The organism is Halorubrum ejinorense (assembly GCF_039522565.1).
GTDB lineage: Archaea > Halobacteriota > Halobacteria > Halobacteriales > Haloferacaceae > Halorubrum > Halorubrum ejinorense.
The window spans coordinates 39,078-151,730 of record NZ_BAAADQ010000013.1; the positions used below are offsets into that span (position 1 = coordinate 39,078).

The following is a 112,653-nucleotide window of genomic DNA, read 5'->3' on the forward strand; positions in this document are numbered from 1 at the left end:
GGTCGTCGCCGAGGCGTTGGCGGCGAGCGACCTCGAGGCGGGCGGCGCGGCGGGCGACCCGATCGCGGCGGTCCGGCTGGCCGGCGACCCCGTCCTCGCCGCCGCGTCCGGGCTGATCGCCGGCGCGGCCGACGCCGGGGTCGACGTCACGCTCGCGGGCGGCACGCAGCTCGCGGCCGCGGGGGCGCTCGCTCGGCACGCCGGCGTCGACCGCCCCCTCCCGCTCGCGACGACGACGCTCGTCGCGGACGACCCCACGGCCGACCTCCCGGCGCTCGCCGCCGACCTCGACCTGCGGCTGGCGGCCGCCGACCCGGGGTTCGGCGAGGCCGACCACCCGGCGATGGCCGCCTACGCCCGCGGCGAGGCGAAGGAGGGCGTCGGGATGGGCGGAGCGCTCGCGCTCGCGGAGCGGGCGGGCGTCGCCGACGCCGCCGTCCGCGAGCGGATCGCCGCCGTCACCGACCGCCTGCTCGCCGAGCGGGCTGAAGACGGCGGGAGCGCGGACGGCTCTCCACGCTCGACCGGAGGTGTCACACGGTGAGAGGCGTCGTCCTGGGCGGCACGGCCTCCGGCGTCGGCAAGACGGTGGCGACGCTCGCGACGCTGCGCGCGTTCGAGAACGCGGGAGCGACCGTTCAGCCCGCGAAGGCCGGCCCCGACTTCGTGGACCCGAGCCACCACGCTCGGGCGGCGGACCGCCCGTCGCGGACGCTCGACCCGTGGCTTCAGGGGACGGACGGGCTCCGTCGCAACTACGCCCGCGGCGACGGCGACGTCTGCGTCGTCGAGGGGATGATGGGACTGTACGACGGCAGCGCCGCGAGCACGGCAGGGGTGGCCGCCGCGCTCGACCTGCCCGTCGTCCTCGTCGTCGACGCGAGCGCCGGGATGGAGAGCGTCGGGGCGACCGCGCTCGGCTTCAGGGACTACGCCGACCGGACCGAGCACGGCGTCGACGTGGAGGGGGTGATCGCCCAACGCGCTCACGGCGGCCGCCACGAGGCCGGGATCCGCGAGGCGCTCCCCGAGGAACTCGACTACTGCGGCCGGATACCGCCCCGCGAGGAGTTGGAGGTCCCCGAACGCCACCTCGGCCTCCACATGGGAGACGAGGCGCCGCTCGGCGACGCGGCGCTCGACGCCGCCGCCGAGACGCTCCGGACCGACCGACTGCTCGACCTCGCCCGAGAGCCGACGCCGCCGGCGACCGAGCCGGAATCCACGCGTGACGCGGACGACGAACGCCCGCGGATCGCTGTCGCCGACGACGACGCCTTCCGGTTCGTTTACCCGGCGACCCGCGAGCGCCTCCGCGAGCGCGCGACCGTGGTCCCCTTCGCGCCGGCGGCCGGCGACGACCTCCCGCCCTGCGACGGCGTCTACATCCCCGGGGGCTACCCGGAGCTCCGCGCCGAGGCGCTCGCGGCGGGGCCCGGCCTCGCGTCGGTCGCGGACGCCGCGGCCGAGGGCACGCCGGTCGTCGGCGAGTGCGGCGGGCTCATGGCGCTCGCGGAGACGCTGACGACGGCCGACGGCGACACCCACGAGATGGCGGGCGTCCTCCCGGCGACGGTCGAGCGGCACGAGCGGTATCAGGCGCTCGATCACGTCGAACTGCGCGCCCGGAGCGACACGCTCACCGCGGCGGCCGGCGACCGCGTCCGCGGCCACGAGTTCCACTACTCCGCGGCCGACGTCGCCGCGGACGCCCAGTTCGCGTTCGACGTGGAGCGCGGGGCCGGGATCGACGGCGACCGCGAGGGGCTGACAGAGTACAATACGCTCGGAACGTACTGCCACGTCCACGCCGAGAGCGGGGCGTTCGACGCGTTCCTCGACGAGGTGGAACGGTGAGCGCCGTCACCGCAGGAGTCCCGGTCGCCGTCACCCTCCTCGCTCCGGTCGTCCTCGCCGTCGCGCTGGACCTCGCGCTCGCGGAACCCCCAGCTCGGGTCCATCCGGTCGCCCTGTTCGGGAGCGTCGTCGAACCCTTCGACCGGGAGTGGACTCGACCGCGCCTCGTCGGCGTCGCGGTCGCCGTCGGCCTCCCGCTCGCCGCGGCCGCGGTCGCCGGCGGGGTCGTCGCGCTCGCGGCGAGACGCGGACCGCTGATCGAGGGCGTGCCGGTCGCCGCGGTCGCCGTCGCGGCCGGCGTCCTCTTCTCGGTCGCGAGCCTCCGGATGCTCCTCGACGTGACCGACGCAGTGGTCGACGAGACCGAGCGCGACCCCGACGCGGCCCGCGAGTCGGTCCGGGCGCTCGTGGGGCGCGACCCGACCGAGCTCTCGCCGGCCGGACTCAGGAGCGCCGCCGTCGAGAGCGCCGCCGAGAACCTCGCGGACGGGTTCGTCGCTCCCCTCGTCTGGTTCGCGCTCGGCGCCGGCGTCGGAGCGGGCGCGGCGGCCGGTGCCGGAGGCGATTTCGTCGGTGGGACCGCCCTCTCCGCCGGCGTCGCGGCCGCGGCGTGGGTGAAGGCCGTGAACACGCTCGATTCGATGCTCGGCTACCGGTCGAAGCCCGTCGGCTGGGCGAGCGCCCGGCTCGACGACGCGGCGATGTACCTGCCGGCGCGGGTCGCGGCGTGCTGTCTCGCGGTCGCGGCGCGATCGCCCGGGAGCCTCCGTCGCGCGCGGTCGCTGGCCCGCGAGCCGACCTCGCCGAACTCGGGCTGGCCGATGGCGACGGCCGCCGTCGCGCTCGGCGTCCGACTGGAGAAGCCGGGCGCGTACGCCCTCTCCGGGGGGTCGGAGCCGCCGAGTCCGGCGGTCGCCCGCGACGCGGTGCGGCTCGTCGGGTCCGCCGGCGGCGTCGCGGTCGCGGCCACGGCGGGGTGGCTCCTCGCGCTCGCGGGGGTGATCGCGTGGGGGTGACCGGCGCGGTCGCCGCGCTCCGCGGCGCCGTCGGCTTCCTCTCGCGGCTCCCCGTCGGCCACACCGAGGACGGCTGGGAGGCGTTCCGACGGACGCCCGCGGCCATGCCGGCGGTCGGGTACGCGCTCGGCGCGCTGATCGCGCTGCCGGTCGTCGGGGCGGCGCTGTCGCCGGTCCGGGTGCCGGCGGCCACGGTCGCGGTCGCGTTCCCCGCGTGGCTGTACCTCGTCACCGGGATCACCCACCTCGACGGCGTCGCGGACGCGGGCGACGCGGCGGTCGTCCACGGCGACGCCGACCGCCGGCGCGAGGTCCTGAAGGACTCCGCGCTCGGCGTCGGCGGAACGGTCGCGCTCGCGCTGGTAGTCGTCGCGCTCGCGGCCGGAGCGACGGCAGTCGCGGAGTTGGCCCGTTTCTCTCTCGTCGGCGCGGTCCTCCTCGTCGTCGTCGCGGAGGTGGGGGCGAAGGCCGCGACGGCGACGCTCGTCTGCGTCGGGGACGCCCCGCACGAGGGCCTCGGTTCCGCCCTGACCGGGGCGTCCGGTCCGGGCGCGCTGGGCTGGGTCGCGCTCGTGACGGCCCCCGCGGCGCTGCTCGGCTGGCCGACCCTCGGACCGGACGCGGTCGCGCCCTCCCTCGCCGTGCTCGCCGCCGCAGTCGTCGTCGCCGCGCTCGCGTTCGCGTGGGCTCGCGCCCGCCTCGGCGGCGTCTCTGGCGACGTGCTCGGCGCGACGAACGAGCTCGCCCGCGTCGTCGGGCTCCACGTGGGGGTAATCGCGTGGACGCTCTCGTGATGTGCGGCGGCCGCGGCACGCGCCTCGACGGCGACCGCGAGAAGCCGCTGATTCCGGTCGCTGGGCGGTCGATGCTCGACCGCGTGCTCGACGCCCTCGCGGCCGCCGAGCGCGTCGAGACCGCCTACGCGGCCGTCTCCCCGCACACCCCGGGGACGCGAGAGCGAGTGGTCGCGCGGGAAAGCGGCGAGGCGAGCGAATCGAGAGGCAGGCCGGGCGAGACGACCGTCGTCGACACGCCGGGCGAGGGGTACGTCGCGGACCTTCGGGCGGCCCTGAACGCCGGACCGACCGCGCCGACGCTCACCGTCGCCGCCGACCTCCCGCTCCTCGACGGCGCGGCCGTCGACGCCGTCTGCGACGCTCACGCCGCGGCCGACGCGGACGCGCTGTCGGTCCGTGTTCCGGCGGCGCGAAAGCGGGAACTTGGCGCGAGCGCCGACGCCGCGACGCGGTACGAGGGGTCCGAGACCGGCGAAAACGGTGCCCGCACGCGAGTCGACCTCCCGGCGGGGATCAACGTCGTCGCGGCGCTCGACGGCGCGGGCGACGAGGCCGTCCGGACCGCCCGCGACGCTCGCCTCGCCGTCAACGTCAACCGACCCACGGACCGTCGGCTCGCCGAGCGGATCCTCGCTGGGGCCGCCGGCGCTCCCGACCTCCCGAGCGGCGGGATCGACTGGCTCGACGCGTCGGCGTCGACCGACCGAGGTGATTCCCGGTGAACCGCGAGCGCGCCGCGGCGCTGGGCCGTGAACCCCACGGGAGCAGCGACGACCCCGACCTGCTGGACTTCAGCGCGAACACGAACCCCGACGTTCCCGAGGGGGTCGAGCGGGCGTACCGTGCGGCCTTCGAGACGGCGCGGACGTATCCGCCGGAACCGCCGGTCGCCTTTCGTGCGGCCGCCGCCGAGTACGTCGACTGCGACGCCGAGAGCGTCGTGCCGACGCCGGGCGGGCTGGCGGCGATCCGGGCCGCGGTCGCGCTCGCGGTCGGCGCGGGCGACACGGCCCTCCTCCCCGCGCCGAGCTTCGGGGAGTACGCCCGCGAGGTGCGACTTCAGGGCGGCGAGCCGGCGTTCGTCGACGCCGACGCGGTCCTCGACGCGGACCCGACCGATCACGCGCTGGCGGTCGTCTGTACGCCGAACAACCCGACCGGGACCGGCTACGACCGGGACGCGCTGCTGGCGTTCGCGGAGCGCTGTCGCGCGGCCGAGGCCGTGTTGCTCGTCGACGAGGCGTTCCTCGGGTTCACCGAGCGCGAATCGCTCGCGGGGACGCCCGGCGTCGTCGTCGCGCGGGCGCTCACCAAACTGTTCGGGCTGCCCGGCGTCCGCGCCGGCTTCGCCGCGGCGACCGGCGACCTCGGCGCGGCGCTGCGGGGCGCCCGTCGCGCGTGGAACGTGAGCGCCCCGGCGCTCGCGACCGGCGAGTACTGCCTCCGGCAGGAGGAGTTCGTCCGGGAGACCCGCGAGCGCGTCGAGCGGGAGCGCGAGCGGATGCGAGCCGCCCTCACGGAGCGCTACGACGTGGCGCCCTCCGAGGCACCGTTCCTGCTCGTCGACGCGGGCGACCGCAACGTCGACCGGGTCGTCGAGCGCGCCCGCGAGCGCGGCGTCGCCGTCCGGGACGCGCGGTCGTTCCGCGGACTCGACTCGCACGTCCGGGTGGCCGTCCGCCGCCCGGCGGAGAACGACCGGCTCCTCGCGGCGCTCGGGGTGCGAGACGGAGACGGCCGCGGGCGCGACGACGGCGGGCGCGACGACGCGCGGGAGGGCGACGGTGTTTGAGCCGACCGTCCGCGAGGGGGTCCTCCGGCTGCGGCGGCCGGGGACGCGGTGGCTCTCGACGGGCTGGGACGGGGGCCGCTCGCGGGCGTCGGCCGCGTACAACGTCACGGTCCCGGAGGGGTTCGACCGCACCGACCTCGGGGCCTACCGCCGCGAGCGCCTGGCGCGGTCGGGGTTCATCGGAGGCGGCGACGCCGGCGAGCGGGAGGCCACGGACGCGGCCGCGGACGATGCCCCGCCGACGCTGTTCACCGGCGTCTCGATGGACCACGCTCGGGGCGCGCGGCTCGGGTCGGTCGTCGCGTACGCGACCGTCGGGCTCTCGAACCCCGCGATGTTGCCGATAGAGACGGAGGCGACGCCGACACCCGCTGAGACCGCAGAGCGGAGCGGAGCGGCGGCGGCGGACACACCGACGGCCGACGACCGCCCGAACCGGCCCGGGACGGTCAACCTGATCGTCGGCACGACCCGGCGGCTCGAACCCGGGGCCGCGGCGAACCTCGTCGCGGTCGCGGCCGAGGCGAAGGCGGCGACGCTGCTCGCGACGGCGGGCGTGCCGGGGACGACGAGCGACGCGGTCGTCGTCGCGGACGACCCGAAGGGAACGGCCACCGAGTTCTCCGGCAGCGCCACCGCGGTCGGCGGCGCGGCTCGCGCCTGCGTCCGCGACGCGGTCCGCGCCAGTCTGCGGTCGCGGTACCCGGACGGCGACGTGCCCGGCCCGGCTGCCGAGGCCGAACACGGCGTCGTCACCGACGAGCGAGCGGAGGTATTCGATCCATGACAACGGAACACAACGACACGAACGCAGAAGCGGAGGCATCGACCGACGGCGACGACGGGACGCCGACGAACGACGACCGTGCTGCCCGCACCCCCGGCGGCGGTTCGGCGCCCGAACCGGAGCCGATCGAACCGGGCGCGCCCGAGGAGTTCGGACTGGTCCAGGCGTTCTGGGGCGACGGGAAGGGCAAGACCACGGCGGCGATGGGGATGGGATTCCGCGCCGCGGGCCACGGCTACCGCGTCCACATGCTCCAGTTCATGAAGGGCGGCGCGGACAGCGTCGACGGCGTCAGAGGCGAGTACAACGCCATCACCGCCGTCCCCGGCTTCTCCTACGAGAACGCCGGCCACTACGGCTGGCACGGCCTGCTCGACGGCTCCGCGGACGACGAACACGCGGCGAAGGCGACCGCCGCCTTCGAGCGCGCGGAAGCCCTCGTCGCGGCGGCCGACGAGGCCGACCTCGGCTCCCCGCTGCCGCTCGACGGCGACCCCGAGGCCGGCGTCCACATGCTGATCCTCGACGAGCTGCTGTACGCGGCCGACCGGGGACTCGTCGACCCCGAGGCGGTGGTCGACCTCGTCGAGTCGAAGCCCGAGGGCCTCGAACTCGTCCTCACCGGGAGCCACGACGCCCCCGACTACCTCGACGGGGTCGCCGACCTGATCACGAACGTCCGGAAGGAGGCACACCCGTTCGACGCCGGACAGCGAGCCCGCCGGGGGACGGAGTACTGACGATGTGGAGGGAGCGGCCGTGACCGACGGCGTCTCGCCAGCGACCGACGGCGACGCCGACACGCTCCTGATCGCGGGCACCGCGAGCCACGTCGGCAAGAGCACGCTGGCGGCCGGGGTCTGCCGGCTCCTCGCTCGGCGCGGGGTCGCCGTCGCGCCGTACAAGGCCCAGAACATGAGCAACAACGCCCGGGTGGCGCTCGACCCGGACGGCGAGTGGGGCGAGATCGGCGTCTCACAGCACGTCCAGGCGCGGGCGGCCGAGACCGTGCCGACGACCGACATGAACCCCGTCCTGCTCAAACCCCGCGGCGACGGCGAGAGTCAGGTCGTCGTCGACGGTCAGGCGGTCGCGAACGCTCCCGCGGGGGAGTACTACGACGAACACTGGGCGGACGCCCGGGCGGCCGCCGTCGCCGCACACGAGCGGCTGGCGGCCGAAAACGAGGTGGTCGTCGCGGAGGGCGCCGGCAGCATCGCCGAGATCAACCTCCACGACCGCGACCTCGCGAACGTCGAGTGCGCCCGATTCGCGGACGCGGCGATCCTGATCGCGGTCGACATCGAGCGCGGCGGCGCGTTCGCGAGCCTGTACGGGACCCTCGAACTGCTTCCCGACGACGTGCGCGAGCGCGTCGCCGGCGCCGTGATCACGAAGTTCCGCGGCGACCCCGACCTCCTCGCGCCCGGCATCGACGCGATCGAAGACCGAACGGGCGTCCCGATCCTCGGCGTCGTCCCCCACGACGACCCCGGACTCCCCGCGGAGGACAGCCTCTCGCTGCCGGACGAGACGAGCGCCGGCGGCGAGGGCGTCCTCGGTGACGACGACGGCGTCCCCGACGCCGAGAGCGTCCGGGTCGGCGTCCCGCGACTGCCGCGGATCTCGAATTTTACTGACCTGGAACCGCTGGCCCGCGAGCCGGGCGTCCGCGTCGTCTACCTCCCCCTCGGCGACGGCCTCGACGGGGTCGACGCGGTCGTGCTTCCGGGGTCGAAAAACACCGTGGACGACCTGCTCGCGCTCCGCGAGGCCGGCTTCGACGCGGCGCTGCGCGCGTTCGACGGGCCCGTGGTCGGCGTCTGCGGCGGCTACCAACTGCTCGGCGAACGGCTCGTCGACGCGCACGTCGAGGGCGTCGGCGACCGCGAGACCGTCCGCGGCGTCGGCCTGTTGCCGGTCGAGACGCGGTTCTCGACGGACAAGCGCGTCGAGCGCGTCACCCGCCGGGTCGACGGCGTCGGACCGATCTCCGGGGCCGAGGGGCGCGCGACCGGCTACGAGATCCACGCCGGGCGGACGCGGCTCGTCGGCGGCGGGGACGCCGGCGACGCGACCGCCGACGAAGTGGTTAGAGCGGGCCTCGCGACCGGACCGCTCGGCGCGGAGAGCGTCGCCACCGAGCGCGCCCTCGGAACCTACCTCCACGGGCTCTTCGAGACGGAGTCGGTGCGGGACGCCTTCGTCGAGACGGTCTTCGCAAGCGCCGGCCGGGAGCGGCCGACCGCGGCGTCGACGGCGCGGTCGCCGTACGACCGCGCGGCCGACCTCGTCGCGGAACACGTCGACCTGACCGCCGTCGGCCTCGGCGGTTCCGTCGAACTCGGGGGATCGAGCGGTCCGTCTCCCGACGCGAAAGAGTAGGGTAGAGTATTGTAGCACAGAGTGGGGGAGGGCAGAGTAGAACGGCTCTGTTGAAGCTCTCAACCGCTGATCTGTTCTTGGAGCCGTGCTGAATAGAGAGCGCGTGTTGAACGGGGAGTCGGTCTGCGCACGGTCGCTTCGATCGGTCGATACGCGGGCGGGCATAGCGTCTTATGGGATCGATATTATCCAATACGCGTGGGCTTGTCTCCGGTTTTGGCCAAAGACTGGTAACTGAGTCCGCGTACTTTTGCCGAAACGTTTGATACGATGGCACGCCTATATCCCTATCAGTAGATAAAATGACATTTGAAACCGATATCAGCGAGGAGCGGGCCGACGGTATCGTCAGTGCGGCTCGAACGAGCCTCGGAGACACCCTCCGGGCCGTGGTGTATTTCACCCCGTCATCGTTTGATCTCCTCTACAGACGGCAGGATCTCTACGATTCGATCGACACTGCGAGAGAGGCCAAGTCGCAACTCGTCGAGTTCGAACGCACCGGGTTTGCGGAGCGACCGATCCGGACAACCATCGCTCGCATGGGAGGCGGACCGGATATCGGCCCGTATGAATTCACCGTCCGATTTCACGAAAACGGGTTCGTGATCCGGATCCTTCAGGGTGATGCGGGCGTCCTCTTTACCGCAGATAGCATGGACGTCAACGCCTTCGAGGACGCGGCCAGCGCGATTTCCAAGCTACTGGCCGAGGAGAGATAGGGACTACCGTCGCCAGCCGATAGTCTCGAGATCCGTCTTCCGGTACTGCGTCCCGATCTCTCGCGGGGAAGCGATGAGCTCCGACGATGAGCGCCGTGACTCCCCGCCGGAGACGCGCTCCATTATGACCGAGGTCGTCACCGGCGATCGCGTGGAATGACCGCTGGGCCGCCGCTGACTACATCCGCAGTATCTCGCACACCGGTCCCATCAGTTCTCACGGATTTCAACGGGGCCGGTAGAACGGGTCAGTTCGCGGCGAGCGTCTCCTCTAGCAGCTTCCGCTGTGCCGTCGCGAGGTGCTCGGCGAACGTCGAGGGGGAGATATCGAGCGCGTCGGCGACCGCCCTCGCGTTGGCGTCGCGCGGGCGCTCGAAGTAGCCCATCCGATAGGCGGTCCGCAACACCTCACACTGGCGGTCGGTGAGCCGACCGCGGTCGACGAGCGTCCGATCGGACACCCCGTCGCCGCGCGACGCGCCGTGGACGAGGTAGCGGACCTCGACGCGCTCCGACGTCCCGTCGAGCGCCGAAACGATGTCCCGGAGGCGTTCGAGGTCGGGGAGGTGAAGCGTGAGGATCAGGACGCCGTCCTCGGCGCGGGCGTCGGCGATCGGACAGTCGAGCTCCTCGATGATCCGGCAGGCGCACTCGCCGTCGCGCGGACGGTCGTACCGGTACACCCGCTCGTCGCCGAGGTCGACGACGGACGCGGGCGCGGGCACGCCCTCGGCGCGGTCGACCGCGTCGGGGTCGCGGGCGCGGAACTCCTCGGTGTGCGTGTCGCCCGCGTGGGTCCAAGTGACGCCCGTGATCGGGCCGTCGTGGGCGGTCGAGGCGGCGACGACCGGGCAGTTGCTCGTCCCGTGAATCGCGACGCCCGCGCGGACGCCGTCGGGCGCGGCGTCGGCGCCGTCGGCCGGGGGCTCTCCTCCGGATGCCATCGGATCGGGGTTAGGATGACGGACACAAAGGCCTGATCCCCGACAGGGGGACGCGCCGCCGGGTCCGACCGAGAACACCCGCAGTACTGAGGGTCGGTCCGTATCGGTCCGCGGTCCGGAGTCGCGGCCGTGAAACGAGCGATTCACGCCGTCGGGGCGATCGGCTTGGCCGCCGCCGGGGCCGGGATGGTCGCCGCGGCGGCCGCCGGGCTGGCGGTCGGTGACGGCGGGGGCCTGACGACGGGACCGAGCGGCGACGCCGGGCCGTTCCTCGGCGCCCTCCTCGCCGCGCTCGCGGGGACCGGCTTCGGGTACACCGCCGCGAGGGAGACGCGGGACGCGCTGCGGACGGACGGCTTCCGGGTCACGCGGACCGACCTCGGCAACGCGGCCGCCGTGGCCGCCGGGGCGCCGGTCACGTACGCCCTCTCGGTCGGGGCCGGGGTCGGGCCGGTCGTGGCGTCCGCGCTCGTCGGGCTCTGCGCGTACCTCATCTCGGCGACGTACGGCGCCCCCGCGTACTGCGGCTCGTTCGTCGGGATGGCGACCCCGGCGGCCGGCGCCGACCTCGGGTCGGTGGCCGCCGCCGGCGCCGCGGCCGCCGTCGCCTTCGTGGCCGCGAAGCGCGCGTTCAACGGGTTCGGCGGGAAACTCGGGACCGCCGCGTTCGTCGGCTGCCTGTCGGTGGCCGCGCTCGGCGGGCTCGCCCCGGGGACGGGGACGGTCCCGGAGCCGACCGCGGCGGCGGGGCTCGTCGCCGCGGCGGCCGTCGCCGCGCTCGTGACGTTCGCCGTGAGCGTCCGGCTCGGCCACGGGCCGGTCGTCGGCTCCGCGGTCGTCGGCCTCGTCGCCGGGACCGTCTGTCCGCCGCTGTTCGCCGGCGGCGACGCGGTCGCGACCGTCGCCTTCTGCGCGTCGTTCGTCGGGATGGCCACCGAAGAGCGGATCTCGACACCCGGAGCGACGCTACTGGCCGGCGGGACCGCGGGCGTCGGGTTCGTCGGCGCGGCGCCGTACTTCGTCGGGTTCGGCGGGAAGCTCGGCACGATCGCGTTCGCCGCCTGCCTCGTGACCGCGGGCCTCCGCTCGCTGGGCCGGCTGCTCGCGCCGACGGGGAGCGGCGCCGTGACCGGGTGACGACCGGCGCGGCGACGGGCGCTTCGACGGCGGCCGGGCGTCGGCGAACGGCGTGAGAGCGGGACCGCGGACGGCGGAATGGGTTAAAACACCACGCTACGCCGGTGGTGTTCGGAGGGGCGTCGAACCCCTACGCCGACGTGATGACCGACCCGACCGAGACGACCGAGCGACGCTTCGAGTCGAACCCCACGGTCTGTCCGTTCTGCGGCGTCGGCTGTAGCATCGAGTACGCCGGGCGCGGAAGTGCGACCGGGGTCGAGGGACCGGTGAACGACCGCGGGGAGATCTGCCCGAAGGGGGCGGCCGCGTTCGACGTCGTGGACCACGACGACCGCTTGACGGAGCCGCTCGTCCGCCACAACGGCCGCTTCGTCACGGCGCCGTGGGAGGAGGCGCTCGACCGCGTCGCGAGCGGGATCGGGGACGTGGTCGACGAACACGGACCCGACGCCGTCCAGTTCTTCGCCTCCTCGAACTGTACGAACGAGGAGAACTACGTCCTCCAGAAGCTCGCGCGCGTCCTCGGGACGAACAACGTGGACAACTGCGCGCGGCTCTGCCACGCCTCGACCGTCGCCGCGATGAGCGAGCGGTTCGGCGCCGGCGCGATGACGAACACCTTAGACGACCTCGGGGAGGCCGACTGTATCTTCGTCAACGGGGCGAACCCGGCCGAACAGCACCCGGTGGCGTTCCGCTCGTACGTCCTCCCGGCGGTCCGCGACGGCGCGACGCTCGTCCACGTCGACCCGCGCGCGAACGACACGACCGAGGCAGCCGACGTCCACCTCCCGCTGCGGCCCGGCACCGACATCCAGCTGTTGAACGCGATCGCCGCCGTCCTGACCGAGGAGGGGCTCGTCGACGAGGCGTTCCTCGCGGAGCGGACGACCGGTTTCGATCGGCTGCGCGAGCACCTCGCCGACGTCGACGTCGCGGCGAGCGCCGAGGCGGCCGGCGTCGACCCCGGGGTGATCCGGGAGGCGGCGCGGGCGTACGGCGGGGCGGACCGCGCCGCGATCGTGACCGGGATGGGGACGAGCCAGCACCGGTGCGGCACCGACAACGTCCACGCCCTGCTCAACCTCGCGCTGCTGACCGGCAACATCGGCCGCCCCGGGACGGGCGTGAATCCGCTGCGGGGGCAGAACAACGTCCAGGGCGCCAGCGACGTGGGAGGACTGCCGAGCGTCCTCCCCGGCTACGAGCCCGTGACGGACGCGGCCGCCCGGGAACGCGTCGCGGCCGAGTGGGGCGTCGAGCCGCCGGCGGAGCCCGGACTCACCGAGGTGGAGGCGACCCACCGCTTCGGCGACGAGGTGCGCGCCGCGGTCGTCTTCGGCGAGAACCCGGCGGTCACCGAGCCGGACGCGACCGCGGTCGCGTCGGCGTTCGACGAGCTCGACTTCTGCGTGGTGATCGACCTGTTCGAGACGCGGACGGCGGCGCACGCGGACGTGGTCCTCCCCGGGAGCGCGTGGGCCGAGAAGTCCGGCACCGTGACGAACACCGACCGGCGCGTGATGCGGATGCGGCCGAACGCCGACCTGCCCGGGAACGCGCGGCGCGACTTCGAGATCCTCGCCGGCCTCGGCCGGCGGCTCACGGACCGCCCGGATGCGTTCGACTACGAGGGACCAGAGGCGGCGTTCGACGAGCTGACGCGCGTCGCGCCCATCTACGAGGGGATGAGCTACGAGGGGATCGGCGACGGCTACCAGCGGTGGCCGTTCTCGGAGCGCGACGGGACCGGCACCGAGGTGTTGCACGCGGACACGTTCGCGACGGGCGAGCGCACCGCCCCGCTCGCGGTCGTCGACCCCGTCCCGCCCGTCGACGACCTCGACGCGGACGAGCTGACCCTGACGACCGGCCGCGTGCTCCAGCACTTCAACAGCGGGGCGCTCAGCCGGCGCTCGGACCGCCTGATGGCGATGCGGGGCGAGGACGCCCTCCGGGTCCACCCGAGCGACGCGGCCGAGCGCGGGATCGAGGACGGCGACCGGGTGACCGTCTCGAACGAGCGCGGCAGCGTCGAGGTCGCGGCCGAGGTGACGCCGGCGGTCCGCGAGGGCGTCGCGTTCTGTACGTTCCACTACGCGGAGCCGCTCGCGAACGCCCTCACCGGCGGTACGCTCGATCCGGCGGCGAAGATCCCCGAGTTCAAGCACTCGGCGGTCGCGGTCGAGCCGGCGCCCGAGGGTGACGCGACCGCGGAGAGCGACGGGGCCGGCGCGGACTGAACGGCCGTCGCCGCTGCCGCGATCGGCGACGAGTTCCGCCCGACTGCGGCGACGGATCACCCGACGCCGCGGGGTTCGGTATCACTCGTGAGAGGCGGGAGTTATCGTTTATATAACCCAAGCGGAGAGGCTCCGGTATGGCTACATCTGGAGAGTACGGCCGAGAGGACTTCGGCCAGGGCGGATTAAACGACGGGCTCGACGCCGGCGAGTTGGTCGAGGAGATCGGACTCGACGCGGACGAGATCGCGTGGCGGAAGGAGTTCATCGGCTTCGACGAGGACGACGAGCGGCGACTGGGCCGGTACGAGGAGGCGTTCGCGGAGAACGCGGACCGGATCGCCGACGACTTCTACGAGAACCTCACCGGCCACCAGCAGACGGTCGACGTGATCGGGCGGTCCGAGAAGGGGATCGAACGGCTCAAGCGGACGCAGTCGGCGTACCTGGTGACCCTCGCGGAAGGCGAGTACGGCGAGGAGTACTTCGAGGACCGGGCGCGGATCGGCAAGATCCACGACATGCTGGAGATGCCGATGAAACACTACCTCGGTCAGTACGGCGTGTACTACGACCTCATCCTGCCGCTCATCGGCGACCGCCTCGTCGATTCGCTCACCGACCGGCTGGCCCCCGACGCGGCCGGGGAGACGGTCGACGACGCGACCGCGACGGCGGTCGAAGAGGAGGTCGACGACGCGATCGAGGACCTGCTCTCAGTCCTCCGGATCGTCAATCTCGACATGCAGGTCGTCACGGACACGTACATCCACTCGTACAGCCAGAAGCTCTCGGAGGCCGTCGAGGAGAACGAGCGACTGATGGCGGAGGTGGAAGACGAGGTCAAAGAGCCGATCGGCGACCTCCGCGAGTCGGCGAGCGACGTCGCCGACAGCGCCGCCGAGGTCGGCGAGGCGGCGGAGGACCAGTCGGAGCGGGTCGCCGAGATCTCCTCGGAGGTGGCGAACCTCTCGGCGACGGTCGAGGAGGTGGCGTCGACCGCCGACGAGGTCGAGCGGACGAGCGGCCGGGCGGAGACGCTCGCGGAGGACGGTCGGGAGGCGGCCGACGACGCCGCGTCGGCCATGGACGACATCGGCGCCGCCGTCGACGAGGTCGCGGAGGACGTCGAGACGCTCCAAGAGCGGGTCGAAGAGATCGACGAGTTCGTCGACGCGATCAACGGCATCGCCGACCAGACGAACCTGCTCGCCCTGAACGCCTCGATCGAGGCGGCGCGGGCCGGCGACGCGGGTGCCGGATTCGGCGTCGTCGCCGACGAGATCAAGTCGCTCGCGGAGGAGTCACAGGGGCACGCGGCCGACATCGAGTCGATGGTCGACGGCATCCGCACCGACACCGAGGAGACGGTCGAGAGCCTCTCCGAGACGACGGTGCGAGTCGACGAGGGGAGCGAGCGCGTCGCCGACGCGACGGAGAACCTCACCGACATCGCCGAGGCGGTGACGGAGACGGCCGACGGGATCGACGAGGTCTCCGACGTGACCGACGAGCAGGCCGCCGCCGCCGAGGAGATCGCCGCGACGATCGACGGGGTGGTCGACCAGTCGAACCGGATCAGCGAGCGGATGCAGGAGCTGGCCGACGAAAGCGAGCGCCAGTCGGCGGCGGTCGAGGCGGTCGAACGGACCGTTCGTCGGTTGGCCGTCGACGGCGGCGACGGCGGCGACGGCGGGTCCCGCGCGGCGTCCCTGACGGACGGCGGACGGCGAGTGACGGGGCCGGACCGCGGGAACCGAGCGACGGGGGAGGGCGGTGGTCGATCGGTTCCGGCGGGGCTTCCGGAGGGAATGCCCGAGTTCGTGATCGACCGCCTCTCAGACGAGGAGCTGCGAGCGATCGCGGCCGGAGAGCTGGAGATGGACGACCTGCGGTGAGTCGGCGGCGGTGACGGCTCCGCCGGGGCGCCGAGGTCCGCGGCCCGAACTCAGGGCGCGAAGTACGCGTCCGGTCCCCGGACCCCGGAGAGCTCGCGGAGGGGGCTGGCGCCGCACCGATCGCAGGCGGTCGGTTCGTCGGGATCGTCGGGCCGCGCGAACACCGTGTCGCAGGCGTCGCAGGCGACGTAGCGCAGCGCGAGCGACGGGGCGTCGGTCATGGACGCAGTAGGCGGTCGACGCACTTGAACCGGTGCGTCGGGGAGGGCGCTCTCACGCCGAACCGGCGTCGCCGCCGCGCGCTCGGTGGGTGTTCCCGGCTTCGGACCGTGGCGAGGACGGCCGGTCACGCAACCCCTAAGACGCGAGCGACCCCACGGATCGTATGGAAATCGCCATCTTGGGCGGCACCGGGGACATCGGTGAGGGGCTCGCGCTCCGGCTGGCGGCCGACACGCCACACCGGATCGCGATCGGCTCTCGGGACGCGGAGAGGGCGGAGAACAAGGCGGAAGAGTACACCACCGAACTCGACAGCCGCGGGCTCGACGCCGCGGTGACCGGCGGGGAGAACGCCGCGGTCGCCGCCGACGCCCGGATCGTCGTCTTAGCGGTCCCGCCGTACCACGTCGGCGACACCGTGGAGGCGGTGGCGGAGTCGCTGGAGGACGGCGACGTCCTGGTCTCGCCCGCGACGGGGATGAAACGCGACGACGAGGGGTTCCACTACCACAAGCCCGGCGCGGGCTCGGTGACGAAGATCGCCGCCGACGCGGCGCCCGAGGGCGTCGCCGTCGTCGGCGCGTTCCACAACCTCGCGGCCGCGCGGCTCGCGAACCTCGACGCGGACCTCGGGGTCGACACCCTCGTGATCGGCGACGACGACGACGCGAAGACGACCGTCGCCGACGTCGCCGAGGGGGTCGACGGGCTGCGGGCGCTCGACGCCGGTGGCCTCGCCAACGCACCCGAAATCGAGGGGCTCACGCCGCTTCTCATCAACGTCTCCAGCAACAACGACGGCCTTCACGACCTCGGCGTCCGGTTTCAGTAGACGGTCGTTCTGGGCGTGAGTTGCTTGTAAAGGGCAGTTGGGCGTTCAGCGCGGTTTATAAATAGGAGCGGGCGGCGCCGATGGTTCCCGTTCTGGCGGTCAATCGGTGATACATAGTTGAGAACGGATCGACGGCGACCACCGCCGAAGCCCCAGCCGGGAGGACTCGCGCGGCTCGGTGCGCTCCTCGCTCGCGTTGCTCGCTGCGGTGCTCCCGTCGCCGGGCTTCGTCCACCCGGCTCCCCGTTGAGTCCCACCCCGCACAGCAACCGCACCTCACACCTCCCCAGCCTCGTCACGGCCGCTTAAAAGCGGCCGCGACTCCCTCGCGCGTGCCCCTCGCGCACGAGGGGCGCTCGGAGGCACGCGCCACCACAGTACTTGCGCGCGAGATAACGTCGTCGCAGTCGTCCGAATCCCCTCCGGAGGGCGTTCCGTTAGGCCTTTGCGCGCCGGGTTCCTCCGGGCGGTAGATGGAGTACTTGCAGCGTCGGGTCGGGCTGGTCGAAGACCGGATCGAGGCGGTCATCGACGACGTCGAGCCCGACGAGCTGTCCGAGGAGGTCGGCCACGTCGTCCTCGCGGGCGGGAAGCGGGTCCGCCCCGCGGTGACCGTCCTCGCCTGCGAGGCGTTCGACGGCGACCCGGAGCAGGCGGTGGACTTCGCGGCCGGCATCGAGTTCGTCCACAACGCCTCGCTCGTCATCGACGACATCATCGACCGCTCGGAGGTCCGGCGCGGCACCGCGGCCGCCTGGGCGGAGTTCGGCTACGGCCCGGCGATCATCGCCAGCGACGGTCTCCTCGGGGAGGCGTTCGCGCTGTTCTCGACTCACCCCCGCGCGATGCGGACCGTCGCCGAGGCGATGGTCGAACTCGGCGAGGGCGAGGCGACGGAGCTGGCCGCCCGCCCGACCAACGAGGCCGAGTACATGGAGTTAGCCCGCCGGAAGACGGGCGCGCTGTTCCGCGCCGCCGCCGAGCTGGGCGCGGTCGCGGGCGGCGCGGAGCCCCACGCGATCGACTCGTTCGGCGAGTACGCCGAGCGCGTCGGCGTCGCCTTCCAGATGCGCGACGACGTACTGGACGCGACCGCCGACGCCGACGACCTCGGCAAGCCGACCGGACAGGACGCCGAGATGGACCGCCCCTCCGTGCTTCAGGTCACGTCGCTGTCGCCCGAGGAGATCAACGAACGCGCCCGGACGGAGTCCGAGCGCGCGCTGGCCGCCCTCGACGACGCCGACCCGCCCGAGACCGAGGCGATAGAGTACCTCCGCGACCTGGCCGAGTTCGTCGTCGTCCGCGAGCGGTAAGGGGAGAGAGGCGATCTCGCGGTCGGTGTCGCCCGGGGCTCAGATATCGTAGCCCGCCTTCTCCATGAGGTCCGCGAACACGTCGGTCCCCATCGCCCCCTCGTAGACGATGGCGGTGAGCATCCCGCCGGGGTAGAAGCCGTCGTTTTGAACGTGGTCGACCTTGTGGCAGTGCATCGGGTATATCCCGGGGTCCGCGTTCGCCTCGAACTCGACCGTGTACCGCTCGGCTGGCGCGACGTTCACCACGTCCTCGGGGAGTTGCATCACCTCGGGGTAGGCGGCGCCGTCCTTCTCGACGGTGCGGAACCGGTGGTTGTGGGTGTGCATCGGGTGCGACATGAACCCGGCGTTGACCAGGTGGAGCCGCACCGTGTCGCCCTCGCTGACGACGATCGGTGAGCCGTGGTCCGGGTTGAGCGTGTACGGCGCGACGCGGCCGTTGATCGTGAACGCGTCGGGGCGGCGGTCCTGGACGTCGTAGCTCGCGTCCTCGCCGCCGTACGACCGGGAGAGTCGGGTGTCCCAGTCTTTCAGGGTCATGAACCGCTCGACGTCGGCTTCCTCGTACCCCTCGGGGTCGATACGGAGAATCCCGTACATCCCCATGTCCATGTGCATCGGAGTGTTGAAATGGCAGTGGTAGAGGTGGGTGCCGGGCACGTCGGCGCCGATCTCGTAGGTGTGCTTCTCGCCGGGCATCACGGTGAGCCCCGTCGTCGACGGGACGCCGTCGTCCTTCCACGACTTCGAGACGCCGTGGAAGTGGAGCGTGTGGGGCATCTCGCCGTCGGTGTTATCGAGCGTGATCGACAGGTCGTCGCCCTCGGTCGCCCGGAGGACCGGCCCGGGGACGCTCGGCGTCCCGTCGTCGGCCTGGAAGGCCCACGTCACCGGCATCTCGACCGGGCCGCCGAGCGAACTCCCGGGGTGGGCCGGGTGGCGGGCGTGGACCGAGCGCAGCGTCACCTCGCGCCCGCGCTCGTCGAGGTCGACGACCTCCGGGGACCGGGTCTCGGGGAGGGCCGGTCCGTCGCGCTCCGTCGCGCCGGCGTCGTCGGGACCGTTCGCCGCGGTGGTCGCCGCGTCGCTCAGACAGCCGGCCAGTCCGGCGACGCCCGAGAGGCCCGCAGCCTGAAGGATGGTTCGCCGCGCGAAGCCGCCGTCGGAGCCGGAGTCACGGTGCGTCATGGTTCGACCGAGGGGAACGGGAGCCATAACCGGGTCGCGGCTTCCCGATCCGAGAGACGACGAGCGAACTGGTTCGCCCCGGAATACATAAAGGAATCAGCGCGGTCGCCGCGGCGTCGCTCAGTCGTCCGCGGGGTTCTCGACGGCGTTCTCGCCGATGGGCTCGCTGTCCCAGTACGCGTGGTCGTCGTCCGAGCGGAAGCAGGTCGCCGTCCGGCCGTCGCCGACGTCGTACGCCGGGGGCGACGACTCCCGGCAGGCCGCGCGGGCCTCCGGACAGCGGGTGTGGAACCGACAGCCCGCGGGCGGGTTACGCGGCGAGGGAACGTCGCCCCGGAGGGTGGTGAACTCCTCCTCGCGGGCGTCCGTGCTCGCGCGAGGGACGCTCGACAACAGCGCCTGCGTGTACGGGTGCGCGGGGTCGTCGAATATCTCCTCGACCGGACCGATCTCGACTATCTCGCCGAGGTACATCACCGCGACGCGGTCACAGACGTGTCGGACCACGCCGAGGTTGTGCGCGATGAACAGGAACGTGAGCCCGAAGTCCTCCTGGAGGTCCTCCAAGAGGTTCAGGATCTGCGCCTGAACGGAGACGTCGAGCGCCGATACCGGCTCGTCGAGGACGACGAAGTCGGGGTCTAAGGCGAGCGCTCGGGCGATCCCGACCCGCTGTCGCTGGCCGCCGGAGAACTCGTGCGGGTACCGGTCGATCTGGTCGGCCGAGAGGCCGACCCGCTCGAGCAGGTCGCGAGCCGTCTCGCGCCGCTGGTCCCGGTCGGCGATGTCGTGGATCCGGAGCCCCTCCGTGATGATGTCGCCGGTGGTCATCCGGGGGTCGAGACTGGAGAACGGGTCCTGGAACACGATCTGCGCGCGCCGCCGGAACTGCGTCAGTTGGCTGTCGGTCATGCCGCGGACGTCCTCGCCGTCGAAGCTGACCTCGCCGGCGGTGGGCTCGCGGAGTCGTAACACCGTCTCGCCGGTGGTCGACTTCCCGCAGCCGGACTCGCCGACCAACCCCAGCGTCTCGCCCTCTCGCACGTCGAAGGAGACGCCGTCGACCGCCTTCACGCTCGCCGACTCCTCGCCGAGCAGGCGGTCGACGAGCGACGGGTCGTCGGCGTAGTACTTCTTCAGCCCGTCGACGGAGAGCAGGGGGTCGCTCATTCGCCCGCACCCCCGTCGGCCGCGGCGTCGGCGCGGCCGGAGCCGTCACCGAAGTAGTCGTCCGGGAGCGCGTCGAGCGAGTCGTACTCGCGGTCCGCGAGGACGCACTTGGCGCCGTGGTCGGCCGCGGCGTCGACGGTCGCCTCGGCCGGCTTGTCGAGACACGCGTCCATCGCCTTCGGACACCGGTCCGCGAAGTAACACCGGTCGTCCATCTCGGAATCGATCAGGCTCGGGACGTTGCCCGCGATCGGTTCGAGCCGCGCCCGCGGGTCGTCCACGTCGGGGATCGAGCCGAGCAGGCCCCGCGTGTACGGGTGGACGGTGTCTTCGAACACCGATTCGAGCGTGCCGCGCTCGACGACCTCGCCGGCGTACATCACGCAGACGCGGTCGCACATCTCGGCTATCACGCCCAGGTCGTGGGTGATGAGCACGATGCTCATCCCGCGGTCCGCTTGGATCTCTTTCAGCAGGTTCAGGATCTGCGCCTGGATCGTCACGTCGAGCGCGGTCGTCGGCTCGTCGGCGATGAGCACGTCCGGCTCGCCGGCGAGCGCCTGCGCGATCATCGCGCGCTGGAGCATCCCGCCGGAGAACTGACCCGGGTACTCGTCGACGCGCTCCTCGGGGTCGGGGATCCCGACCTGTCCGAGCAGGTCGACCGCGCGCTCCATGCTCTCCTCGCTCGTGTAGTCGCGGCCGGGAACGATCCCGTCGAGCAGGTACTTCCCGAGCCCGTACCCCTGCGTCCGCGACCGCGTCGAGCGGGGGTTCGCCCGCGCCCGACGCTGGACCTCGACCGCCTCGGCGATCTGCTCGCCGACCGTGATCGAGGGGTTGAAGCTGCTCATCGGGTCCTGGAAGATGACGCTGAACGAGGGGCCGCGCAGCGACCGGCGGACCCTCGGCGGCACGGTCCGGAGGTCGACGTGGTCTCCGTCGACGTGAACCCCGTCCGTGCCGCGGAACTCCTCCGCGAGGTCGGGGTCGCGGTACCACACCTCGCCGGCGGTGACCCGGCCGGGGGTCTCGACGAGGTCGACGAGCGACAGCGCGGTCACCGACTTGCCGGAGCCGGACTCGCCGACGACGCCGAGAATCTCGTCTTCCCGGAGGTCGAACGACACCGACTCGACCGCGTTGATCTGGCCCTCCTCGGTGAAAAAGCGCGTCGAGAGGTCCCGCACCGACAGCACGTCGTCGACCCCGGGCGTTCCGGTCGGCGTCGCGTCGCCGGTTCCGCCGGCCTCCGCGGCCGCGGCGGCGTCGCCGGCCGCCGGACCGTCACCCGTCCGCTCGGCGTCGCTCATGCGGCACCCCCCTCGCCCTCGATACCGGGGTCTAAGGCGTCACGCAGCCAGTCGCCGAGCAGGTTGATCCCGATCACCGACAGCATGATAGCGAGCCCGGGGATGGAGGCGATCCACCACTGGCCCGAGGAGACGTAGTCGCGCCCCTGCGCGATGTCGAAGCCCCACGACAGCGTCGTCCCGGAGAAGCCGAGGAACGACAGCGAGCTCTCCAAGAGGATGATCGCGGCCACCTGCACCGTCCCGAGGACGATGATCGGCGTGATCGCGTTCGGCAGGACGTGCCGGAGGATGATCGCGTTGTCGCTGGCGCCGAGCGCGCGAGACGCCTTCACGTACTCCTGCCCGCGCAGGGAGAGCGCCTCCCCGCGGGCGACGCGGGCGAACCACACCCAGTTGACGAGGCCGACGACGATCACCACGGTTATCGGTAGCACGAAGCTCTCAGGCATCTCCGGCGCGAGCCCCGCGACGACGAACGGATCGGGGACGTTCACCGCCGCGCGGCCCCACAGTCCGATCAGCGCGACCGCTAACACCAGCGACGGGAACGCGAGGCTGATGTCGGCGATCCGCATCAGCGCGTCGTCGACGCGCCCGCGGTGGTAGCCGGCGAGTAAGCCGACCGGCACGCCGATCGACGCCGCAAACAGGGTGCCGAGCACCCCGACGACGAGCGACGTCCGGGCGCCGTACACCACCCGCGAGAACATGTCGCGGCCGAGCCCGTCGGTGCCGAACACGTGGTCGGGGTCGGGGGTGATCTCGACGGTCTCGGTGACCGTCTGGATCTCGCCGTCGACCATCTGCGAGGAGGTCCGCTCCTCCGTCTGCGAGAAGCCGACCGGCGGCAACTCGCTCTGGTCGAGCTGTTGGTCTGTCGGATCGTGGGGCGCGACGAAGGGGGCGAACACGGCGGTCAACACGATGACGACCACCAGCGCCAGCCCGAGCTTCGCCAGCCCGCTCCCTCTGAACTCCTTTTTGAGATTGCGTATGACACGTGAAGAGACCATATTAGTCAGTCACCACCTCGGGGTCGAGGTAGGCGTACACCACGTCGACGAGGATGTTGACGAGGACGAAACTCGTCCCGATGACGATGAGACTCCCCTGGAGCGCCGGCCAGTCGCGCTGGTTGATGCTCTCGATGACCAGCGTCCCGAGCCCCGGCCACGAGAACACCGCCTCGGTGATCACGGCCCCGCCGATCAGCGTCCCGAGCTGGAGCCCGAGCACGGTGATCACGGGGATGAGGGTGTTCCGGAGCGCGTGTTTGTACCGGATCAGCGTCCGCGGGAGCCCCTTGGCGCGCGCGGCCTGAACGTAGCCCTTGCTGAGTTCGTCCAGCATCCCCGACCGCGTCAGCCGGGTGATGAGGGCCATGAAGTAGGTGCCGAGAGCGATCGCGGGCAGCGTGATGTACGCGAGCCACGCCACCAGCGTCCCGACGAACGGCTCGGCGTTGATCACCGACAGCGCCACGTCGCCAACGTCGACCCCGCGGCCGCTGGTGTTGAACACGTTGAACTCCACGGCGAAGATCAGGATGAGCATGATCCCGAGCCAGAAGTTCGGCGTCGAGATGCCGCCGAGCGACAGGAGCGTCGCCCCGTAGTCGACCGGCTCGTTGCGGCGGGTCGCGCTGATCACGCCGAGCGGAATGGCGAGCGCGATGGCCACGACGCTGGCGGCGACGGCGAGCTCCACGGTGGCGGGAAGGCGTTCGAACACGAGCGTCGTGACCTCCTGTCCGCGGATGTACGACTGGCCCATGTCGCCCTGAAGCAGGTCGAAGACGTACTGGCCGTACTGGACGTACAGCGGCTGGTCGAGGCCGAGTTCGGCCGCGATCGCCTGTCGCGTCTCCTGTGAGGCGTCGAGCGGCGAGACCGCGTTGATCGGGCTCCCGGGCGTGACGAATCGGAGCGCGAACACGACGGTGACGACGCCCCAGACGACGCCGACTCCTTGGAGGCTTCTTTTGAGTACGAATCTGCCGAATGACATTAATACGGATGTGGGGAGATGGCGGTCGCGTTACTGTTGCGTGGCGGTGTCCGGGTCGATGAACTCGTCGGCCCGCGGCTCCCACGAGATCTCGTTCGAGACGCCGTAGACGCTGAACTGCTGGTGCATGAACACCCACGGCGCCAGGTCGTGAGCGAGCTGGTTCGCCTCCTGGAGGATCCCGACGCGCTCGTCGGGGTCCTCGGTCGCCTCGGCGTCCGTGAGCAGTCCGTCGAGCTCCTCGTTTTCCAGCACGGTGAGCGCGCCGCTCGACGAGAGCAGCGGCGTCAGCGTCTGGCTGCCGTCGAACTCGCCGTTCCCCCAGCCGAGGAGGTTGAAGTGCGGGCGGTCCTCGATGTCCGGCGCGGTGACGTCCTGAACGAGCGAGGAGAACTCGCGCTGTTCGACCTCACAGGAGACGTTCGACAGCGAGTCGATCTGGTTCGCCGCCGCCTGCGCGATCTGAACGTCGCGGAGGTAGCGTCCGATCGGCGTTTCCAGCGTGATCTCGACGCCGGCGTGACCGGACTCCTCGACGAGGCGCTCGGCCTCCTCGGGGTCGTACGGGTACGGCTCGATGTCGGGGTTGTAGCCGACGTGGCCGTCGAGGGTCGGCTGTCCGGTGATGTTGCCGAAGCCGTTGAGGACGTTCTCGATGATGCTCTCGACGTCGACCGCGTGGTTCATCGCCTGCCGGAACTGCTGGCTGGAGAACGGCTCCACGTCGTACCGCATCTGGAGGAAGATGATCCGCGCGCTCGGAACGGAGTTGATCGTCGCGACGTCGGAACTGTTCACCCGAGAGACCTCGTTCGGCGGCACGTTCGTCACGATGTCCGTCTCCTCGGCGAGCAGCTGGTTGACCCGCGTGCTCGACTCGCTGGAGGCGCTCATCGTGAGTTCGTCGACCGCGGGAGCGCCGTCCCAGTACTCCTCGTTCGGCTCGTAGACGACCTGGTTGCCCGACTCGTACTCGCTGAGGCGGAACGGTCCCGTCCCGTTGGCGTTCCGGTTGATGTAGTCGCTGCCGTTCTCCTCGACCCACGACTGCTGCATGACGGGGCCGTTCGTCGCGAACAGCTGGAAGGCGATCGGGTTGTACCCCTCGAAGGAGACCGTCACCTCGCCGTCGCCGGTCGCGACCTCCGTAACCGAGCCGAGGTCGTTCGACTGCGGGCTGGCGATGCCGACGTCCTCGAAGACGATCCGGCGGATGCTGAACCGAACGTCCTCGGCGGTGACCTCGTCGCCGTTGTGGAAGGTGAGGCCGTCCCGGAGCATGAACCGGACGCTGCCGTCGTCGGTGCGCTCCCACTCGTCCGCGAGGCCGGCGATGATTCCCCCCTGCTTGTCGCGGTCGAGGAGTCCTTCGTACAGCTGGCCGACGATGATCTCGGTGTTCGTCTCGGCGTGGTCCTGCGGGTCGAGCCCGGAGTCCATCTGGCCCATGGTGACGCCGAGTTCGAAGGAGTCGCCGCCGTCGCCGCCGTTTCCGGCACAGCCAGCGAGGCCGACCGCGCCGGCCGTTCCGGCGTACTTGAGCACCGTCCGCCTGTCGACCTGCGAATCGTTGTCAGTAGGCATAGCCGATATCATACGACAGAGCGTTATGAACCTACCGGCAGACGCGTCCCCCTTCGGGTCCGCTGCTGGCGATCCGCTGACAGTAGGGGGTGCCGAATCGACGGGATGAGCGTGCGGTGCGGGCGAGTCCGACGCGAGCGAAAACCGACGCCTATGTAGGGACGCCGACGGTAGGCGAGCGGTATGGACGGACCCGATCCCGGACCGCGGTGGGACGCTGTCGAGGAGGACGCGGAGTCGACGGCGGCGGCGTACCGAGAGCGCGGCTGGACCGCGATCGCTGGCCACCCCGGGCAGGTGAACCCCGTCGCGGACGCCGCCCGGATCGACGTGCTGTTGCCCGGGTCGGAGTTCGACGCGGCGCTCGACGCGGTCGACGAGGCCGCGATCGACGGCGTCGACGTGTACGCCGGCGCCGCCGGCGGGGTCGCGTACCGGTTGGTGGTCGCGACCGACGAGGCGGCGGGCGTGGCGCTGTGCGTGCCCACCTACCTCGGGGGCGACGACCTCGCCTCGCTGCGGGCGGCCGCCGAGGCGGCGGGGACGCTCACCGTCCGACTGCGTCCGCTCGACGACCGCGACCACGTCGAGATCGCGATCGACGACCCCGCCGTCTTCTTCGACGCGCCCGAGGCGTGAGAACCACACACGTGGGTATTCCACGCTCGTGTGACTTCGACGTATTCATAGTTGTGCGATCACGATCATCGCTATGAATCGCGCAGAGAAGGCGGCCCTCCAGTTGCAGGCGGTCGCCGTGTTGCGGATGCTGAAGGAGACGCGAACGTACGAGGAGCTGTCCGAGGTGACCGGGCTGCCCGCAGGCGACCTGAACCGGTACGTGAACGGCCACGTTCTGCCCGGCACCGACCGCGCGAGCGAGGTCGTCGAGTCGGTGGGCCGCGAGGCGCTGGCCGACGAACTGGTCGCGCGCGTCGAGTTCGACGACGAGGGGTACGTCGACAACTCCGGCGTCGTCTTCGACCAGTCGTTCCTCGACCTCGTAGCGCCCGTCGCGGCGGAGACGTTCGGGTTCGAGCGCCCGGACGTGGTGTTGACGGCCGCGACCGACGGGATCACGCTGGGGGCGGCGATGGCCTCCTTCTTCGGCGCGCGCCTCGCCTACGCGAAGAAGTCGAAGGAGACGGCCGTCGAGGAGTTCATCGAGTCGCGCCAGCGGCTCGCGTCCGGCATCGAACTCACCTACTACCTCCCCGCGAGCGCCATCGACGCCGGGGACACCGTCCTCGTCGTCGACGACCTGATCCGGTCGGGCGAGACCCAGGAGCTACTGCTCGACATCGCGCTCCAAGGCGACGCGGACGTCACCGGCGTGTTCGCGCTCATCGCCGTCGGCGACGAGGGGATGGAACGCGCGCGAGCGATCACCGACGCGCCGGTCGGGGCGCTGACGACGTTCGAGTAACCACGTTCGAGCATATTATCGGGAAATAATCCGTCCGGTAGACGTTTTTGATCCGTATTTGTGGATCATCTGCCGTGGCGTTCAGCAAGGCTTATCAGTCGATCCGCCGGTACCTCTACGCGTTCAATGGGGCTTTCAGACACGCTGGCTGCGCGGTTCGACGTGGAGTCGCACGGGTCGGACGTCCGTACCGAACTGGTCGCCGGGCTCACGACGTTCCTCGCGATGTCGTACATCATCGTGGTGAATCCCGCGATCCTCTCGGCGGCGATCCAGATAGAGGGGTACGGCCAGGGCGAGGTGTTCCAGATGATCGCCATCGCGACGATCCTCTCGGCGGCGGTCGCGACGGCCGTGATGGCGCTGTACGCCAACCGCCCGTTCGGGCTCGCCCCCGGGCTGGGGCTCAACGCCTTCTTCGCGTACACGGTCGTGTTGGGACTCGGAATTCCGTGGCAGACGGCGCTCGCCGCGGTGTTCGTCGAGGGCGTCCTGTTCATGCTCCTGACCGCGGTCGGCGCTCGCGAGTACGTGATCCGCCTGTTCCCCGAACCGGTGAAGCGGGCGGTCGGGGCCGGTATCGGACTGTTCCTGCTTTTCATCGGGCTTCAGGAGCTCCAGATCGTCGTCAACGACGAGGCGACGCTCGTCGCGCTCGGGAGCGTCTTCGCCAACCCGTGGGCGATCCTCGGCGTGCTCGGGCTCGTGCTCACGTTCGTGCTGTGGGCGCGGAACGTCACCGGCGCCATCATCCTCGGCGTCCTCACCACCGCGGTCGCGGGGTGGGCGCTCACCCTCGGCGGCGTGTTCGCTCGCGGCGCGGTCACGCCCGAGACCCTGCCGTCGGCGCAGTACGACATCACGCCGCTGGCGGGGGCGTTCCTCGACGGGCTCTCCGGGGTCGACCCGCTCACCTTCGTGCTGGTCGTGTTCACCTTCTTTTTCGTCGACTTCTTCGACACCGCGGGGACGCTCATCGGCGTCTCGCAGTTCGGTGACTTCCTCGACGAGGACGGCGACTTACCCGACATGGACCGGCCGCTGATGGCCGACGCGGTCGGCACCACATTCGGCGCGGTCGTCGGCACCTCGACGGTGACGACCTACATCGAGTCGTCGACCGGCGTCGAGGAGGGCGGTCGCACCGGGCTGACCGCCCTGGTCGTCGCGCTGCTCTTTCTCGCGTCGCTCGTGGTGATCCCCGTCGTCGCCGCCATCCCGGCGTACGCCTCGTTCATCGCGCTGATCGTCGTCGGCGTGATAATGCTTCAGGGGCTTACCGAGGTCGACTGGACCGACCCCGCGTGGGCCGTCTCCGCCGGGCTCACGGTCACCGTGATGCCGTTCGCCTACTCCATCGCCGACGGGCTGGCGGCCGGCATCGTCGCGTACCCGGTCGTCAAGCTCGCGATCGGCGAGGGGCGCGACGTCGCGCTCGGGCAGTACGTCATCGCGGCGCTGCTGGCCGCCTACTACGTCCTCTCGACCGCCGGGTACATCCTCTGAGGCGGACCGCGCTCCGGTCCGACCGAACCCTCTTGTCGCGACGGGCCGCATACCGACCGAGAGACGATGCCCGACGCGCCCGACGCCGATCGCTCCGTGACCGTCGCCGACCGCGAGCAACACGCGACCGACCCGGCGCGCGAACTCGCGCTCGACTGCGTGGTCGCGGGCATCGAGGCCGCCCACCCCACCGCGGTCGTCGCCGACGCCCTCTCGCTGGACCGCGACCGGCTGACCGCCTCGGACGTGAACGGCGGGACGACGACACGCGACCTCGACCGGTACGACCGCGCGGTGGTCGTCGGCGCCGGAAACGCGGCGGGCCACTTCGCGGCCGCGCTGGAGGAGGTGCTCGGCGACCGGATCGACGGCGGCGCCGTCGTCACCGACGACCCGGTCGAGACGGAGCGGATTACGGTCCTCCCCGGTGACCACCCGACACCGAGCGAGGCGGGCGTCGAGAGCGCCCGACGGGTCCGGACCCTCGCGGCCGACGCCGGCGAGTCCGACCTCGTGATCGGCCTGATCACCGGCGGCGGGAGCGCGCTCTTGGCCGCGCCCGCGCCCGGGATCGACCTCGACGACCTGCGTGAAACGACCGAGGCGCTGCTCGCCAGCGGCGCGACGATAGCCGAGATCAACGCGGTCCGCAAGCACCTCTCGGCGGTGAAAGGCGGCGGCCTCGCCCGGGCCGTCGCGCCCGCCGACGCGCTCGGTCTCGCGATCAGCGACGTGACCGGCGACGACCTCGGCGTGATCGCGAGCGGTCCATTCTCGCCCGATCCGACGACGTTCGCGGACGCGCTGTCGGTCCTCGATCGGTACGGGATCGACGCGCCGGAGGCGGTCCGGCAGCGTCTCGACCGGGGGGACCGGGGCGCGGTCGCGGAGACGCCGAAGCCGGGAGACGCCGCGTTCGACGGGGTCGACGTTCGCGTCGTCGCGAACGCGCGCACGGCGCTGAACGCCGCCCGAGCGGTCGCCGCGGCGAACGGGTACGAGCCGCTCGTGCTCTCCTCGCGAGTGCGGGGCGAGGCCCGAGAGGCGGCGAAGACGCACGCGGCGGTCGCCGAGGAGTGCCGGGCCGTCGGCGACCCGATCGAGCCGCCCGCCGTCGTCCTCTCGGCGGGCGAGGTGACGGTCACGCTCGGCGACGACCACGGCCGAGGCGGGCCGAACCAGGAGTTCGCGCTGTCGGCGGCGCTCGAACTCGACGGGGCGGGAGCCGACGGCGAGGGCGTCGTCGCCGCGAGCGTCGACACCGACGGCATCGACGGCGCCACGGACGCGGCGGGGGCGCTGGTCGACGACCGGCTCGTCGGCGACGACGGGGAGCCGGGCCCCGGAGCGCCGAACGGCCAGGAACTGGACCGCGACGCGGCGGCGGCCGCGCTCGACGCCCGCGACGCGTATCCGGCGCTCGACGCCGCGGGCGCGCTGCTCCGGACCGGACCGACCGGAACGAACGTCAACGACCTCCGCGCCGTCGTGATTCCGACGACCGGAGCGCGTTCGGAAGGGACTAAGTAGCGGCCGGCAAATTCTGCGGCATGCAGACGCTGCTCCTCAACGCGGACGACGTGGAGGAAAACGCCGAGACGGACCGTGTCATCGACGCGGTTCGGGGCGCGTTCACGGCCTACGAGCGCGGCAACGCCAAGATGCCGGCGAAGTCGTACATCGACCTGCCGGAGTACAACGGCGACTTCCGCTCGATGCCCGCGTACCTCGACGTCCGCGAGGAGGACGTCGCCGAGGAGACGGCGACCGGCGAGGGGTGGGACGCCGCGGGGATCAAGTGGGTGAACGTCCACACCGACAACCCCGACGACCACGACCTCCCGACAGTGATGGGGACGATGATCTACTCGGACCCGGAGACCGCGTTCCCCCTCGCCGTCCTCGACGGGACGACGCTGACGATGAAACGCACGGGCGCCGCCGCGGCGGTCGCGACCGACTACCTCGCCGTCCCGGACGCGACCTCGCTGGGGATCGTCGGCGCCGGGGTCCAGTCGTACACCCAACTGGAGGCGATCGCCGCGGTGCGCGACATCGAGGAGGTCGTCGTGAGCGACCTCGACGAGGAGCGCGTCGCCGACTTCGTCGACGCCTTCGGCGACCGGTTCGACGTTCGCGCGGGCTCCGTCTCGGAGGCGGGCCACTGCGACGTCCTCTCGACCGTGACGCCGGTCGAGGACCCGATCGTCGGCGCCGAGGACGTCGGCGAGCACACGCACGTCAACGCGATGGGCGCGGACGCCGCCGGGAAACACGAGCTCGCCGACGCGCTCCTCGCCGACGCCACGATCGTCATCGACGACCACGAGCAGTGTACCCACTCCGGCGAGATCAACGTCCCCTACGCCGCCGGCACGCTCACCGACGACGACATCTACGGCGAGATCGGCGAGATCGTCGTCGGCCGGCGGGCCGGGCGTCCCGGGACCGCGGGCACCGCCGCCGACGCCGACGGCGTGAGCGGCGTCAGCGTCTTCGACTCGACCGGCCTCGCGATCCAAGACGTCGCGGCGGCCCGCGTCGTGTACGAGCGCGCGGACGAACTGGACAACGGCTACCCGTTCGACCTGCTGGGCCTCGACGGCTGAGGCCGAGCGCGGATTTTTACTCGCAGCGCCCCTACACCGTTCGTGAAACTCGTCAGCGTCGCCGCCCTGGCGGAGAACCGCGTGATCGGGAAAGAGGGTGAGGTGCCGTGGCCGCACATCGAGGCGGACGTCAGGCAGTACCGCGAGCGCGTCGCGGGGTCGCCGGTGGTCCTCGGCCGGCGCACCTTCGACTCGATGCGCGACGACCTGCCGGGGAGCCGGCAGATCGTCGTGAGCCGCAGCGTCGACGCCGTCGACGTGCCGACGGCGGTCGTCGCGAACGGCGACGAGGAGGCGATCGAACTGGCCCGCGAGGCCGCGGCCGAGACTGGCGTCGAAACGACCTACGTGCTCGGCGGGGGCGGCATCTACGCGCTGTTCCAGCCGCACCTCGACGGGATGGCGCTCAGTCACGTCGACGGCGCCTACGAGGGCGACACGGTGTACCCCGAGTGGGACGAGAACGAGTGGGAGGTCGCCGCCGAGACGCCCTACGACCGGTTCACGCTACGCGAGTGGACCCGTCGGGCGGGGTGAGCGGAACCGGCGGGGTCGGCGGTGCGCGGTGCGGTTCTCGTCGGACAGCGCGGTTCTCGGCTGACCGCGCTGTCCCGGCGGACGGCGCGCGAGGCTCGGAGGTCCGAGGCTACGAGCCCTCGGCGCGCTCTTCGGCGTACCGTTCGAGCTGAAGCGCGGTGCTGTCCGCGAGCCGTCCGACCGCGGACTCGACGCCGTGCTCGCGGGCGTCGACCGACGCCTCGGCGACGAGCGTCCGGACCGTGTCGAACGGGCCGATCCGCGCGCCGGTCGTGGCGGCGGTGTTCTCGGCGTCGAGCAGCTGGTTCACGGCGGTGCGGTAGCCGGGGTTCTCGTCGAACCACCCCTCCCGGTCGAGTCGGTCGATCGCACCGTCGTGGACCGGGAAGTAGCCGGTCTCGCGGTGCCAGCGCGCCTGCCGCTCGGGCGCTGCGAGCCAGCCGAGGAACGCCGCCGCGGCGCGCTGTTCGGCCGTCGAGGCGCCGTCGGCGACCCACAGCGACCCGCCCCCGACGACGACGCCGTGCCGCTCGTCGGCGACCGGGAAGTAGCCGACGCCGACCGGGAAAGCGGCGCCCTCGCGGACGTCCACCATCGAGGAGGTGGAGCCGATGAGCATGCCGGCTTCGCCCTCGTGGAACGCCTCGCGGGCCTGCCCGCGGGCCTCGATGCCGGGGTCGTGATACAGCCCGTCGGCCGCCATGTCGGCGATCCAGCGGTAGATCCGTTCACCGCCCGGGCCGTCGAAGCGGCTCTCCGTCGGCGTGCCCGCCCGACCGTTGTCGGCGTCGACGAGCGGCTCGCCGGCCTCGGCGAACCACTGCTCGACGAACCACGAGTACGTCGCGAAGGTGATGCCCGTCTCGGTCGCGCCGGTCTCGACGAGGCGCTCGGCGCAGCGGCGGACCTCCGCGAACGTCTCGGGCGGGTCGTCGGGGTCCAGCCCGGCGCGCTCGAAGGCCGCGCGGTCGTAGTAGAGGACCGGGGTCGAGGCGTTGAACGGCATCGAGTGGAGGACGCCGTCGGTCCGGTAGTAGTTCGCCACGGGGCCGAGCAGGTCGTCGGGCGAGAAATCGGATCCGGGGGGCTGCGCGCTTCCGGCGCCGGAGCCGACGGGGGCGTCCGCGTCGAGGAGGCGCTCGACGGGAGTGAACGCCCCGCTGTCGAGCGCGCGCTGGGTCCCGATCTCGTAGAGGTGCGCGATCGCCGGGGGGTCGCCCCTGTCGGCCGCCGCGAGCGTCGCCTCGAAGACCCCGCGGTAACTCCCCTTCGAGGAGGGGCGGACCGCGATCCCGTCGGTCTCGGCGGCGAACTCCGCGGCGAACTCGTCGATCAGGCGCGCCTTGCGCCCGCCGAACGCGTGCCAGAAGTCGAGGACGACCGCGTCGTCGTCGGCGGTCCCGTCGGCGTCGTACGCGTCGAGCGCGTCGTCTAGGGTGCCGGTCCGGTCGGCGAGCGTCGACGCCCCGGCGGCGACCTCCGCCAGCGACGTCTTCTGGGCGTGCGCGACCGCGGTGGCGTCGCCCGCGTCCGCCGCCGTCTCCTCGGCGAGGTCGCCGACCGACTCGACCGCGTCGACCACGGCCTCGATCGAGGTGGCCTGGTCGTCCGTCGCGTCGCGTATCTCCGCGACGCCGCTGGTCGTCTCCTCGACGTCGGCGGCGAGGTCGGTGAACGCCTCGAGCGCCGTCTCGGCGGTCGATATCCCCTCGTCGGCGCGCTCGCGCATCTCGACCATCTCCTCGACGGTCGCGTCGGCCTCCTCGCGGGCCGACCGGATCGACGACTCGATCTCGCTCGTCGCGTCCCGCGCCTCCTCGGCGAGGCTCTTGACCTCCTCGGCGACCACCTCGAAGCCGGCGCCGGCCTCGCCCGCGCGGGCGGCCTCGATCGAGGCGTTGAGCGCGAGGATGTTCGTCTCGTCGGCGATGTCTTGGATCAGGTCGGTGACGTCCTCGATCGCCGCGACCTCCGATTCGAGCGTCTCGACCCGGTCGAGGGCCTCCTCGGTCCGCTCGTCGACGACGCGGAGCTCCTCGATGGCAGCCGTCGCGGCGTCGGTTCCCTCGTCGGTCCGCTCGGCGACGCCGGCTGCGGTGGCCGCCACCTGATCGGCCGAGGCGGCGACCTCCTCGGTGGCCGCGGAGACCGTCTGGAGCTCGCTCGTCGCGGCCGCGATGTCGTCGCGCTGGCGGGTCGCAGCCGTCTCGATGTCGTCGACCGCGGCGTACACCTCGTCGCTCTGGGCCTTCGCGCGGTCGACGTTCGATCGGACGTGTTCGGTCGCGCCCGCGACCTCGTCGCCGAAGCCGTCGGCGGCCGAGACCGTCTCTGCCACCCCGTCGACGAACTCGTTGAGCGTCGCCGCGAGCGCCGCCGCCTCGCCGTCGGCCTCGGCCGCCGGGAAGCGGGCGCTGAGGTCACCGCCGGCGAGCCGCGTCGCCGCGTCGCGGAACGCCTCGATCGGTACGTCGTCGCTCGGCGCCGCGCGCCCGTCGCTCGCCGTCGCGTCTTCCTCGTCGATGACTCCGCCGTCGGGAGCGTTATCGGCGTCGCTCGGCGCCGCCGACCCGTCCGCCGCGACCGGGGATCGGTCGGGCCGGTCGCTCGCGTCGTTTCGGTCCATCTGTGGCCACTCGCCAACGGGGGTATATAACCCTCCGAATCGGATTATCGCGGCTGAGATCCGTGGCGGGGTAAAAGATCGACCGAGACCGCGAGACGCCGGCGTGTCGAGCCGTCTCGACCCGGCGAGCGGGCTCGGTGACGGGCGACGGGGGGACTCCGGTCAGGGCGACTGGTCCGAGCCGCCGCCGTCGGTCCGCTCCGCGAAGCCGAACCGGGGTTTGACGTCGGTGACCGCGACGGTGAGCGTCTCGCCGACGTCGCCGTCGACGAACAGGGTGTAGCCGTCGACGTAGGCGATGCCGTCGCCCTCGTCGCCCTGCTCTTCGATCGTCACCTCGACGCGGTCGCCCTCGGTGACCGGCGACTCGGTGTACCCCTTCGCGACGAGGTACACCTCCGACGAGGAGTCCCGCGAGGCCGGCGGCGAGACGGTGCGAACGTACTGGAAGGCCTCGCTCACGTCGTCGCGGAAGGCCTCCAGGTCGTCGCCCTGGAACACCTTCACGACGAAGTCGCCGCCGGAGGAGAGCAGTTCGTCGGTCACGTCGAACGCCTGCCGCGCGAGGTGGACCGACCGGGCGTGGTCGAGGTTGTACTCGCCGGTCATGTTCGGTGCCATGTCGCTCACGACGACGTCGGCGCCGTCCTCGCCGACCGCCTCGCGCAGGTAGTGGCGGGTACGCTCCTCGGTCATGTCGCCGCGGATCGTCTCCACGTCGCCCTCGTCGAGGTCGTCGATCCGCTGGAGGTCGACGCCGACGACGGTCCCCGACTCCCCGACCTCCTCGGCGGCGACCTGAAGCCACCCGCCCGGCGCGGCGCCGAGGTCGACCACGGTGTCGCCGCGGTCGAGCAGGTCCGACTCCTCGTCCAGCTGTTTCAGCTTGTAGGCGGACCGGCTCCGGTACCCCTGCTGTTTCGACCGGTTGTAGTACTCGTCTTTGCCGCTCATGTCTCTCTCACCGCGGCTCGGCACGGAACCACCGAAATCGAGGGCGAATTAGCGCTCATACCCTTGACGACGGGGCCGACCCGGAAATGGACATCGAATGTCCGGTCCGCCGCTCAGTCGCCCGAGCGTCGCAGCCACGCGACGGCCCGCTCGACGCGGGAGACGACCGCGTCGACGGGGTCCCACCCGGTCCGCGACGAGGCGGCCGCGTCCGATTCCGACGAGGCGGGGGTCGACGCCGACTTCGCCGTGACCACCCGCTCGTAGTCGGTGATCACCTGCTTGCGGCGCCGCTCTTTCGACTCGACCGCGCGTTCGAGCGCCTCCACCTCCGCTTCGAGCGACGCGACCTCGGCCGCGAGCGCGTCGACGCGGTCGTCGAGCAGGTCGCGTTCGGCCGCCAGCGCGGCGACGCGGACGCGGTGGTGGTAGCCGGGACGGCGGCCGGCGTCTCGGCGTCCGACGCCGGCGGAGAGGGCGACGCTGACGGGCCGGCCGGCACCCGCGGGCGGGGGACTGTCCGAGGCGGTGGACGGCGGTCGCGGTCCGTCGACCGAGTCCACCGCCTCGACGTCGATACCGTCGAGCGTGCCGGCCGTGCGGGGTCGAGAGGGCATGGTTGGGAGTATCATGTGAACAAGTACCACGGCAATAAAAAAGTCAGTCAGCCGCGAGTCGGACGCGCCGCTTGCGGCGGGGTCACTCCGTCTCCGACCCCGCAGTCGAGACTCGGCCCAGCAAGCGGTCCGGCGAGTCCACCGAGGGGTCGGCCGGTCGGACCGAGAAGCCGAGGGCGGCGTAGAACGCGCGCAGTTCGGCGTCGAACGCCGCGGTGACGGCCTCGATCGCGGGGTCCGACGAGCCGCGCCGGACCGCCGCCGCGACGAGCGCCGACCCGACGCCGCGGCCGCGACGAGCCCGGCGCACCGCGTCGCCGTCGACGCCGAGTCGGTCGGGCTCCGGGCGGGTGGCGACCAGCGCGCCGACGACGCCGTCGGTCCGCTCCGAGCGCGCGACGAGCGCGTCGCCGGCCGCGATCCGGTCGTCGACCGTCGCCGCGTCGGTGGCCAGCATCGCCGCGTCGAGGACGCGGAGGACGTCGAGGCGGTCGGCGGGGGTCGCGGGCTCGACGCGCACGTCCGCGGGCGGCTCGGGGGTATCGGAGGTCCCGCTCACGCGCCGTCCGTCGCGCCGCCCTTGATCAGCCTGAGAACGCGCACGGTCTCGGCGTCGACGACGCGGTCGCCCGGGACCGGCGAGCCGTCGACCAGCGCGGACGCCTCCTGCGGGTGGTAGCCCGCGGCGCGGATCAGGTCGTCGTACGTCGCGTCGGCGGCGAGGCTGTACTCGTCGGTCCCCTCGCCGACGACCTCGACGGTCACGTCCATGGGCGCGGTAGACGGGCGACCGGCGTCAATCGCACGGTTCGGGTCACCGCGTCGTCGACGGTGGCTCGCGGACGTTCCACTTCCAGAGGAACCACGCGACCGGGGCGACGATCGCGAGCGTCGTCAGCGCCTCGGCTCTGGGGACCCCGCCGGTCCACGCGTCGACGACGAGGAGAGTCGTCGCGGCCGCCGCGGCGACGAGGACCGCCGCCGCGTCGCGGGCGAGCTCCGCCTCGCGTTCGGGCGGGAGGCCGCCGTCGTAGCCCGCGATCAGGCTGACCCTCCCGCGGCCGTGGATCGCCCACGCGAGCAGGAGACAGATCCCGACGACGTGGGCGACGACGACGGTCTCGAGGATCGACATGGTGGACGGGAGGGGAAGTGCCTGCGTCGGCCGCGGCTCAGCCGTCCAGCTCCTCGCGGAGCAGGCCGTTCACCTGACCGGGGTCGGCGCTGCCGCCGGTCGCCTGCATCACCTGGCCGACGAGGAAGTTGATCGCTCCCTCGTCGCCGTCGTGGTAGTCGCTCACGGCGTCGGGGTTCTCGTCGATGGCGGCCGCGACCGCGGCCTCGACCTCGCCGCTCTCGGCTTTCCCGAGGTCCTCGCGCTCGATGACGGTCTCGGGGTCGTCGCCCGCGTCGAGCATCTCGCGGAGGACGACCTCCTCGGCGTTCTTCACCGTCAGTTCGTCGGCGGCGACGAGTTCGATCAGGCGCGTGAACTCGTCGAGGCGGCCCTCGACGTCCGTGATCGACATCTCGCGGTAGTTGAGTTCGCCGAGGAGGTTGTCGGCGACCCACGTCGCGGCGAGGTCGGGGTCGAACTCGCTCGCGACGTCCTCGAAGAAGTCCGCGACCGCCTTCGTCGAGGTGAGCTTGGAGGCGGCCTCGCGGTCGAGCCCGTACTCCTCGCGGAAGCGCTCGCGGCGCGCGTCCGGCAGCTCCGGGATCGCGATCTGCTCCTTCCAGTCGGCCACCTCTAAGGCGGGGAGGTCGCCCTCTCGGAAGTAGCGGTAGTCCTTCTCGGCCTCCTTCGACCGCATCCCGACGGTGACGCCGCGGTCCTCGTCCCAGTGGCGCGTCTCCTGTTCGATCTCGCGGCCGCGCCGGAGGACGTTCTCCTGCCGCGTGACCTCGTAGGCGAGCGCCTGCTCGGCGCCCCTGTGGCTGGAGATGTTCTTCACCTCGGCGCGGCTCACCTCGTCGAGGGCGTCCTCGTCTATCGTCCCGTCCGCGGCGACGTGTTCGCCGGGGACTAAGGAGACGTTGGCGTCGACGCGCAGGCTCCCGTCGCGGCCGGGGTCGAAGACGCCGAGGTACTCCAGTACCTCCTCCAGCTTCGCGAGGAACGCGCGCGTCTCGGCCGGCGAGCGGAAGTCAGGCTCGGTGACGATCTCCATCAGCGGCGTGCCGGCGCGGTTGTAGTTCACCAGGGTGTGGCTCGCCGACTCGATCGACCCGCCCGCGTGCTGGAGGCTGCCGGGGTCCTCTTCGAGGTGCGCGCGCGTGATCCCGATGGTCCGCGGCTCGCCGTCGACGCGGACCTCCAGCGCGCCGTCGGCGCAGATCGGCGCGTCGTACTGGGTGAGCTGGAAGTTCTTCGGGAGGTCGGGGTAGTAGTAGTTCTTCCGGTGGAACGTGGTCGTCTCGGGGATGTCGGCGTCTATCGCCTTCCCGATCTTCACCGCCGACTCGACGGCGGCCTCGTTGAGGACCGGGAGCGCGCCCGGCAGCCCGAGGCAGGTCGGGCAGGTGCGCGTGTTCGGCGCCTCGTCGTCCGCGGGCTCCGTCGAACAGCCGCAGAAGATCTTCGTGTCGGTCTCGAGCTGGACGTGGACCTCCAGCCCGATCACGACTGTCCGGTCCGCGGTCGCGGCCTGCGTACTCATTACCCGTCGGTTGTGAGCGGGCCGCCTAAATCGTGTCGGGACGGGCGCCGACGGGCGACGCCGGGTATCGACTTCGAAACTTCGGAAGGAACGGTTATGAGAGGGCCGTCCCTACTTAGCGGGATGAGTGGATCGATGAGTCTCGAAATCGCCGACGCGGGCGGGGCGGAGGGGCCCGCTCGGGCGTCCGTCGGCCGGCGCGAGACGGGGGTGTCGAGACGGGGATGAGCGACGAATCTACCCTTCACCTCGGCGAGCCCGTCGACGCCCCGTGGGCGAGCCTGCCCCCGGAGACGCGCGTCCGTCGGTGGAACGACGGGGAAAGCGACGCGGCCGGTTCGGCGAGCGAAGCGAGCGACGCGGACGGGCCGTCGGCGCGGGCGACCGACGCGGACCCGAACGGGATCATCGTGCGACTGCGCGACGCACCGGACGCGAACGGGAGCGGCGAAGCCGACCCGAGCGGGAGCGAGGCGCCCGAAGCGACCGGAAGCGGAGCCGCAAGCGGTCGGTTCGCGGCCACGGAAGGAGCGGTCGCGATCGACCGGCTCGAAGCGGTGCGCGCACGGTATCCCCGGGCCGAAGTCCTCGCCTACTCCGTCCGCGACGTTCCCGACGCCGCCATCGACGCGAGTCGGCTGGGCGTCGAGTACGTCTCCGGGCGGCGGCTCGCGGCCGACGGAGAGACGCTCGCGGACAGGCTCGCGGAGCGGGCGGAACCCGACCGGGCGGGGGGCGGCGAGGGAGCGGGGGCTGCGGAACTCGACGGCGAGACGGAGTCGGTCCTCGAACCGTTCATCCGGATCGTCTCGGATCGGACCACAGACCTCGACGCGAAGCTGGACGCGCTGCTCGAGTTGGGACGCGACCGGCTCGGACTGTCGATCGGCTACTCGTCGCGGGTCGACGGCGACCGGCTCGAGATCCGACAGTACAGCGACGGGACGGGGATGCTGGACGCGTTCCTCGAGAACGACCCCGACGCGGACCGGACGATGCCGCTTGAGCTGACCTACTGCCAACAGACGGTGCGCGGCGACGACGTGGTCGCGTTCACGGACCCCGAGGCCGCCGGGCTGGGCGACGACCCGGCCTACGAGCAGTTCGGCTTCGGCAGCTACGTCGGCGGTCGCGTCGTCGTCGACGAGGAGGTGTTCGGGAGCCTCTGTTTCCTCGATCCGGAGCGCCGAGAGCGCCCGTTCGACGAGTCGGAGCAGCTGTTCGTGGAGCTGCTCGCCGACTGGCTGGGCCGCGCGATCGAGCGGCAGATCGCCCGAGAGGAGCGCGAGGCGGCCGTCGAACGCGTCGAGGAGACGCTCGAACGCATCGACGACGGGTTCTTCGCGCTCGACGACGAGTGGCGGTTCACCTACGTCAACGAGACGGCGGCCGCGCTGCTCGACCGCGAGCCGGCGACGCTGCTCGGCGCCGACGTCTGGGACGAGTTCCCGAACGCGCTGGGGGAGAAGTACGAGCGCTACTACCGCCGGGCGATGGAGACGCAGGAGGCGGTGTCGTTCGAGGACTACTACGAGCCGCTCGGCCTGTGGACCGAGGTGACGGCGTACCCGTCCGCCGACGGCCTCTCCGTGTTCTTCGCGGACGTCACGGAGCGCAAGCGTCGGGAGGAGATCCTCGAGCGCCTCCTCGGGACCGTCGAAGGGATCCAACGGGCGGGCGACAAGGAGACGGTCGCCAACCGGTTGGTCGAGGCCGCAGACGAGATACTCGGCTACGAGATAAGCGGGGTGCGGCTGTACGACCCCGAGGCCGACCTGCTCCGCCTCGTCGCGACGAGCGACGGGATCGGCGACGAGTTCGCCGACAGCCGCGGTCCGCGTCCCCCCGGTAAGGGGATCACGGGGGCGGTGTTCGAGAGCGGGGAGCCGCGGGTGTACGACGACCTCGACGCGCTCGAGGACGACCGGTCGTACCACGGCATGCGTTCGGTCGCGACCGTCCCGCTCGGTGAGCACGGCGCGTTCGTGGTGGGGGCCGTCGAACCGGACGCCTTCGGGGAGAACGACGTCTCCGTGCTCGAACTGCTGGCGACGAACGCGGTCGCCGCGATGGACGCCCACGACCGCCGCCGTCGGCTCCGCACCTACGAGGACGCGCTGAAGAACGTCGACGACATGGTGTGCGTCCTCGACGGCGACGGCGCCGTGACGTACGCCACCGAGCCGTTCGCCGCGTGGATGGGCGTCGACGACGGAGAGGCGATCGTCGGCAGACGGCTCGACGCGCTCGTCGACGAGGCGGACGCGGCGCAGGTCACAGAGGCGGTCGCGGCGCTCACGGCCGCGACGACGGAGGGGGGACACGGACGGGAGCCGAGCCGGACCGTCGACCTGACCGACGAGCGCGACGGGAGCCGGCACCCCCGACACGGACAGCTTCGCCTGTCGCCGCTGTCCGACCGGGCGTCCGGCGTGGTCGGGTCGCTCTCGGACACCACTAACCTCCGCCGAACACAGTCCGAGCTGTCGACCGAACGCGACCGGTTCCGGCGGCTGTTCGACCGGATCCCGGACCCGGTGATGGAGGTCGTCATCGAAGCGGACGAGACGGTGATAGACGGCGTGAACCCGGCGTTCGAAGAGCAGTTCGGCGCGGACGGGGTCGCGCTACAGAGGCGGACGATCGGCGCGCTCGAGATCGATGACGAGGGGGTGAGCGGCGACGACGGGGAGGAGAAGTCGCTCGACGCGCTGGTCCGCGAGCAGGGGTTCGTGACGAAGGAGGTCCGGCGCCAGACCGTCGACGGCCCGCGCGAGTTCCTCTTCCGCGGGTTCAGCTACGAGACCGAGGGGAGCCGGCGGGCGTTCGGCATCTACACCGACATCACCGACCGGAAGCGCCGGGAGCGGTACGTCCGGATCGTCAACCGGATCCTCAGGCACAACCTGCGGAACGAGCTCAACGTGGTGTTCGGCTTCGCCGGCGAGATCGCCTCTCGGACCGACGACGACGACGTCCGCGACTTCGCCGAGCGGATCGAGGCCACCGGTCGGCGCCTGGCCGGCGTCGCCGACGGCGCCACCACGCTCAGGCAGGTCGTCGAGGAGGGGTACGTGACCGACCCCGACCCGATCGACGTGGCGGCGGTCGTCGCGGAGGCGGTCGACGCGTACGCGACGCGACACCCGGACGCGGAGATCACCGCCGACGTGCCGAGCGGGACCGCGGTCCGCGGCGACGACCGCCTCGCGACTGCGATAGAGCACCTCGTGGAGAACGCGGTCGAACACGGCGGCGACGCGCCCCGCGTGGCGCTGACAGCCGAGCGCGACCCGGACGCGGGCGTGGTTCGGATCCGGGTCGCCGACGACGGCCCGGGCGTCGCGCCCGGGGTCCGCGAGGTGATCGCCGGCGACCGAGAGGTGACTCAGCTCAGACACAACACGGGCGTCGGGCTCTGGATCGTCGCCTGGGTCGTCGAGGCGTACGGCGGCGACATCCGGTTCGGTCCCGGACTCGACGGGAGCGGCACGACCGTGACGCTCGTCCTCCCGGCGGCCGAACGGGCGTAACCCGGCCGGCGGCGAGTCAGTCCGAACGCGTGCGCCGGCGGCGGCGGCGCGTTCCGACCCGTTTATGTTCGATCGTAGTCCTTCTCGGCGTATGACCGACGACGACCGGCGGCGCGAGCTGATCGCGGCGCTCACGGCGGCCGACGCCGTCCGATACGGCGAGTTCGAGCTGTCACACGGCGGGACGAGCGACTACTACGTCGACAAGTACCTGTTCGAGACCGACCCGGACGCCCTGACGCTCGTCGCCGAGGCGTTCGCGGACCGGCTCGCCGACACGGACGCGAAGCTGGCCGGCGTCGCGCTCGGCGCGGTGCCGCTGGTGGCGGTGACCGCCGCGGAGCTGGGTCGGCCGTACGTCATCGCGCGCAAGCAGGCGAAGGAGTACGGGACCGGCAACCGCATCGAGGGGCGGCTCGACGAGGGCGAGGCGGTCGTCGTGATCGAGGACATCGCGACCACCGGGCAGTCCGCGGTCGACGCGGTGGAGGCGCTCCGCGAGGCGGGCGCGACGGTGGACCGCGTGCTCGTCGTCGTCGACCGCGAGGAGGGCGCCTCGGAGCTGCTCGCCGACCACGACGTCGAACTCGAGTCGCTGCTCACGGCGACGGAGCTGCTCGACGAGCGCGACGCGGAGTGACCGCGGTCACGCCTCCGGCGCGTCCACCGTCGGCACCGCGACGCGGTCGAGCACGTCGGCGATCACGTCGCGCTCGTCGACGTCGTTGACCGCCGCGTCCGGCGTCAACACGAGTCGGTGGGCGAGCGTCGGCTCCGCGACCCGCTTTACGTCGTCCGGCGTGACGAACTCGCGGCCGGCGATGACCGCCGCCGCCCGAGCGGTCTCGAAGAGGCGCTGGGTGCCGCGCGGGGAGACGCCGGCCTCGACGCGGCGGTCCTCGCGGGTCGCCCGGGCGAGCGCCGCGGTGTACCGAAGGAGGTCGTCGTCGACCCGAACCGACTCGGGGACCTCGCGCAGCGCCGCCACGGAGTCGGGGTCGAGGACGCGGTCGACCGTCGGCGACTGCTCGACGCGACCGGCCCGGCGGCGGAGCAGCTCTAACTCGCCGTCCTCGTCGGGGTAGCCGATGGAGGTCTTGATCGTGAACCGGTCGAGCTGGGCCTCCGGCAGCGGGAACGCGCCCTCGCTCTCGACGGGGTTCTGCGTCGCGATGACGTAGAACGGGCTCGGCAGGGCGTGGGTCTCGCCGTCGACGGTCACCTGTCCCTCTTCCATCGCCTCCAAGAGGGCGGCCTGCGTCTTCGGCGGCGCGCGGTTGATCTCGTCGGCGAGGACGACGTTCGCGAAGATCGGTCCGGGCGAGAAGGTGAAGGAGCCGTCGCGCTCGTCGAACACGTTGGTGCCGGTGACGTCGGCGGGCAGGAGGTCGGGCGTGAACTGGATCCGCGAGAACTCCAGGCCCAGCGCGGTCGCGAACGAGCGCGCGGAGAGGGTCTTCCCGGTGCCGGGCACGTCCTCTAGGAGGACGTGGCCGCGGGCGAGGATGCCGAGCGTGACGCGGTCGAGGAACTGGCGGTCGGCGACGACCGCGCCGCCGACCTCGCCGACGACGCGGTCGCAGGCGTCGGCCGCTTCGGGGACGTCCATACCCACCGCACGGGAGCCGACCCGAAAAGCGTTGTCGGGGCGCGGGGGTCGCCGGCGGCGGCTCGGACGCGAAACGCGCCGTGGGGCGGCGACCGCGGGCGATCGAAACGCATAACAGCGGAACCGGCCAACGTCGGAGTGAGCCGAGGTAGCCTAGCCTGGCCAAGGCGGTAGATTCGAAATCTACTGTCCATTCGGACACCGGAGTTCAAATCTCCGCCTCGGCGCTTCTCTCAGTCTCTCCCGGCGAGCGGCGTCGCCGTCGCCGCCGAGACCGACTGCTCCCGAGCGACCGCGCTACGCGATCAGCGCGGCCGCGAGGAACATCCCGCCGGCGGCCGCGGGCGGGATGGTGAGGTTGTCGTCGACGGCGACGCCGTAGATTAGCGGCGGGAGCCCGTCGGCGACCGCGGCGGGGATCGCGCCCGCGAGCGCGATGATCACGCCGGGGTCGGGGCCGAACTCGGGGATCGCGTACGGGACGGCGATCCCGAAGCAGACGAACACCATCGCCGCCACCACGGAGAGCCGCTTCGGCTCCGTCGCCGCGTTCTCGCCGAGGCCGCCGCTTATCGGGTCGCCGACGGAGAGCATCCACATCGCGGGCACGGCGAACACCGGCGCGAACGCGAGCGCGACCACGGCCATCCCGACCTGATACAGGGCGTAGCCCGCGACTCCGTCGGCCTCGTAGTCGCGGACGAGCGCGTCGTACAGCGGTTCCAGGGGGCCGACCGCGTCGGAGAGCCGCAGCGCCTCGAGGACGCCCGCGACAGCGACGCTGAGGACCATCAGCCGCCCGGTGGTCTGCCAGGAGATCCAGCCCAGCAGGTACGGGACCGGATAGAGGGTGCCGCTCGCGTGGACCAGCCGCCGCTCGAACTCCACGCGCTCGCGCCACGCCGCGGCCGGGAGGGTCACGCCCCCGCGGTCTCGACGTCGGTGTCGACCGCGTCGTACCGCTCGGCGACCGCGGCGAACGGTTCGCCCGACCGCAGCGCGGTCAGTTCGTCGGCGAGGTCCGCGACCGGGACTCGGATCTGCGCCGCGGAGTCGCGCTCGCGGAGCGTGACCGTGTCGGGGCCCTCGTCTTCGATCCCGTCGCGGTCGACGGTGACGCAGAACGGCGTGCCGACCTCGTCCTGTCGGCGGTACCGGCGACCGATCGAGCCGGAGTCGTCGTACGCCACCGCGAGCCCGGCCGCGCGGAGGTCGGCCGCGACCTCGTCGGCGAGGGCGGTGAGCCGGTCGTCGTTCGTCACCAGCGGGAAGACGGCGGCGTCCTGCGGCGCGACCTCGGGCGCCAGCGAGAGGTACGTCCGCGTCTCGCCGTCGACCTCGTCCTCGCGGTAGGCGTGCGCGAGCAGCGTCTGGACGGTGCGGCCGACGCCGAACGACGGCTCGACGACGTGGGGCGTGATGTGCTCGCCGTTCTCGGTCACCTCCTCGACGGCGAAGTCCGCCACGTCGGTGTCGACCTCGTGGGTCTCCGCGTCGTCGCCGTCGCCGATCTCGACCGAGACCGTCTCGGCGTCGAACGCGTCCGGGTCGCGCTCGGCGAGGGCTTCGAGCGCCTCGGCGACCGCGGCCGCGTCCCCGCCGAACTCGGGGCCGAGGACCGACATGTCGGGGTCGACCGTGGCGCGCTCGACCGTCTTCGGCTCGTCGTAGCGCTTGAAGACGGTGAAGGAGTCGTCGCCGTACTCGTCGTGTTTCGAGAGGTCGTAGTCGCCGCGGTAGGCGAAGCCGGCGATCTCGATCCAGTCGCCGTCGACCTCGCTCTCGGCGTCCCAGCAGTCGGCCGCGTAGTGGGCCCGTTCGCCGGCGAGGTGCTGGCGGAACCGGAAGCGGTCGAGGTCGACGCCGACGCGCTCGTACCACTCCTGTGCGACCCCGAGGTAGTAGCCCACCCACGGGGAGCCGATGACCCCCGACTCGACCGCCTCGCCGACAGTCGTGTCGAGGTACTCGCCGTCCGCGGCCTCCTGTTCGGTCGCCGGGTACAGCCGCACCTCGACGTCCGCGACGCGGTCGAGCGGCGGCTCGTCTTCCTCGGGGTCGATGAACTGCTCCAGTTCTGCCTGCGTGAACTCCCGAAGCCGGAGCAGCCCGCCGCGGGGCGATATCTCGTTGCGGTAGGCGGGACCGATCTGGGTGATACCGAACGGGAGGTTCCCCCGGGCGTACTCCTTCAGTCGCGGGAACTCCACGAAGATGCCCTGTGCGGTCTCCGGCCGGAGGTAGCCGGGCTGGGCGTCGCCGGGGCCGATGTCGGTCGCGAACATGAGGTTGAACGCCTCGACCGGCTCGCCGGCGAGGGCGGTGCCGCAGGCTGGGCAGGCGATCTCGTTGTCGGCGATGAGCGCCGCGACCTCCTCGCCGGGGAGCGCCTCGGCGTCCTCGACGTCGGTGACGGCCTCGACGAGGTGGTCCGCGCGGTGGGACTCGCCGCACTCGGGACACTCGACGAGCATGTCGTCGAACCCCTCGAGGTGGCCGGAGGCCTCGAAGACGGCCTCGGGCATGACCGTCGGCGCCTCGATCTCGCGGTTCCCCTCGCGGATCGTGAACCGGTCGCGCCACGCGTCCTCGACGTTCCGCTTCAACGCGGCGCCCTGCGGCCCGAACGTGTAGAAGCCGGCCGTGCCGCCGTACGCGCCGTTCGAGCCGAAGAAGAACCCGCGACGCTTCGCGAGTTCGGCGAGCGCGTCAGCCGCCATCTACAGCCCCTCCAGCAGGTCGACGTCGCGGACGATCCCGTCGAGCTCCGTGCCGGAGACGAGCGGGACCTGCTCGATGTCGTTGCTGATGAGCTCCTGTGCGACCTCCTTGGCCGTCCGCGTGGCGTTGACCGTGATGAGGTCCTCGGTCATGAAGTGGTGGACCGCCTCCGCGGGGATCTCGACGTTCCGGGTGGGGAGGTAGCGCGCGCCGGTCGCCTTGATCCCCTCCCACGACCACTCCGAGTCCTGCTCGGCGATGGAGTCGCCGGTGCTCGCCTCGCCCTCGACGACGCGGGCGACCTCCAGGATGTCGACCTCGGTGAGCATTCCGGTGAGGCCCGCGTCGTCGTCGAGGACGACCGCGTACGGGACCTGCGAGAGCGCTATCTCGCGCTCGGCGACCGGCAGCGGCGTCTCCGTGTGCGTCGCGTTGACGGCGCGGGTCGCGAGGTCGCCGACCGGCGTGTCGCCGTCGACCTCGCCGCGGGCGATGGCCCGGACCACGTCGGTGACCGTGAGGATGCCGACGAGCTCGTCGCCGTCGACGACCGGGAGCCGTCGCGAGCTCTCCGAGACCATGGTCCGGGCGGCGTCGACGATGTCGTCGTCGGCCCCGGCGGTCGGGACCTCGCGCATCAGCAGCGCGAGCTGGTCTTCGTCCGGCTGGTCGATGAGGTCGTCACGGGTGACGAGCCCGCGGTAGACCTCGTCGCCGTCGACGCTCTTGACGACCGGCACCGACGAGAAGCCGCGGTCCTGAATGTACTCCAACACGTCGTTTCGGCTCCCGGGAATCTCGACGACGACGAGCTCCGAGCGCGGCGTCATGGCGTCTGCTACGTTCATGCCCGTCTTTCAGCGTGGCACCTCTTGTATACTGCGAAGGTGTGCGGAGCCGGACCACCCGAGGCACACGGAGCCGACTCGCGCGTGCGGAGGCGGATTCCCGACGCGAGAGCAACCCGGCGAGCCGATGAGATACTCGACACGTTCGGGCATATCGTCGCCTGAGCAGCCGTTTATCAGGAGATACGTCGGCGGTCAGTCTCCGGAATCACCGATCTGACGGCCGATTCCGGCCCGGTTCGCAACTCTTATACGTACTGTGAACTATTCACAACCATGTCACGGAGTTCCACTCCCTGGGACGACCCGGACCCCGACCACCGCCGGACCCCGCTGCCGACGGACCCGTCGATGGAGTCCGCGGACGCGCCGGACGTGATGGCGTCCATCGACTCCTCGTCGTCGCGATCGGAACTCGTGATCGCGGACGTCTCGCGGGAGGACGCGTGGGTGTCGGTCGACGAGACCGACGCGACGGTCCTCGAAGAGTGGTGCTGAGCCGCGTCGACGGCTGACGCGCTCACGGAAGCCTGTCCAGCGCTGTTTCCCACTGTTTCCGAGCGACGACGGACACCACGAACGCCACGGTCACTCTCTCACCGCCGCGACTACCCGCTCACTGCCACGACTACCCGCTCACCGACCGCTCAGCGGAGGCCTCGAGCCGTCTCCCAGCCCCGGATCAGCGACGCGACCGTTCGACAGGTCGGCACCGCCACGCCGTGGCGGTCGGCGCGGTAGACAATCGCCCCGTAGATGGCGTCGACCTCCGTGCGCCGCTCGTTCGCGAGGTCCTCGCGCATCGACGACCGGTTCGCGGCGGTGTCGGCCGCGACGCGCTCGACGGCGTCGACCGCGCGCTCGTCGGACAGCTCGACGCCGGTCGCCCGGGCGACGCGAGCGGTCTCGCGGGCGGCCTCGCGCGAGACGTCGCCGGCGGGACCGTCGAGCGTCGCGCCGTTTTCGGTCCGCGCGAGCGCCGAGGGGCCGTTGATCCCGGCGTTGACCGCGAGCTTCTCGAACCGGCGGACCGGCATGTCGTCGGCGACGACCGCCTCGATGCCGGCCGCGTCGAAGGCGGCGCCGACCCGCGCGGCCTGCGGGCTCGGTCCGCCGGAGAGCGCCCCGATCACCACCTCGCCGACGCCGGTACAGGTGACGTGCCCCGGTCCGACCAGCCGGGCGCCGTAGCTCGCGGTGCCGGCGAGGACGGTCGCGTCGAGCGCGGCGACCAGCCGCTCCTCGGTGAGGCCGTTCTGGAGCGAGCAGACCGTCCCGTACTCGCCGGTCGCGAGCGCCCGGGCGGCCGCGTCGGTGTCGTACGCCTTCGTCGTGACGAGGGCGAGATCGGCGGCGCGGTGCGTCCCGTCGGTGAGCGCCCGCGGACTGACGCGGGCCTCGACCGCGCCGTCGATCCGGAGCCCGTCGGCGCGGATCCGCCGCACGTGGGGGTCGCGGCCGACGAGCGTCACGTCGTGTTCGCGGGCCAACAGCCCGCCCACAAGGCTCCCGAGCGCGCCGGCGCCGTAGACGAGCACCTCCATACCGAGGCAAAGGCGCCCCGGCCGAAAAGGGATGCCGGTGAGACGGAACGGGGGCCAGCCGGTTCGCTCCGTCGACCCGCTCGGGCCCGTAAGTCCCGCTCCGCCCGTCTCAGCCCTTCAGCCCGCTCCCGGTCAGCGGGACGACCACATCCTCGTCGCGTGCGACCTCGCCGCGCTCGCGGAGGGCTCGGAGCGCCGCGGGCGCGACCGCACAGGTCGGTTCCGTGTAGAAGCCGGCGGCGTGGAGCCGGTCGAGTTCGCGCGTCGCGGCCGCCTCGGTGACCGCGAGCGCGTCGCCGCCGGTCGCGTCGATCGCCTCGCGGATCTCGCGGTCGCGGACCGGTTCGGCGATCTGGATCCCGTCGGCCGCCTCGTTGACGACGCCCGCCGGGTCGGCGGCCTCGGCGCCGTGGAGCACCCGGACTATCGGGGCGACGCCGGCCGCCTGCGCCCCGTAGAGGCGGGGGACCGCGTCGATCCAGCCGGCGCGTTCGAGCCGCCGGAACCCCCGGTAGGCGCCGAGGAAGAGCGTCCCGTGGCCGAGCGGCACCACGACGGCGTCGGGGGCGTTCCAGTCGCGCTGGAGGGCGATCTCGTAGGCGACCGTGGCGGTCCCCTCGAAGAACGCCGGGTTCCAGGCGTGGCTGGCGTACCACGCGTCCGTCCGGGAGTCGTCGCTCCCGCGCTCGACGTCGCTCTCGGGAGTCGAACTCCCGGCGGTGAGCGCCGCGACGCACGCGTCCGTCACGTCCTGACGGCTCCCCTCGACCCGGACTGGGTCCGCGCCGGCCCGGCGGATGGCCCGAAGCTTCGACTCCTTCACGCCGGCCGGGACGTAGATCTCGGCCGCGATTCCGGCGCGGGCGGCGTAGGTCGCGATCGCGGCCCCCGCGTTGCCCGACGAGTCCTCGACGACGCGCTCGACGCCCAGCTCGCGGGCCCGCGTCAGCGTCGCGGTCGCGCCGCGGTCCTTGAACGAGCCGGTCGGGAACACGTACTCCAGCTTGAACGACGCGTCCCACGGGGGCGTCTCGTCGGCGTCGCTCGCCGGGCTCGTCGGCGTCGCCCGGTCGGCGTCGACGAGCGGCGTCATCCCCTCGCCGAGCGTCACCCGGTCGCGGGGGTCAGCGCCGACGGCGAGCAGGCCGTCGAACGCCCAGAGCCCGTCGCGCGCGTCGAACGACGCCGGGTCGGGCGAGGCAGCCTCCGGGACCGGCGGGTCGGCGAAGTCGAGCGGCGCACCGCACCGGCAGCGCCAGCGGTCGCGGTACGTCTCGCCGCACTCGCGACACCGGAGGCGGTGTAGGGGTCGCGCCCGGCCCTCGGCGTCGTCGGCGTCGGCCATCAGTACTGGTCGACGTTGGTGCCGACCGAACAGACGTACTCGCCGGCGGCCACCTGCGGGAGGCGACGCGTCCGCCAGAAGACCCCGTCCGTGTCGGCGGTCACGCGGCCCTCCAGGGCGCCGAACGTGTCCGTCACCTCGAACAGCACGTCCCCGGCGGTGACGCGCTCGCCGAGTTCACGCTCGAAGCGGACCAGCCCGCCGGCGGGCGAGCCGTACTGGTCGAAGCCGCGAGCGCGGGTCTGCGACTCGACGGGCGCGTCGCCGTCGAGGAACCCGTAGTACCGGAGCACGTTGAACACCCCCTCGACGCCGTACCGGATCGACTCCTCGTCCCAGCCGACGCAGCCGCCGAGTTCGGGGTCGATGGTGGGGATCCCGTGTTCGGGACCGGCCCGGGCGAGCTGGCCGTCCGGTCCCTTGATGTCGAGGACGTGCCCGCAGCCGAACACCTTCGCGAGCTCTAAACAGTCCCCGTGGAGTCGGTGGCGGACGCCACAGCGGACCCGCGTCTCGTTTATCATCCGGCTCGTCGACCCCTGATGGAGGTCGAGGATGTAGTCGGCGCGGCTGGCGGCCTGGAACGTCTCGTGAGCGATCCGCTCGCTCGTCGTGCCGTCGGCGTCGCCCGGGTAGCCGCGGTTCATCTTCCGGTCGTCGACCGGGTTCCGGTGTTCGGCCACCTGGAACGCGAAGTGGTTCACGATGCCGACGACGAGGACCGACCCGGACAGCTCGGTCGGATCGAGTCGGGGAACGACCCGGTTGACGACGCCCAGTCCGTTCAGTTCGTCGCCGTCGCTCACCGCCTGAACGTACAGCGTCTGTCCGTCGGCGGCGCCGTTGACGACCGCGACCGGCAGCCGGACGGGACTCCCGTCTCGCATCTCCCCCACCTCGAGACGGCCCGTGTCCGTCTCGCCCGGGGAGGCGCGGGCCGTTCCCAGCGTAATCATTACACGGAGGTGGGGCGGCGGGCCCTTTATCCGTTCGGTCCGCGGCGATCGGACCGACACAAGCTTTATCGCCGCTATCGGTCAAAGAGGGGTATCCACGACCGCCGCGCCGGCCCTCTCGGCCCCGTCCGGCGCCGGGGTCGACCCCCATGAGCATCGACATCGACCCGCTGCGTGCGGCCGACGGACTCACCGTCACGGACCACATCGAGAACACGCAGTTCGAGGTGTACACCGACCGGCGGGTCGACCCGCAGCCTCGTCCCGAGTCCGACCATTACTTCCCCGTCGACGCCAGCGTCGCGGTCGAGACCGGCTCGATCGAGATCCCGCGCGTTGGGCTTGTTGAAACGCGAGATTGGGACGGAAATCTTCTAACACGGGGAGACTGCTACGAGATGCCAGCAGGGGAATACCACATCGGAATTAATCCAGCTCCCACTAAGACGTATCTTGGTATTAAGACCGGATTTTCTGTTTCGACGACAGACCGAACAACGCGAATCGACTTAGATGTACCAAGTGAGATTAGACTCGGATTTCGGTCGCTTCACCAGACGCCTGCTGGCACGATTAAAACCCCAACAGATCCGAAGTCTGTGATGAAGGCTGTGTCTCTGTTAGGCACAGCTCTACAGACGACAAGCCCAGAACGGTCATTCCCAACACTCCGGGGGCATCCGCCATTGATCGAGCCAAATGAGTCGTTTGAAATACCGAGTCAGGTTACTCCGATTGACAGCAACGTTGAGATTATTATCCCGCCTGAGTACCGCTATCTCTACCCCGTTGTCTCACTGGCCTACTACTTCGCAGCCGACGTAGTGCCGGGCGACGAGCCGCGGATCGAGGGCGACGGCTGGACGTACCCGCTCGAACCGGGATTCGAGGAGCGGACCGCGCAGGTGCTCAGGCAGTCGTTCCATATGGACTGCCTCGCTCGAACCGAGGGATTCTATCCGGTGGACCTCCACGAGCGTGAAACCACAAATCTTGACCTCAACTGGGAACAGCTGTACGACCTGCCGCTCGCGGAGCGGCTGGGCGAGTACCTCGACGTGCCCTTCGAAGAGATTGAACCCGAACTGCCGCAGTGGACGCTAACAACAGACGTGCGTCCTGACCCGGAGAACGTAGAAATGCTCCCGTTCGTCGCCGGTGAACTGTCGATCATCAGGTCACCAGAGACGGTCACCCCCGTCGACAACGACGAGGGAGCCGGCGTCGGATTCTTCAGGGGCCCCGGCGGGAACACGGCGATCACGATCGAAGGTAGGGCAATGTCCGACGATGTCAGCGTAGACTGTGGAGAACTCATGCGCGGTGGCGCCAGCGTGGGAGATACTCGCGGCGCGGACGCTTCCGTGGAGCGGGGTGCCGTCCCGGCGCAGACCGAATTTATTCGCCCAGAACCAGTCGACACCGTCGAGCACGCGTGGGTCGGCGACGGCGTGCCGCTCGACGCGAACAAGGCCACGCTCGACGCGTATCACCGCCGACTCGAAGCCGGGCAGGTCGAGCAGTCGCGGATCTCGGTCCTCGTCGTCTGTAACGACGAGCAGATGCGCGAGGAGGATAACGTCGGTGACCTCTACGGGCTCCGCGACATGGTTCAGTTCGACATCGAGGTGCGACACGACCTTTCGCGCGAGGAGATGCGCGACGTACTTAGCTCCAATGTCGACTTCCTCCACTACATCGGCCACGTCGACGATCGGGGAATGCAGTGCGCCGACGACTATCTCGACCTGACAAACGAAGATCTCGAAATTGGCGTCAGCGCCTTTCTACTAAACGCCTGTCAGTCGTACCAGCAGGGCGAGGCCCTTGTTCATCGCGGGTCGCGCGGGGGTATCGTCACTCTTTCAGACGTTGCGAACTCACCCGCGACAAAACTCGGCCGAATCATTGCTCGGCTGATGAACAGCGGGTTTAATCTCCGGACCGCACTTCACGTCGCAAAGCGGGAACTGATTACTGGCCATCAGTATATCGTAGTGGGCGACGGGGGAACGACGATCTGCCAGAGTCGCAGTGGAGCGGCACTAGTGCTCAGTTTAGAGCACACGCAGACAGAATGCTTAGACGTTTTAGTGGAGGGTTTTCCAAACGGACCGTATGGTATTGGGAGTTTGATGTATATAAATTTAGAAAGGGACGATAGAAATTACATTATTCCATCTAAAGTGAGTATAAACGAGGTTACTGCTAAGAAAGTGAAAGATTTCCTAGATCTTGAGGATACACCGATATTTTACGATGAGAAACTAACTTGGAATGATGAATTGCCCGACCTTACGGACCAGGGTTAACCACTGCCTGATTCGCCGCCGCAGGCGCCGCCTGCGTCAACAGCAGGAGTGCGCTGAACAGGACGCCGGCCATCTTCGGGTGCTCTGCCACGTAATCTGCTACACTTTCGTGCATATTCGAAAAGTATCAGGATAAATAAATATTGAGATTGTTCTACGGTTGTATGACGTAGATGTTTGAAATGTTAAAATGATGTATTAAATAAATACAGGCTCTATGAGACGTTTTATCGGTCTGTTCGCGGTTCTCACAGTGTGGAGACATCGCCCGCCGAACTTTCGGATCGACCGAGGACCCCGTTTTTTCACCGCCGAGCGCGGAGGATGCCGTGAGATGACTGACATCGAGGCCGCGATCCGCGAGGCGTTCGAGCACACGGAGTACGACCTCGGCGACGTCGCCGTCAACCGCCGACAGGTCCGCGTGCCGGTGATCGACGACGGGGCCGACCCCGACGCGCTCAGGGCGGTGATCGAGGAGGCGCTCGGGGCGGAGGCGCTCGCCGCCGTGACGGTGACCACGGAGCGGATCGCCGGCGAGGGCACCGTCGGGACCGTCGTCTCGTTCCGGTATCAGGAGTGAACCGAGCGGCGGCCCGCGGTGCCGGTGACCGCTGCCCGGACGCGGTACGGTTAACAGGGCGGTACCCGTACACGTGGATCACACGATGACGGCCGAGGAGGGACACAGTGGCGCACAGTACCTCGCCGGCTCGCCCGTTCGGGTCGCGATACTCCGGGCGTTACGCGAGGAGCCGCGGCGTCCGGCCGAGGTCACCGACGCGGTCGACGCCACCCGGACGACGGTCCAGCGGATCCTCGCCGGGTTCCGCGAGCGAGACTGGGTGGTGAAACGCGACGCCGCGTACTGCGTGACGCCGACCGGTCGACGCGTTCACGACGCGTACGAAACGCTTCTCACGGAGGTCGAACGAGGCGACCGGTACGGGGGGTTCGCCGCGGGCGTCGAGCGCGTCGGCGTCGATTTCCCGGCAGGGGGACTCCCGGACAGCGACCTCACCGTCGCGTCCGACCGGAACCCGCTGGCGGCGGTCAACCGGCTCACGGAGCTCCTCCGCGAGCACCGCGACACCGAGATCCGCGCGGTCTCTCCGGTCGTCATCCAGCAGTTCAACGAGGCGGCGGCGGCGGCGCTAGACGACGGCGCGAGCGTCCAGCTGATCATCGACCGCGACGTGGCCGACACGTCGGTCACGGAGTTCGAACCGGCGACGGATCGGGCGTTAGACGACGACGCCGCCGAGGTGTACGTGAGCGCCGAACCGATCGGGTACGGGCTCTTCCGGTGTGGCGACGTGGCGTGCGTCACCGCGTACGACGAACGGAACAACCCCCGATGCGTGCTCGAATCGACCGACGAAACGGTCGTCGACTGGGTCGACGAGACGTTCGCGGCGCTCCGGGAGGACGCGACGAGCCTCTCGGCGGTCGTCGAGCGCGTCTGAAGGCCGAGCGAAGAGTCCGCGCCCGAGAACCGTACATCCCAGCGTCGTCGAGTCACTGAGCGGTCGCCGGGAGACGACTGGCGGCACGGGAACGTCGACGTTCGGTTACGCGTCGTCCGCCTCGACGGCGTCGTCCGCCTCGGCCGCGTCGTCCGCGGTATCCTCGTCCGGGTCGAAGTTCGCGGGAACGACCGTCGGGTGGTCGATGCCGACGGGGGGCGTGCGGGCGCTCATGGTTCTAACTGTGAATACGCGACTCGGCCTCTAAAAATTACCCATAGGCATAACGCATCCGAGCGCGGCCGACGGATGCGTCCCGGTTATTCGGTCGTTACGCGACCTGTTCGTCGTAGAGGTCCTGGGCGTGCTCGATCGCGTCTTTCGCCGCTTCCTTGTCCTCCCAGCCGAGCGTTTCGACCTCCTTGCCGGCCTCGAGGTTCTTGTAGGTCGCGAAGAACTCGTCTATCTCGGCGCGGATCTGCTCGGGGATGTCTTCGAGGTCCTCGATGTGGTCGAAGCGGGGGTCCTCGGTCGGCACCGCGATCACCTTGTCGTCCTGTTCGCCGTCGTCGTCCATCTTCATCAGCGCGACGGGACGGGCCTCGACGACGCAGCCGGGGAACGTCTGGTCTTCGACGAGCACCATCACGTCGAAGGGGTCCTCGTCGTCGTAATACGACTGGGGGATGAAGCCGTAGTCGTACGGGTAGTGAACGTTGGAGTGAAGCACCCGGTCGAGGACGACGCCGGGGATGTCCTTGTCGTACTCGTATTTGTTCCGTTCGCCTTTGAGACACTCCACGACGGCGTAGATCTCGTCCGGCGCGTTCGGTCCCGTTTCGAGATCCTCCCAGAGGTTGACCATGTGCCCGATAGTGCGTCGAAGTCGGGCAAAGTCCTTTCGGGATCGCCTGAGCCGGTCCGCGGGCGGCGGGACGAACACGCCGAACGGCATCGTCGGTCCGGGCCCGTCAGACGCCGATCCGCGGGTTTCGATCGCGAACCGAAACGGCGGGACCGCCGACGGATCGTCGATCGACCCGGCGTGAACGGAATCGATCAGTCGAACGTACTCCGCCGCGGGATCGCGCGGGCGTCCGCCGAAGGAGCATCAATACCGCGAGATCTGGACAACCGTCCGGGGTTACGCATCGCAACGATCGTGTATGTTGAGAAAGATTATAAGTTCGGGACCCTTCCTGTTACCCATGTCAGAGGCACAAACAGTCACTGATGAATCGAGGGCAGCAAGCGATCTCACGGCGTTCCAGCAGAACATCCTCTCCATCTTAGCCGAGGAGCCGATGTACGGTCTCGCCATCAAGCGGGAGCTGGAGGCGTACTACGGCTCCGAGGTGAACCACGGCCGCCTGTACCCCAACCTCGACGACCTCGTCGAACTCGGGCTCGTCGAGAAGAGCGAACTCGACAAGCGGACGAACCAGTACGAACTCACCGACGCGGGCCACGACGTCGTCCTCGGGCAGGTCGAGTGGGTCCTCGACCGCTTCGTCACCGACGACGAACGCGCCGACGAGGTCCGCGCGCTGCTGGAGTGAGGCTGCGGTAGCCGCCCGCGCGGGCGGACGAACAGGCTACGAACGAACCTTTTGGCACACGGCGCGGCGAAAGCCGCGTTTCCCGGCTCGCGAAGCCGCGGCTACGTCGGATCGTCGACGTCGGCGGCGACCGACTCGATCACCGACAGCGACTCGTCGACGGCCGCGAGCTGCTCGTCGGTCGGCCAGCCGTTCCGAACCAGGAACTCCTCGCGGAACTCGGCGCGCATCTCCGGGGTGGCGTCGTCGACCGGGCGGACGTAGTGGTTGCTCATGAACGCCGCGAACGTCTCCGCGGTCCGGGCGTGGACGCTGGCTTTCCGCTCGGCGACCGCCTCGGCGACGGCCTCGTTGTACGCGGCCACCTCGCGGTAGCGGTCGGCGTCGCCGGGGCCGGACAGCGACACCTCGACGGCGCGGTCCGTGTCCTCGACGCGGTCGAGTTGGACCGTCCCCTCGTCCATCCACTCGTCGGGGTACAACACGAGCGCGTCGTCCTCGTCGCGGACGCGCGCGGTGTAGCCGTACTCGGCGGCGAGGGAGTCGCGCCGCTCGCGGTACTGGGCGGCCGCCTCCTCGATCTCGGGCGTCGATGCCGAGGACTCGGCCTTGCGGGCGAGTCGGGTGAGCCGTTCGGCCTCCTCGACCGCCTCGACGGGCACGTCTGGAACGCGGTCGTCGGGACCGGGTTCCGGCGCCTCGTCGGAGGCGTCGGATCCCTCGCCGTCGCCTCCCGCCGCCATCATCTCACGAGCCTGTTCTTTCGCCCACTCCGGCGGGTCGTCGTCAGTTCGCGTCATCGAGTGCCTCGTTCGCCAGATCGTCGGCGCGTGCGTTTATCTCCCGCGGAACGTGGGCGATCGACCAGCGGTCGAACCGTTCTAACAGCTCCCGGGCGCGGACCCGACGCTCTCTGAGTTCGGGGTCGTTCGCGTTCCACTCGCCGCGGACCTGTTTGACGATGAGTTCCGAGTCCCCCCGCACGTCGACCGCGTCGAAGCCGTACTCGTCGGCGCCCTCCAGCGCGCGGATCAGCGCCGCGTACTCGGCTTGGTTGTTCGTCGCCCGCCCGATGCGCTCGCCGCCCTCGGCGACCACCCCGTCGGAGGTGACCAGACACCACCCGACCGACGCGGGCCCCGGGTTCCCCCGCGAGGCCCCGTCGAAGTAGACGTGCGCGCGGCCGCCGCCGTCGCGGAGCAGGGCGGTCAGCCGCGTCGGGTCGCTCCCCTGGACGACGACCTTGTCGTCGTACGCGACCGCGACGGCCCCCTCGCGCTCGGCGCGCCACCGCTCGTGGGGCGTGTTCCCCTCGTCGACCCGGACGTCGGCGTCCGCGAGTCGCTCGCGAGCGACGGCCGGGTCGCAGTCGATCGTCGGCATTCGCCCGAGTTCGGCGCCCACGGGACAAAGGGCTGTCCGTCCGCCGTCCGGGAGAGAGTGAGAGCAGCCGGCGGCGGAGAGGCGGCCGCTTCGCGATATCCGTGCCACACAATCACATGGTAACGAACTTTTAAGTTAAACCATTTGGATAGTATATAAATGCGATGACACGGCCCACCCGGCAACGGGATCACGACCGGCAGCGCGTGGGGGACGAAGACGCCGAGGAAGAAGAGATCGACGCCGAAGACGTCGACGAATTGGACCCAGAGGACTTCGATCCGGAGGATCTCACCCGGACGGCCGACGGGGAGCTGATACACGAGGAGACGGGGCTCATCGTCGAGGACGAGCAGATCGACCCCGGCCCGGAGTGGCGGGCGTTCAATCACTCGGAGCGACAGGAGAAGTCGCGCGTCGGCGCCCCGACGACGAAGACGATGCACGACAAGGGGCTGACGACGACGATCGACTGGAAGGACAAGGACGCGTACGGGCGGTCGATCTCGTCGAAGAAGCGGTCGCAGATGCACCGCCTGCGCAAGTGGCAAGAGCGGATTCGCACCAAGGACGCCGGGGAGCGCAACCTCCAGTTCGCGCTCTCGGAGATCGACCGCATGGCCAGCGCGCTCGGCGTTCCCCGCTCGGTCCGCGAGGTGGCGTCGGTGATCTACCGACGCGCGCTCAACGAGGACCTCATCCGCGGACGCTCGATCGAGGGCGTCTCGACCGCCGCCCTCTACGCCGCCTGCCGCAAGGAGGGCATCCCCCGCAGCCTCGAGGAGATCTCCGAGGTGTCGCGGGTCGACCGTAAGGAGATCGGGCGGACGTACCGCTACATCTCCCAGGAGCTCGGCCTGGAGATGCGCCCGGTCGACCCGAAGAAGTACGTTCCGCGCTTCTCCTCGGAGCTGGAGCTCTCGGAGGAGGTCCAGTCGAAGGCCAACGAGATAATCGAGACGACCGCCGAACAGGGACTCCTCTCCGGCAAGTCGCCGACCGGGTACGCGGCCGCGGCCATCTACGCCGCCTCGCTGCTCTGTAACGAGAAGAAGACGCAACGCGAGGTCGCCGACGTGGCGCAGGTCACCGAGGTCACCATCCGCAACCGGTATCAAGAGCAGATCGAAGCGATGGGAATCCACAGTTAGACGCCGCCGACGCGCTCGACGGGCGGCGTCCGGCCGAACGCGGACGCGTTTCTCCCACGAGTCGCCGTTTTTCACGGGCCCCGCAGCCAACGTTCAAGCCCTCGCGCCCCCAACCCCGACCCGAATGCGGCTCGACGAGTTCATCGAATTCGAGGCGAACGAGCGGGCCGAGCGGCGGCGCCTCGCCGCCGAGAAGGACTACGGCATCCTCGATCACCTCGACTCCTTCGAGCGACGCTTCGACGAACACGTCTCCGACGACGCCGTGGTCGGCAGCGTCTCCCCCTCGATCTTCGTCGGCCGCTCGAACTACCCGAACGTCTCGACCGGCCTGCTCTCCCCGGTCGGCCGCGAGGAGCGCGCGGAAGCGTTCGAGACCTCCGCGGCGTGGTACGACGAGGGCGTCTCCATCGCCGACGTGTTCGACCGGCGGACCAGCCTGCTCAACTCGACCCGCGGCGTCGACGTGGCGGACGCGGGCGCGACGGGCGGAGCGAAGTCGGTCGGCGGCGGGAGCGGTCCGGCCGAGAGCGTCCACGACGCGTGGGACGGCTGGCTCGGCGTCCAGCGCGAGGTCGCCATCGCGGACCGCCCGGTCGACGTGGAGATCGGCCTCGACGGCCGGCCGGACCTCGACTTCGACGTCGGCACGGAGGACATCAAGACGCCGACCGGCCCGCGCGCCGCGGCCCGGACCGCCGACCTCGGCGAGAACCCGCACGTCCCGCGGCCGGTGAAGAAGACGCTCGAAGACGACGACTGGCGCGCCGAGGGGGCGATGGCGTACCTCTACCGGCGCGGGTTCGACGTGTACGAGATCAACACGATCCTCTCGGCGGGCGCGCTCGGCCGCGGGGAGAACCGACGACTCGTCCCGACGCGCTGGTCGATCACGGCCGTCGACGACACGGTCGGACAGCTGCTCCGCGGGTCGATCCGCGACAACCCGACGGTCGACCGGATCGAGGTCCACCGCAACGAGTACCTCGGCAACGCGTTCTGGGTGATCTTGGTGCCGGGGCAGTGGGAGTACGAACTCGTCGAGATGAAATCGCCCGGCTCGATCTGGAACCCCGACCCCGAGGCGGGCGTCTACCTCGCGGCCGCCAGCGAGGGACGGGAGGGGCGGACCGGCTACGTCGAGGAGACCGCCGGCGCCTACTACGCTGCCCGGGTCGGCGTCTTGGAACACCTCGACGACCGCGGGCGACAGGCGAAGGCGCTCGTCTTGCGCCACGTCTCCGACGACTACTGGGGGCCGGTCGGCGTCTGGCAGGTGCGCGAGGCCGTCAGGAACGCCTTCGACGGCGAACTCGGGACGGCCGAGACGTTCGGCGAGGCGGTCCGCGGCGTCGCCGACCAGCTCCCCGTCTCGCTCGGCCGGCTCCGCCGGAAGTCGACGCTGGCGGCCGGGCTCCAAGCGAACCTCGCGGACTTCGTCGACGCGGCCTGAGAGCGGGCCGACGGACGCGGCCGCCGCCCCCGATCCGTTTTTGTCGCGTCGTCGAGTGGATGGCCCATGGTCTCGCCAGTCCTCGCGTTCGGCGGCGTCCCCGGCGGTCCGGAGCTACTGATCCTCCTCGTGGTCCTCGTCCTCCTGTTCGGCGTGCCCCTCGTCGTCATCGCGGGGGTGGTGGTGTTCCTCAAACTGCGCTCCGACGGCGAGGAGGCGGACGCCGACCGGATCGCGGAGTTGGAGGCGGAAGTCGAACGCCTCCGCGAGGAAGTGAGCGACGAACCGGACGAGCTCGAAGATGAAAAAGAGAGCTCGTAAGCCCACGAAGCGGTCGGCGCGGGCCTCAGAGTGGCCGCCACCGGCGGCCACGAGGTGCGCGTGCGAGGTTGCCGGCGCGTAGCGCCGGCTGCCAGAGGGACCTTCGATCCCTCGCTGGAGTCAGTCGCCGAGCGGAGCGACGGCGACTGACAGGGCGAGAGCAAAGCTCTCGCTTACAGCCGGACGTAGTCCGGCGACGAGGCTGGGGAGGCGTGAGGTGCGGTGCCGTGCGGGGCGGGACTCGAAGGGGCAGTCGGGAGGCGGGCACAGGTAACGCAAACACTGGACGGAGCGAGCACCGCGAGCGACTGAAGCGCGTGGTTCGAGAGAGCGTCGCCCTCTCGTCATCGCCAGGAATCAGATATTTCTGGTTAGCAGTCAGAATCCCTCGGACTCTGACGACTTCCCGAAATCTTCGATTTTCGGGCGACAGCGGTCGTGCGCCCGCCTCCCGGCTGGGGCTTCGGTGGTGTTCATCGCGCCGACGCAGTCAACCAGTTATAGATAAACGGCGAGGACACGAACGGGGTTCCCGCGGTGATCGCTCAGTCCTCCGCCCAGTAGTACAGCTCCTCGCGGGGGGCGTCACAGCTCGGACAGTTCTCGGGGAGCTCTTTACCGATCTCGCCCATTTCGCCGCACTCCCAGCAGCGCCACATCACGTACGCGGTGCCGAAGACGTCGCGGGCGTCGGTGAGCGCCTGCGCGTTCGTCACCCCCGGTACGGAGACGTAAAAGCCCGCGTCGTCGATTCCGCGGACGCTACCTAACTCCTCGCCCGACTCGTCGTACACCGTCTGTCCGATGCTCACGTCGGCGAATTCGGGTTCTTCGGAGGCCATGCGCGACGATACGCGCCGAACTGATTTAAATCATGGTCCACGTTGACAGAGGACAGCCCGACGAGGACGGTCGCGTACGGCCGAGCGGCTGGGGCTACGAGAGTGTAAGCGAAAAGTCGGGAAGAGACTCGTCAGGCGACCGGCGTGCGCTCGACGACGGTGCCGTCGACGGTCGGGTACTGCTCGACGATCTCGCCTTCGGTCAGGTCGCCGTCCTCGACCATCTCCTCGAGGAGCCACCACGCGACCTCGACGTGGTTCGACTTCACCGTGTAGAACTCCTCGGGGACGCCGAGCGCCTCGAACCGCTCGGCGTCGGCGAACGCCTTCCCGTAGACTAAGGTTCCGTCGTCGGTCACCTCGTCGAACTCGCGGCGGATGTTCTTCGCCATCCGCTTCAGGCGGTTGCGGTGTTGGGCGGCGTCTTTGAACACCGACGTACAGAAGTACACCTTCTCGTGGCTCGCCATCTCGTCGAGGATGGCGTCGTCTTTCGACCCCTCGACGGCGGACATGTGCCCCTCCTGAAGCTCGAAGCCCTCCTCTTGCATCCGGCGGTAGTTGCCGTCGGACATCTCGAACTCGTTGATGTTACAGAACTCGGCGGCGCCCTCGTCGAGGAACTCCAAGAACTCCGGCTCCGCGCGGATGCCGGGGATCTCGAAGGCGGGCGTGAGCCCCTCCTCGCGGGCGATGTGGAGGATCTCCTCCCATTCGGTCCCGTGCATGTCGCCCCACATCTCCAGCGGCGGGTGGAAGCGGATCTCGTCGAGACCGGCCTCCGAGAGCCGGCGCATGTTCTCGCGGCCGCCCGTGATACCCGTATAGAGGTGCGTGTGGTGGTCCTCGCCGAACTCGTCTTTCAGCAGTTCGAGGTACCGGGTCGTCTTCGCCATCGCCTCCTGCGGCTCGCCGCCGGTGATCGAGGTGCCGAGCGCGCTCATGCGCTTGGCCTCCTCGATCACGTCCTCGTCGGACTCGACTTTCCGCTCGTTGGCGTACACGTCGGTGACGTTCTTCCGGTTCTCTCCGAGGGGGCAGTAGAAGCAGTCCCGCTGGTCGCAGTAGCCGTAGACGAACAGCACCATCTTCCCGCCCTTGGCGCACTGTTCACAGCCCTTGGAGATCATCTACCCCCTACTACCGGCCGCGGCCCCAAAAAGCGTCCGAACCGCGCGTTCCCGGGAGATCCGTTGTCACGGCCCCGTCCGTCCGCGGTCGGCCCGCGGAGCGGCCGGACCGAACACAAAGTATGTACCGCGGCCGTCGTGACGGCAAGACATGAGATCCGGTGAGCCGTTCGATTCCGGCGACGAGAACCGCTCGAAGACCGACGCGACCACCCGCCGTGGTGCGCTCGGACTCGCGGGCGCCGTCGGGCTCGCCGGCTGTACCGCGCTCGACGTCGCCACCGGCGACGAGCCCGCGGAGTTCGCGGCCGGCACGGCGACCGTTGCGGACGCGACGCTCTCGGAGACCGGCTACGAACTCAACGACGTCTCGGATCAGACCGTCTCGCGGGAGTTCGAGGTGGCGGGCTCGACCCGAGAGGTCCAGGTGACGAACACCATCGCCGAGTACGACAAGGCGGTAGAGCTGTTCGGTGAGAACTACCAAGCGGCCGTCTTCGCCGCGCTGGCGACGCCGCAGGTCGAGGTGCTCGGCCAGTCGTTCAACCCGATCGAGGACCTCTCTCCCGACGAGCGCGCCGCCCTGATCGCCGACCGCTACGAGGGCGTGAGCAACCTCGAACGCGGCTCCCAGTACACCACGGGGGTGCTCGGCTCCGACGCCGAGGTCGTCGTGTACGCGGCCGACGGCGAAATCGAGGGAACGGGCGTGAGCGTCGAACTGGAGTTCCACGTCGGCGCCCCGGTGGAGGCCGGCGGCGACTTCGTCGTCCCGCTGGCGGCGTACCCCGCCGCCTTCGGGGACGGCGAGAACGTCCGCTCCATGATGAACGGGATCGAACACGAACCGGCCGACGAGTAGCCCGTCTCCCGCCGTCCCCTCGGCCGGCGAGCGGCGACGGAGCCCGAGCCGAAAACATATGCCGACCCCTCGCGTAGCGTCGACCGATGCTGCTCGTCCTCTGTGTCGACCTCGACGACGACCTCGGCCGCAAGACCGGGATCCCCACGCCCGTCATCGGCGCCGACGACGTCACCGAGGCCGCGGTCGCGCTCGCGACCGCCGACCCCGAGGACTCCGACGTCAACGTCCTCTTCCAGGGCGTGAACGTCCACGACGAGCTGGCCGCCGAGGGCGAGGCCGTCGAGGTCGCGGCCGTCACCGGCGTCGACGGCGCCGACGTGAAGGCGAACCGCGCTGTCGGACAGGAGGTCGACCGCGTCCTCGCCGAGCTGTCGACCGGGGAGGAGGTGTCGGCGGTCGTGATCACCGACGGCGCCCAAGACGAGTCCGTCCTCCCCGTGATCCGGTCGCGGATGCCGATCGACGGGATGCGCCGCGTCGTCGTCCGACAGGCGCAGGACCTCGAATCGCTGTACTACACGATCAAGCAGGTCCTCGCCGACCCGGAGACGCGCGGCACGATCTTAGTCCCGCTCGGCGTCCTCCTTCTGATCTACCCGCTGGTCGTCGTCGCGAACCTCTTCGACGTGGCGGGCGCGGCCGTGTTGGGAATCCTCTCCGGTGCGGTCGGCCTCTACTCGCTGTTCCGCGGGCTGGGCCTCGAAGACACCGTCGACGGGACCGCCGAGACCGTCCGCAACGTCCTCTACACCGGCCGCGTGACGCTCGTCACCTACGTCGTCGCGCTCGCCTTGGTCGTCGTCGGCGGGGTTCAGGGGGTCGACACGGTCGACGCCGTCCGGGCCGTTCAGGGGGGGTCACTCGCCGCCGGCACCGCGCTCGCCGCGTTCGTCCACGGGTTCGTCCAGTGGCTCAGCGTCGCCGGCGTCACCTCCAGTCTCGGCCAGATCACCGACGAGTACCTCGCGGGACGGTTCCGGTGGCGCTACCTCAACGCGCCGTTCTACGTGGTGTCCATCGCCGTGGTGTTGTTCGCGCTCTCCGGCTTCTTCCTCCCGGACGCCGCCGGCGTGACGGCGCTCGACCTCTCGGAGCTGGCGATGGCGCTCGCGGCGGGGACGCTCATCGGCGTGTTGAGCACGCTCGCGTTCGCGGTCGCGGAGTCGCAGCTCCCGTCCGCGGAGCCGGTGTGAACTGAGAGAGACAAAGACGGGACGCGTTCGGAGTGCGAGGCGGCGACGGGACGGCTAGCGCGGCGTCCAGGAGTCGCAGGCCTCCATGTCGTCCATGAGCTCGTCGTAGTGGGCGCAGTAGGGGCGCATGCCGTCCTCCGTGCGGACGTAGTCGAACTGGGCGCAGTTACCGCAGTAGGCGTCGCCCGGCCCGTCGCGGGCGGCGGGCGAGCCCGGCGAGGGCGCCGATTCGGGGCTCGACGGCGACGACGGAGCGTCGGTCTGGCCCGCGTCGTCGAGCGGCGAGGTGATGTCGGTGTCGGCGCTGCCGCCGTCGCTCACGCCCGCGGAGCCCGACGGGGAGCGGTCGGCGGTCGCGGGGCCGCCGGTCGAGTTCCCGGCGACCGACGCGCCGCTCGGCGCGGACGTGGTCGACCGCTCGGTCGTCGGCGATCCGCCCGACGAGCCGTCGGCGTCGGGGCGGTTCGTCTGCGTCTCGACCTCGCCGTCGGGCGTCCCGCCGAGGAGGCCGATGCCGCCGCGGCTGCCGAGTTGGTCTCGGGGGACCTCGACGACTTTCGTCTCCCCCTTGTGAGTCACTTCCATCGTGACGGTGCCGCCGGGGTCGTTGCGGGTCTTGAAGTTCGCGACGCCGACGAACACGCTCCACAGCGTCGTCGCGGCGCCGAGGAAGTAGACGCCCGCGGTCGGGAGGGTGAGGTCGGTCAGTTCGGGGCGCGGACCGCCGACCCACTGCTGCGGGTACGCGTGCGCGAACAGCGCCACGCCGAGACACATGACGGTCGCGCCGACGATCGCCGCGACGTAGGTGTTGCGGTCGGCCGGCAGCACGGCCATCACGCCGAGCAGGACGAGCGGGAGTCCCACGCCGCCGAGGATCCCGCCGAGCTGGCGGGCCTCCGCAGAGGTGTAATCGCTCGGTATCAGCACCTCCGCGGCCACGAAGAGGCCGACGACGAGAAGCAGCGTTCCCGCGACGAACGAACCCACACCGAGATAGAGGCGACGCGGCTCGGCCCCGGAGCGCCCCCGTCCACCGTACGCCTCCGAGAGACTGGTCATGGGCGGGGTACGTCGTCCACCGTGAAAACAGTACGTCAGACGATCACGAGTCGCGGGCGAAACGGAAGGGGGTGACGGCCCGCTCAGAGGAGCGCGTCGACGTCGACGTGGTCGCCCAGCAGTTCGGCCATCCGGTCGACCGTGCGGACGTCTCGGGTGCGCCCGCCGCGGACGACCTCCTCGGCGCGGTCGATGGCCGTGACCGTGTCCGTGTTCACCGCCAGCACGGGCTTGCCGGCGTCCGCGGCCTTGCCCAGCACCGCGCCCGAGGGGCGGTGGCCGCCGGTGAGCACGAGACAGGCGACGCCGGACGCCTCGAGGGCGGCGGTCTGAACGTCCGCGCGGTCCCCGCCGGTGATGACGGCCGCGTCGCGGGCGCGCCGGAAGTACCGGAGGGCCTCGTCGCCGCCCATCGCGCCGACGAGGAACCGCTCGACGAACGCGTCGGTCGGCGCGTCGGTGAGCAGTTCGGCGCCGAGTTCGTCGGCGAGTTCGCCGACCGTGACGCCCGCGAGCTCCTTCTCGTGGGGGACCGCGCCGAAGACGGAGATGCCGCGCGATTCGAGGAACGGAATGCCGTCCTGATCGAGCGACTCGAAGGCGTCGTCGGTGACCTTGTTGAACACGACGCCCGCGAGGCGGTCGCCGAACGCGTCCGCGGCCGCCAGCACCTCGTCTAGGTCGTTCGGCGAGCCGTACTCGGCCACGAGGACGACGCGCGCGTCGAGCAGCTCCGCCACGTCGACGTCGGTGAGGTCGACGACGCCGCCGGTGGTCCAGCGGCCGCCGCCCTCGACGAACACCTGGTCGTGGTCGGCCGCGATCCCGTCGTACTCCTCGCGGACCCGCTCGCTCAGGGCGTCGGCGTCTTCGGTGCCGCGGATCGCACCTTGGACGAACGTCGGCGAGTAGACGACGGGCTCCATCTGGTGCATCTCGGTGTCCAAATCGAGCACCTCGCGGGCCAGCATCGGGTCCTGATCGAGCGTCTTGCCGACGTTCGACTGGAGGCGGGTGCCCTTCGGTTTCATGTAGCCGACGCTGCGGCCGCGGTCGGCGGCGAGCCGCGCCAAGGCGACGGTGATCGCTGTCTTTCCGGTGCTGTCTCCGGTCGCGGTGACGAGTGTGGTGGGTGTGTCAGTCATTGGTGGGTTCCTCCGCGTCGAGCGGGGTCGGGTCGTGCTCCGGGTCGGCCGCCGGGGAGTCGAGTTCCTCCGGATCGACGGTGAGTCTCACGTCGACGGCGGCGGCGTTCGTGCCGCCGTCGTCGTCGGGCAGTGCGACGAGGGGGTTGATGTCGAGTTCGAGGATGGCCGGGAAGTCGGTGACCAACTGCGAGAGCCGGCCGATCGTCTCGATCACGGCGTCGACGTCGACGGGGTCGCGGCCGCGGGCGCCGCGCAACAGCGGCGCCGACTGGATCTCCTCGGTCATCTCGCGGGCCTCCGGTTCGGAGACGGGCGCGACGCGGAAGGTGGTGTCTTCCATCACCTCCACGAAGATGCCGCCCAGCCCGAACATCAGCAGCGGGCCGAACTGCGGGTCGCGGTTCATGCCGACGATCGTCTCGACGCCGTCGTCGAGGTCGACCATCTCCTGTACCTGAACGCCGAGGACCGTCGCGTCCGGCTGGTAGTTTCGCGCGCGGGTGATCAGGTCCTCGTAGGTGTCGGCCACGTCGTCGTCGCTCACGCCGACGGCGACGCCGCCGATGTCGGACTTATGCAGGATGTCCGGCGAGACGATCTTCATCACCACGTCGCCGGAAACGCCCTCGGCGACCTCGCGGGCGCGCTCGGGCGAGTCGACGATCTCGCCGTCGGGGGTCGGAATGCCGTAGGCGTCGAGCAGTTCCATCGCCTCGACGCCCAACCGATTATCGTCGCGGTCGCGCACGCTGGCGAGGATCTCGTGGGCGCGCTCGCGGTCGACGTCGAACGACATCGCCGGGGCGTACTCGCGCTCCTTGATGTCGCGGTACTCCGCCAGCGTCGCGAGGCTGTCGATGGCGCGCGCGGGGTCGAAATAACAGGGGATCCCGCGCGCCTGAAGCTGCTGTTTCGGTTCCCGCGTCCGGTCGCCGCCCATCAGACAGGCGGCCACGGGCGCGTCCATCTCCTCGCTGACCGCCTCGATGGCGTCGGCCAGATCGGCGAAGTCGATCGTCGCCGTCGGCGCGGCCAGCACCAGCGCGGCGCCGACGTTGTCGTCGGTGACGGTGATCTCGAGCGCCTCGCGGAACCGCTCGACGTCGGCGTCGCCGATCACGTCGACCGGGTTGTGGATGTTCGCCTCCTCGGGCATCGACTCAGCGAGCCGGTCGGTCGTCTCGGCCGTGAACGACGCCATGTCGAGGTCGGCGTCGCCGACCGCGTCGGTCGCCATCACGCCCGGGCCGCCGGCGTTCGTGACGATGGCGACGCTGTCGGTGTCGGGCAGCGGCTGGCTCCCGAGGATGCCGGCCGCGTCGAACAGCTCGTCGACCGACTCGGCGCGGATGACGCCGGCCTGGTCGAGCCCGGCCTCGTACGCCTTGTCGGAGCCGGCGAGCGTCCCGGTGTGCGAGGAGGCGGCCTGCGCGCCGGCGCTCGTCCGCCCAGACTTCACGGCGACGATCGGCGTGTCTTGGGTCGTCTTGCGGGCGGTGTCGATGAACTCGCGGCCGTCCTCGATCCCCTCGAGGTAGCCGATGATCACGTCGGTCTCCTCGTCGTCGCCCCAGTGGTCGACGAAGTCCGTCTCGTCTAAGACGGCCTTGTTGCCGAGCGAGACGACGTCTTTGAACCCGATCCCGTTGTCGTTGGCCCAGTCGAGGACCGCGGTGACGAACGCCCCGGACTGGCTCATGAAGGAGAGCCCGCCGGGAAGCGCGTTCTCGGGGCCGAACGTGGCGTTCATCCCCGAGGGCGTCGACATGATGCCGAGGCTGTTTGGGCCGACGAGGTTCAGGTCGTACTCGTCGGCTAGCTCCGCGAGGTGACGCTCCCTCGCCGCTCCGTCCTCTCCCGTCTCGCCGAACCCGGCGGTGATCACGACGACGTTACGGACCCCGGCCTCGCCGCACGCCTCGATGGCGTCTAACACGATCGAGGGGGGGACGACGATGACCGCCACGTCGGCGTCCGCGTCGGCGACGCCGTCGACGCAGGGCGTGTCGAGCACCTCGTCGTAGTTCGGATTGACGGGGATCGTGTCGCCGTCGAAGTCGTCGAGGAGATTCGACGTGACGGCGCGGCCGACAGCGCCCTCACGGGCGGTCGCGCCGACCACGGCGACCCGGTCCGGGTCGAACAGCTCGTTGAGCGTACCCATCAACGCGGAGGTAGGCGAAGCGACGGCTTAAGATCGGTGGGAGGTTCTTCGAAATCGGAGTCAACGGTGAACGATCGATCGGGTTTCGGTCAGGGGTCCGTCGATCCCGACGGCAAATCACGTGCGGCGCCGTAGGGGGCGGCGTCGTCACCGCCCTCTCGGTCCGGGGTGGGATCGGAGTCGGCGGCCGGCGCACCGCCGTCCGACTCGGCCGGAGGCGACCCCCTCGCGGCGCCCCGGCGCGGGCCGCGCGTCCCCGCCGGCGGCGTCGAGTCGCTGTCGGCGTCCGGCACGCTGAGCGTCACCTCGTTCCCGTCGGCGTCGGCGTCGAACGTCAGATCGCCGCCCGAGCGGTCGGCGATCCAGTAGACGAGCCACAGCCCCATCCCGTCGGTGTGCGTCAGGTCGTCCATCTCCCAGCGGTCGGTGATCGGGTTGCGCTCGTCGGCGGGTATCGGCGGCGCGTTGTCTCGGACGGTGATCTCGACGCGCTCGGACGGGGCGGTGACCTCGACCGCGACCCGCGGGGCCTGCTCCGCGTGTTCGATCGCGTTCTCGACGAGCTCCGCGATCGCGTAGTCCAACTCGGGGTGCGTGAACGCCTGGAGGTCGTCGGGACAGCGGACGGACACCTCCGCGGCCGCGGCGTCGCAGTCGGCGAGCGCGTTGTCGACCGCGGTCTCGACGAGCGACGCGACTCGGAGCGGCTTCGGCGGTTCCGTCCGTCGGAGGAGGTCGATCACGCCGCGTTGCTTCTCGGCCGAGGTCAACAGGTCGTCCGCGACGCGTCGGATCGTCTCCGCGTGGTCGATGAGGTCGGCGGCGAGTTCGGCGGCGTCCTCGCTCCACGACTCCGGCGCCCGGAGCGCGTCGTCCGCGCGCGTCGCGATCTGCTCTGCGGTGCCGTCGACGATGTTCATGTCGTTGCGGATCGTGTGGCGCAACAGGTTGTCCATCACCGTGAGCTGGCGCTTCCGCTGGTACTCGTCGGTGACGTCGCGGGCGAAGCCGGTGACCGCGACGACCTCCTCGTCTTCGACGACCGGGCGGCCCGGCACCCGTACCCAGCGGATTCCCTCGTCGGGAGCGCCGATCCGGTAGTCGAGGTTCGTCGACTCGCCGCACGAGAGCCGCTGCATCGCGTCCTTGACCGCCGGACGGTCGTCCGGGTGAACGACCTCGAGGAACCCCTGCGGCCGCTCGCGCAGCGCTTCGCGGTCGATCCCGAACACCGGCTTCGTCGCCTCGTTGACGAACAGCAGTTCGCTCCAGTCGGCGGCGAACATCCACAGCACGTCCGGCGAGGTGGAAGCGATCGTCTCCAGCCGCCGTCGGGACTCGACCTCGAGCGTGACGTCGCGGGAGCTCAGCGCGTAGCCGTCGATGCCGGTCTCCGACGGCGGGTACACGCGCGTCCGGAGCCACAGCCAGTCGCCGTCGGCGGTCGCGTAGCGATACTCGAGCGGCCCGTCCGGCCGAACGTCGCTGCGAACGGCGGCCTCGAAGAGTTCCCTGACGCGGTCGACGTCTTCCGGGTGAACCAGCTCGAACGCGTCGGTGCCGACGAGCGAGCCGGGGTCGAACCCGAGCAGCGCTTCGGTCGCCGCGTTGAGATACCGGAACCGCCCCGTCTCGTCGATCACCGCGATTTTGTCTTGCGCGAGATCGATGAGAGTCTCTGGTTCCGGCGAGCGAGACATACGCGGATCCTTCACGAACGGCTGTATAACCTTGACCGTTCGATTATCAGGCTCGAAAAATGACGGGGAGAGAACGTGTCCCGAACCGGCCCGGAGTCGCCTCAGTCCGCCGAGACGCCGGGCGCGTCGAACGCGGCGGCCAGCGGGTCGGCGTCTTCGCCCTCGACGGTGACGGAGACGCCGTCGTCGCCGACTTCGATCGCGGCGTCGGCGGCGTCGCGGACGTACTCGGCCGCGTGGTCGCCGTCCGGGTCGAACCGAACGCCTTCGGCGAGCAGCGGCGTGTCGCTCAGCAGTTCGACCTTCCGGTAGGCCGTCGAGAGGGCGATGTCGCAGTCCTCGGCGAGTTCGCTCGTCGTCTTCGGCGTCCCCGCGGCCGAGAGGATCGCGCGGCAGTCGGCGTCGGCGAGCGCCTCGAACGTCGCGTCGAGCGTCGCCTCGTCGTCCGTCGCCGCGGTGCCGTTCGCGCGTGGAGTGCGTTTCATATCTGTACGTACCGGCTCCACGCCCCCGAACAGTGCCCCACCATATGCGGGGTGTTTTATACCGCGACGCGCCCCCGTCAACGTTTTTGCCCGCGGGCGGGCACGGACGAACGAGATGGGATCCGGCATCAGGGCGGAGGTCTCGCTGCCGACCGGGGCACCGGCTCCGTTCGACGGCGTCGTCGACGGCGCGACGCCGGTCACGAGCGTCGCGCGCTGTACGCCGGCCGGCGACGCCGAACGGGTCGTCGTGGAGTTCATCGCGGACGGCGACTTGTCGGTTCCCGACGGAGTGGAGGTCGTCTTCGACTACGGCGGGCGGGCGGCCTACCGGTTCGAGGCGACCGTCGACCCGGACTCGCCGTTCGTCGTGCTCGACCGCTACGAGACGCCGATATCGGAGGCGGTGATCCGCGACGGGCGGCTGCTCATCACTTTCCACGCGAGCGACCTCCCGACGCTGCGATCGGTGTTGGAGGCGTTCCAAGAGTCGTGTCCGGACATGGAGGTGAAGCGCTTACTCCAGTCGACGACGACCCCGACGGAGTCGGATCTGGTCACCGTCGACCGGAGCGAGTTGACGGAGCGCCAGCGCGAGGTCCTCGCGGCCGCCTACGAGGCGGGCTACTTCGATCACCCGAAAGGCGCCAACGCCGGCGAGGTGGCCGAGTCGCTGGGCATCGGTCGGTCGACGTTCACGGAGCACGTCGCGGCCGCCCAGCGGAAGCTGCTCGGCTCGCTGCTCGATTGACCGCGTTCCGAAGCCGCGAGAATCCGAGTCTCGTTTGATGGGCGTGGGTGTCGTACGCACAGCCATGACGCCCCCATCGACACACACCTTCATGTGTCCGGAGTGTCGGCGCTCGATCGAGGTGGACGACGCGATGCGGGCGACGCTGCTCGAGACGGGCTGTGTCATCTGCGGGGCGCCGGTCACCGAGGAGGACATCGGTGGGGCCGCGACGGCCCACTGAGCCGGCCGCGTCGCCGATCGCGTCGTCTCGTGCCCTTTATGCCGCCGTGCGACGAGTGTCGGATATGCCGACGAACAGCGAGGTCGAGATGTCACCCGCCGAGGTGGACGCGCTCCTCTCAGAACACGAGACCGGCGTCCTGTCGCTCGCTCGCGACGACGCGCCGTACGCGATCCCCGTCTCCTACGGCTACGACGCGGACGACCGCGAGCTGTACCTCCGGCTGGTGTCGACGCCCGACAGCGAGAAGCGCGCGTTCCTCGGATCGACGCCGGAGGCCCGGATCGTGGTGTACGAAGACGAGGACGACGAGTACGCCAGCGTGATCGGCGTCGGAACGCTGAACGAGGTCGACCTCGACGAACTCACGCCCGAAACGATCGCGCAGTACGGCGAGGCCCGCCGCCCCCTCTTCGAGATCTGGGCCGACGACAAGCCGGACCTCGACATCGCGCTCTACCGCTTCTCGCCCGAGTCGCTGACCGGGCGGACCGTCGTCGTCGAGCGGGACGACGAGTAGGATTTTCGGCCGCCCGGCGTTTTTCCCGACGGTCGTAGTCGCGGTTGCTGTCAACGACGAGTCCCCGGAGTTCGACTGTCTTCGTCGAGCGGGGGCTCCGGCTCTGTGCCACTCTCAGTTCCGTCTGAACGAGTTTCTCTGACCCTCAGTCCACGCCCTCCCGCCACAGAGCGCGTAGCCGACGACACGTCCGGGAGTCGGAGTGATGCCAAGTCAGGATCCGAACCATGATATGCCCCGGAGCGGCGTCGTCGGCAGTCCGGGGATCACCCGTTCGACGCAAGTAGCTATCTGTTCGAGCAATATCTCGACCGGTCGCCGTCGCTGGTTGGTCGAGGCGCGATAAAGAAAGACCGCGTGTGGATCGGCCCGCGAGGGCCGATAGTTAGGAACTGCGAGTCGCGTCCGCGGCAGCGACGTTAGTCGTTGCGGCGGGTCGCGAGCAGCGCAGCGGCGATGAGCGCGACGAGCGCGACGAGGGCACCGAAGCCGGGCGTGCCGTCGTCGGTCTCGCCGGAGGAGCCGTCAGAGCCATCGGAGCCGTCGGAGCCGTCAGACCCGTCGGAGCCGTCGGAACCGTCACTACCGTCGGAACCGTCACTACCGTCGGAACCGTCGGAGCCGTCGGAACCGTCAGACCCGTCAGAGCCGTCGCCACCGTCTTCGAGGGTGAGCGTGGCCGTCTGGCTGTCGTCGTCAGTGAAGACGCCGTGCTCGTACTCGCCAGCGTCGAGACCGGACGTGTCGACGTCCGCGAACTCGACGGTGGTGCTACCGCCGGCTTCGAGGGTCACGTCCTGACTGGCGACCGCGTTACCGCCAACGCGGAACTCGACAGTCTGAGTGCCCTCAGCGTCGCCGGTGTTCTCGACCGTGGCCGTGATGGTCAGCGCGTCGCCGACCGTCGCGGTCACGTCCTGCGGGTTGAGCTCGGAGACCTCGAAGGCCGCCTCGGCATCCGAGACCTGCTCAACAACCGTGCCGTCGGACTCAGCCGTGAAGGCAGCCTGACGGACCTCAGCGGTGAACGTGTCGTTCACTGCGGCGTCGCTGAGGTCGAAGGTCGCCGAGAACGTGCCGTCGGCCGACACGGCGACGTCCTCGTCGTTGATGATGAAGCTCGTCGAGGCGTCGTCGTCACTGCGGACGCGCACGTTGAACTCCGTCCCGGGCGCGACGTTCGTCGTACCCGTGATGGTCTGCTCTTCGGCGTTCGTCACTTCGATGGCGTCCTCGTTATCGAACTCGCCCTCGGCTTCAGTAGCCGAGAACGTAGCCGAGTTCTCGAGGTACGCTTCTTCGACGGCGTCTCCGTCATCCTCTTCGAGAAGGTCCAGGAGACGTGCGTCCTGCACGTTGAACTGAACCTCGTACTCGTCACCGTCCTCGATGTCCTCGCTGACCTCCTCGTTGAGGGCATCGACATCCGTGACGATGTAGTAGTTGCTCGACGCGTCGTCGTAGACAACCGTGAAGACGTTCGAGAACGCGGTCGAGTCGCTAATGTCCTCGTTCAGATCAATCGAGGTACTCGGCTCGTTCGCACCGGGGTTCTGAAGCTCGAAGACGGCCTCAAGCCGGTCCGAATCTGCCGCGATCGCGTCGTCGTTCGACTCGTACTGACTGTTGTTCGTACTCAAGTAGTCGTAGAACGCAGTGGTGGTCTCAACGTCGTCGATGTCGCCACCGCTGGCGTTCGCGAGGGCGCCCTGAAGACCAGGGGCCGTAAGCTGGTGGACCAGCACGTCGCTGCTGGATCCGTCAGCGTCGATCGCGAGCGTGTCGGTCTGCGTGACCAAGTCGCCCTCAACAGCGCTGTTGATCAGGCTGACCGTCGCGCTCTCGTTCTCGTCGTTCAGCTCTTCAGTGACATCTTCCTGGACGCTCTCGCTGGTACGCCAGAGAGCGAGGCCGGTCTCGCCGCGGTCCTGAATGGACAGCGAAGAGATGGTGTCCGGGTTTTCGAGAGTCTCGTCGTAGCGAACGACGCCGGAATTGTTGGTGTTCGGGCCGACCGCGAGGTCGTACGTGCCCGAATCGAGGATGTCGGTCAGGCTCGACTCGCCGTCGAGAGTGACAGTCGCGTCGTCGTCCGTCGTGGAGACGACCTCAGCGTTGGCGGCACCGGAGCCAGCCGCGTACGTGTTGAAGAGGACTTCAACTTCGTCGTCCTCGTCGTCTTCGATCGTCACGTTGGCCTGGTAGCCGTCGTCTTCCTCGTTGCCGATCACGAGCGTGCCCGTGTCGGTGTTGTCGAGCGTGACCATGATGGACGCAATGCCACCCTGGTCGACAGCGACAGAGTCACCGAGACCGAGTTCGCCGTCCTCTTCCTGGGTCACTTCGATCGAGGCGGTGTCCTCGGCCGTCGAGTCAGCGACGGCGAAAGTGAAGTCGTAGGTACCCTCTTCGATGTCGGTGAAGTCAGTGGCGAGTTCACCGTCGGTCTCCACCTGGACAGTGATCTCGTCGTCGTCGTCGACACCGGAGATGGTACCGAAGTCGCTCGTGTTGAAGATGGTCTGGAGTTCGTCGTCATCGAGGTCACCGTCCGCGCTCACGTCAATCTCGTAGCTTGCGCGGTTGGAGTCGATGTCGAGGTCGGTCTCGTCACCGCTCGCGACCGAGTCGTCGACGAACTCAGTAGTGAGGCTCTGCGTCGTGACCTCGAAGCTGTTCGAGGTCCCAGTGCTGTTCGTGCTGGAAAGCCCGTCACCGTCGAAGTTCAGCGCTTCGGAAGTGTTTGCTGCGTTGACAACAACGTATTCGCCGGTATCGAGACCCGCCGTGTCAAGGACACCGAAGTCGCTGTTGGCTCCCTCAAGGGAGAACTCGTCGACGAGCGTGCCGATGTTATCGTCGTCGTCGACGGTACGAACCTGAACTTCGTCGATACCCTGGGAGTCAGCGACCTCGAAGCCGAGTTCCTGACCCTGCCAGAACGTGCTACCCGAGCTCAGTGCGCGGTCACCACGGTCGCCGACGTACCCAGTATTGCTGTCCACAACGGTGTTGAAGTCATTCTGCGTAACCTCTTCACCGAAGCCTGTTTCAAGCCCGCTAACGGAAGCGGTTGAAAGGTGTGCCTCGTGCTCACCGGGGAAGCCGCCCGTGTCCTCAACGGTGACATCCTTGTTACCGTCAGAACTCACGTCCTGGGCGCCAACAAGAACGCGGTTTCCATCACTGTTGTCGTACGTGATGAGAACCGAACCGTCGAACGATCCGCCGCCATTATTACTTGTACCGACCGTTACTGTACCATCCGAATTGAGCAGCTGGTCATCAAGTGACACCGTGTCGCCGCTATTGACCGCAGCCGCCGGAGCGGCAGCGAAGCCAACAGCGACCATGGAGATGACCATAACCGCCGCAAAGAAGACCGAGCTGGCCTTCTTGCGTGTGGTATTGTCGTTTGTCATTGTGTGTTGTTGTGTTCTGCGTCGCGACAGTCTGCTTTGTCCTCGCCTGCGTCGCCCGTTCGTCGTCAACCAACGCCTCGGCGTGATACGGCCGGACTCGACGCGGATTACTCGCGATCGTGTCGCATTGTGGGGTAGGGGCTGCGGACGATGATTGAGGCGGTCAGTATAAGTACTTTGTGTCGATCGTCGGAGTGTGTGAACGCCTCTCATAGACGTTTCAGGCTCTGAGGCACCGGTTTTCGATTTCGAGACACTTGGAGCGAGGAGATGTGAGGTATAAACTAGCGAGTCATCAAAAAGTCTCTCGACCGAAACAGGTACAAGCCGAGGTTGACATGTTCCAACAGGGCCCCACGGACCCACGCGACCGGGCAGTCACGCTGGCGGTAGGGGACGTCCGGTCGTCTGGGTCCGTCTGGCTCCATTCTGCTATGAGCGACGGTTCCTCCTTTTGAGCTGATAGCGAATCCGGGAGGATCACCTACGCGGGCGGGATCGTCGTCCGATTGCCCGCGAAGACATCACTATCAGTCACCGTCACGGTGCGATTCCCCACCTGATACTCGCCAGGATGTGCGACGCGAATCGTCGCCGTCCCGTTCGTGACCGGTGCGCCGCGTGCGTATTCGTACGTTGCGCCGTCGCCATCCGCACCGACCGTCACCGTCGTCGTCGCGGTCACCTGCTCACCGCTCGGGTCCGACACCTGAATCGTCGCCCCAGGGACGACCGCAAACGTGCGGACGCCGTCGTCGCTCGCGAGCAGTTGGTAATGGCCGGTCGCGGCCGTGTCATTGGCTCCGAGACCCAGCCCCTCGTGAAGCGCCGTATAGGTGGTGTTCGCCGGTGCGCCCTCGCGTTCGGTGACGACAACGTAACCGACCCGGCCTCGGAACTGATCGTACCAGTCGTCCGGATCAGGCGACGCGAGGAACTGATCGTGATTGCTCCGAGCGTAGCCGTACCCCTGTGACTCGCCGTTCACGAAGTAGTTGTACATGCGATTGTCGCCCCATTGGCTCAACACGAAGTTCTGCGGGTATTCGCGGTCAACCTCGTCGGCGTGCGAATCGATCGTGAGCGCGGCGTCGAACTGCGCGCGGTCGTGAGTCGTCTGCCCGACGAGCGACGGAACGAGCAGGAGGTTGAACAGCAACACGACGGCGATCGTCGCGACGAGATAGCCGCGCACTCGAGTGCTGTCCGGGAGCGCGAGCGACGTGATTTCTCCCTCCATGGCTGTCGTGTCCTCCCGTCGAGTGCGAGGCGACGGGGAGTCGGAACCAGCGGACCGACCCACGACGGCGACAGGCCGCGCGATGTCGATCGCCGACAAGAGGTAGACAAGTCCGATCCCCGCGAACGGGGCGATCATGATCGCCAACTGGCCGGCGAACCGGACCTGAATCGTCGCGAGCAGCGTGTAGTACCACGCGAAACAAACCACGACGAGCCAGCCGGGTTCGTAGCGGCGGGCGACCGCCCACGTCGCGACCGCGAGGACCGCAACCGCGAAGTAGAAGCCGAGGCCGAGCTGAAGCAGCGGGCCGAACACCACCGCGAAATCCGGACTGAACAGCGAGGCTGTCTCGGAGATCCCCTCGCGGAAGAACAGGTCGTCCGCGCGCGTCTGGAGGCGCTCGATATCGCCTGGTCGCAGGCGCGCGTAGGCGACGAACCCACCGACGGCGACGACAGCATCGACCGCGACGAGGCCGAGTGGCGGCAGCGAGACGCGGCGCCACAGCTCGCCAAGGCCGACGACGACGACCGCACCGCCCGCGACGAGGACGGGCGTGACCGCGGCGATCGACTCGTGCCACCCCAACGCGAGGTGTGCGGCGAGCGCCCCCGCGGCACCGAGTCCGAGTCCGCCGAGCAGCGGCGCGTTGGCGACGGCCGGCGAGATGTCGTGGCGCACGTCGAGCGCGACACGGAGGCCGACGACGGCCGCGACCGGGACGAACGTGAGCGGCGAGCCGCCGTAGGTGTGGGCGGAGGCGGTCACGGCGACGGCGAGCGCGAGCGCAACGAGCCACATTCTCGCGTCGCGTGCGTGTGCTCGGGCGGCCGTCTGCGCATCTTTCGTGGTTCGCCGTGCGATGTCCGTCCCGAGTGCGGTCAGCGTGACGACGAGCAGGCCGAGCCACAGGTACTGGTGGGCCTGATGATCGAGGAAACCGACGGAGGTGTACACGACGTTGGCGGGCGCAAGCCCGTAGAACAACACCGCCGCGAGCGCGACGCGCACGTCGCCAGTGAGCAGCCGCGCGAGTCGGTAGACGAGATACCCCAACGCGACGGATGCGACGACCGGGAGCCACGCGGCGACCGCGGGCGCGGCGTCGACACCGCCGAACAGGACAGTGACCCACCAGTTTGTCGCATGGGCGAGCGGGCGCGTGCTCGCGGCTCCGCCCATGTCCGCGAACAGCCCCAGATCGAGGATACCGTCGGCACGGGCGGCGAGTCGTTCCTGCCAGTAGCGGAAGAAGTAGGTGTCGTTGGCCGGTGAGACAACGAACCCCCGCTGAAACACGGCGGGCGCGGCCACGAGGCGCGCGCCGGCGACCGCGAGCAGCGTCCCGATCAGGCCAGCGAGGGAGAGTGCGTCAGCGTCGCCACCACCGAGGAGTTGTGCGATCCCGAGACCACTGGCATCGTCGTCATCAGGAGTCGAACCGCCGCGACCGGGCTCAGCGGTCACACCTGACTCGCTGTCGGCGGCCCCGTCAGCGGGTCCAGCCTCGAGGCCGGCGCGGATCGCGTCGGGGTTGACGAGCCGGTAGCCGTCGGCGACTGACTCCGCGAGATCGCGGGCGACGAGCTCGCCGAACTGGCCAGAGTCGAGACCGATCTCGTCGAAGGTCCACGGCTCGCCGTCGCCGTCGCGGTCGACGAGCGCAGCGAGCGCGTCGGTGGCCTCCGGGTGATCCGCGAGGAACGAACGGGTGGTGGCGGTCGTCTCCTCGGGCGAGGGCATTGGCTGTCATCTGTCGGGGGCGCCGATTAGCGGTTTCGGTCGACGGCCGGCGCGAGCGGTCGGATCGAACCCGACAACGACGTGCCGAGAGCCCAAAGCGGGTGAGGCGAGCGTATCGAACGCCAAGACGGGCGGACGACAAACACGATATTTAACACGATACGACTGACACTATGGGACAATGGACACCGGCTGGGGGTATCGCGTCGCGAGTGTGGGCGGGGTCGTCGCACTGGCCGCGCTCGCCGTGGTACTCGTCAACAACGGCGCTGTACAAGCGGCCGCGGCGACGCTGCCGGTGCTCGGTCGGCTCCCCACCGACCCGCCGGCGGGCGCGGAGTTCCTCATCGAGGTCGCGCTGACGGCCGCGGTGGTGACCGGGGCGTTCGTCCCGTTATATAAGCCGCGGCCGCGGCGGATCCTCGACATCGTCGCGCTCGCGCACAAGCGCACCTTCGTGGCCGTGTTCGCGCTGGCGACCATCGGCTACTTCGATTACAGCTACAAGGTACCGCGGCTGACGCTCGTGTTGATCACACCGCTGTTGTTGGTCGTGTTGCCAGCGTGGTTCATCTGGCTGCGGCGGCCCGAGGCGCGCAGCGAGCGGGCGATCATCGTCGGGGACGACCCGACCCAGATCGCCGAGATCGCGAGGAGTGCCGAGCTCCCGTTGCGGGGGTACCTCTGCCCGACGACGGTCCACGCGCTGACGGACGATCGAGGGGTCGCCGACGACCACGACACCGCGGCGCCCGGCGTCGCTCGCGCCGCGGACGGCGGACACCGATCGGTCGGTCTCCACCGGCTCGGCGGGCTCTCCCGGCTGGAGGACATCCTCGTCACGCAGGATGTCGACACGGTCGTGTTGGCGTTCGACGAGCCGGACCGGGCGGAGTTCTTCGGCGCGCTCGACGCCTGTTACGAACACGGCGTGGCGGCGAAAGTCCACCCGGCGCACGCGGACACGGTGTTGACCGACGCGCCGGACCCGAACGCGTCGCTCGTCGACGTCGAGATCGAGCCGTGGGACATCCAAGACTACCTGTTCAAGCGTGGCTTCGATATCGCCTTCTCGGTGACAGGGCTGTTCGCGTTGTCGCCGGTGATCGCCGTCATCGCGCTTGCGGTCAAGCTCGAAGACCGCGGCCCGGTGTTGTACCGACAGGAGCGCACGGCGGTGTTCGGGGAGACGTTCCCGATCTTCAAGTTCCGGTCGATGACGCCCGAAGGCGAGTCGACGACGCCGATTGAGGACGACGAAAACGACCGGATCACGCGAGTCGGACGCGTGCTCCGCCAGACGCATCTCGACGAGATCCCGCAGCTGTGGTCGATTCTCCGCGGCGACATGAGCGTCGTCGGGCCGCGGGCGGTCTGGACTGAGGAGGAACACCTCCTCGAGGACGAAGCCGAGACGTGGCGTAAGCGATGGTTCGTCAAGCCGGGCCTGACCGGGCTCGCGCAGATCAACGATGCGAGCAGCGTTGATCCCCAGGCGAAGCTTCGGTACGATCTCCAGTACGTCCGCGAGCAGTCGTTCGCGTACGACCTCAAGATCGTGGCGCGACAGCTGTGGATGGTCGGTGTGGACGTGATGGCGGCGCTGTGGTGAAAGACTTGAACTGGCGTTCAGCTCGGTATCCACAGCCCCGAATGGCTTCACACGAAAGACTTGGACGTGTCAACTTCGGCTCAGGAGCACAGACTTGCGGGAGCCTTCGTATCGGGGACGTTACGTGCGGAAACTCAGCGACCGCCGACAGAGACTCTCTCCGTCCGTTTGGAAGTTCTATATTAAGTGCCGTCGAATTCACATTCGATGAGAAGCAAGGAGAGTCCGGCAGTCAGAGGTACGTCGTCCGAAGCGACACGGAATCCGGCTACCGGTTCAACGGGGCCGAGCCGTCGTCGGAAACGAACGCACTGGGGCGGTTACTCTTGACGCGTCACTGTAACCCGAACGATGCGAGCCTGCCCCGGCTCCAACGTGATTCCATTTTCATTGATATTTTCGTACTCGCCGCCTCTGAACTCGATGTCGTAGACACCGGCCTCGAGGCCGGTTGTGTTATACCAACCGTCCTCGTTAGTTTCAGCGGGATTAGCGGGGGGAATGGCATTTCCAGTCGCGTTGTTTCTTAGGTAGACATCGGCGCCAGAAACGCCGCCAGCGGTGTCTGAAGCGTTAAAGTACACGGACAGGGAAGCAGTCTGTTCCAATCCAATGGTATCAACCTGTGTCGTCATCCCGTTCACGTCGACCGTGCGGCTTTCCGGAACGTACCCGTCAGCGTTGACCGAAAGGTTGTATTCACCGGCCGGGACATCGTCGAAGCTGTAGCTTCCGAAATCGCCGGTAGTCGTCTCAAATCTCTCGTCACCGGTAAGCGAGACCGTTACCGAGACGTACGCGTCGGCCGTCGCGTCACGTACGCCTCCTTCGACGCGGGAGCGCGTGGAACTGTCACCCTCTGATGCGGCAGGGGTGAGCGAGATATTGCCCCCACGAGACTCCGGCGAGAGCGTTACGGTCCGGTTCTGATAGCCGTCTGCGGCTACGGCAAGCGTCAAATTCGACAGTCTCGTTTCGCTGACAGTGAAGTTATACCTCGGTTGCGTTGCTTCCTCCAGTGTGACACCGGTCTCGTTGCGGAGTTCGATAGAAATGTTGCCGGTAGAAGTGCTGATCTGCTCGTTTGTCGTGTTATCGACGAGCGCACCGGCTACGTTCGCCTGTGAAGGCGTTTGACCGCCCCCACCATCCACAACTCCAAGAGAACCTAACAACTGAGGACCGACAGTCATTGCGGCGAAGAGGACGATCAAGACGACAGCGCCGACAGCGATGTACAGACCGACTTTCGGAGGAACGAGATAGTCGTCGTCAGATCCGCTCGCTGTCGAGCCGAGGTTGGCGCCGGTTACAGGGGTTTTCAGGGCCGGGACACTACTCTGGACGCGGCTCCGGATCTCGTCGTTCGAGAGGCCGTGCTCCCGGGAGAGCGTCTCCACCGATTCGCGTATCGACGTGATCTCCTGTTTGATGTGCTTGTCGCGGAGCGACCCGGCCGTCGACTCCCACCGTGCTTCCGTCTCTGCTAAAGGCGTGATACCGCGGTGGCCGCCCGGAGTGACGACGAGGTCAAACGTCGAGAGGACATCTGCGTCCGTCGAGTCGGCGATCGCCGCCTGGTCGAACTCGCCGAGGTACTCACTGAGGAGGCCGATGGCGTTACGCTCGTCCGAAACGCCGACGGTCACCGAGCTGCGAGAGGCAACGAGTTCGGAGAGGACGTCCTGTTCTTGGCTGTCTCCGGGGAGCGCCGTGTTACCGCGTTTGAGTTCGCGGTACACCTTCATCTCGTCCGAGGAGTCGTCGATCGTGTACCCCCATTCGGACTCGATGCGCGTCGTGAGATCGTCGATGAGGTCCCGGAGCGGCGCGGTCGAGTTGTCCACAGAGTAGACGGCGTAGAACTGCTCTGTCCGGGCGTTCCGCGTCTCTCGGGCGCGGAAGAACAGGCTCAGCTCTTGCCTGTGGTCGGAACGGATCGCGAGCCGTACCCCGCCGTAAAACAGGTCCTTGATCTGTTCGTTCGTCCCCGTCGCGGTGCCGTCGGGGGAGTACGCGTTTCCTTTCGTGTCGTAGATGCGTAGCGTTGACATGCGTGATCACCCCAGTTTCTCCAGCAGTTCCTCGAAGCCGACCGTCATCACGTTCCCGTTCCGGTCGCGCATCGGCACGCGTTCGCCGGCGTCGTTCACCGTCGTCTCGTAGTACACCGGATGGATCTCCGAGCCGGAAGTGTCCTGCACCAGCGTCCGGACCGCTTGGTTGTTCTCAACCAGCGTGTCGTTCACGTACTGGCGGAAGTCGTCGAAGTACTGGTGCGGGTCGAGCGCCTGTTCGTCCTCGAACTGCTGTGCCAGGATGTCTGACTTCGTCGCCACGAGGAGGACGTCCTTGTTGTCGGCGGTGTCGAGAATGTCGAAGTACGGCTCGATACCCAGCGGCTCGTTGTTGTGGTACCGCTCGACATCGATCACCAGAATGAGCGTGTTCGCCGCGCGGACGCGCTCCGAGAGGAGTTGGACCGTCGAGTTGTCGATCTCCGACTCGGGGCTCATGAGCGCGCCGGGAAGCTCCTCAAGGTACTCGCCGGCGTAGTCGAGACTCGACAGTTCGATGTTCTTCGGAAAGACCCGACCGTTGACGAATCGGAACTGAAGATCCTCGATGTCTGTCGCACCAGTCGAGTCGAGCTCCCAGCCGGCGCTTTTGGTCGCGGCGTCGAGCCTCCCGACGAGTTCCATCAGATCGCCGCTGGGGTTCAACGGCGTGTCGCTTTTCCTGTCGACCGCATCGTCGAGCGCGGCAAAATACTTCCCGACGAGAAACAGCGATTTACCCGACCCCGGTGGCCCGAGCACGAAGAAGTTCTCCGAAGAGTCGTACGTAACGAACCGGCGAAGCGTGACGACGAACACCCCAGCCATCAGGGCGTTCGTGGTGAGTCCGCTCCACGCGACCGAGACCGTCGGTTCGGGTGCGATGATCTCTACCGTGCCGCCAGACGGGTCGATGAACTGCGGGAAGTTGACGTGGAACTCGACGAGTCCGACGACGATGATGGCGCTGATCAAATAAAACAGGATACTCGCAGACCGACGGAATTCGAGCGCCGAAGTGGTCCGAACCTCCATGAGTTGTTTGCCGCCGCCGACGACGGCGCCACCGACGAGGCCCGCACCGAGCCATGCGACGTTCGCGGTGAAGTCGATGTTCGGAATGAACAGTCCGATCGAGAGCAGTCCGATGAGGGCAGACCCGGTCCCGATCCAGAGGAGCGCCCCCTGAACTCGCTTTTTCGGGTCGATCGTCATGAGCAGCAGCAGCCCGAGATAGATCCCGAAGACGGCCGCCGAGAACTGTTCGAGTGAGATCGACAACAGGGGGTCCAACGAGAGTATCAGCGGCCGGAACACGTCGGACGCGATCCACGCCTCCCCGAGCGTCAGGAACAGCGGCCCGGCGACGGCGACCATGATGACGAAGTACACCCCGAGGAAGAACTTCTCGCCGTGTTCCTCGAGAAACGTGGCCGGTGAGTTCATCGGCGTTACTCCTCCCCCCCGTCAGCGGCGGCGGTGAAGTCGGTTCGGCTGATGTGTTCGTTTAGCAGGTCCGCTTTGATTTCTCCCTCGTCTCTGAGGAAAAACTCCACGTCATCGGGGTGTTCTAAGTTCAACACCGTGTCGCGTTCGACGAAGTACCCGTCGTCGAGGCCGTAGGCGTGGTGGACGAGGATGTCGGTCTCGTCGGACTGCTTCCGCGACTCGTAGCCGTTGCGATAGCCGTCGGCTTCGATCTCGGCGCGGAGGTTGTCCAGGAAGATGCCGTCGATAAAGATCCCGAGTCCGACGTCCCAACTCCCCCCCGCTTCGACCGGGAACGAGGCGTAGTTCTCGCCGCCCGCACCGAGGTTGTACGCGCCCTGGAACTCCGATTTGAGGTCGGCCACGTCGTTGATCTGATCGATCGCTCGGCTCATCACGCCGACGACGATGTTCATCTCGTTGTACCGGGCGCGGTCGCCGCTGATCCGACGACGACGGATACCGGTGTATCGAGGGTTGTGCGCGTTCCGTGCCAGCTCTTCGAGCGAGCCCCGGAGCCGCTGGCGCTCCGTCTCGTCGTCGAAGATCTTGCTTTCGGCGATGTCGGTGTCGTCACGGAGTTGGAGGATGTCGTTCGGCTGGGCCGTCTTGACGTAGCTGTACTCCTCGGTCTCGGTCGCCACGGAGGAGTTCTTCTCGGCGTTGTACTCCTCGCGGAGCCGCTGGTAAGTCTCCTGTGAGCTCAGGAACGAATCCCGAGGGCCGTTCAGCTCTTCGAACAGGGAGACGGTCGCGTCGTAGAGGTCCGCCTCCTCGGTGGCGGTGTCGAGGTCAGACTCGAGATCGTCGCGCCGCCGCTCGATGTCGGCGGTCTCGACGATCTCGTCGCGCACGAGCTCCTCGAACTGGCGCGTGAGCTGATCGAAGCCGACCCCCGACTCGAGGTCCCGCTCTAGCTCGGTCATGGCCGTCCGATGCTCCTCGTCGAGCTCCGACCGCGTCCGCGAGAGGATCTCAGCCCGTCGCTCCTCGGTCTCCGTGTCGATGATGCGTTTAAGTTCGCCGACCGAGAACTCGACCTCGATGGAGAGGTTACTCCCCGCACGCGACATCTTGAACACTTCCGCGTCGTCGAGCTGACTCCGCTTGCGGCGGTAGTTCTTCTCGGCTTTCTTCCGTTCCTCCTCGCTTGAGGAGTCCCACGGGAGGATGGACTCGATTGTGCCCTCCTCCTGGTTCATCGTGAGGAAGGACTTCTTGGCGTCCGCCAAGTCGGCGAGCGACGAGTTGATCCGGCGCTCGACATCGGTCGTGTCCACGCCGACGGCGTCGAACTCGGTGCTGATGTCGTCGAGCGCCGTGCGGACGCCGCTGTCGTTGACGGCCTCGACTTGGTCGACATCCTCGGCGTTCTCGACGGCTCGGGCGAAGGATTCGAGCCCGTTCCGAAGGTCACCGATCAGCTCTTCGACGGCCATCGACTGGCAGTCGACGTAATCGTGATACAGTGGTTCGACCGCGTTCTTCCACGTCGCGACCCGGCGGTCGACTTCGTCTTGTTGCTCCTGTTTGCGGGTCTCAAGCTCGGCTTCGGCCTCCTGTAGCTCCGACTGGAGCCGATCACGCCGCTCGGCCACCTCGTCTAACTTCGCCTCCAGCCGGTTGATACGAACGCCGGGGTTGATTCCCTCGTCTTCGACGGCCAGGAGGTAGCTGACCGTTCCCTCGACGCGGTTGTTGTCAATCGAGCGCAGCCGGACGAGGAGGTCCTTCCGATGGGCGATCCGGTTCAGCTCCGTGCTGATGATGTCGGCCAACTGCTTATCGATGCTGTCGACGTACTGCTCGTTGTCGCCTTCGATCCGCGCGGTGCCGGCCCGAATGGAGCCGGCGATCACGTCGATCTGGTCGAGGATGTCGTCAGTCTCCGCCTCGGCCTCGGAAATGATCTCGCGGTACACCGACACGGACTCGTACTCAAGCTCGGTGAAGATGTCGAGGTCCGTGAGCGACCACACGTTGTCGAGGCGCGTCTCGAGGTCCGTCCGGTCCGAGTCGTGGAGCTCGCCCGCCATCTCGTCGGGGCTCCATTCGCGCGAAAGGAACCGGTCGACGCCGGTGTAGACGTCCTCTTCCGCCTCCAGTGCGTCCTGTTTCGCGTTGAGGATCTCCTTGGTGACAGTCTTTGCGTCCTGAATGGCGTCGACGTTGTACCGGAGGACCTGCGGGACGCCCATGATGAACGGCGCGTACGACGGCGTGTCGGCGAACGGGTCCTCCATGTCCATCATGTTGTAGTACGACGCGATGAGGTACACCGCCGCCCGGTCGAACTCGACGAGCGCGTCGGAGCTCTGGATGAGGTTGCCCTTCTTGCCGCCGAAGCCGGTCGGATCGATGGGGATGAGGACGCGGTCTTTGAACAGGTCCTCGCCCTGGAGGCTCATGTACTCCAGCTCGGAGAGGACGGCGTGGGCGTTCGCGCTCTCGGCGTCGCCCTCCTCGTCGTTGGGGAGCACGCCGAACAGCGTGATCTCGGCGGTCCGTTTCGTCCGCTTGAGGTGTTTGACCAGGTCGATGAAGATGCCGGAGCCGGATCCGCCCCCGAGTCCGGCGATGACGGCGACCTTCCCGCGGTCCGGGAGGTCGATCGACGTGCGGACGTTGTCGTCCTCGGCGTAGGACTTGTAGTAGAGCCCCTTGCCAAGCCCGCGCTTTCGGACGACGCCCGTGGCGAAGTCGAGGTTCTCGTTGATGAACTCGGGTTTGAGCCACCAGTTGTCCTCGTCGATCCCCACGCCGGCCGCGATGCGCGGCACCGCCTCCGCGCCGATCAGGTCGTTCTGATCGTGAAGCTGGATGTTCCGCGTGAGCGGGAGGTACTCGATGTTGATCTCGCCGAGCCGCCCGTCGTTCTCGGCGCTCTCACGGAGGCGGTCTTTGGTCTCTTGGATCGAGTCGTTGATTTCCTGGATTCGGTCGAGGTCCCGGTTCTCCTCTTCTTCCGCCGTGTCGATCACGGTTACCGTCAGCGACCGCGGGTTGCGTCGCGGCTGGAGCACGGACTCTTGAACCCAGTCCGCCTCCAGGAGCTCGTAGGTGATCGCCTTGCCGGCGCCACCCACCGCGAAGATCCGACTTGGTAAATTCATCTGGACAGACACATAGATGAAATATCGTTCAATAAACTATTCGGTCTTGTCCATACTGACTGATAATTCCAGCGCGCCGTCGCTATGGAGTATGGACGGGCTTACTCGGTTTTTCGAGCGACTCGAGCCGACTGTTTGACGGAGCGTTTGTCCCGATTTCCCGGCTGTTGCGTAGGTAATAACGTCTTACCGGACCTGTACCCGCTTCGAGAGCAGTAGATTGACCTCGCGATGAATCGGGAGATATTTCATTTTTCGTATCTATGTGCTCGGTCGTGATCGTACGGGCAAAAGCGGTGCGGTGAGGGCGCCGTTGACTCGGTACGACGACCGAGTCGGACGGGCAGTTCGCGCATCTCGGGCAAGGGGCGAGGTGGATTTCGCGGAGAATGATCTCCTGTACTCGAATTTGGGCCAGCAGGGGAGCCGGGTCGCTGGCCGAACGGGCCGGGAACGACAGAGTAGTGCCCGTGTGAAAAGCAGGGTCGTTTCTGGTCAGGCTTGGACAGTGCGTTTGGATGGAGAGGACTCCGGACGAGGCCGCGACGAGCCGTCTCAGAAGTGAACCGCGCGAGTTTTGTGTCGGCCTGCTGAACGGCGCGTATGCGTATCCTTGTGACGGGAGGGGCCGGATTCATCGGCGGCCACCTTGCCGAGTCGTTCCTCAAAGACGGCCACGACGTGACGGTCCTCGATAACTTCGAACCCTTCTACGCAGAAGGGATCAAGCGCCACACGCTCGATGTCCACCGCGAGGTGGCCGAGGGGCGAGCCGTCGACTACCAGTTCGTCGAGGGTGACGTTCGGGATCCGGAGACGGTGCGGGAGCCCGTCGCCGACGCGGACGTCGTCGTCCACCAAGCCGCGCAGGCCGGTGTGCGCTAGGGCGTGGACAACCCTCGGAGGGTGACCGACATCAACGTCGACGGGACGGTGAACCTCTTGGAGGCGTCGAAAGAGGCGGACGTGAAGCGGGTGATGCTCGCAAGTTCGTCGTCGGTGTACGGGAAACCGAAATCGTTACCCTATGAGGAGGACCACCCGACCGAGCCGGTGAGCCCCTACGGCGTGACGAAGCTGACCCAAGAGCACATGGCGCGGGTGTACACGGAACTCCACGGACTGTCGACGGTCTGTCTTCGCTACTTCACCGTGTACGGGCCGCGGATGCGGCCGAACATGGCGATCTCGAATTTCGTCTCGCGGTGTGTGAACGGCGAGCCGCCGGTAATCTACGGCGACGGCCAGCAGACGCGCGACTTCACCTACGTGGCCGACGTGGTGGACGCGAACCGGACGCTGTTGGACTCGGACGCCGCGGACGGCGACGTGTTGAACATCGGCAGTTCGGACAACATCTCGATTCAGGAGTTGGCTGAGACCGTGCGAGATCAGTTGGCGCCCGAATTGGAGATCGTGTATGAGTCCGCGCGGGAGGCCGACGCCGAACACACGCACGCGTCCGTCGAGAAAGCCGGCGAAGTGATTGACTACGAGCCCTCACGGACGATCACGGAGGGCGTCGGCGAGTTCACCGAGTGGTATCAGGCGAACCCCGAGTGGTACGAGCCGTTAGTACGGGAGTCGTAGGCAGCTCGGAGTTGTAGTCGGTGAGAGAGTACGTTTCGTGTGCTTTCGATGGGCAAAAGCATCGAGAACATCACGGAGAGAGTGGATTTCGTGTGCTCTCGATCCTAGTGGGTATGACGCGATCGGCGCAGAGTGAGAGAGTACGTTTCGTGTGCTTTTCGTTTCCTTTTCGCGAATATACGGCGACGTAGGGGATTTCTCTGCTTTGGATAGATCCTCCCACCAAAAGCATACGAAGCAAACAACACGTGGTTTTATATTCGTATGTTGAGTTGAACACGATATCCATGGGTGGCCCGTTCGATGAGATCACGGAAACCGTATTTGCGGACAAGGCGGTACTCACGGAAGGCTATCAACCGGAGACAATCCTCGAACGCGATGAAGAGATCAAAGCGTACAGCCACGCGCTTCAGGACGTGCTGTTCGGTCGGACGCCGGAGAACATCTTCGTGTACGGTAAGGCCGGACTCGGGAAGACGGCCGTCACGAAGTACATGCTGGAGGAACTGCGTGAGGAGGTACCGACCCGAGAGGCGGCCGACGAGCTTCACACCCACACAGTCAACTGTAACGGGCGGACGCTGTTCATAGTGGTTCGCAGCCTCGTCAACGGGCTGCTTCCGGAACACGCCAGCCGATTCCCGGAGCGGGGACTCGGGACCGGAGACGCGTTCGACGAGCTATACCGACAGTTCGATCGCGTCGGCGGGACGCACCTCGTCGTGTTCGACGAGATCGACCATCTGGAGGACGCGAACACGCTGCTGTACGAGCTTCCACGCGCGCGAGCGAACGGCCACATCACGGAGGCGAAGGTCGGCGTGATCGGCATCAGCAACGACTACACATTTCGACAGACGCTCTCACCGAAGGTGAAGGATACACTGATGGAGACCGAGATCTCCTTCAGTCCGTACGACGCCGCGGAACTGCGAACGATTCTGGAACACCGGGCGGACCGCGCCTTCGTCGACGAGGCGTGTGACACATCAGCAATCGCGAAGGGGGCGGCGTTGGCCGCACAGGACATGGGGAACGCGCGGCAGGCGCTCGATCTGCTCCGCGTCGGCGCGGAGTTAGCCGAACAGAACGGCGAGGCGCCAGTCACGGACGACCACATCGAGACCGCACGGGAACGAGTCCAGCGCGGTCGGGTCGCAAACAAGATCCGAGACCAAACCGAGCACGCGCAGTACATTCTGGAAGCGATCGCGAACCTCCAGACTAGCGGCGAGGTTCCAGCGCGGTCGAAGGAGATCCAGCGAACGTACGAGCGGGTGGCGGATTCGTACGCTGCGTCGCCGCTATCGACGCTGAAGAGCATCCAAGATCACCTCTCGGACCTCCACATGCTGGGGTTCCTTCGACGTCACGAGCAGAACAAGGGACTGAGCGGCGGACAATACTACGAGTATGAGTTGGATCTCGACCCGGCGATCGTCTTGGAGACGCGGACGGAGATCGCCGAGCACACCGAGTGAAAGCACACGAAATGTACTCTGTCTCTCGGGAGGAACTCCCAGTTGGGCACGAGCGTGAAAGCATACGAAGCGTACTCTCCCTCGCATCAAAATTGCGGTCGTGAAGGTGATGGGCGTAATCCGGACGCATTCAACCGACGATCCTACAGTACGCGGGTCGTGAGTAGATCGCGAGACGAGACCGACGACATTATTCGGATCGGCGGCGGAAATCGGACAACTCATCGTTATGTCATCGTCAGATTCCGAACCGGTCTCCAGACGTGAGAAACTCGACGCCCTCCGCGACGTCGCGCGGTACAATCCGAAATATACGGCCGCGGTCGTCATATTGGGTATCGTCGCTGCGGTGCTCGAGGGCGTGGGGCTGAGCTTCATCCTCCCGATCGTCGAACTCGTCCAGCTCCAAGATCCCGCTGCGGAGGCGGAGGGGATACTCGCAGTGTTCGCCACCGTCTACCAGGCGCTCGGGATCCCGTTCACGCTGGGGTACGTTGTGATCGGTGTGTCCGCCGTGATGGTCGCGCGGTACACGACCAGTTTTGCGGTCGCGTGGTTCCGAGAGGCGCTCCGGACCTACTACATTCGGGATCTTCAGATGCGGGCGTTTCGGAACGCGCTGAACGCGCGCGTGGAGTACTTCGACAGGGAAGGATCTGACGACATTCTGAACGCAATCGTCACGCAAACAAACTATGCGGGACGGGTAATCGATCAGGGGATCAAATTTACCCAACAGCTCTTTCTCGCCGGCGTGTACTTCGCTGTCGCGTTGGTGATCGCACCGACGTTGACGGTCATCACCGGCGTCGTTCTCGGTGGTTTCTCGATCTTCTTCCGCCGAGTGCTTGATTCGGGGTACGACGTGGGAGATAAGGTCGCTGAAGCGAACGAGATGCGACAGGAAGCCGCACAGGCCGGAACACAAGGCATCCGTGATGTGCGGATATTCGGACTCGCAGAGGAGCTCTTCGAAGACTTCACGGACGCGATCAAACAGTTCACGCGGTCTCGGATCGTCTTGCGGCGCAACGAGGCCGCAATCCAGAACTTCTACAACCTCGTCGTTGCCGTGTCGGTGTTCGTCCTTATCTACCTCGCATTGACGTTTGCGAACCTCTCGGTCGGCGAACTCGGCGTCTTCCTCTTCGCAATGTTCCGACTCGGGCCAAAAGCAAGCACAGTAAACACGCTGTACTACAAGGTAGAGAACAACCTGCCGCACCTCGTCCGCACCATCCAGTTTACCGATGAGCTGGCGACGTACAACGAACCGACCGGGTCGAGCCGGGAGGTTCCCGAAGAGATTCGGGAAGTAGAGTTCGACGACGTCCACTTCTCGTACGACGACGAAGAAGATGTTCTCCGCGGCATTGACTTCACGGTCGAGAAGGGCGAGTTCGTCGGGTTCGTCGGGCAGTCGGGCGCGGGGAAATCGACGATCGTCTCGTTGCTCGCCCGGCTGTACCCGGTCGATGGCGGGGAGATCAGAGCGAACGGGGTCCCGATCGACGAGATGGACATCACGGAGTGGCGCGATCGGCTTTCGATGGTCAGACAGGACCCGTTCATCTTCAACGATACGTTGCGGTACAATCTGACGCTCGGGAATCGGGAGGTGTCGGACGAGGAACTCGATCGCGTCTGCTCTATCGCGAAGGTCGACGAGTTCATCGACGAGCTTCCAGACGGCTACGACTCGCTGTTGGGTGACGACGGAGTTCGGCTGTCGGGCGGCCAGCAACAGCGCGTCGCGCTTGCGCGGGCGCTCCTTGAAGACGCCGACGTGCTGATCCTCGACGAGGCGACGAGCGACCTTGACTCGAATCTGGAAAAACAGGTCCAGCAGGCGATCGAGGAGATGGATCGTGACTACGCCATCGTGACGATCGCTCACCGGCTGTCGACGGTGAAAAACGCCGATCGGATCTACACGATCGAGGATGGGCGAGTCACGGAAACCGGACAGCACGACGAACTCGTGGAGGAAGGCGGAAAGTACGCGGAGCTGTACGGGATCCAATCGAGTCGGTAGTAATCTGTAGTTCAGGCGGGGGTTCGATTTTACAGGAGGGTGCCAATCGGATTCAGTAGCTTGATTGGTCCCCTCCAGATAACGTGAGAGAGATGATTAACGGCAACACCGTACTCTTGACCGGTGGCGCGGGATCGGTCGGTCGTTCCCTCATTCCACGATTACTTGATCGCGATCCACAGACCCTCCGTATTCTTGACAACAGCGAACCGGGATTGGCATCGTTGAAATCGGAGATTGCCGACGACCGCTGCCGGTTCTTCGCCGGAAACGTCCGAGATAGTGATCGACTCGTGCGTGCGATGTCCGGCGTGGACATCGTCATTCACGCGGCCGCAATGAAACACGTCGACATCTGCGAGTACAACCCCTTCGAGGCGGTGAAGACGAACGGGCTTGGCCTCCAGAACGTGGTCGACGCGGCTATCGACGCGAACGTCGATCGCTTCGTCTTCACGAGCAGTGACAAAGCAGTCGATCCTGCCAACACGATGGGGACCACGAAACTGCTCGGCGAAAAGCTCGTTACGGCCGGAAACACCTATAGTGGGGAGAGCGACATCGACCTCGCGTCTGTCCGATTCGGGAACGTGATCAAGTCATCGCAATCTGTCATCCCACTCTTTACCGAACAGATCGCTGAGGGTGGACCGGTCACCCTGACGGATGAACGGATGACTCGGTTTTTCCTCACGTACGGCGACGTGTTCGACCTTGTCACTGGGGCCACCGAAAAGACGACCGGCGGCGAGGTGTTCGTCTATAAGATGCCGGCCATCCGGATTCCCGACTTGGCAAATGCGATGATCGAGACGCTCGCACCACAGTACGGATACGCGCCGAGCGACATCGATATCGAGGTCATCGGTCCTCGGCCGGGCGAGACGTTCCACGAAGAGATAATGACGGAGCGCGAATCGCGACGTGCCTACGAGAACGGCTCGATGTACGCCATCCTTCCAGAGGCGACCGAAACTCGGACACCGGATCCGCCGGAAGACTTCGAACCGGTCGACCATATCGTGTTGTCCTCGAAAGACGCAGAGAAGCTATCGAAAAGCGAAATCGTCACACTCCTAGAGACGAACGGTTCTAGTGAGACGAGCAATGAGTGAAACAGTCGCCGTCACCGGTGCCGCGGGATTTATCGGTCGCTGGGTGGTCGCGGAGCTTCTCGACCGAGGACACACAGTTTACGGACTCGATAACTTCTCGAACGGCTCCGAACGAAACATCAAGGAGTTCCGAGACAACGACAGGTTCCACATCTACGAGGGAGACGTTCGATCTCGCGAGAATGTGGACCGACTCTTCGATCACGACGTTGACGCGTGTATTCACCTTGCGGCCGAGATCGACGTTCAAGAGAGTCTCGAGGACCCGGAGGCACACTTCGAAACGAACGTGGTCGGTACTCAGAACGTCCTCGAAGCGTGTCGGGAAGAGAATACGCGACTCGGCCTCGTCGGCACCTGTATGGTGTACGACATGGTGGACTCGGAGTCCGGGATCAGCGAGGAACACCCGACGAAGCCCGCGTCGCCGTACGCGGGGTCGAAGTTAGCCGCCGAAGATATGGCTGAGGGGTACTACCACGGGTACGACCTCCCGATCACGATCCTGCGTCCCTTCAACACGTACGGGCCGTATCAGAAGACCGGGATGGCGGGCGGTGTGGTGTCGATCTTCACGAGCCGCGATATCCGAGGAGAGCCGCTGAAGATCTTCGGTGACGGAACGCAAACGCGAGATCTGTTGTACGCGACTGACTGCGCTCGGTTCATCGTCGAAGGGACGTTCAGTGACGAGACCGTGGGTGAAGTCATCAACGCAGGGACGGGAGCCGACGTGTCGATCAACGAACTCGCAGAGCTGATTGCGACAGACGGGACGGAGATCACGCACGTGGAGCACCACCATCCACAAAGCGAGGTCCAGAAACTGCTCTGTGACCCGACGAAGGCGAACGATGTGCTCGACTGGGAAGCGGAGGTCACGCTTGAGGAGGGTATCTCTCGGCTGCGGACGTGGCTTCGTGAGTCCGAGGAGGTTGCAAAATGACTGGGGACGTGCCGGCACACTACGGCGGCGAACCGATCCGCGAGGAGGTTTTGGGATACGGTTCACAGAGTATCGGCGACGACGAGAAACAGGCGGTTGTGGAGGCGCTTGAGGGAGACTACATCACTCGCGGACCGACCGTTGAAGCGTTCGAAGAGCGTGTCGCCGAGATCGTTGGCGTCGACCACGCGATCGCGACGACCTCCGGAACGACGGCGCTCCACCTAGCGGGGCGTGCGGCCGGCTTCGGACCCGGTGACGAGGTCATCACGACACCCCTCACCTTCGTGTCGACGGCGCACGCGGCGACGTACTGCGGAGCGACGCCCGTGTTTGCCGACATCGACCCGCATCGACGAACTCTCGACCCGGACGCAGTTCGCGAGCAGATCACGCCGGCAACGGAGGGAATCGTTCCGATGCACTACGGGGGCCATCCCGCAGATATCGAAGGCCTTCTCGAAGTCGCTGACGAACACGACCTGACCGTGATCTGGGACGCGTGTCACGCCTTCGGCGGGACGTGGGACGGCGAGTCGATCGGCGCACAGCGCGATATGGCGGTGTTCAGTTTCCACCCAGTGAAGAACATCACGACAGGCGAGGGTGGAATGGTCGTCACAGACGACGACGAACTCGCGACGCGGCTGCGTCGGCTCCGGTCGTTCGAGATGGATTACGATCCGGATGGTCACGAGAACGAGCCTTGGTATCAGGTCTCGGAAGGCGTTGGGTACAACTACAACGTGACGGACCTCCAGGCGGCGCTCGGGCTGGCACAACTCGATCGGTTAGATGAGTTCAAGACACGACGCGACGAAATCATTGCGCAGTACGACGAGGCGTTCAACGACATGCCCGGAGTTCGGACGCCGCCGGAGCCGACGAACGCCGATCCGATGTATCACTTATACGCCGTGGAGATCAGCGACGAGTTCGGGTGTGATCGGAGGGAGTTCGTTAACGCGATGCACGCAGAGAACCTCGGCGTACAGGTCCATTACGTCCCTCTCCACTATCACCCGTACTTCCAAGAAGAGTTCGGGTACGAACGAGGAGCGTTCCCTGAGACGGAGACGGTGTACGAGGGATTAGTGAGTCTTCCGCTCCACGCGGAGATGGAAAATGCTGATGTAGAAGATGTTGTGAGAGCTATCCATCGGCTTCACCAACATCATACGGAGTAAGTGTGTTTATCAAGAAGAATCGGTCTTCAGATATCGAGCCATTCGAAATTGGAACGGACCGCTCAGACTAGGCGAATCAAATTTGTTGCCGCAGAGGCGATTTCAAATCACAATCGTTATTGAATATCGGAGACATACGCATTGAAAACAGCGTGGAATAGAATATCTCGACGTTAGCTGCTCGACTTACGACTTACTGAGTCGAAATAGATGGCAGATGATGGATATCAGAACTCTACGAAGCGCCAGAGTGTAATAAGGTGACGTCGATCATAGATATTCAGTAGGAAGACAGCAACCCATTAGTTTCTGTTTCGTCATCGTCAGTCGCTTTTCGTATCTCGATATCGACGTAGTAGCGCTCGCCGTCAACATCAACATATGCGTTGTCGAAAGGTGGAAAAGTGAGTGCTCGAAGCCGATCTAGCAGTGTTTTGACGGGGAGTTCTTCGTCCGCATTAAGTTCACACAATTCGACAAAATCATCTTTCGCATGGTAGCTCCCAGCGGAATCGTCTTGGGAGGCGTATTCGATATTATTGGATTCAATCTCCGGCCATGTCTGAGTGAATAACTCAAACTGTGCGTCTTCGAGACGCTGGTGGAGTATCTTTCCGGTGTCAGAAAACTCCGTTTCGACCCTCTTTTGAGCGATAATATCACCCGTATCGAACTCCGTGTCCATACTATGGAGTGTGACCCCGGCCGGTGTCCCTTCGATAAGCGGCCAGACGTTCGGACTCTTGCCGCGATTGTACGGGAGATATGAGGGATGGAGGTTGACTGAGTCCTCCGTCGGTAAAGAGAGAATTTCTGGTGGAACAAGATGGTCGAAACCAACGGAGACAATGAACTCCGGGACAATTTGGTGGATTATATCGAGTTGGTCAGGTTCGGTTAGCATTGCTTTCACGTCAACACTATCGCGTTGACAAAGCCACTCATAAATCCGCATTCCGACATCGTTCACACCAAGAAAGACAATATCCGTCATATCTAGATTAAGGGTTCATAACATTATAATAATGCCGAATCGGTACGTTCTATAGGATTGCGTGTCTGTCATAGACTATGTCTGTACTCTGTATTGTTGCACACCCTGATGACGAAGTCCTCGGGGTCGGCGGGACACTCGCTCGACATGCGGCCGATGGTGATGATGTCCATATCTGTATCCTTTCAGACGGAGTGACCTCTCGTTACGACAATGTGGAGGCTGCTGATGTGGAAATCGAACAGCGTCGTCAGCGAGCCCAAATGGCAGCCGATACGCTCGGTGTAACGGTCAGTCTGTACGGGTTCCCGGACAATAGCTTTGATACCGTACCGTTACTCGATATCGTTCAAACGATCGAAGCCGAGATCGACGAACAGAATCCCGATATCGTCTACACACACCACTACGGTGATCTCAACGTGGACCACGAACTCACTTGTCGGGCGACGATTACTGCCACACGCCCCTTGACAGACAGTAGTGTCGATCGCGTGCTCGCTTTCGAGACTCTTTCAGCCTCAGAATGGTCGGTCCCACGGCCAGACAACGCGTTCCAGCCAACGTCGTTCGTCGATGTCACCGATAGCCTTGATACAAAATCTGAGGCTCTCTCGGTATACGAACAGGAGCTACGCGAGCCACCGCACCCCCGGACGATTGACACCGTGCGGAAGAACGCCGATGTTTGGGGAAGTAAAGTGGGTGTCCCAGCAGCTGAACCGTTTGAACTCCTACGCGAGGTCAACCGATGACTAGTAATAACGTGTCCACCGAGGAAGATGTAACCGTATTAGTTACAGGTTCTGGTGGAACTGGTGGGATAGCTACAATCAAATCACTGAAAAAGACAACCGATTTTAACGTTATCGGTGCGGATATGAATCCAAAAGCAGTTGGATTGTACGTTGCAGATGATAAAATTGTTGTTCCGCCCGCCACAGCAGATGAATGGGTAGATATCATTTGTGGCTATCTCGATAAATACGAGGTAGATGTTGTTGTCCCACTCATTGATGAGGAAGTCTCACAAATTGAGGAACTTAGAACAACTGCTTCGGACACGGTTTTCGTGGCACCTAACGGATCTTTTGTGGAGACGTGTCTTGACAAATATCGGCTAATGACTGAACTGGATAAAGCAGATATTACAGTCCCAAAAACATGGACAGTCAGCGCCGCTGCTAATCTTGGTGAAGCAGAATTTCCGTTGGTACTCAAACCGCGGACAGAGCGAGGAGGACGAGGAGTTGAGATCGTCAAATCACCGAATGAGCTCAATGAGGCAATTACCACGACAAGTCGTCAACCAGATGAGTTACTTGTTCAAGAGTATCTCGAAGGCGCGGAGTTTACGACCAGTGTCGTCTGTACAAACGAAAACTCCGTCCTTTCGGTTGTTCCAAAAGAAGCAATTCGGAAGGATCGAAGTACCGTTCATGGTGTCACTAGAGAAGCACCAGAAGTGAGTGATTCCTGTCACCAGATTATTGATCAGTTTAGCCCGTCGGGGCCCATAAATGTCCAGCAAATCTGCGATGACAACGGAGTTCCCCATGTTATTGAGATCAATCCACGCTTCTCGTCATCCGCTTGTCTCACTGTCGCTGCGGGTGTTGACGAACTTGCGGTTCTAATCAAGGATGCTGTAGATTTGCCCTACAACACACCGTCTAGCTTCGAATCTGATTTACATATGCTCCGATATACAGATCAACACTTCATCAAAGACAAGGATATTCTTGCCGATGGCTCGGTCGATCTCAAAGAGATATAGCTGGTTAATTTTCCACGACCTTACAGATATACTCATAGTTGCTTAGAAAACAGATACACATAGAAAGTGAGTAGGGTGCCGATTATACAGATACGTCACTTTAATTAGTCACTCATATGGTTCTATCAATATATAATAAAATTGATAATAAACATCCTGAGATAGATACTATTCAGGAGGCTATCTGCGAAAATATTATTTCCGGTGAGAATATAGAGAGAGAAGATGGTTGCTTCAGACTTTGATACTACTAGGTTGGGAAAAACTGGACTGAAGGTAAGTGAACTCGGATTAGGAACATGGAGGTTCGGTCACGAAGACGATCAGGGGAATATACCTATTGGGAAAGAGCGGGCACATACGCTCCTTGACCGATATTCGTCATTAGGTGGTAATCTAATTGATACAGCGAACGTGTATGGTGAAGGACTAAGCGAGCAGTATATTGGTGAATGGCTTGAAGACTACGACCGTCGTGACTTCATAATTGGTAGCAAGATCTACTGGCCAACCCGAGATACGGATCCAAATGCGAGTGGCTTGAACCGGCGCCATATTCGAAATCAAATAGATAAGATTCTGTCACGGCTAAACACGACATATCTCGATATATTATACGTCCACCGCTGGGACGAAACAACAGATGTCGGTACCGTAATGCGGACACTTACAAATCTCGTTTCTGATGGTAAAGTTAATTATCTTGGATTCTCCACCTCAATTCCCAATGCATGGCGTGTAGTTCGAGCCAATGAGTATGCAAAAAAGCACGGACTAGAACCATTCTCTATTGTCCAACCACAATATAATCTTGTGACGCGCCAGATTGAGAGTCAGTATCTCCCCATGTGTCGAACGTACGATCTTGCCGTAACGACGTGGTCACCTCTTGCTGGTGGTTTTTTAACTGGCAAATACAGTCGTAGTGGAACAAAACAGGAAGATGCGAGAGGAAACCGAGACGATTACTTTGAAGACCGGTATCTTACTGAGGCGAACTTTAAGATCTTGGATGCGGTCAGAGAGGTAAGTAATGAAGAAGGAATCTCACCGACACAGGTGAGTCTTCGCTGGTTAATTGAAAATGAGGACGTTTCAGCTCCTATCATTGGGGCACGTACTGTCGAACAATTAGAAGAAAATATCAAATCTACAACGGTCTCTCTTTCACAGAATCATATTACTCAACTTGACAAATCTGGAGATTGGAGTGGATACTGACTGTCGACAGAAATACGCAGTAGCATTTAAGCAACTGAAAGAACGACATAGAAAATATGAGAACAGTAGAACTTGGCGACGAGACGATAGGAGCTGGATCCACATTTGTGATTGCTGAAGCAGGATCAAATCATAATAATAATATTTCGCAAGCAAAGCAGCTTATTGACGTGGCTGCTGATGCGGGTGCTGATGCGGTGAAATTCCAAACATTTAGAGCAAAAACAATGTACCCCGAAAGTAGTGGAGCTGCGGATTATCTTGACACTGATGAGTCATTGTATAATCTCGTTAGTGAGATGGAGATGCCATACGACTGGATCCCAAAACTCCGAGACTACTGCCAGAATCGTGATATTCTCTTTTTATCCACTCCTACCGATCGGCGTGCTGTTGATGAACTTTTTGACTACGTACCCGCATATAAAATTGCCTCGTTTACTATGTCGCATCATCCGTTCCTGAGATATGTCGCACAACAGGGAAAACCAGTTATTCTATCAACAGGTGCTCACGGTATGTCTGAGGTTGTAGAAGCTGTCGAAACACTTCAATCAGCGGGCCTCGACGATATCATTGTGTTACAGTGTACCTCCTCGTATCCGGCACCACTAGGATCAACAAACGTCCGTGTTATTGATCGATTTAAACGTAAATTTGGGCTACCAAGCGGATTATCTGATCATACCCTTGATCCAATTATCGCCCCATCAGCAGCGGTCGCTACCGGAGCAGATATCATTGAAAAACATTTCACACTTGATAATTCAATGGATGGTCCGGACCACGAATTTGCTATTGAACCGGCAGAACTCAAAGATATGATTAGCTCTATTCGCAAAACAGAACAGGTACTGGGAGATGGCGAAAAAGAGATACAGTCGGTTGAAAAGGAGATGCACGACATTGCACGACGGCGTATTCATGCATCAACAGATATAGAAGAAGGTGAGCAGTTGACAACAGAAAACATGGATATACTCCGATCTGGAAAGAATGAGAACGGACTTGCTCCAAAATTCTTTGATGAAGTCATAGGGATGCACACAACGGAACATATTTCCTCGGGAGAAGGAATCACGTGGGATGTTATTCAATCAGATGACCTGTAATTATGACCGCAGTTTGCTTTGACCTTGATGGAACGTTGTTCGACGACCGGACGTATGTTGAGGCCGGGTTTCGGAGCGCAGCGGCATACCTTTCAAATAAGTATGAGATTGATACATTCGGAGATATGGTGTGGGAATACGCCATTAGACGGAATTTTAAAACGGTTTTTGACCAGATTATTGAATCGTATGGGCTTCCACAAGAAGAAGTAGATTATCTGGTTTCAGCATACCACAGTAGTGACCCAGAGCTACGGCCGTATCCTGAGGTAGAAACGATATTAACAAACCTCCCCAAAGAATGTCAAACAGCAGTTATTACTGGAGGAAAACACGGTGAGAAGAAGCTTCGGAAGCTTGGATTATCTAATGTATTTGATGAAGTATATGTAGCACCGGACAACAAAACATCGAAACGGCAATCCACACCTTTTGAGACTGTACTTAAGAGACTAGAAGTATGTCCAAAGCATGCTGTATTCGTTGGTGACAATCCTGAGCTTGATTTCTACTGGCCAAATGATCTCGGAATGTTAACGGTCTGGGTGCGGAGGCAAGAAACTCTCTTTCAATTACCGGAGTCAAATGATGCCCGGCCCCAGTATGTACTTCCAGATTTGACATTGATCCCAGAAATTGTAAATATACTCAAGAAGACTACAGATTAATTGTACTCAATTAGTTTCGAAACTACACGCTTTGTGCCCAAAGCATCTACAAGCGATTTACCCCTTTTTTGCTTTTTTTCTCGGCAATCTGGATTTTGTATGTATTTTTTGACTGCCCGCATAATTGTGGGCGTATCTATTTGCCGTTCCAAGACGATTGCCATGTCACGGTCTCGGAGAGCCGCCGCGATCGGCTCCTGATTGTCGACGATAGAAATACTCACTATAGGTGTCCCCAATGCAAGCAGTTCATATGTCGTACTACTAGCAGTGCTCACTCCAAAATCGGCCTGCGCCATTCGATCGACGAGATCGTCTGGATCGCGGGCTACTCGCACGTCCGCAGAACATGTCCGTGCCGCGTTGTGAATCGCCTGCTCCTGCTCAGTGGTACAACCTGGCCCCACAATTGCGTCCACTCGAATATCAAGACCGTCGAAGGCGCGTATTACAGTCGGTGTGAGTTCCTTAACATCACTACCACCCATTGTGACAATCGCACGGGTCGGAGGTTCACGCCATGGCGAATCTCTTGAGACGTGCGCAGTAATCTCCGGACGAAGCAGGAGGTATTTCGGTCCGAGACACCACTCAGGTTCTTCACCGATCGTTTCGTAAGTTAGCTCCGGTGCGTAGAGGTTCCCGTTGATAAGAATATCAGCAGCGATCTGATGGCGGGTGTCATCGGCGATGACGGTGAGTGGTGTGACTGTTCGGAGTTCTCGTTGATACGCGCCATCGGCGAGATACGAGTCTACAACGGTTACGTCAGCGTTATCGCGGGTAAACTCTCGAACCGGCGTGGGATCCTCTCGAGAGGATATGGTCACCGTACCTACACCGTCGGGGCAGACTTCTCGGACGTGATCCGGCGTCGTCGTAACGTATGTGACTTCGTGACCACGGGCGAGGAGTTCGCTGGCGAGTGCGCCGGTTCTAACCAGGTGTCCGTAGCCTATTTCTGGGCCACCATCGGCACGCACCACGACGTACATTAGTGGGACTTTTGCTCAACGCTTGCGTTCAATTCCATAAGATCATTTTCGTCAACATAACGAATAGCGTTTCGAATTGGGAGAATATCATCGTAAGGAACGTGGTCATAGATGCGACGTAGGACTTCATAATCAGCTGCCTCGTCAAGCGTCAAGCGGAGGTCGTCACGATCCTGAAACTGAGAGTCGTTAAATACAGTATCAGATGTAATCGAGGCAGTTTTGAAGCGCTCTGATTCCTCACGATAATACGGAGTCACGTGCTCACGGTGATGTGGTTCGGTTGTTTCGTTGGCTACTCGCTCAAAGCTTTCGAAGGTGAACGCCTCGACATCAAGCCCACGAGGAAACGTCCGCTCGAAAATATTGGCAGCGTATTGTGTCGCTCCATCTTGTATCGGTCGAACCACGGCATCAATTGTTCCGGGATCGATTAACGGACAGTCACCCGTGATACGAACGATAACGTCCGCATTTGCTGTTCTGGCCGCATCATACATCCGCCCGAGAACATCGGATTCGCTCCCACGAAACACGTCGGTTCCAAAGTGCGATACACGTTCATCGATTACGTCATCTCGTGGTTCGGTCGATGTGGCAACGATTACTTCATCGACAAGAGTTGCTGATTCCGTACGGGCGACCACGTGTTCAAGTACATGTCGTCCATTGAGTGGATACATCACCTTTCCGGGAAGGCGTGTTGAACCGACACGTGCCTGAATGACAGCAGTTACGTTCACTACTATAGGTAGATGTATTTCGATTATCGGTGTTTCGGTTCGTGATTATACAGAACACTCCACATAGAGAGCGGCCATACGGAAATTAGGAGAAAGTCAAGTGATTCTCACGCTCTTGAAAGGTGCTTGGGATATCGAGTGAGAGTCATTGATAAGATAAATTCCGAACGACAAACGAAGCACTATAATTGGATATCAATCGATCGCAAATTACTTGTTGGAGTTTAGCGAAACGATTTTGATGGTCGGATATCGCTGCCGATTTAAAAGAAGAATCGGGAATATATCGACTAACGAGGCTATAGAGTAGATAATGAATTTTAGATCAGAAGTTGTAAGATTAGCGTCAAAAGTAGATCAGGTGGACAACCTGGTTGATCTCTATGAGTTTACTTTTGGGCAGAACCCTTGGACTTCAGATTTGCGTGTTGATAACGAGATACAGCAATTCAACTTGGATGAAACTGAACGGAGGGGATACGTTCTCTTCCCACTAATTCCCGGCTATCATACGCTGTGTCTCCGTGTTTGTGTATTGGGTCATGCCCTCCGTACAAGAGGATATGAACCAATTATTTTACGCGACAACTTAGATCTCCCAGAACGGCCAGAGATTACTATTAGCGATAAGCAAGCACACATATCTATAGAAGGCTGTAGAGTCCGATCTGAGGCATATCCAGATCTCTTTAATTTGAAAACGCACAATATTGGTGAAATTATTTCGGGCGATTACCCAGATATAGATATCCAGTCGTGTAGTGTGGAAGAATTGAAGAATTTTGACTATAAGAAAAATAACATTTCAGAGACTGCTATGTCATCGACAAAAAAATATTTGAAAAAATATACAATAGATTTGACTGATTCGGAGGAACGGGCTGTTTTTGAGAATTTTCTCTATGGTGGTATTATACTAGTAGATTCGACACAAAAACTACTTAATAAGTATAATATAGAAGCCACAATAGTCAGCGAACCAACATACATCCAAGGTAATGTCCCGATGAAGGTGTGTAAAAGGAACGAAGTGCCAACCTACACACAGGCATTAGGCTATCACCAGAATGAGTTGATATTCGGAAAATCAAGCAATCGAAATTATATGCCTCAGTTTGATAACACTAAAATAATTACACAGGCAATCAATACCCAACTTTCGGAGAAACAATTAAAGCGTATAGATAGAATTATGACCGAACGGAAGGGTGGAAAAATAACCCAAACATATCATACAGTTAATACAGATATATCAGTTGAGAATTCTAGTTCTCTATTAGTGGGTATATTCTCACATTTATTATGGGATGGAGCGTTAGAACCTGAACAAGCTCTTTACGATAACATCTATGACTGGCTTGACGAGACAATCAAGGTAGCAGCTGAAAAAGAAAATATTCAATTTATCATTAAATCACATCCTGCTGAGGAGATAAGAGGAACAAATGAAAGTACTGGAGAATGGATTGAACAGAATTATTCAACACTTCCAGATAACATCGAGTTTCTCCCTCCAGACACAGACATAGACACGTACGCTCTTATTGATGATCTCGACGCAGGTATCGTTTATGCGTCAACGGTTGGTCTAGAGATGGCATACGAGGGGATCCCGGTGGTTACAGGAGGATACCCACCTTATCATGGATTCAACATTACATATGACCCCTCCACCAAAACAAAATACAGGGAAGCGATAAGGAATATTGAAGAACTAGACTCAACTGAAAAGAGGAATAAACGCGCACAGAGGTTTGCGCACTTCCTATTTGTATGTAAGCATATGGACTTCCCGCCACTCAACGAGAGCAAAAAACGGATTACACATAATGAAATAATCGATGAAAGAGGGCCATATATACCAATTGTTGAACAGATACTTGCTGACGAGGACATCGTTCAACCAGATTGTTTTAATTTAAAGTAGTAATTCCATAAGGACTGAAATACAATTTTACAGAACACATTCCCCCACACTATCGAATCTTTCATATTCCTTGAAGTAAAGTGAGACTCAATGCGAACAGAAGTATTAGTAACCGGAGGAGCAGGCTTCCTTGGAAGCCATCTCTGTGAGCGACTTCTTTCCGATGGCTATGAAGTAGTATGTCTGGATAATTTTGGGAGCGGCCAGCGTTCGAATATAAACGGTCTTTTAGATCACTCTAATTTTACTCTTATCGATAGAGACATTCGGGTACCGGGATCCCTTCCGTCCGTCGATCAAATCTATCACTTGGCTTCCCGAGCATCCCCAAAAGATTTCACTGACTTCCCAGTCGATATCGCGTTAGCAAATACGCAAGGCACACGCCGGTTACTCGATCACGCTCGCGCATGCGACGCACGGATGGTATTCGCAAGTACTAGTGAGGTGTACGGCGATCCAGAAGTTCATCCACAACCAGAAACGTATACAGGAAATGTGAATATTCGAGGCGTGAGAGGCTGTTACGACGAATCAAAACGGTTTGGAGAGACTCTAACTGTCGCGTACCAGCGTAAGTACGATGTTGATGTTCGAACCATTCGTATTTTCAACACATATGGACCGCGGATGCGTTCGGATGATGGACGAGTGGTTCCGACTTTCGTAACCCAGGCTCTACAGGGAAAGGATCTCACGATATACGGTGATGGTGAACAGACGCGGAGTTTCTGTTACGTAGATGATTTGGTTGATGGTCTTATGTCGTTGATGAACACGGACAATCTGAAACACGATGTCTACAACATCGGTAAAGAAAACGAACGGACTATTAAGGAATTAGCAAATGAAGTGCTGGATCTAACCAATACTCGCTCAGAGATTACCTATGAGCCGCTACCGGAGGACGACCCAGGGCGACGGAAACCCGATATTACGCGTGCGAGGACAGAGTTGGGGTGGGAACCAGAGATTCCACTAAGAGAAGGACTCAAAAAGACTATCGAGTATTACGAATCTAAGTCGGTCTGAAAAGTAGATGAGCACGGACGAGAGACCTACACGGACATTACCAAGCAATATATTCCAGTATTATTCAGAAAATGGAATCACTGACTTAGCAAAGGAATCCGTACCGTATCTAGCGAGACAGTATATTAGAAAGCGACAGATTACAGCTGCGGAAGCCCAAGAGGCGTCGAATTCAGGTCGAGTCTGGATAGACGAAGGGGAGGAGACGATCTCGATACCGAAAGCAGAGAACGCAAGACTTCGTCGTGAGTTCGAGTCATATCCTACCAAGTTCAGTCCAGAGCCGGGTGCGGTTTATGAAATCGAGAATTGTAACCTAGTGGGACCGAACGCTGTGGGACTATACGAAGGGAAGAAACTCATACCTGAGACATCGGGTTTCCGATACGGAAATACGTATATGGGTTCTGGGTCGTCAATATTAAAGGAAGTATTCAAATCCGCACTCGGTTTTCAGCCGGGTCAGACAGCAGATATCGTCTTTCCACTTATCTGTCCAGATCCTAGTTATTATCACTGGGTAATGGAATATTTGCCCAAGCTACGGCTGTACGAGTTGTACCTGCGGGAAACAGATAATGAACCAACGATACTCATCGAACCAAATCCACGCGACTTTGTACGAGATTCCCTCGAGTTTCTCGGATTCGATTCAATCCAGTACAAACAATGGAATCAGAAAGCCACAAGCATTGAAAAACTAATTGTCAGTACGCACCGGCCGCATATCTTTGACTATCGAGATCCGGAATCGTCAGATTACAATCCATCGGTCAAGGACTTTAATTGGATACGTGAACGAGCACGATCGACTGTAGATCAAAAAAAAAATACTTCCGACGGTGAAAAACGGATATACGTATCTCGACAAGGAGCCCAGCGAGAGCGGAAGGTTACAAACATAGATCAGGTGAGTCAGATATTAAGAAAATACGGGTTCGAGTTATATCAACTGGAAGCCCTTACATTTCGAGAACAGGTACAGTTATTCTACGATGCGGACGTAATAATGGGCCCACACGGTGCTGGGCTTCTTAATATGATGTTCGCAGGGGATCCAACAGTAATTGAACTGTTTCCAGAAACAATAATAAAACCTCATTTCTACTACCTATCCGCGATGTTTGAATTCGAATATGAATCCGTAGTGGTCGATTCAAAGGAATCTAATTTACAGATAGATCCAACTGAACTAGAGGACTATCTTAGTCTTGCCTTAGAATGACTTGAGATAGTGTAACCAGGTTATTCACAGATAGATAATTACAGCCGTCCCTGTGATGTCAGCATCACGAATAAAGAGACTATGTCATACAGTAACCTCAGTATAGTGGAACAGTTCGAGAAAACAGAGATAAAAGGCCGAAGTTTTGGGTCACCTGATTTGTCGTCAGAGACATTATCTGTGAGAAAAGAATATATATGTTACAGTGTTTTATTTATCCTTCGTTAACGCCGGTTAGTTCGACCCGGCAGGAGCCAAGAGTAATATAAGGCGGTTGTTATTTAAAAACGACTCTCACCTATATGCCGTAGTATTAACCTAGTTAATGAATCTACGTTCTCTTGATGGGCATTCTTATTAGCCGGATTTTGTGTCACTACCTCACTTATATCGTCTATTTTAATTAGGAAGTTTTCTATGTCCCTTTTCTTTATATTTATTCCATTTAATATCCTGTTAATTGCGCTGCTGACCTCCTCTTTTGTTTTAACCTTAAAGCATCCAGGGCAGGCAGAATACCATGCATCTCCAAAAACAAGTGATGGCGTTAATCTGACAAGGCCCTCCCAACCAGCAGTACCCGTAACTGTGCTAACAGCAATGCTTGAATCGATCAAATCAAATGAGGAGGTGTTTTGCTCAACTAGAGAGACTTGATTGATGCTATTAAGAAATTCATAATCCTCGACAGTCCGCCCTCGATCACCATCAGGCTGGAAGCTGAACTGCGAGGGATGTTCTTTAACGAATATCTTAATATGGTTGGGTAGTACGTTTGCCAATAATTCAATCGCTAAATATTGATTAACAAAATCCCCGCCCTCAGGAGAAGTTGTTCTCTCTGGTTGGTAGTGGAGGGGGAAATATAGAAATTTATTCGTTAAGTCCGGATGTATGGAACGGTTCGCATACTCATGCTTGAGCCTTTGTTTATAAATCTCCGCGCGGAAGCGGTACAGTAGCCAACTGTATTTATTCATTCTGGAATCACTATACAATTGTTTGTCACGCTTTAACACACTAGTTGGCGAAAAATACCACCATTTTACTATGTACTCCCGGATAGAGTGGTTTAGGTTCGGGAGATATGGGTTCTGATTTTGCATATACTCAGGTTCAGCTGTAGTATAATCTCCTCTGATTTGATCTAGATATTCCTTTAATTCAGGCGACAAGGAATCATTATCGGACTCATTTCCAAATACATCATTTGTATGATGTATTCTACTTCTCGTATAACAACGATCATTAACCGTTGTCCTTGTTATCAACACTGTTTCAACTCCCTGCTCCCTACATACGCGATACAATACATATGTGGCAGCATTATGGGGAATATCGCTGAAAATAGAATAATCGATTTCTAATTTGTCAATTATATATCTCCACTGTGATAATAAGTTGTGATAATGCCGTAACCTCTCTCCGTAGCTGAATCCCTCATCGGTCGCATTCCCCATATCCGCTCGGTCCATCATAGACAAAACTGTAGATTCTGTTTCACGAAAAGTCGTCAGAATGTCCTCATCTACTGGATATTCTGAGAATTCAAATGAACTATATTCTTCAGGTAATATGCCTTTTCTACAATCGTAAATATCGTGTACAACGCAATCAGGAAATAGGTTGTTTATATCCCTATCAACCTCATTTGAATTGACAATCCAGTAACAGGGTTGGATATCTGCTTCCTTCGATATGTTATCTACTGTGTCAACCCAGAAATCTGAAGCCGAAGTACAGTAAAGTGCTTTCTGAGACATTATTATCACATTATCTTCCAACAACCCGTACGACGCGGATCTGCCGAGGTAGGATTATGCTTACTCATCATAGTATGATTCAATCGAGATGGACAAGTTCTGGAGATTTCGTTTAGAGGTACTTCCCCACTCGCCATCAAAGCTTCCCTCTACCAATCCGTGAACGAACACTATTAATTCCTCGTCGGTTGGACCGCCCTCGTCGATCGCCTTGGTGAGCGCTCTCGGCAGCTCGTTCACATCATCTACGCTGTGCGTGAATCGAGCATCCGTGTAGAACGCTTCTCCGAGGGCAACGACAGGTTTCCCGTAGAGGAGTGCCTCGTAGCCCACGGTGTTATTCAGTACAACGACTACTGATGCGTTCTCCAAGATGGATGCTACAGGATACTCTGGGGCTAGTGCCTTTGAGTGCCGAACGATCGTATCGACCTCGGATTTCGGCTGCGCGCCAACTTGCTTCGGATGGTCCTTCGCAAACAATTCATGATCGTACGGTACAGACCGAGACAAGTATTCCACGAGCCAACTCTGCTTGTAGAACGCCGGCGCTCGAACCAAGACACGTGACTCACGATAATACTGGAGCGGATAGAATACGTAGTTAGACTCCTCGACGAGGTCCACGGACTCGTCGAGATTGAGGTACTTCCAATCGGCGTAAGCTGCTAAAATTCGCTTGAAGATGTTACCCCTCGTCCATCGTTTGATATAGGGACCAAGATCTCGGGCGTGTCGACGGATGATTTCCGCTTTCTGTCTAATATTTTCTCCGAGCGAGCGCTGATGCGGGCCAGACTGAATTTGCCCGGAATCAGAACGAAACCGCTTGATGAACTCCTCTGCCCGCTCAATTTCTTCTGTGGTCAGCTCCTCGTACGACGCCTGCTGGATCGTGTTCCAAGACTCTGACTCGTCACGATGGAATCCGGACGCGCCATCAATCGGTGAGAACCCAACCCAGATCGAAGGAACGTCATAGTAATCTGCTACCGCCTGTAATGAGCGTCTCAGAATCTCGCCACCCTGATTCTGGAGCGGAACCCCTCGATAGCCATCACGATATAGTTCGTCCAAGAAATCGAGACACCGATGTAACTTGGTGATATAGGGATCGTAATCCGAACTGTCGAAATTCGAGAAAATATACGGCTCTGAGGACGGTTTCGGATATACATAGTCATATGCCATTTCTGTCGCGACGAACGAGCGTGGACTGTCAATATTAAATTTTTCTAACAGCTCATCAAGTGACTTCTCGGGAGAATAATTCGAAGGATCACGGAGCACTCTCTCAGAGTGGACTTCTCTTTGTATTGCTTTTCTTATCCCAGAGTTATTTGGTAAAAATACGACTTCGAACCCCCTATTATGAAGGCAATCAGATAACTGAGAGATAAATACCACATCCCCATCGCCTGTGATTGGTATTAGTAACTGCTCCGAAGGCTGTACGTTGTCCATCGTTGTATTCTAAATAACGAAGTCGTGTCTGAATTGTATATCGGTATTCAAACTTACTGTTTTGTGACAGATTTCCTCTTTTGAGTGTTTACTCAATATTTGCGGCCCTCTCGAAGACATTGAGTGTCTCCTTGGCACACTTCTCCCAGGTGAAATCTCTTACTCTTTCTTGACCGCGAGCGACCAAGTCCTCCCGTAATTTCTGGTTATCCAGTGCTCGCTCAATCACGACGGACATCTGGTCGGGATCCTCCGGATCAAAGTACACCGCTGCGTCGCCACCGACCTCAGGAATGGAAGCGTTTGCGGAGGCAGCGACCGGCACGCCTGTAGCCATCGCCTCTAATACCGGGAGTCCGAACGACTCGATCAGCGACGGAAAAACGAACAAGTGAGCGTTGCTGTAGTACGATCTGAGAGCTGTCTCTGAGACACGGCCGACAAGAGAGACACTTTCTGCGACGCCTAGCTCTCTCGCTAAGTTCTCAACGTCACGGGTGTACTCCGATTCGACGGTTTTGCTGCCGACAATAAGAAGTGGATGTTCTCGGCGTTTCGCTTGTGGGAGCCGCGCATACGCGGCGATCAAATTGTGTACGTTTTTGTGCTTGTACAGGGTGGAGACAAGGAGGATATATTCACTCTCAGCCGACGGGAACTTCGCATCGCTCGTGTGTACATTGGCGAATGACGAACCGACACCGTGTTGGACAGAGTACGCGTTATCTTCGCTGATCCGCAATTCCCGTGTTGCCTTTCGTTTCGATGATTCAGAAACGAATATTGTAGCTTCCGAGGGCAACTGTGCAGCCTCTAGCGCCCCAGAAAGAGCTTGTTCCCGTACTCGCTGGCGAAGTGACTTTTCAACGTCAATGTCGTAGTATAGGTTAGGGTTTTGATTTGCTACGACTTGTGTACAGGGACACCACATGACTGGAATTTCACTCGGCGAGTAAAGGAGGTCGATATTCTGACGAATGATGGATAGAGGAAGACCTGTTTGCTCGTACCACAGACGGCTTCCAGTACCAGACACATCAATAGAGTCCACTGTCAATGTGTCATCATCTGTCGGTAGGTTGAGCTGTTTTCTCGTAGTAGCCGACACGAAGAAGTGGATTCTATGGTCCGAGATATCCAGAATGTTGGTTACGAGATTCTGTAAGTACGTCACTCCGCCCCCGGTCTTCGCAGCCAAGCCATTGATTCCGATTTTCATATTTGTTAGGAGAGTTTAATTTGATGTCACTTAGTTGCTGTTAGATGTGGTGGCCCGTTCGTGTGGAACGATGTCAGACGCGACAAATCCAAACGTAATTGCGAGTACTATCGAGTAGATAGTAAGGTGGAATATAGTCAACGATTCAAAAATCGAGATGACCCAATAGCTGGTCAAGATTGCCGGAAATACTGCTGGCGTCGTTCCCACTTTCCTCCGTACGGACAGCAACAACATTTGAGTGAACAAATACAGATAGGAGATTGCTGCTCCGACACCGCTCCATGTCCCTATCATAAAGTATGCGTTGTGTGGCTGTGTCTGGAATTCTGGAATAATAGTTCTAGAATTCCCTACACCGTATCCTAATAGTGGTTGCTGGAGAATAGCGTCGAGGGCATGTCTCCACCGGAACGCTCTCGGCGCAGACACGGCTTCAACCAGACTGGGGATAGGACCGATCCCAGTTGGGGCAAGAAAGAGAACGGTGCCAGTGATACCGCACAAACACAATATTCGAACTGTCACTGACGATAGATTGTGTACCACTACGTACATCACAACACCCGCAGCGAGTGCAAGTAGAGCTCCCCGAGAACGAGTCAAAAAGAGTATAATTGTTGGTACGGCAGTTACAACTCCGAACGAGAACACTCCCCAGGTTGAGTGCTCGGCTGCCCGTTCATAGAGGAAGTTCGCGCCAGCAAGGATACCAGGAAGTAGGGTCATTGCTAGTATGTTTGGGTTTCCGAGGCCGCCAACAGGAACCGGTGCGTACTTTTGTGGTCCAAATACAACAAACTGATCGTAGGGTACCGTCCGTAGCAGTTCTATTGAACCAACTGACTCAAATGGTGTAATGACTGCGAGGATACTGAGCAGCCCTAGAGCGAACGAGATCAACAGGATGTGCCAAAAGAATGATCTTCGGCTGTAGATTTCCGGAATTATGAAGATTCCTGTTCCACTAACAATGATGGCAACTATTGCCCGAAGTGCCGACTCAGGGACGTACGGCCCTGCCGTAATAGAGCTGAGAA

General features: G+C 65.1%; 96 protein-coding genes, 1 tRNA gene and 1 pseudogene. 52 read left to right on the forward strand and 46 right to left on the reverse strand.

Features of this window, described 5'->3' with window-relative positions; genetic code table 11:
- The 10 genes from ABDZ89_RS11035 to ABDZ89_RS11080 all read left to right on the forward strand — a co-directional run.
- A partial coding sequence (locus ABDZ89_RS11035; protein ID WP_486293909.1) for a nicotinate-nucleotide--dimethylbenzimidazole phosphoribosyltransferase family protein occupies positions 1–544 on the forward strand: 544 nt, incomplete at its 5' end.
- Positions 541–1,857, forward strand: coding sequence for a cobyrinic acid a,c-diamide synthase (locus tag ABDZ89_RS11040; RefSeq protein ID WP_343779035.1), 1,317 nt, complete (start codon positions 541–543; stop codon positions 1,855–1,857). The genes ABDZ89_RS11035 and ABDZ89_RS11040, both read left to right, overlap by 4 nt.
- A complete protein-coding gene (locus ABDZ89_RS11045; RefSeq protein WP_343779037.1) occupies positions 1,854–2,873 on the forward strand; it encodes a CobD/CbiB family cobalamin biosynthesis protein in 1,020 nt (339 codons plus the stop codon). Before ABDZ89_RS11040 ends, ABDZ89_RS11045 begins: the two co-directional genes overlap by 4 nt.
- A complete protein-coding gene (gene cobS, locus ABDZ89_RS11050) occupies positions 2,870–3,667 on the forward strand; it encodes an adenosylcobinamide-GDP ribazoletransferase (protein WP_343779834.1) in 798 nt (265 codons plus the stop codon). Before ABDZ89_RS11045 ends, cobS begins: the two co-directional genes overlap by 4 nt.
- Entirely contained in the window at positions 3,667–4,392 is a 726-nt protein-coding gene (locus ABDZ89_RS11055; protein WP_343779837.1) for an NTP transferase domain-containing protein, read from the forward strand. The genes cobS and ABDZ89_RS11055 overlap by 1 nt, the downstream gene beginning before the upstream one ends.
- Entirely contained in the window at positions 4,389–5,462 is a 1,074-nt protein-coding gene (locus ABDZ89_RS11060; RefSeq protein WP_343779039.1) for an aminotransferase class I/II-fold pyridoxal phosphate-dependent enzyme, read from the forward strand. Before ABDZ89_RS11055 ends, ABDZ89_RS11060 begins: the two co-directional genes overlap by 4 nt.
- Positions 5,455–6,249 (forward strand): adenosylcobinamide amidohydrolase, encoded by a 795-nt coding sequence (locus ABDZ89_RS11065; protein WP_343779041.1) that lies wholly within the window; start codon positions 5,455–5,457, stop codon positions 6,247–6,249. Before ABDZ89_RS11060 ends, ABDZ89_RS11065 begins: the two co-directional genes overlap by 8 nt.
- Positions 6,246–6,989 (forward strand): cob(I)yrinic acid a,c-diamide adenosyltransferase, encoded by a 744-nt coding sequence (locus tag ABDZ89_RS11070; RefSeq protein WP_343779042.1) that lies wholly within the window; start codon positions 6,246–6,248, stop codon positions 6,987–6,989. The genes ABDZ89_RS11065 and ABDZ89_RS11070 overlap by 4 nt, the downstream gene beginning before the upstream one ends.
- A gap of 4 nt (positions 6,990–6,993) precedes the next feature.
- Positions 6,994–8,634 carry a cobyric acid synthase gene (locus ABDZ89_RS11075; protein WP_343779044.1) on the forward strand — a complete coding sequence of 547 codons (1,641 nt, stop codon included), beginning with the start codon at positions 6,994–6,996 and terminating at the stop codon, positions 8,632–8,634.
- A gap of 302 nt (positions 8,635–8,936) precedes the next feature.
- A complete protein-coding gene (locus ABDZ89_RS11080) occupies positions 8,937–9,356 on the forward strand; it encodes a DUF7522 family protein (RefSeq protein ID WP_343779046.1) in 420 nt (139 codons plus the stop codon).
- Positions 9,357–9,604: 248 nt separating this feature from the next.
- Here ABDZ89_RS11080 and ABDZ89_RS11085 read toward each other — a convergent pair whose 3' ends face one another.
- A complete protein-coding gene (locus ABDZ89_RS11085) occupies positions 9,605–10,300 on the reverse strand; it encodes a helix-turn-helix domain-containing protein (RefSeq protein WP_343779048.1) in 696 nt (231 codons plus the stop codon).
- Positions 10,301–10,486: 186 nt separating this feature from the next.
- Between ABDZ89_RS11085 and ABDZ89_RS11090 the strand changes: the two genes are divergently transcribed.
- The 3 genes from ABDZ89_RS11090 to ABDZ89_RS11100 all read left to right on the forward strand — a co-directional run bounded on the left by ABDZ89_RS11090 (position 10,487) and on the right by ABDZ89_RS11100 (position 15,581).
- Entirely contained in the window at positions 10,487–11,437 is a 951-nt protein-coding gene (locus tag ABDZ89_RS11090; RefSeq protein WP_343779840.1) for a hypothetical protein, read from the forward strand.
- 143 nt (positions 11,438–11,580) lie between these two features.
- A complete protein-coding gene (fdhF, locus tag ABDZ89_RS11095) occupies positions 11,581–13,683 on the forward strand; it encodes a formate dehydrogenase subunit alpha (protein ID WP_343779841.1) in 2,103 nt (700 codons plus the stop codon).
- Positions 13,684–13,820: 137 nt separating this feature from the next.
- Positions 13,821–15,581: a methyl-accepting chemotaxis protein gene (locus ABDZ89_RS11100; RefSeq protein WP_343779050.1), complete on the forward strand. Its 1,761-nt coding sequence runs from the start codon at positions 13,821–13,823 to the stop codon at positions 15,579–15,581.
- A gap of 50 nt (positions 15,582–15,631) precedes the next feature.
- Here ABDZ89_RS11100 and ABDZ89_RS11105 read toward each other — a convergent pair whose 3' ends face one another.
- Positions 15,632–15,802, reverse strand: a complete 171-nt coding sequence (locus ABDZ89_RS11105; protein WP_343779052.1) for a hypothetical protein — start codon at positions 15,800–15,802, stop codon at positions 15,632–15,634.
- A gap of 164 nt (positions 15,803–15,966) precedes the next feature.
- Here ABDZ89_RS11105 and npdG point away from each other — a divergent pair, with 164 nt between their 5' ends.
- Both npdG and ABDZ89_RS11115 read left to right on the forward strand, forming a co-directional pair.
- Complete coding sequence (gene npdG / locus ABDZ89_RS11110; RefSeq protein ID WP_343779054.1) at positions 15,967–16,635, forward strand: NADPH-dependent F420 reductase; 669 nt, start codon at positions 15,967–15,969, stop codon at positions 16,633–16,635.
- A gap of 473 nt (positions 16,636–17,108) precedes the next feature.
- Positions 17,109–17,951, forward strand: coding sequence for a polyprenyl synthetase family protein (locus ABDZ89_RS11115; RefSeq protein ID WP_343779056.1), 843 nt, complete (start codon positions 17,109–17,111; stop codon positions 17,949–17,951).
- 39 nt (positions 17,952–17,990) lie between these two features.
- On the opposite strand, the gene ABDZ89_RS11120 is transcribed toward ABDZ89_RS11115, so the two are convergent.
- The 6 genes from ABDZ89_RS11120 to ABDZ89_RS11145 all read right to left on the reverse strand — a co-directional run bounded on the left by ABDZ89_RS11120 (position 17,991) and on the right by ABDZ89_RS11145 (position 25,219).
- A complete protein-coding gene (locus tag ABDZ89_RS11120; protein WP_343779058.1) occupies positions 17,991–19,142 on the reverse strand; it encodes a multicopper oxidase domain-containing protein in 1,152 nt (383 codons plus the stop codon).
- 120 nt (positions 19,143–19,262) lie between these two features.
- The gene (locus ABDZ89_RS11125) at positions 19,263–20,312 is read right to left on the reverse strand and encodes an ABC transporter ATP-binding protein (protein WP_343779060.1); all 1,050 of its coding nucleotides are present in this window, start codon (positions 20,310–20,312) and stop codon (positions 19,263–19,265) included.
- Entirely contained in the window at positions 20,309–21,625 is a 1,317-nt protein-coding gene (locus ABDZ89_RS11130) for an ABC transporter ATP-binding protein (RefSeq protein ID WP_343779062.1), read from the reverse strand. Before ABDZ89_RS11130 ends, ABDZ89_RS11125 begins: the two co-directional genes overlap by 4 nt.
- Positions 21,622–22,641 carry an ABC transporter permease gene (locus ABDZ89_RS11135; RefSeq protein WP_343779064.1) on the reverse strand — a complete coding sequence of 340 codons (1,020 nt, stop codon included), beginning with the start codon at positions 22,639–22,641 and terminating at the stop codon, positions 21,622–21,624. The genes ABDZ89_RS11130 and ABDZ89_RS11135 overlap by 4 nt, the downstream gene beginning before the upstream one ends.
- Position 22,642: 1 nt before the next feature.
- On the reverse strand, positions 22,643–23,635 hold the full coding sequence (locus ABDZ89_RS11140) for an ABC transporter permease (protein WP_343779065.1): 993 nt from the start codon (positions 23,633–23,635) through the stop codon (positions 22,643–22,645).
- A 30-nt stretch (positions 23,636–23,665) separates the two neighbouring features.
- A complete protein-coding gene (locus ABDZ89_RS11145) occupies positions 23,666–25,219 on the reverse strand; it encodes an ABC transporter substrate-binding protein (RefSeq protein ID WP_343779066.1) in 1,554 nt (517 codons plus the stop codon).
- 183 nt (positions 25,220–25,402) lie between these two features.
- Between ABDZ89_RS11145 and ABDZ89_RS11150 the strand changes: the two genes are divergently transcribed.
- From ABDZ89_RS11150 to ABDZ89_RS11175, 6 genes are all read left to right on the forward strand, one after another.
- Positions 25,403–25,858: a DUF7529 family protein gene (locus ABDZ89_RS11150; RefSeq protein ID WP_343779067.1), complete on the forward strand. Its 456-nt coding sequence runs from the start codon at positions 25,403–25,405 to the stop codon at positions 25,856–25,858.
- A gap of 73 nt (positions 25,859–25,931) precedes the next feature.
- Positions 25,932–26,645: a phosphoribosyltransferase family protein gene (locus tag ABDZ89_RS11155; protein ID WP_343779068.1), complete on the forward strand. Its 714-nt coding sequence runs from the start codon at positions 25,932–25,934 to the stop codon at positions 26,643–26,645.
- Between the two features lie 126 nt (positions 26,646–26,771).
- Positions 26,772–28,151, forward strand: a complete 1,380-nt coding sequence (locus ABDZ89_RS11160; RefSeq protein ID WP_343779070.1) for an NCS2 family permease — start codon at positions 26,772–26,774, stop codon at positions 28,149–28,151.
- Positions 28,152–28,217: 66 nt separating this feature from the next.
- The gene (locus ABDZ89_RS11165) at positions 28,218–29,681 is read left to right on the forward strand and encodes a glycerate kinase type-2 family protein (RefSeq protein WP_343779072.1); all 1,464 of its coding nucleotides are present in this window, start codon (positions 28,218–28,220) and stop codon (positions 29,679–29,681) included.
- Between the two features lie 20 nt (positions 29,682–29,701).
- Positions 29,702–30,760, forward strand: a complete 1,059-nt coding sequence (locus ABDZ89_RS11170) for an ornithine cyclodeaminase family protein (RefSeq protein WP_343779074.1) — start codon at positions 29,702–29,704, stop codon at positions 30,758–30,760.
- Positions 30,761–30,802: 42 nt separating this feature from the next.
- Positions 30,803–31,297 (forward strand): dihydrofolate reductase, encoded by a 495-nt coding sequence (locus tag ABDZ89_RS11175; RefSeq protein WP_343779076.1) that lies wholly within the window; start codon positions 30,803–30,805, stop codon positions 31,295–31,297.
- Positions 31,298–31,406: 109 nt separating this feature from the next.
- On the opposite strand, the gene ABDZ89_RS11180 is transcribed toward ABDZ89_RS11175, so the two are convergent.
- The 7 genes from ABDZ89_RS11180 to gatB all read right to left on the reverse strand — a co-directional run bounded on the left by ABDZ89_RS11180 (position 31,407) and on the right by gatB (position 38,154).
- Positions 31,407–33,923: a methyl-accepting chemotaxis protein gene (locus ABDZ89_RS11180; protein ID WP_343779077.1), complete on the reverse strand. Its 2,517-nt coding sequence runs from the start codon at positions 33,921–33,923 to the stop codon at positions 31,407–31,409.
- A gap of 162 nt (positions 33,924–34,085) precedes the next feature.
- The gene (locus ABDZ89_RS11185; protein ID WP_343779079.1) at positions 34,086–34,877 is read right to left on the reverse strand and encodes an RlmE family RNA methyltransferase; all 792 of its coding nucleotides are present in this window, start codon (positions 34,875–34,877) and stop codon (positions 34,086–34,088) included.
- A 113-nt stretch (positions 34,878–34,990) separates the two neighbouring features.
- The gene (locus tag ABDZ89_RS11190; protein WP_343779080.1) at positions 34,991–35,509 is read right to left on the reverse strand and encodes a hypothetical protein; all 519 of its coding nucleotides are present in this window, start codon (positions 35,507–35,509) and stop codon (positions 34,991–34,993) included.
- Positions 35,510–35,576: 67 nt separating this feature from the next.
- The gene (locus tag ABDZ89_RS11195; protein WP_343779081.1) at positions 35,577–36,053 is read right to left on the reverse strand and encodes a GNAT family N-acetyltransferase; all 477 of its coding nucleotides are present in this window, start codon (positions 36,051–36,053) and stop codon (positions 35,577–35,579) included.
- Entirely contained in the window at positions 36,050–36,265 is a 216-nt protein-coding gene (gene samp2 / locus ABDZ89_RS11200) for a ubiquitin-like small modifier protein SAMP2 (protein WP_343779083.1), read from the reverse strand. Before samp2 ends, ABDZ89_RS11195 begins: the two co-directional genes overlap by 4 nt.
- 43 nt (positions 36,266–36,308) lie before the next feature.
- Entirely contained in the window at positions 36,309–36,629 is a 321-nt protein-coding gene (locus ABDZ89_RS11205) for a hypothetical protein (protein ID WP_343779084.1), read from the reverse strand.
- Positions 36,630–36,666: 37 nt separating this feature from the next.
- Entirely contained in the window at positions 36,667–38,154 is a 1,488-nt protein-coding gene (gatB, locus tag ABDZ89_RS11210) for an Asp-tRNA(Asn)/Glu-tRNA(Gln) amidotransferase subunit GatB (RefSeq protein ID WP_343779086.1), read from the reverse strand.
- 224 nt (positions 38,155–38,378) lie between these two features.
- Here gatB and ABDZ89_RS11215 point away from each other — a divergent pair, with 224 nt between their 5' ends.
- Together ABDZ89_RS11215 and pyrE are read left to right on the forward strand one after the other, a co-directional pair.
- Positions 38,379–41,687 (forward strand): PAS domain-containing protein, encoded by a 3,309-nt coding sequence (locus tag ABDZ89_RS11215; protein ID WP_343779088.1) that lies wholly within the window; start codon positions 38,379–38,381, stop codon positions 41,685–41,687.
- 91 nt (positions 41,688–41,778) lie between these two features.
- On the forward strand, positions 41,779–42,327 hold the full coding sequence (pyrE, locus tag ABDZ89_RS11220) for an orotate phosphoribosyltransferase (RefSeq protein WP_343779089.1): 549 nt from the start codon (positions 41,779–41,781) through the stop codon (positions 42,325–42,327).
- A gap of 6 nt (positions 42,328–42,333) precedes the next feature.
- Here pyrE and ABDZ89_RS11225 read toward each other — a convergent pair whose 3' ends face one another.
- Positions 42,334–43,296: an AAA family ATPase gene (locus ABDZ89_RS11225; RefSeq protein ID WP_343779091.1), complete on the reverse strand. Its 963-nt coding sequence runs from the start codon at positions 43,294–43,296 to the stop codon at positions 42,334–42,336.
- Positions 43,297–43,438: 142 nt separating this feature from the next.
- On the opposite strand from ABDZ89_RS11225, the gene ABDZ89_RS11230 reads away from it, so the two are divergent.
- Positions 43,439–43,523 (forward strand) — tRNA-Ser (locus tag ABDZ89_RS11230).
- Between the two features lie 70 nt (positions 43,524–43,593).
- On the opposite strand, the gene ABDZ89_RS11235 is transcribed toward ABDZ89_RS11230, so the two are convergent.
- Genes ABDZ89_RS11235 through ABDZ89_RS11245 form a run of 3 tightly spaced genes read right to left on the reverse strand, consistent with a single transcriptional unit; the run spans position 43,594 to position 46,865 of the window.
- Positions 43,594–44,217, reverse strand: a complete 624-nt coding sequence (locus ABDZ89_RS11235) for a dolichol kinase (protein ID WP_343779093.1) — start codon at positions 44,215–44,217, stop codon at positions 43,594–43,596.
- Positions 44,214–46,016 carry a glycine--tRNA ligase gene (gene glyS, locus ABDZ89_RS11240; RefSeq protein WP_343779095.1) on the reverse strand — a complete coding sequence of 601 codons (1,803 nt, stop codon included), beginning with the start codon at positions 46,014–46,016 and terminating at the stop codon, positions 44,214–44,216. The genes ABDZ89_RS11235 and glyS overlap by 4 nt, the downstream gene beginning before the upstream one ends.
- Positions 46,017–46,865 carry a CBS domain-containing protein gene (locus tag ABDZ89_RS11245; RefSeq protein ID WP_343779097.1) on the reverse strand — a complete coding sequence of 283 codons (849 nt, stop codon included), beginning with the start codon at positions 46,863–46,865 and terminating at the stop codon, positions 46,017–46,019.
- A gap of 276 nt (positions 46,866–47,141) precedes the next feature.
- Between ABDZ89_RS11245 and ABDZ89_RS11250 the strand changes: the two genes are divergently transcribed.
- Positions 47,142–47,363, forward strand: a complete 222-nt coding sequence (locus ABDZ89_RS11250; RefSeq protein ID WP_343779098.1) for a DUF7556 family protein — start codon at positions 47,142–47,144, stop codon at positions 47,361–47,363.
- 149 nt (positions 47,364–47,512) lie between these two features.
- Here ABDZ89_RS11250 and ABDZ89_RS11255 read toward each other — a convergent pair whose 3' ends face one another.
- The 3 genes from ABDZ89_RS11255 to ABDZ89_RS11265 all read right to left on the reverse strand — a co-directional run bounded on the left by ABDZ89_RS11255 (position 47,513) and on the right by ABDZ89_RS11265 (position 50,710).
- On the reverse strand, positions 47,513–48,409 hold the full coding sequence (locus ABDZ89_RS11255; RefSeq protein ID WP_343779100.1) for a ketopantoate reductase family protein: 897 nt from the start codon (positions 48,407–48,409) through the stop codon (positions 47,513–47,515).
- A 109-nt stretch (positions 48,410–48,518) separates the two neighbouring features.
- The gene (locus ABDZ89_RS11260; RefSeq protein WP_343779102.1) at positions 48,519–49,754 is read right to left on the reverse strand and encodes a pyridoxal-phosphate dependent enzyme; all 1,236 of its coding nucleotides are present in this window, start codon (positions 49,752–49,754) and stop codon (positions 48,519–48,521) included.
- Entirely contained in the window at positions 49,754–50,710 is a 957-nt protein-coding gene (locus ABDZ89_RS11265; RefSeq protein WP_343779104.1) for a succinylglutamate desuccinylase/aspartoacylase family protein, read from the reverse strand. Before ABDZ89_RS11265 ends, ABDZ89_RS11260 begins: the two co-directional genes overlap by 1 nt.
- Positions 50,711–50,859: 149 nt before the next feature.
- Between ABDZ89_RS11265 and ABDZ89_RS11270 the strand changes: the two genes are divergently transcribed.
- Positions 50,860–53,022: a caspase family protein gene (locus ABDZ89_RS11270; protein ID WP_343779105.1), complete on the forward strand. Its 2,163-nt coding sequence runs from the start codon at positions 50,860–50,862 to the stop codon at positions 53,020–53,022.
- Here the strand turns inward: ABDZ89_RS11270 and ABDZ89_RS17140 are convergent.
- Positions 53,006–53,137, reverse strand: a complete 132-nt coding sequence (locus ABDZ89_RS17140; protein WP_425544613.1) for a DUF7503 family protein — start codon at positions 53,135–53,137, stop codon at positions 53,006–53,008. The two genes, ABDZ89_RS11270 and ABDZ89_RS17140, sit on opposite strands and share 17 nt — an antisense overlap.
- 219 nt (positions 53,138–53,356) lie before the next feature.
- Here ABDZ89_RS17140 and ABDZ89_RS11275 point away from each other — a divergent pair, with 219 nt between their 5' ends.
- A complete protein-coding gene (locus tag ABDZ89_RS11275) occupies positions 53,357–53,605 on the forward strand; it encodes a hypothetical protein (RefSeq protein WP_343779106.1) in 249 nt (82 codons plus the stop codon).
- Between the two features lie 85 nt (positions 53,606–53,690).
- The gene (locus ABDZ89_RS11280) at positions 53,691–54,488 is read left to right on the forward strand and encodes a helix-turn-helix transcriptional regulator (RefSeq protein ID WP_343779108.1); all 798 of its coding nucleotides are present in this window, start codon (positions 53,691–53,693) and stop codon (positions 54,486–54,488) included.
- A 105-nt stretch (positions 54,489–54,593) separates the two neighbouring features.
- On the opposite strand, the gene ABDZ89_RS11285 is transcribed toward ABDZ89_RS11280, so the two are convergent.
- Together ABDZ89_RS11285 and ABDZ89_RS11290 are read right to left on the reverse strand one after the other, a co-directional pair.
- Positions 54,594–54,722, reverse strand: a complete 129-nt coding sequence (locus ABDZ89_RS11285; protein ID WP_343779109.1) for a hypothetical protein — start codon at positions 54,720–54,722, stop codon at positions 54,594–54,596.
- A 97-nt stretch (positions 54,723–54,819) separates the two neighbouring features.
- Complete coding sequence (locus tag ABDZ89_RS11290; protein ID WP_343779111.1) at positions 54,820–55,353, reverse strand: inorganic diphosphatase; 534 nt, start codon at positions 55,351–55,353, stop codon at positions 54,820–54,822.
- Positions 55,354–55,696: 343 nt separating this feature from the next.
- On the opposite strand from ABDZ89_RS11290, the gene ABDZ89_RS11295 reads away from it, so the two are divergent.
- On the forward strand, positions 55,697–56,047 hold the full coding sequence (locus ABDZ89_RS11295) for a PadR family transcriptional regulator (protein WP_343779112.1): 351 nt from the start codon (positions 55,697–55,699) through the stop codon (positions 56,045–56,047).
- 101 nt (positions 56,048–56,148) lie between these two features.
- On the opposite strand, the gene ABDZ89_RS11300 is transcribed toward ABDZ89_RS11295, so the two are convergent.
- Positions 56,149–56,847: a DUF7108 domain-containing protein gene (locus tag ABDZ89_RS11300; RefSeq protein ID WP_343779113.1), complete on the reverse strand. Its 699-nt coding sequence runs from the start codon at positions 56,845–56,847 to the stop codon at positions 56,149–56,151.
- Entirely contained in the window at positions 56,834–57,430 is a 597-nt protein-coding gene (rnhA, locus tag ABDZ89_RS11305; protein ID WP_343779114.1) for a ribonuclease HI, read from the reverse strand. Before rnhA ends, ABDZ89_RS11300 begins: the two co-directional genes overlap by 14 nt.
- Positions 57,431–57,594: 164 nt before the next feature.
- On the opposite strand from rnhA, the gene ABDZ89_RS11310 reads away from it, so the two are divergent.
- The 3 genes from ABDZ89_RS11310 (at position 57,595) to ABDZ89_RS11320 (ending at position 60,355) form a co-directional block, all read left to right on the forward strand.
- The gene (locus ABDZ89_RS11310; protein ID WP_343779115.1) at positions 57,595–58,581 is read left to right on the forward strand and encodes a transcription initiation factor IIB; all 987 of its coding nucleotides are present in this window, start codon (positions 57,595–57,597) and stop codon (positions 58,579–58,581) included.
- 124 nt (positions 58,582–58,705) lie between these two features.
- The gene (nreA, locus tag ABDZ89_RS11315; RefSeq protein ID WP_343779116.1) at positions 58,706–60,034 is read left to right on the forward strand and encodes a DNA repair protein NreA; all 1,329 of its coding nucleotides are present in this window, start codon (positions 58,706–58,708) and stop codon (positions 60,032–60,034) included.
- A gap of 66 nt (positions 60,035–60,100) precedes the next feature.
- Positions 60,101–60,355: a preprotein translocase subunit TatA gene (locus ABDZ89_RS11320; RefSeq protein WP_343779118.1), complete on the forward strand. Its 255-nt coding sequence runs from the start codon at positions 60,101–60,103 to the stop codon at positions 60,353–60,355.
- 545 nt (positions 60,356–60,900) lie between these two features.
- Here ABDZ89_RS11320 and ABDZ89_RS11325 read toward each other — a convergent pair.
- On the reverse strand, positions 60,901–61,197 hold the full coding sequence (locus ABDZ89_RS11325; RefSeq protein WP_343779119.1) for a DUF7130 family rubredoxin-like protein: 297 nt from the start codon (positions 61,195–61,197) through the stop codon (positions 60,901–60,903).
- 131 nt (positions 61,198–61,328) lie between these two features.
- Positions 61,329–62,327, reverse strand: a complete 999-nt coding sequence (locus tag ABDZ89_RS11330) for a radical SAM protein (protein ID WP_343779120.1) — start codon at positions 62,325–62,327, stop codon at positions 61,329–61,331.
- 151 nt (positions 62,328–62,478) lie between these two features.
- On the opposite strand from ABDZ89_RS11330, the gene ABDZ89_RS11335 reads away from it, so the two are divergent.
- Positions 62,479–63,189, forward strand: coding sequence for a DUF6517 family protein (locus ABDZ89_RS11335; RefSeq protein WP_343779122.1), 711 nt, complete (start codon positions 62,479–62,481; stop codon positions 63,187–63,189).
- An 86-nt stretch (positions 63,190–63,275) separates the two neighbouring features.
- Positions 63,276–64,385 carry a DUF373 family protein gene (locus ABDZ89_RS11340; RefSeq protein ID WP_343779124.1) on the forward strand — a complete coding sequence of 370 codons (1,110 nt, stop codon included), beginning with the start codon at positions 63,276–63,278 and terminating at the stop codon, positions 64,383–64,385.
- Between the two features lie 54 nt (positions 64,386–64,439).
- On the opposite strand, the gene ABDZ89_RS11345 is transcribed toward ABDZ89_RS11340, so the two are convergent.
- The 5 genes from ABDZ89_RS11345 to ABDZ89_RS11365 all read right to left on the reverse strand — a co-directional run bounded on the left by ABDZ89_RS11345 (position 64,440) and on the right by ABDZ89_RS11365 (position 70,944).
- Entirely contained in the window at positions 64,440–65,447 is a 1,008-nt protein-coding gene (locus ABDZ89_RS11345) for a cell division protein CdpA domain-containing protein (RefSeq protein WP_343779126.1), read from the reverse strand.
- An 83-nt stretch (positions 65,448–65,530) separates the two neighbouring features.
- Complete coding sequence (locus ABDZ89_RS11350; protein WP_343779127.1) at positions 65,531–66,592, reverse strand: phosphotransacetylase family protein; 1,062 nt, start codon at positions 66,590–66,592, stop codon at positions 65,531–65,533.
- Positions 66,585–68,759, reverse strand: a complete 2,175-nt coding sequence (locus ABDZ89_RS11355) for an acetate--CoA ligase family protein (protein ID WP_343779128.1) — start codon at positions 68,757–68,759, stop codon at positions 66,585–66,587. The genes ABDZ89_RS11350 and ABDZ89_RS11355 overlap by 8 nt, the downstream gene beginning before the upstream one ends.
- 89 nt (positions 68,760–68,848) lie before the next feature.
- Positions 68,849–70,459: a PAS domain-containing sensor histidine kinase gene (locus tag ABDZ89_RS11360; protein ID WP_343779130.1), complete on the reverse strand. Its 1,611-nt coding sequence runs from the start codon at positions 70,457–70,459 to the stop codon at positions 68,849–68,851.
- A gap of 101 nt (positions 70,460–70,560) precedes the next feature.
- Positions 70,561–70,944 (reverse strand): helix-turn-helix domain-containing protein, encoded by a 384-nt coding sequence (locus ABDZ89_RS11365; protein ID WP_343779131.1) that lies wholly within the window; start codon positions 70,942–70,944, stop codon positions 70,561–70,563.
- A gap of 115 nt (positions 70,945–71,059) precedes the next feature.
- On the opposite strand from ABDZ89_RS11365, the gene ABDZ89_RS11370 reads away from it, so the two are divergent.
- The 3 genes from ABDZ89_RS11370 (at position 71,060) to ABDZ89_RS11380 (ending at position 72,438) form a co-directional block, all read left to right on the forward strand.
- On the forward strand, positions 71,060–71,695 hold the full coding sequence (locus tag ABDZ89_RS11370) for a helix-turn-helix domain-containing protein (protein ID WP_343779133.1): 636 nt from the start codon (positions 71,060–71,062) through the stop codon (positions 71,693–71,695).
- Between the two features lie 64 nt (positions 71,696–71,759).
- A complete protein-coding gene (locus ABDZ89_RS11375) occupies positions 71,760–71,918 on the forward strand; it encodes a DUF7560 family zinc ribbon protein (protein WP_343779134.1) in 159 nt (52 codons plus the stop codon).
- Positions 71,919–71,982: 64 nt separating this feature from the next.
- On the forward strand, positions 71,983–72,438 hold the full coding sequence (locus ABDZ89_RS11380; protein ID WP_343779135.1) for a pyridoxamine 5'-phosphate oxidase family protein: 456 nt from the start codon (positions 71,983–71,985) through the stop codon (positions 72,436–72,438).
- 419 nt (positions 72,439–72,857) lie between these two features.
- Here the strand turns inward: ABDZ89_RS11380 and ABDZ89_RS11385 are convergent, their stop codons facing one another.
- Complete coding sequence (locus ABDZ89_RS11385; RefSeq protein ID WP_343779136.1) at positions 72,858–75,860, reverse strand: DUF7827 domain-containing protein; 3,003 nt, start codon at positions 75,858–75,860, stop codon at positions 72,858–72,860.
- Between the two features lie 484 nt (positions 75,861–76,344).
- Entirely contained in the window at positions 76,345–78,846 is a 2,502-nt protein-coding gene (locus ABDZ89_RS11390; protein WP_343779138.1) for a hypothetical protein, read from the reverse strand.
- 181 nt (positions 78,847–79,027) lie between these two features.
- Here ABDZ89_RS11390 and ABDZ89_RS11395 point away from each other — a divergent pair, with 181 nt between their 5' ends.
- On the forward strand, positions 79,028–80,458 hold the full coding sequence (locus tag ABDZ89_RS11395) for a sugar transferase (protein ID WP_343779140.1): 1,431 nt from the start codon (positions 79,028–79,030) through the stop codon (positions 80,456–80,458).
- Positions 80,459–80,778: 320 nt separating this feature from the next.
- Here the strand turns inward: ABDZ89_RS11395 and ABDZ89_RS11400 are convergent, their stop codons facing one another.
- Genes ABDZ89_RS11400 through ABDZ89_RS11410 form a run of 3 tightly spaced genes read right to left on the reverse strand, consistent with a single transcriptional unit; the run spans position 80,779 to position 87,116 of the window.
- Positions 80,779–82,512 (reverse strand): carboxypeptidase regulatory-like domain-containing protein, encoded by a 1,734-nt coding sequence (locus ABDZ89_RS11400; RefSeq protein WP_343779142.1) that lies wholly within the window; start codon positions 82,510–82,512, stop codon positions 80,779–80,781.
- A gap of 6 nt (positions 82,513–82,518) precedes the next feature.
- The gene (locus ABDZ89_RS11405; RefSeq protein WP_343779144.1) at positions 82,519–83,961 is read right to left on the reverse strand and encodes a hypothetical protein; all 1,443 of its coding nucleotides are present in this window, start codon (positions 83,959–83,961) and stop codon (positions 82,519–82,521) included.
- A 5-nt stretch (positions 83,962–83,966) separates the two neighbouring features.
- Complete coding sequence (locus ABDZ89_RS11410; protein ID WP_343779146.1) at positions 83,967–87,116, reverse strand: tubulin-like doman-containing protein; 3,150 nt, start codon at positions 87,114–87,116, stop codon at positions 83,967–83,969.
- A 603-nt stretch (positions 87,117–87,719) separates the two neighbouring features.
- Here ABDZ89_RS11410 and ABDZ89_RS11415 point away from each other — a divergent pair.
- The 6 genes and pseudogenes from ABDZ89_RS11415 (at position 87,720) to ABDZ89_RS11440 (ending at position 95,473) form a co-directional block, all read left to right on the forward strand.
- Positions 87,720–88,706, forward strand: a pseudogene (locus ABDZ89_RS11415) (NAD-dependent epimerase/dehydratase family protein).
- A 287-nt stretch (positions 88,707–88,993) separates the two neighbouring features.
- Positions 88,994–90,190 carry an orc1/cdc6 family replication initiation protein gene (locus ABDZ89_RS11420; RefSeq protein ID WP_343779148.1) on the forward strand — a complete coding sequence of 399 codons (1,197 nt, stop codon included), beginning with the start codon at positions 88,994–88,996 and terminating at the stop codon, positions 90,188–90,190.
- 229 nt (positions 90,191–90,419) lie between these two features.
- Complete coding sequence (locus tag ABDZ89_RS11425; RefSeq protein ID WP_343779150.1) at positions 90,420–92,225, forward strand: ABC transporter ATP-binding protein; 1,806 nt, start codon at positions 90,420–90,422, stop codon at positions 92,223–92,225.
- 92 nt (positions 92,226–92,317) lie between these two features.
- Positions 92,318–93,340 (forward strand): polysaccharide biosynthesis protein, encoded by a 1,023-nt coding sequence (locus ABDZ89_RS11430; RefSeq protein WP_343779153.1) that lies wholly within the window; start codon positions 92,318–92,320, stop codon positions 93,338–93,340.
- Positions 93,333–94,286 (forward strand): dTDP-glucose 4,6-dehydratase, encoded by a 954-nt coding sequence (locus ABDZ89_RS11435; RefSeq protein WP_343779154.1) that lies wholly within the window; start codon positions 93,333–93,335, stop codon positions 94,284–94,286. The genes ABDZ89_RS11430 and ABDZ89_RS11435 overlap by 8 nt, the downstream gene beginning before the upstream one ends.
- Positions 94,283–95,473, forward strand: a complete 1,191-nt coding sequence (locus ABDZ89_RS11440; protein WP_343779155.1) for a DegT/DnrJ/EryC1/StrS family aminotransferase — start codon at positions 94,283–94,285, stop codon at positions 95,471–95,473. Before ABDZ89_RS11435 ends, ABDZ89_RS11440 begins: the two co-directional genes overlap by 4 nt.
- Before the next feature lie 280 nt (positions 95,474–95,753).
- Here ABDZ89_RS11440 and ABDZ89_RS11445 read toward each other — a convergent pair whose 3' ends face one another.
- On the reverse strand, positions 95,754–96,467 hold the full coding sequence (locus tag ABDZ89_RS11445) for a formyltransferase family protein (protein ID WP_343779157.1): 714 nt from the start codon (positions 96,465–96,467) through the stop codon (positions 95,754–95,756).
- Positions 96,468–96,544: 77 nt separating this feature from the next.
- Between ABDZ89_RS11445 and ABDZ89_RS11450 the strand changes: the two genes are divergently transcribed.
- The 5 genes from ABDZ89_RS11450 to ABDZ89_RS11470 all read left to right on the forward strand — a co-directional run bounded on the left by ABDZ89_RS11450 (position 96,545) and on the right by ABDZ89_RS11470 (position 101,245).
- Positions 96,545–97,222 carry a PIG-L deacetylase family protein gene (locus tag ABDZ89_RS11450; RefSeq protein WP_343779158.1) on the forward strand — a complete coding sequence of 226 codons (678 nt, stop codon included), beginning with the start codon at positions 96,545–96,547 and terminating at the stop codon, positions 97,220–97,222.
- On the forward strand, positions 97,219–98,244 hold the full coding sequence (locus tag ABDZ89_RS11455; RefSeq protein ID WP_343779160.1) for an ATP-grasp domain-containing protein: 1,026 nt from the start codon (positions 97,219–97,221) through the stop codon (positions 98,242–98,244). Before ABDZ89_RS11450 ends, ABDZ89_RS11455 begins: the two co-directional genes overlap by 4 nt.
- Before the next feature lie 225 nt (positions 98,245–98,469).
- Positions 98,470–99,465: an aldo/keto reductase gene (locus ABDZ89_RS11460; protein ID WP_343779162.1), complete on the forward strand. Its 996-nt coding sequence runs from the start codon at positions 98,470–98,472 to the stop codon at positions 99,463–99,465.
- Between the two features lie 56 nt (positions 99,466–99,521).
- Complete coding sequence (locus ABDZ89_RS11465; RefSeq protein ID WP_343779164.1) at positions 99,522–100,577, forward strand: N-acetylneuraminate synthase family protein; 1,056 nt, start codon at positions 99,522–99,524, stop codon at positions 100,575–100,577.
- Between the two features lie 2 nt (positions 100,578–100,579).
- The gene (locus tag ABDZ89_RS11470; protein WP_343779165.1) at positions 100,580–101,245 is read left to right on the forward strand and encodes an HAD family hydrolase; all 666 of its coding nucleotides are present in this window, start codon (positions 100,580–100,582) and stop codon (positions 101,243–101,245) included.
- Here the strand turns inward: ABDZ89_RS11470 and ABDZ89_RS11475 are convergent.
- Both ABDZ89_RS11475 and ABDZ89_RS11480 read right to left on the reverse strand, forming a co-directional pair.
- Positions 101,242–102,240, reverse strand: a complete 999-nt coding sequence (locus ABDZ89_RS11475) for a PseG/SpsG family protein (RefSeq protein ID WP_343779166.1) — start codon at positions 102,238–102,240, stop codon at positions 101,242–101,244. The two genes, ABDZ89_RS11470 and ABDZ89_RS11475, sit on opposite strands and share 4 nt — an antisense overlap.
- Positions 102,240–102,983: a cytidylyltransferase domain-containing protein gene (locus ABDZ89_RS11480; protein WP_343779167.1), complete on the reverse strand. Its 744-nt coding sequence runs from the start codon at positions 102,981–102,983 to the stop codon at positions 102,240–102,242. The genes ABDZ89_RS11475 and ABDZ89_RS11480 overlap by 1 nt, the downstream gene beginning before the upstream one ends.
- Positions 102,984–103,344: 361 nt before the next feature.
- Here ABDZ89_RS11480 and ABDZ89_RS11485 point away from each other — a divergent pair, with 361 nt between their 5' ends.
- The 3 genes from ABDZ89_RS11485 (at position 103,345) to ABDZ89_RS11495 (ending at position 107,167) form a co-directional block, all read left to right on the forward strand.
- Positions 103,345–104,910 (forward strand): capsular polysaccharide export protein, LipB/KpsS family, encoded by a 1,566-nt coding sequence (locus ABDZ89_RS11485; protein WP_343779170.1) that lies wholly within the window; start codon positions 103,345–103,347, stop codon positions 104,908–104,910.
- Positions 104,911–105,000: 90 nt separating this feature from the next.
- Positions 105,001–105,942 carry a UDP-glucuronic acid decarboxylase family protein gene (locus ABDZ89_RS11490; protein WP_343779172.1) on the forward strand — a complete coding sequence of 314 codons (942 nt, stop codon included), beginning with the start codon at positions 105,001–105,003 and terminating at the stop codon, positions 105,940–105,942.
- A gap of 7 nt (positions 105,943–105,949) precedes the next feature.
- Entirely contained in the window at positions 105,950–107,167 is a 1,218-nt protein-coding gene (locus tag ABDZ89_RS11495) for a glycosyltransferase family 61 protein (protein WP_343779174.1), read from the forward strand.
- A 281-nt stretch (positions 107,168–107,448) separates the two neighbouring features.
- Here ABDZ89_RS11495 and ABDZ89_RS11500 read toward each other — a convergent pair whose 3' ends face one another.
- The 4 genes from ABDZ89_RS11500 to ABDZ89_RS11515 form a co-directional block, all read right to left on the reverse strand.
- Positions 107,449–108,930 (reverse strand): capsular polysaccharide export protein, LipB/KpsS family, encoded by a 1,482-nt coding sequence (locus ABDZ89_RS11500; protein ID WP_343779177.1) that lies wholly within the window; start codon positions 108,928–108,930, stop codon positions 107,449–107,451.
- A 60-nt stretch (positions 108,931–108,990) separates the two neighbouring features.
- Positions 108,991–110,394 carry a capsular polysaccharide export protein, LipB/KpsS family gene (locus ABDZ89_RS11505; RefSeq protein WP_343779178.1) on the reverse strand — a complete coding sequence of 468 codons (1,404 nt, stop codon included), beginning with the start codon at positions 110,392–110,394 and terminating at the stop codon, positions 108,991–108,993.
- Positions 110,395–110,482: 88 nt separating this feature from the next.
- Positions 110,483–111,613, reverse strand: a complete 1,131-nt coding sequence (locus tag ABDZ89_RS11510; RefSeq protein WP_343779179.1) for a glycosyltransferase family 4 protein — start codon at positions 111,611–111,613, stop codon at positions 110,483–110,485.
- Between the two features lie 30 nt (positions 111,614–111,643).
- Positions 111,644–112,653: O-antigen ligase family protein (locus tag ABDZ89_RS11515; protein ID WP_343779181.1), on the reverse strand; the 1,010-nt coding region annotated here is incomplete at its 5' end.

What these genes read in the sequence shown, in the direction of transcription:
- ABDZ89_RS11180 (WP_343779077.1), bottom strand. Translation starts at nt 33,923, where the DNA reads ATGGACCGAAACGACGCGAGCGACCGGCCCGACCGATCCCCGGTCGCG.
- ABDZ89_RS11360 (WP_343779130.1), bottom strand. Translation starts at nt 70,459, where the DNA reads ATGTCTCGCTCGCCGGAACCAGAGACTCTCATCGATCTCGCGCAAGAC.
- ABDZ89_RS11370 (WP_343779133.1), top strand. Translation starts at nt 71,060, where the DNA reads ATGGGATCCGGCATCAGGGCGGAGGTCTCGCTGCCGACCGGGGCACCG.
- glyS (WP_343779095.1), bottom strand. Translation starts at nt 46,016, where the DNA reads ATGGCGGCTGACGCGCTCGCCGAACTCGCGAAGCGTCGCGGGTTCTTC.
- fdhF (WP_343779841.1), top strand. Translation starts at nt 11,581, where the DNA reads ATGACCGACCCGACCGAGACGACCGAGCGACGCTTCGAGTCGAACCCC.
- npdG (WP_343779054.1), top strand. Translation starts at nt 15,967, where the DNA reads ATGGAAATCGCCATCTTGGGCGGCACCGGGGACATCGGTGAGGGGCTC.
- ABDZ89_RS11490 (WP_343779172.1), top strand. Translation starts at nt 105,001, where the DNA reads ATGCGAACAGAAGTATTAGTAACCGGAGGAGCAGGCTTCCTTGGAAGC.
- nreA (WP_343779116.1), top strand. Translation starts at nt 58,706, where the DNA reads ATGCGGCTCGACGAGTTCATCGAATTCGAGGCGAACGAGCGGGCCGAG.
- ABDZ89_RS11125 (WP_343779060.1), bottom strand. Translation starts at nt 20,312, where the DNA reads ATGAGCGACCCCCTGCTCTCCGTCGACGGGCTGAAGAAGTACTACGCC.
- ABDZ89_RS11465 (WP_343779164.1), top strand. Translation starts at nt 99,522, where the DNA reads ATGAGAACAGTAGAACTTGGCGACGAGACGATAGGAGCTGGATCCACA.
- ABDZ89_RS17140 (WP_425544613.1), bottom strand. Translation starts at nt 53,137, where the DNA reads ATGCACGAAAGTGTAGCAGATTACGTGGCAGAGCACCCGAAGATGGCC.
- ABDZ89_RS11250 (WP_343779098.1), top strand. Translation starts at nt 47,142, where the DNA reads ATGTCACGGAGTTCCACTCCCTGGGACGACCCGGACCCCGACCACCGC.
- ABDZ89_RS11440 (WP_343779155.1), top strand. Translation starts at nt 94,283, where the DNA reads ATGACTGGGGACGTGCCGGCACACTACGGCGGCGAACCGATCCGCGAG.
- ABDZ89_RS11405 (WP_343779144.1), bottom strand. Translation starts at nt 83,961, where the DNA reads ATGAACTCACCGGCCACGTTTCTCGAGGAACACGGCGAGAAGTTCTTC.
- ABDZ89_RS11460 (WP_343779162.1), top strand. Translation starts at nt 98,470, where the DNA reads ATGGTTGCTTCAGACTTTGATACTACTAGGTTGGGAAAAACTGGACTG.
- ABDZ89_RS11245 (WP_343779097.1), bottom strand. Translation starts at nt 46,865, where the DNA reads ATGAACGTAGCAGACGCCATGACGCCGCGCTCGGAGCTCGTCGTCGTC.
- gatB (WP_343779086.1), bottom strand. Translation starts at nt 38,154, where the DNA reads ATGAGTACGCAGGCCGCGACCGCGGACCGGACAGTCGTGATCGGGCTG.
- ABDZ89_RS11185 (WP_343779079.1), bottom strand. Translation starts at nt 34,877, where the DNA reads ATGAGCGGCAAAGACGAGTACTACAACCGGTCGAAACAGCAGGGGTAC.
- ABDZ89_RS11155 (WP_343779068.1), top strand. Translation starts at nt 25,932, where the DNA reads ATGAATCGCGCAGAGAAGGCGGCCCTCCAGTTGCAGGCGGTCGCCGTG.
- ABDZ89_RS11285 (WP_343779109.1), bottom strand. Translation starts at nt 54,722, where the DNA reads ATGAGCGCCCGCACGCCCCCCGTCGGCATCGACCACCCGACGGTCGTT.
- ABDZ89_RS11390 (WP_343779138.1), bottom strand. Translation starts at nt 78,846, where the DNA reads ATGCCCTCGCCCGAGGAGACGACCGCCACCACCCGTTCGTTCCTCGCG.
- ABDZ89_RS11340 (WP_343779124.1), top strand. Translation starts at nt 63,276, where the DNA reads ATGCTGCTCGTCCTCTGTGTCGACCTCGACGACGACCTCGGCCGCAAG.
- rnhA (WP_343779114.1), bottom strand. Translation starts at nt 57,430, where the DNA reads ATGCCGACGATCGACTGCGACCCGGCCGTCGCTCGCGAGCGACTCGCG.
- ABDZ89_RS11430 (WP_343779153.1), top strand. Translation starts at nt 92,318, where the DNA reads ATGATTAACGGCAACACCGTACTCTTGACCGGTGGCGCGGGATCGGTC.
- ABDZ89_RS11300 (WP_343779113.1), bottom strand. Translation starts at nt 56,847, where the DNA reads ATGACGCGAACTGACGACGACCCGCCGGAGTGGGCGAAAGAACAGGCT.
- ABDZ89_RS11350 (WP_343779127.1), bottom strand. Translation starts at nt 66,592, where the DNA reads ATGACTGACACACCCACCACACTCGTCACCGCGACCGGAGACAGCACC.
- ABDZ89_RS11170 (WP_343779074.1), top strand. Translation starts at nt 29,702, where the DNA reads ATGCAGACGCTGCTCCTCAACGCGGACGACGTGGAGGAAAACGCCGAG.
- ABDZ89_RS11085 (WP_343779048.1), bottom strand. Translation starts at nt 10,300, where the DNA reads ATGGCATCCGGAGGAGAGCCCCCGGCCGACGGCGCCGACGCCGCGCCC.
- ABDZ89_RS11505 (WP_343779178.1), bottom strand. Translation starts at nt 110,394, where the DNA reads ATGGACAACGTACAGCCTTCGGAGCAGTTACTAATACCAATCACAGGC.
- ABDZ89_RS11325 (WP_343779119.1), bottom strand. Translation starts at nt 61,197, where the DNA reads ATGGCCTCCGAAGAACCCGAATTCGCCGACGTGAGCATCGGACAGACG.
- ABDZ89_RS11120 (WP_343779058.1), bottom strand. Translation starts at nt 19,142, where the DNA reads ATGACGCACCGTGACTCCGGCTCCGACGGCGGCTTCGCGCGGCGAACC.
- ABDZ89_RS11105 (WP_343779052.1), bottom strand. Translation starts at nt 15,802, where the DNA reads ATGACCGACGCCCCGTCGCTCGCGCTGCGCTACGTCGCCTGCGACGCC.
- ABDZ89_RS11310 (WP_343779115.1), top strand. Translation starts at nt 57,595, where the DNA reads ATGACACGGCCCACCCGGCAACGGGATCACGACCGGCAGCGCGTGGGG.
- ABDZ89_RS11330 (WP_343779120.1), bottom strand. Translation starts at nt 62,327, where the DNA reads ATGATCTCCAAGGGCTGTGAACAGTGCGCCAAGGGCGGGAAGATGGTG.
- ABDZ89_RS11080 (WP_343779046.1), top strand. Translation starts at nt 8,937, where the DNA reads ATGACATTTGAAACCGATATCAGCGAGGAGCGGGCCGACGGTATCGTC.
- ABDZ89_RS11375 (WP_343779134.1), top strand. Translation starts at nt 71,760, where the DNA reads ATGACGCCCCCATCGACACACACCTTCATGTGTCCGGAGTGTCGGCGC.
- ABDZ89_RS11280 (WP_343779108.1), top strand. Translation starts at nt 53,691, where the DNA reads ATGACGGCCGAGGAGGGACACAGTGGCGCACAGTACCTCGCCGGCTCG.
- ABDZ89_RS11495 (WP_343779174.1), top strand. Translation starts at nt 105,950, where the DNA reads ATGAGCACGGACGAGAGACCTACACGGACATTACCAAGCAATATATTC.
- ABDZ89_RS11070 (WP_343779042.1), top strand. Translation starts at nt 6,246, where the DNA reads ATGACAACGGAACACAACGACACGAACGCAGAAGCGGAGGCATCGACC.
- ABDZ89_RS11510 (WP_343779179.1), bottom strand. Translation starts at nt 111,613, where the DNA reads ATGAAAATCGGAATCAATGGCTTGGCTGCGAAGACCGGGGGCGGAGTG.
- ABDZ89_RS11380 (WP_343779135.1), top strand. Translation starts at nt 71,983, where the DNA reads ATGCCGACGAACAGCGAGGTCGAGATGTCACCCGCCGAGGTGGACGCG.
- ABDZ89_RS11135 (WP_343779064.1), bottom strand. Translation starts at nt 22,641, where the DNA reads ATGGTCTCTTCACGTGTCATACGCAATCTCAAAAAGGAGTTCAGAGGG.
- ABDZ89_RS11420 (WP_343779148.1), top strand. Translation starts at nt 88,994, where the DNA reads ATGGGTGGCCCGTTCGATGAGATCACGGAAACCGTATTTGCGGACAAG.
- ABDZ89_RS11345 (WP_343779126.1), bottom strand. Translation starts at nt 65,447, where the DNA reads ATGACCAGTCTCTCGGAGGCGTACGGTGGACGGGGGCGCTCCGGGGCC.
- ABDZ89_RS11140 (WP_343779065.1), bottom strand. Translation starts at nt 23,635, where the DNA reads ATGTCATTCGGCAGATTCGTACTCAAAAGAAGCCTCCAAGGAGTCGGC.
- ABDZ89_RS11260 (WP_343779102.1), bottom strand. Translation starts at nt 49,754, where the DNA reads ATGGCCGACGCCGACGACGCCGAGGGCCGGGCGCGACCCCTACACCGC.
- ABDZ89_RS11265 (WP_343779104.1), bottom strand. Translation starts at nt 50,710, where the DNA reads ATGATTACGCTGGGAACGGCCCGCGCCTCCCCGGGCGAGACGGACACG.
- ABDZ89_RS11115 (WP_343779056.1), top strand. Translation starts at nt 17,109, where the DNA reads ATGGAGTACTTGCAGCGTCGGGTCGGGCTGGTCGAAGACCGGATCGAG.
- pyrE (WP_343779089.1), top strand. Translation starts at nt 41,779, where the DNA reads ATGACCGACGACGACCGGCGGCGCGAGCTGATCGCGGCGCTCACGGCG.
- ABDZ89_RS11055 (WP_343779837.1), top strand. Translation starts at nt 3,667, where the DNA reads ATGTGCGGCGGCCGCGGCACGCGCCTCGACGGCGACCGCGAGAAGCCG.
- ABDZ89_RS11475 (WP_343779166.1), bottom strand. Translation starts at nt 102,240, where the DNA reads ATGTACGTCGTGGTGCGTGCCGATGGTGGCCCAGAAATAGGCTACGGA.
- ABDZ89_RS11270 (WP_343779105.1), top strand. Translation starts at nt 50,860, where the DNA reads ATGAGCATCGACATCGACCCGCTGCGTGCGGCCGACGGACTCACCGTC.
- ABDZ89_RS11470 (WP_343779165.1), top strand. Translation starts at nt 100,580, where the DNA reads ATGACCGCAGTTTGCTTTGACCTTGATGGAACGTTGTTCGACGACCGG.
- ABDZ89_RS11365 (WP_343779131.1), bottom strand. Translation starts at nt 70,944, where the DNA reads ATGAAACGCACTCCACGCGCGAACGGCACCGCGGCGACGGACGACGAG.
- ABDZ89_RS11425 (WP_343779150.1), top strand. Translation starts at nt 90,420, where the DNA reads ATGTCATCGTCAGATTCCGAACCGGTCTCCAGACGTGAGAAACTCGAC.
- ABDZ89_RS11320 (WP_343779118.1), top strand. Translation starts at nt 60,101, where the DNA reads ATGGTCTCGCCAGTCCTCGCGTTCGGCGGCGTCCCCGGCGGTCCGGAG.
- ABDZ89_RS11335 (WP_343779122.1), top strand. Translation starts at nt 62,479, where the DNA reads ATGAGATCCGGTGAGCCGTTCGATTCCGGCGACGAGAACCGCTCGAAG.
- ABDZ89_RS11290 (WP_343779111.1), bottom strand. Translation starts at nt 55,353, where the DNA reads ATGGTCAACCTCTGGGAGGATCTCGAAACGGGACCGAACGCGCCGGAC.
- ABDZ89_RS11400 (WP_343779142.1), bottom strand. Translation starts at nt 82,512, where the DNA reads ATGTCAACGCTACGCATCTACGACACGAAAGGAAACGCGTACTCCCCC.
- ABDZ89_RS11450 (WP_343779158.1), top strand. Translation starts at nt 96,545, where the DNA reads ATGTCTGTACTCTGTATTGTTGCACACCCTGATGACGAAGTCCTCGGG.
- samp2 (WP_343779083.1), bottom strand. Translation starts at nt 36,265, where the DNA reads ATGGACGTGACCGTCGAGGTCGTCGGCGAGGGGACCGACGAGTACAGC.
- ABDZ89_RS11395 (WP_343779140.1), top strand. Translation starts at nt 79,028, where the DNA reads ATGGACACCGGCTGGGGGTATCGCGTCGCGAGTGTGGGCGGGGTCGTC.
- ABDZ89_RS11355 (WP_343779128.1), bottom strand. Translation starts at nt 68,759, where the DNA reads ATGGGTACGCTCAACGAGCTGTTCGACCCGGACCGGGTCGCCGTGGTC.
- ABDZ89_RS11215 (WP_343779088.1), top strand. Translation starts at nt 38,379, where the DNA reads ATGAGCGACGAATCTACCCTTCACCTCGGCGAGCCCGTCGACGCCCCG.
- ABDZ89_RS11385 (WP_343779136.1), bottom strand. Translation starts at nt 75,860, where the DNA reads ATGACAAACGACAATACCACACGCAAGAAGGCCAGCTCGGTCTTCTTT.
- ABDZ89_RS11145 (WP_343779066.1), bottom strand. Translation starts at nt 25,219, where the DNA reads ATGCCTACTGACAACGATTCGCAGGTCGACAGGCGGACGGTGCTCAAG.
- ABDZ89_RS11205 (WP_343779084.1), bottom strand. Translation starts at nt 36,629, where the DNA reads ATGTCGATCCTCGAGACCGTCGTCGTCGCCCACGTCGTCGGGATCTGT.
- ABDZ89_RS11295 (WP_343779112.1), top strand. Translation starts at nt 55,697, where the DNA reads ATGTCAGAGGCACAAACAGTCACTGATGAATCGAGGGCAGCAAGCGAT.
- ABDZ89_RS11500 (WP_343779177.1), bottom strand. Translation starts at nt 108,930, where the DNA reads ATGTCTCAGAAAGCACTTTACTGTACTTCGGCTTCAGATTTCTGGGTT.
- ABDZ89_RS11455 (WP_343779160.1), top strand. Translation starts at nt 97,219, where the DNA reads ATGACTAGTAATAACGTGTCCACCGAGGAAGATGTAACCGTATTAGTT.
- ABDZ89_RS11165 (WP_343779072.1), top strand. Translation starts at nt 28,218, where the DNA reads ATGCCCGACGCGCCCGACGCCGATCGCTCCGTGACCGTCGCCGACCGC.
- ABDZ89_RS11410 (WP_343779146.1), bottom strand. Translation starts at nt 87,116, where the DNA reads ATGAATTTACCAAGTCGGATCTTCGCGGTGGGTGGCGCCGGCAAGGCG.
- ABDZ89_RS11090 (WP_343779840.1), top strand. Translation starts at nt 10,487, where the DNA reads ATGGTCGCCGCGGCGGCCGCCGGGCTGGCGGTCGGTGACGGCGGGGGC.
- ABDZ89_RS11275 (WP_343779106.1), top strand. Translation starts at nt 53,357, where the DNA reads ATGACTGACATCGAGGCCGCGATCCGCGAGGCGTTCGAGCACACGGAG.
- ABDZ89_RS11190 (WP_343779080.1), bottom strand. Translation starts at nt 35,509, where the DNA reads ATGATACTCCCAACCATGCCCTCTCGACCCCGCACGGCCGGCACGCTC.
- ABDZ89_RS11150 (WP_343779067.1), top strand. Translation starts at nt 25,403, where the DNA reads ATGGACGGACCCGATCCCGGACCGCGGTGGGACGCTGTCGAGGAGGAC.
- ABDZ89_RS11160 (WP_343779070.1), top strand. Translation starts at nt 26,772, where the DNA reads ATGGGGCTTTCAGACACGCTGGCTGCGCGGTTCGACGTGGAGTCGCAC.
- ABDZ89_RS11225 (WP_343779091.1), bottom strand. Translation starts at nt 43,296, where the DNA reads ATGGACGTCCCCGAAGCGGCCGACGCCTGCGACCGCGTCGTCGGCGAG.
- ABDZ89_RS11445 (WP_343779157.1), bottom strand. Translation starts at nt 96,467, where the DNA reads ATGACGGATATTGTCTTTCTTGGTGTGAACGATGTCGGAATGCGGATT.
- ABDZ89_RS11435 (WP_343779154.1), top strand. Translation starts at nt 93,333, where the DNA reads ATGAGTGAAACAGTCGCCGTCACCGGTGCCGCGGGATTTATCGGTCGC.
- ABDZ89_RS11255 (WP_343779100.1), bottom strand. Translation starts at nt 48,409, where the DNA reads ATGGAGGTGCTCGTCTACGGCGCCGGCGCGCTCGGGAGCCTTGTGGGC.
- ABDZ89_RS11130 (WP_343779062.1), bottom strand. Translation starts at nt 21,625, where the DNA reads ATGAGCGACGCCGAGCGGACGGGTGACGGTCCGGCGGCCGGCGACGCC.
- ABDZ89_RS11100 (WP_343779050.1), top strand. Translation starts at nt 13,821, where the DNA reads ATGGCTACATCTGGAGAGTACGGCCGAGAGGACTTCGGCCAGGGCGGA.